Genomic DNA, 85,499 nt, shown 5'->3' with positions numbered 1-85,499 from the left:
AAGCCGACGACGCCATCGAGGCCATGGGCCACACCCGCACCAAAGCCGACGACGCCATCGAGGCCATGGGCCACACCCGCACCAAAGCCGACGACGCCATCGAGGCCATGGGCCACACCCGCACCAAGGCCGACGACGCCATCGACCGGGTCGCCGGCACCACGGAACGGGCCGACGGCATCGTCGGGCGCGCGGAGGGGCTGGTCGGTCGCGTCGAGCCGCTGCTGACCGACTACGAGCCCGCGCTCACCGCCCTGGCGCCGTCCATCCGGCGACTGGCGGCCGAGTTCGACGCGACGGAGGTGGACGCGCTCATCACGCTCATCGACCGGCTGCCGCAGGTGCTCGGGCACCTCGACGAGCAGGTCCTCCCCGCGCTGGAGGGGCTGGAGAACGTGGGGACCGACGTCCGGGACCTCGTCGACACGGTCCAGGACATGCGGCAGATCGTGAAGGGTTTCCCCGGCTCGAAGCTGTTCCGCCGGCGCGGTGCCGAGGAGATCGCCGACGGCGAGGCGCGGGAGAGAGAGTCGGAGGGCGCCGGCTCCTGAGCCGACGCCCTCCCACCCCGGGCGGTCGAGGCGACCGGAGGGGCGTCCGGGCTAGGCGCCCGGACCGGAGCCGGTCTCGGTGGGGTAGCCCAGCGCGCGGACCACGTCGCCGATCCGCTCGTAGGTCTCCCCCTCGGGCAGTCGCTCCAGCTCGCTGACGACGACGTCGGGGGCCCGGTGGTCGCGGGCCGCCTCGACCAGGTCGGGGCCGGTGCTCGGGAAGTCGGCCCGGTCCAGCCACCGCGCGAGCTCGGCGCGCGCCACGACCGCGTCCTCGGTCATGCCCACGGGGGTGCCACCGACGAGGGTGCCGGCCGGGTCGGCGTCGACGTCGGGGTCACCTTCGGCGACCGGCTCGACCTCGCGCCACTCGTGCGACCGGGTGGCCCGCTCGGCCTTCATCATCCCCTGCGTCTCGTGCTCGAGCTCCTCGTCGAGGCGCGGGTTGTGCTTGGTGCTGCGCGAGCCGGCGAACTCGCCTGCGGACTCGGTCACGTGTGCCTCCTGGTGTTGGGGCCCGGCACCGCCGGGCCGTGGATCCGTCCGCGAAGGGGGTCAGGCCTCGTCGAGGGCACCCGGCTTGTGCACCGCGGTGCGCCCGGACTTCTCGCTGCGCACCTCGTACTGCGGGTCGTCCTCGCTGGCGCGCACGGTGCGGCCGGAGGCCTCGGTGTCGGAGGTGATCTTCCGCTCGACCGTGCCCTCCGTCGTCGAGCCGTGGCTCTTCCAGGTGACGTGGTGCCCTTGTCGAACTCGTCGGCCATCGTGGTCTCCGTTCGTCGGACGGTGCTGCCCCTGCCCCTGCCCGCAGCAAGGCCCGGACACACATGCGCAGACCGGGCCAGCCGCCCGCCTAGGCTCGTCGGACGTGACCACCGCGAACGACGCCGCCCTCGTGGACGGCCTGCGCCCGGTCGACGTCCTCACCGTCGTCGCGGTCACCGACGTGACGCCCTCGGTCCGCCGGGTGACCCTCACCGGGACGGCGGAGGCGGTGGCGGCGGCCGGGCCGACGGTGAACCTGCTGGTGCCCCGGGTGGACGACCCGGCTCCCCGCTGGCCGCTGATCCAGCGCGACGGCCGGGTCGTGTGGCCCGACGGCAGCCACGGCGTCGCACTGCGCAGCTACACCGCCCGCCGGCAGGACCCGGCCGCGGGCGAGCTGGACATCGACTTCGTGCTCCACGGCGACGGCCCGGCCGCGTCCTGGGCCGCGGCGGCCCGCCCCGGCGCCCTGCTCGGCGTCGCCGGCGCCGCCTCGCTCGCCGAACGCCCGGCCCGGTGGCTGCTCCTCGCCGCGGACGAGACGGCGCTGCCCGCCGTGAGCCGCATCCTCGCCGCCGCACCGCCGGAGACGACCGGTGTGGCCTACCTCGAGGTGGCCGGACCGGAGGAGGAGCAGCAGCTGGCCGCCCCACCGGGCGTCGACCTGCGCTGGCTGCACCGGGGCGCGACGCCTCCCGGGGAGAGCACGCTGCTCGTCGACGCCGTGGCGGCCCTGGAGCGGCCCCCGGGTGACGACGTCTTCGCCTGGGTGGGCGCCGAGTCGGCCGCCGTGCGGGCCATCCGGGCCGACCTGCGCGGTCGCTGGGGGCTCGGCCGGGCCCAGCACCATGCCATCGGTTACTGGCGGCGCGGCCGGGCGATGGCGCCGGCCGACTGACCCGTCCGCCGCGTGGCCCGGGTCGGTTCCCAGGAGGTTCACAGGTAGCGTCCAGATCCACCGCAGCCGGCGTCCCCACCCTGGGGGCATGACGACGGCATCGGCGCACGCCACCGGAGGAGCGATGTCCGGCACCCAGCCCACCGGGCGCACGGCGCCGGAGGCCCGCCTGCTCGTGGTCGACGACGAGCCGAACATCCGCGAGCTGCTGTCGGCCAGCCTCCGCTACGCGGGCTTCGAGGTGGCCACCGCCGCCGACGGTCAGCAGGCCCTCGCGCTGGCCGCCTCGTTCCGGCCCGACCTCCTGGTGCTGGACGTCATGATGCCGGGCCTCGACGGCTTCGGTGTCGTGCGGCGCCTCCGGGAGACCGGCCGCCACACCCCGGTGCTCTTCCTCACCGCCCGGGATGCCGCGGAGGACAAGATCTCCGGGCTGACCCTCGGCGGCGACGACTACGTGACCAAGCCGTTCAGCCTGGACGAGGTCGTGGCCCGCATCCGGGCCGTCCTGCGGCGCACGGCGGGAACGCAGCGGGAGGCCGATGCCCCCCGGATGACGTTCGCCGACATCGAGCTGGACGAGGAGACCCACGAGGTCATCAAGGCCGGCGAGGTCATCAGCCTCTCCCCCACCGAATTCAAGCTGCTGCGCTACCTGATGGCCAACGCCGGGCGGGTGCTGTCGAAGGCGCAGATCCTCGACCACGTGTGGAACTACGACTTCAACGGCGAGGCGAACGTCGTGGAGTCCTACATCTCCTACCTACGCCGCAAGATCGACACGACCGAGCCGCGCCTGCTGCAGACGATCCGCGGGGTCGGCTACACCCTGCGGCTGCCGCGCGGCTCCTGACCGCGATGGACGGGCAGGGCCCCGTGCGCGCCGGGGGGCAGCAGATCCCCCTGCGCGTGACCCTGGTCGCGCTCCTGGTCGCCCTCGTCTCGGTCGCGCTCCTGGCCACCGGGGCCGCCGCGACGTCCCTGCTCGCGGACTACCTGCAGGAGCAGCAGGACGACGAGCTGCAGGCCATCGTCGCCAGCAACCAGGGCCCGCGGCTGGTCAGCACCTGCCTCCGGGAGATCTCGGAACCCAGCCCCCTCTACGTCGCCTGCCTCCCGCCGGACAGCGACGAGCCCGTGGTCATCGGGGAGCCGTACGGCCCCGGCGTCCACGAGCTGCCGGAGCTGGACGAGGCGGACGTCGAGGCCCTCCGCGAGGGCGGTCCCGCGATCACGGTCGGCTCCGGCCGGAACGCGTGGCGCATGGCCTCGGGCGAGCTGCCGGGGGGCTACACCCTGGTGGTCGGCGAGGACCAGGGGCGCGACGGAGGGGCGATCTCCCGGCTGATCCGCATCGAGCTGGTCGTGGGTCTGGCGGTGCTGGCGCTGCTGGGCGCCGCCGGCTACGTCCTGGTGCGCAACAGCCTCCGGCCGCTGGCCGAGGTCGAGGAGACCGCCCGGGCCATCGCCGCGGGCGATCTCTCGCGGCGGGTCCCGGTCGGCGACGACCGTACGGAGGTGGGCCGTCTCTCCACGGCGCTCAACGGCATGCTCGCCCGGATCGAGACCGCCTTCCGCGCCCAGCAGGCGTCGGAGGAGCAGGCACGCGGCTCCGAGCAGCGGCTGCGCCGGTTCGTCGCCGACGCCAGCCACGAGCTGCGCACCCCGCTGACCTCCATCCGCGGCTTCGCCGAGCTGTACCGGCAGGGGGCCGTCCGGGAGGAGGCGGACGTCGCCCGGCTGATGCAGCGGATCGAGGCCGAGGGCAGCCGGATGGGACTGCTCGTCGAGGACCTGCTGCTGCTGGCCCGGATGGACCAGCAGCGACCGCTGTCCCTGGCCCCGGTCGACCTGGCCGCGATCGCCGGCGACGCGGTGCACGACGCCCGCGCCGTCCAGCCGGACCGGCCGATCAGCCTGCACCTGGACGAGTCGCTCACCGACGTGCCGGTCGTGCTCGGCGACGAGAGCCGCCTGCGGCAGGTGGTCGGCAACCTCGTCACGAACGCGCTCACGCACACCCCGGCGGGAACCCGCGTGCAGGTCTCCGTGGCACAGGACCCCGCCGACGACGACGTCCTCCTGCTCCGGGTCGCCGACGAGGGCCCGGGCATGGAGCCGGCCGACGCCGAGCGCGCGTTCGAGCGCTTCTACCGGGCCGACGCCTCCCGCACGCGGGCGGCCGGCGGCACCGGCCTCGGGCTGTCGATCGTCGCCTCGCTCGCGGCTGCCCACGGCGGATCCGCCTCGCTGGAGACCGCGCCCGGGGCGGGCCTGGCCGTCACCGTGCGACTGCCCCGCGGCGGCCCGGACGGGGGTGCGACGAGTTCGTCGTGACCCGGCTTGCGACCATCTGGTGGTGACGACGAACGACGGCCACCCGGACACCGCGGCCTCCTACGACCCGGCGCTGATGGCGGCGTCCACCGACCTGGGGGCGGCGATCCGCGAGCTGATCGAGATGTCGGTCACCACGACGGAGCCGGCGACCGAGATCGCGGCCGCGACCGACCTGGTGCGGCAGGCGACCGCCCGCATCGCCGCCTCCCGGCGCCCGGCCTCGGTGCTGCCGGCGCTCGACGACCCGTCCGTGGGCCGACGGGTCTTCAATCCGGTCGTCGGCACCGGGAACGCCCTCGCGCCGCCGCTCGTGGTGCGCCGGGAGGAGGGCGGTGTGGTCGCCGAGGTCACCCTGGGTGTCGCCTACGAGGGCCCGCCCAGCTACGTGCACGGCGGCATGAGCGCCCTGTTCATGGACCAGCTGCTCGGCAGCGCGGCCGGCGCGGCGGGCCTGTGGGGCATGACCGCGCACCTGGAGCTGGACTACCGCGGCCCGCTGCCGCTGGAGACCCCGCTGGTGCTGCGCGCGTGGGTCGAGAGCACCGAGGGCCGCAAGTCGGTCATCGCCGGCACGATCGCGCTGGCCGCCGAGCCCGGGCAGCCGCTCGTCGAGGCGCGCGGGATCTTCGTCATGCCGCGCCCGGAGAAGGCCCGGGCCTACTTCGGCGCCATCACCGACGTCGAGGGCCGGCACACCCCGCCCCGCCGGCCCGGCGACGCCACCTCCGTCCAGTGGAGCTGACCCCGGGCGGCGACGTCGCGGTCGCGGTGGCGGCCGCCCGCGCCGCGGCCACCGCCCTCCTGCCGCTGCGGACCGGCGGGCCCGGCGGGCGGGCGCTGGGAGACGCCGGGGACGCCGCCGCGCAGCGGGCGATCCTCGCCGTGCTCACCGACGCGCGCCCCGGCGACGCCGTGTTCAGCGAGGAGGCCGTGGACGACCCCCGCCGGCTGACCGCCGACCGCGTCTGGATCGTCGATCCGCTCGACGGCACCCGCGAGTACTCCGATCCCGCCCGGAGCGACTGGGCGGTGCACGTCGCGCTGTGGGCCGGCGGTGACCTGGTGGCGGCGGCCGTGGCGCTGCCGGCGCTCGGCGAGGTGCACGTCACCGACCCCGCACCGGTGCTGCCACCCCGGCCGGCGGGGCCGGTCCGCATCGCCGTCAGCCGCACCCGCCCTCCGGCCGAGGCGCAGGCCGTGGCCGCCGCTCTGGGCGGCGAGCTGGTGCCGATGGGCTCGGCCGGCTACAAGACCCTCGCGGTGGTGCGCGGCGAGGTCGACGCCTACGTGCACGGCGGCGGCATGTACCAGTGGGACTCCGCCGCGCCGGTCGGCGTCGCTCGCGCCGCCGGCCTGGTGACCTGCCGGCTGGACGGGTCGCCGCTGGTCTACAACGCCCCCGACCCCTACCTGCCCGACCTGGTCGTCGCGCGTCCGGAGCTGGCCGACGAGGTCCTGGCTGCGGTCGCCGCCGCCCGATAGCGGACACTGGGCACCAATCCCCACCGATCCGACCGGGTTGCGCCGGTCGGGTCGCCCGACCCCTAGCCCCGTGGAGCACGAGAGCGTGACGACGCCCGACTACCGGCTCAGCCAGCTGGAGACGCTGGAGGCCGAGTCCATCCACGTCATCCGTGAGGTGGTCGCCGAACTGGAGCGGCCGGTGCTGCTGTTCTCCGGCGGCAAGGACTCCATCGTGATGCTGGAGCTGGCCCGCAAGGCCTTCGCGCCGGCGCGCATCCCGTTCCCGGTCATGCACGTGGACACCGGGCTGAACTTCCCGGAGGTCCTGGAGTTCCGCGACCGGAGGGTGGCGGAGCTGGGTGTCCAGCTCGTGGTCGCCTCGGTGCCCGAGGCGATCGCGGCGGGCACGGTGAAGGAGGAGCCCAACGGCTCCCGCAACCGCATCCAGACGCCGGTGCTGCTCGACGCGGTCGAGGAGCACGGGTTCACCGCGCTGTTCGGCGGCGCCCGGCGCGACGAGGACAAGGCCCGCGCCAAGGAGCGGGTGTTCTCCTTCCGCGACGAGTTCGGCCAGTGGGACCCGAAGAACCAGCGGCCCGAGCTCTGGGACCTCTACAACGGCCGGATCCACCTCGGCGAGTCGATCCGGGTGTTCCCGCTGTCGAACTGGACCGAGCTCGACATCTGGCAGTACATCCTCCGCGAGGAGATCGCCATCCCCCCGCTGTACCTCGCGCAGGAGCGGGACGTCGTGGAGCGCCAGGGCATGCTGTACGCGGTCAACCAGTTCATCTCCCCGCGCGAGGGCGAGGAGGTCCAGCGCCGGAGCGTCCGCTACCGCACCGTCGGTGACGCGAACCTGACCGCCGCCGTGCCGTCGACCGCCACCACGGTCGAGGAGGTCATCGCCGAGATCGCGGTGACCCGCATGACCGAGCGCGGCGCCACCCGGGGCGACGACAAGGTCAGCGACGCCGCGATGGAGGACCGCAAGAAGGAGGGCTACTTCTGATGCCCCTCCCGTCCGCGGCGACGCCGGAGCACGAGCAGCACCCGCACCACGGCGGCGAGCAGCACCACGCCCGTCGACCAGCCGGTCACCTCCGGCGTGCTGCCCGGTCGCGCGCCGAGCAGGTCGCAGACCCAGCCCGCCACCGCGAAGCCGACGACGTAGCCGGCGACCACGACGAGCAGCGCCGGTACCGCCGCCACCAGCACGAACACGCTCTGCCTCCCCGGACGACGGACCCCAGCGTCCGCCGCTCCGCCGTCCTCTGCCAGGAGATCTCCCGATGACCGCCGGCTCCGCCGACCAGCCCGGCGTCCACCCCGACGCCCCCATCGACGTCCACTCACCCGCGGCGGAGGCGGCGGCGGAGATCGCCACCGCGCGCAAGGACATCCTGCGCATCGCCACCGCGGGCTCGGTGGACGACGGCAAGAGCACGCTCATCGGCCGCCTGCTCTACGACAGCAAGGCGGTGTTCGAGGACCAGTACGAGGCGGTCGAGCGCGCGAGCAAGGGTGACTACGTCGACCTGGCCCTGCTCACCGACGGCCTGCGCGCCGAGCGCGAGCAGGGCATCACCATCGACGTCGCCTACCGGTACTTCGCCACCCCGCGGCGCACCTTCATCCTGGCCGACACCCCCGGTCACGTGCAGTACACGCGGAACATGGTCACCGGCGCCTCGACCGCCGACCTGGCGATCGTGCTGGTCGACGCGCGCAAGGGCATGCTGGAGCAGAGCCGGCGCCATGCCTTCCTCGCCTCGCTGCTGCGAGTGCCCCACCTGGTCGTCGCGGTCAACAAGATGGATCTCGTCGACTGGTCGGAGGACACCTACGAGGCGATCCGCGACGAGTTCACCGCGTTCGCCGCGAAGCTCGACGTCCCCGACCTCACCGTCGTCCCGATCTCGGCGCTGCACGGCGACAACGTCGTCCGCCGCTCCGAGCACACCCCCTGGTACCAGGGTTCCTCGCTGCTGCACCACCTCGAGCACGTGCACGTGGCCAGCGACCGGAACCTCATCGACGTCCGGTTCCCGGTGCAGTACGTGATCCGCCCGCAGTCGGACGCGCACCACGACTACCGGGGCTACGCCGGGACGGTCGCCAGCGGGGTGCTGCGCCCCGGCGACGAGGTCCAGGTGCTGCCCAGCGGGCTGACGACGACGATCGCCGGCATCGACGGGCCGCGCGGCCCCGTCGAGGAGGCCTTCGCCCCGATGTCGGTGACCGTCCGGCTGGCCGACGACCTGGACGTCTCCCGCGGCGACCTGATCTGCCGGCCCGCGAACGCCCCGCACGTGACGCAGGACCTGGACGCGCTGGTGTGCTGGATGACCGACGAGCCGCTGCGTCCCCGGCAGCGACTGGCCGTCAAGCACACGACCCGCTCGGTGCGCGCGGTGGTCAAGGAGCTGCAGTACCGGCTGGACGTCAACACGCTGCACCGCGAGCAGGGCGCGACCGAGCTCGGCCTCAACGACATCGGCCGGGTGCGGCTGCGCACCACCCAGCCGCTGTTCGTGGACGAGTACAGCCGCAACCGGGTGACCGGCCGGTTCATCCTGGTGGACGAGGCGACCAACGCGACGGTCGGCGCCGGGATGCTGGTCCCCGGCAGCTGAACGGGCGGTCCTGGCTCACCTCGAGGGTCCTGGCTCACCTGCAGGGGTCCTGGCTCACCGTCCACCGTGAGCCAGGACCCCTGTTGATCAGGTGACCTGATCAACAGGGAGCGGAGCGGGCTCCTAGCGCAGGGTCACCGGGAGGACCTCGAAGCCGCGGAGGGTCCGCAGGTCGCGGCGCCGCGGACGGCCGGCCACCCGCAGCCGCGGGAAGCGCTCGTCGAGCGCCTGCAACCCGACGGCGCCCTCCAGCCGCGCCAGCCCCGCGCCCAGGCAGTAGTGGATGCCGCCGGAGAAGGCCAGGTGCTCCCGCGCGTTGGCCCGGGTGACGTCGAACCTCGCCGGGTCGGGGAACACCTCGGGGTCGCGGTTGGCCGCCCCCAGCAGCAGCGTCACCCGGGTGCCGGCGGCCACCGTCCGCCCGGCGAGCTCGACCTCCGCGCGCGCCGTCCGGCCGGTCAGCTGCACGGGGCTGTCCAGCCGGAGCACCTCCTCGACGGCGTCGTCCCAGCCTGCGGCGCCGCTGCGGAGGAGCTCCCGCTCGCCGGGGTGCACGTCGAGCAGCACGACGGCGTTGCCCAGCAGGTTCATCGTGGTCTCGAAGCCGGCGCCGAGCAGGAGCAGCACCGTGGCGTGCAGCTCCCGGTCGGTGAGCGCCTCCTCCGCCGGCAGGGTGACCAGCCGGCTGACCAGGTCGTCGGCCGGGTCGTGGCGCAGCCGCGCGAAGTGCTCCGCCAGGAATCGGTGCATGGCCCGCAGCGCCTTCTCGGCGGCGAGGTAGCGGCGCAGCGGCAGGCCGGGGTCCAGGGTCGCGGCGGCCGCTGCGCCCCACCGCAGGAAGTCCTCCCGGCGCTCGAGAGGCACGCCGAGCAGGTCCGCGATCACCAGCACCGGCAGCTGGGCGGCGTAGGCACCGACGAGGTCGACCGTGCCGTCGCGGCGCGCCAGGTCGTCCAGGAGGCGCTCGGCCGTGCGCCGGATGACCGGCTCGAACGCCGCCGTCGCCCGGGGGGTGAAGGCCCGGCTCACCAGCCGGCGGAACCGGGTGTGGTCGGGTGGGTCGACCACGAGCATGGACGGCGGTTCGGCGACACCGGCCGCCGTGGGGTCGTCGCCGAACTCCAGCGCCCAGCGGATCACCCCGGGGGCGGCCGAACGGTCCCAGCCGACGCCGAACCGGTCGCTGCGCAGGACCTCCTGCGCGACGGGGTGCGACGTCGTCACCAGCCCCAGGCTGCTGCCTGGGAGCGGGCCGCGGGCGCGCAGCTGCTCGTAGAGGTCGTAGGGGTGCTCGCGCAGCGCCGGATCACGCATCAGCCGGCCGACCAGGTCACCGCGGCGCGCACTGCGGGACAGGTAGACCGTCGGCAGGGCGTGCCGGACGGCCCAGCGCACCGCGGTGCGCGCGGGGCGGGCGAGCGGCCCGAGCGCCGCCCCGGAGGGTGCGGGCCGCACCTCGGCTGTGGCGGTCATCACCGAAGTCTGCCAGCGCGGACCCGGCGACGGAACGCGGCGCCGCCCCCGTCCCGGGAGCGGGACGGGGGCGGTGCGGGACGTCGGGAGGTCAGGCCTCGTCGGTGGGCGCGGGCGCCGCGCCCGGATCGCCGTCCCAGTCCTTGCCCGCCACGTCGGCGTTCTCCGACGCGCTGTCGGTCTGGCCGGCGACGGTCTCGATCATCTCCTCGTCGGAGACTCCCTCACCTGCAGCGTGGGTGTTCGGCTCGCTCATCGCGCAGTCCCTTCCTTCGGCTGGCTTCCCCTCCGCCCGTCCCCGCTCGGCGAGGGCGGCAAACCAGCTGGTGGATCACAGCCGGGGCGGACGCAGCTCGAACCACACCCGCTTGCCGTCGCGGTAGTCCTCGCACCCCCACCGGTCGGCGAGGACCTCCACCATCAGCATGCCCCTCCCGCGGGGTCGGTCCGGGGAGAGCTGCTGGACCGCCGGCCGGACCGGGGAGCAGTCGACGACGGCGAGCCGGAGCCAGTCCTCGGAGTAGGTCGCCTCCACGGTGAGACACGCGCTGCCGCCCACGTGGTCCACGACGTTGGCCACCAGTTCGGTCACCAGGAGGGCCGCGTCGTCGTGGTCCTGGCGGGCGCCCCACGACCGCAGCAGCTCGCGCACCAGCCGCCGGGCCGCCGGGACACTGGCGGCGACCGGGGGGAGGTCGAGGCTGGCGCTGAGCGTGGACATGGAGCGTTCCGTTCTGCCGGCGGGCGGGTGTCGGCGCGGCCGCCCGATGCCGGACTCATCGGCAGTTCGGACGGGGAACTCGACTGTGTTGTGCGCAACTGTCCACTGTCGGGGCGTGGGGCGCAACCCCCCTTGCGCCCCATGCCGGTTGTGTGCGATATATATCCCGCTAGAGTTCGCCCGTCCCGTTGCCCGCGTCCGTGAGGAGCAGCATGCCCAGTCCGGACGCAGCACCGGACGAGCCCGCCACGCAGGCGCTCGAAGGCCTGATCGCCTGCATCGACGGCTCGCTCGTAGAGCTGCAACGCGCTCGCGCCCGGGCCGACCGGCTGCTGGTCGAGCGCCGCGCGGGCCGGCCCTGGCTGGAGCTGGTGACGGAGGAGTCCCGCCCGCTGGTCGTCGAGAGGGTCTCCACCGTGCTGACCTCCCTGGCGACGGCCGGCCACACCTGGCGGTGCGAGGAGGCGGCGGCGCTGCAGCGCGAGCAGGTGAGCATCAACCGGATCGCCGCGCTGTTCGGCGTCACCCGCCAGCGCATCTCGGCGCTGCTGAAGGAGAGCGGCGCCGGCGCGGCCGGGTGAGCCCGTCGGACTACCCCAGGATCGCGTCGATCGCCTTGTAGATGCGCTGCTCGGAGACCGGGCGCGGCGTGCCGACGTTCTGGGCGAAGAGAGCAACCCGCAGCTCCTCGATCATCCAGCGCACCCGGACGACCGGGTCGTCCGGCGCCCCGGTCGGCGGGACCTGCCGCCGCAGCTGCTCGTACTCGGCCGTCACCGCGGCCACCTGCTGCATCCACAGCTCGTCGCGCGCCGCGTTCGTCGGCAGCTTCTCGAGCCGGTGTGCCATCGCCGTGAGGTACCGGACGACGTCGGGCAGGCGCCGGCGACCGGTCGCGGCCACGAAGCCGCGGTGCAGCAGCCCGGTCATCTGGCGCCGGAGGTCGGCGACCGCCGCGTCGGGCACCCGGCGGCCCGGCGCCGCACCGATCGCCACCGCCACCTCGCGCGCCCGGGTCAGCACGGCCTCGACCCGGCCGACGACGTCGACGGCGAGCGGCTGCAACTGCGCCTTGGCCGTGGTCACCAGTGCCGCGAAGGCCTCCGGTTCCCGCGGAGGGCCGCCCGCCGCGGCGATCAGCTCGTCGGCGGCCGCGTCGACGCAGTCGGCCACGAGGTCGGGGATCTCGCCGTCCGGGTTGAACTGCAGGGCCAGCCGGGTGGCGGGCCGCAGCCCCTTCACCACCTGCTTGACCGGCGAGCCCGCGACCAGGACCAGCAGCCGGCGGGCGCCACGCCAGGTCAGCCGGCTCGCCTCCGCCTCGGTGGGGACCACCCGGACGCCGACCGTCGTCCCCTCGTCCACCAGCGCGGGATAGGCGGTGACGACGTGGTCGCCGCGGCGCACCTCCACGGTGCGCGGCAGCTCACCGAACTGCCACGACGTGCAGCCGGTCCGCTCGAGGTCCGACGCCGCCCGCGCCAGGCTGGCCCGGGCCTGCGGCGCCACCTGGGCCTTGAGCGCCGCGAGGTCCTTGCCGGTCGCCAGCGGCCGCTGCTGGTCGTCGAGCACGCGGAAGGTGGCACGCAGGTGATCGGGCACCTGGTCCGGCTGCCAGGCGTCCGGCGGGATCACCACACCGGCCGTCCGTCGCAGTTCCCGCTCCAGGGCCGGCAACAGGGGCTCGCCGGGGTCGATCCGGGGCAGGACGGCGCGGACCCGGTCGGGGATCGGGACCAGCGCCCGGCGCTGCGGCTTGGGCAGCGTGCGCAGCAGCGCCGTCACCAGCTCCTCGCGCAGCCCCGGCACGGTGAACGCCAGCGATTCGCCCGACGTGCGCTGCGCCACCGAGTCCAGCACGCCCAGCGGCACGTCGACGGTCACGCCGTCCTCGGCGCTGCCGGGGGCGAAGGCGTACGAGAGCGGCAGGGCGAGGCCCTGGGTCAGGCGCACCTCGTCGGGGTAGTCCTCCGGCCGGACCTGCGCCGCCGCGGCGGCGTTGGTGAGCATCTCCGGCGTGAAGGTCAGCAGGTCCGGCTGTTCGTGGCGGGCGCGCTTCCACCAGCGGTCGAAGTGCCGGGTGGAGACGACGTCGGCGGGGATGCGGGCGTCGTACAGCTCGAACAGCGTCTCGTCGTCGACGCCGATGTCGCGCCGGCGGGCCCGCTCCTCCAGCTCCGCGACCCGCTCGATCGCGCGCTGGTTCTCCGCCCAGAAGCGGTGGTGGGTGGTCCACTCCCCCTGGACCAGGGCGTGCCGGATGAACAGCTCGCGGGAGACGACCGGGTCGATGGAGCCGTACTGGACGCGCCGGCCCACGACCAGCGGGAGCCCGTAGAGGGTCACCCGCTCGGTGGCGACGACCGAGCCCCGCTTGGCGTCCCAGCGCGGCTCGGAGTACTGGCGCTTGACCAGGTGGTCGGCGAGCTTCTCGACGGTCTCGGGGTCGATGCGGGCCACCGTGCGGGCGAACAGCCGGCTGGTCTCGACCAGTTCGGCGGCGACGACCCAGCGGGGCGGCTTCTTCGCCAGCGGGGTGCCCGGCGCGATCACGAACCGGGTGTTCCGGGTGCCCAGGTACTCGCGACCGGGGCGCTTGTCACGCTCTGCTTCCTGCCCGCCCCGCCGCCCCTGGCCGTGCTCGACCTGCAGCCCCACGTGGCTGAGCAGCCCGGCGAGCAGGGACGCGTGGATGCCCCGCTCGTCGGGCTCGCCGGCCGGCTCGCCGACCGCCATGCCCAGCCGCCGCGCGGTGCCGCGCAGCTGGCCGTGCAGGTCCTGCCACTCGCGGATGCGGAGATAGTGCAGGAACTCCCGCTTCACGGTCCGGCGGAACTGGTTGCCGGACAGCGCGTCCTGCTGCTCGCCGAGGTAGCGCCACAGGTTGAGCAGGGCCAGGAAGTCGGAGTTCTCGTCGGCGAACCGGGCGTGCATCTGGTCGGCGGCCTGCTGGTGCTCGGCGGGCCGCTCGCGCGGGTCCTGGATGGTCAGGCCTGCGGCGATGACCAGCACCTCGTCGAGGACGCCGCGCCGGTCGGCCTCCACCACCATGCGGGCCATGCGGGGGTCCAGCGGCAGCGCGGCCAGGGCGCGGCCGGTCGGGGTGAGCCTGCCGTGCTCGTCGAGGGCGTGCAGCTCCTCCAGCAGCGCCAGCCCGTCGGCGACGGAGCGGCGGTCGGGCGGGTCGATGAACGGGAACTCGGCGACCTCCCCGAGGTCCAGCGCGGCCATCTGGAGCAGCACGGACGCCAGGTTGGTGCGCAGGATCTCGGGATCGGTGAACTCCGGCCGGGCGAGGAAGTCCTCCTCGCTGTAGAGCCGGATCGCGACGCCCGGGCCGAGCCGCCCGCACCGTCCCGAGCGCTGGCGGGCCGACGCCTGGCTGACCGGCTCGATGGGCAGCCGCTGGACCTTCGTGCGATGGCTGTACCGGGAGATGCGCGCGGTGCCCGGGTCGATCACGTAGCGGATGCCCGGAACCGTCAGTGACGTCTCGGCGACGTTGGTCGAGAGCACGACCCGCCGGCCGGTGTGCGGCTGGAACACCCGGTGCTGCTCGGCGGCCGAGAGCCGACTGTAGAGCGGCACCACCTCGGTGTTCAGCAGGGCGCGGTCGGCCAGCGCGTCGGCGGTGTCGCGGATCTCCCGCTCGCCGGCGAGGAAGACCAGGATGTCGCCCGGCCCCTCGGCGACCAGCTCGTCAACCGCGTCGAGGATCGCGCTCACCTGGTCGCGGTCCGGATCGGCGTCCGGATCGTCCGGGTCCACCACGGGGCGGTAGCGGACCTCGACCGGGTAGGTGCGGCCACTGACCTCCACCACCGGCGCATCACCGAAGTGCTTCGCGACCCGCTCGACGTCGATCGTCGCGGAGGTGATGACGACCTTCAGGTCGGGCCGCTTCGGCAGCAGCTGGGCGAGGTAGCCCAGCAGGAAGTCGATGTTGAGGCTCCGCTCGTGCGCCTCGTCGATGATGATCGTGTCGTACTGGCGCAGCAGCCGGTCGTGCCCGATCTCGGCCAGCAGCACGCCGTCGGTCATCAGCTTCACCAGCGTCGAGTCCGACACCTGGTCGGCGAAGCGCATCTTGAAGCCGACGACCTCGCCGAGGGGCGTGCCGAGCTCCTCGGCGATCCGCTCGGCCACGCTGCGTGCCGCGATCCGCCGCGGCTGGGTGTGCCCGATCCGGCCTCGCACGCCACGGCCGAGCTCGAGGGCGATCTTGGGCAGCTGGGTGGTCTTCCCCGACCCGGTCTCGCCGGCGACGACCACGACCTGGGCGTCCCGGAGCGCGGCGGCGATGTCCTCGCGCCGGGCGCTGACCGGCAGCTCCTCGGGGTAGCCGATCGCCGGCACGGCGGCCCGCCGCCGTGCGATCCGCTCCTCGGCCGCCGCGACGTCGGCGGCGATGCGCTCCCGCTGCCGGTCGCGCGCCCCCTGGTCCTTCGTCCGGCGCAGCCCGTCCAGCCGGCGGCGCAGCCGGTGCTCGTCGGCGAGAGTCAGGCCGGCGAGGCGCTCCCGGAGATCGTCGCGCGGCGCCCGCTGCTCGGGGTGCACATGGCTCACGGGGGCGCTCGCGTTCCTCTCGGCCGGGACGGGGTACCGGGGCGCCGACCCCGGGACGGGCGGGCCGCCGTCCAGGATCCCACTGCCCGACCGCCCGGCGCGGCGGCGGTGGGACAGGTCACCACCGTGCGGACCGCAACTCGTTGCATGCACCGCACAACGGGTTGTACGTTACATCCAATTTCCCCGTTCCTGGAGGCCCATGTCTTCCCCCGCGCGCCCCGGAGCGGCCACCACCCCCACGGGCGGCCGTCCGCAGGTGGAACTGCTCTCCGAGCAGCTGCCCCGGTTCATGCGACTGGTCCAGGCCCTGAAGAACCAGGCCTCCGGCCCGGAGAACCGCGACCGCGCAGCGCTCGTCCTGCTCTTCCCCCTGGTGCGCCTCGGAGCCCTCCGCCAAGGAGCCCTGGCGGACCTGGTGCACGCCGACCCCTCCACGATCAGCCGGCACGTGGCGGCACTGGTGGAGCAGGGGCTGGTGCGCCGGGTCGCCGACGAGAGCGACGGCCGGGCCAGCCTGCTCGTCGTCACCGATGCCGGACGCGCCGCCCTGGAAGCGCTGCACAGCGAGCGGACGGCGCACCTGGCGCGGGTGACCGCGCACTGGGACGAGGCCGACCTCGCCGCCCTGACCACCCTGTTCGGCCGCCTGCTCGACGACATCGCGGCCGACCTGCCCGGAGCCGCCGAGAACGCCGCCGCCTCCACCCCGAGCACCGATCCAGCCGGAGAGACCCGATGAGCCAGACCACCCGCAACGCCGCGGCGGCGCGCCGCAGCGCCCGCGCGGCCGCCGCCGCACCCGATTCCGGCGGGACCTTCAGCCACCGGCAGATCGTCACCATCCTGGTCGGCCTGATGGTCGCGATGTTCCTGGCGGCCCTGGACCAGACCGTCGTGGCCACCGCGATCCGCACGATCGCCGACGACCTGCAGGGCTACGACCTGCAGGCCTGGGCGACGACGGCCTTCCTCATCACCTCGACCATCGCCACGCCGCTCTACGGCAAGCTCTCCGACATCTACGGCCGGCGGCCGTTCTACCTGTTCGCCATCACGATCTTCGTGGTCGGCTCGGCGCTGTGCGGCATCGCCGACACGATGTACCAGCTCGCCGCCTACCGGGCGGTCCAGGGCATCGGCGCCGGTGGCCTGATGTCCCTGGCGCTGGCGATCATCGGCGACATCGTCCCGCCCCGGGAGCGGTCGCGGTACCAGGGCTACTTCATGGCCGTCTTCGGCACCTCGAGCGTGCTCGGCCCGGTCATCGGCGGCTTCTTCGCCGGCCACGACTCGATCCTCGGCGTCGACGGCTGGCGCTGGATCTTCTGGATCAACGTGCCGCTCGGCGTGCTGGCCTTCGCCGCCGTGTGGCGGGTGCTCCACCTCCCGCACGAGCGCCGTGAGCACCGGATCGACTGGCCCGGCGCCCTGGCGCTGGTCACCTTCCTCGTCCCCCTGCTGATCGTCGCCGAGCAGGGCCGCACCTGGGGCTGGACCTCCTCGGCGGCCGTCACCTGCTATGTGATCGGCGCCGTCGGCTTCGTGCTGTTCCTCCTGGCCGAGCGCGCGTACGGGGACGACGCCCTGCTGCCCCTGCGGCTGTTCGGCAACCGCAGCTTCGCGGTGAGCGGTGTGGGCAGCGTGGTCATGGGTGCCGGGATGTTCGGCGGCCTGCTGCTGCTGCCGCAGTACCTGCAGATCGTGCAGGGTTCCAGCGCCACGGTGGCGGGGCTGCAGATGATCCCCCTCGTCGGCGGGATCATGGTCGGCGCGATGAGCTCCGGCATCGCCATCTCCAGGACCGGCAAGTACAAGGTCTTCCCGCTCGTCGGGATCGCCCTCATGGTGACCGCGCTGCTGGCGATGTCCTTCCTCGTCGAGGCCGACACCTCCATCTGGTCCCTGGTCCCGTTCATGGTGCTGCTGGGCCTGGGGTTGGGCTTCAACTTCCAGCCGGTCATCCTCGCCGTCCAGAACGCCGTCTCCCCCCGGGAGATGGGCGTGGCCACCTCCTCGGTCACGTTCTTCCGCCAGATGGGCGGCACGATCGGGACGGCGGCCTTCCTGTCGATCCTGTTCACCCGGCTGCCCCGGGACATCGACGCCGCCGTGCAGGACACCGTGCGGGCCAACCCGGAGCTGGCCCCGCAGTTCCAGCAGCTGGACGCCGGCGGCGGAGCAGCGCTGGACGACACCTCCTTCATCCAGGAGCTCCCGGCCGCCCTGGCCCAGCCCTTCAAGGTCGGCTTCTCGAACTCGATCGACCTGGTGTTCCTCATCGCCGCCTGCGTCGTGGCGGTCGGGTTCTTCGTTTTCCTCTTCCTGCCCCAGCTGGCGCTGAGCACCAAGTCGGGCATCCAGGCCCGCCAGGGCGAGGCGGCCGGCACGGCGACCAGCGACCCCGGAGATCCCGCGGAGGAGGCGACCGAGGCCGTGGGCGCGGCCGCGCCGACGTCGGTCCCGCCGCCGGTGGGCCAGCCCGGCGACCGGCCCGACGCCCGGCGCTGACCGCGACCGCCGACGACCCCTTCCCGCACCGCGGGAGGGGGTCGTCACGCATCGGGCGGGCAGCAGCCCTACGGCGGTGACCCGCGGGCGGACATCCCGGCGGGCAGGATGTCCGCCTCGGGGTCAATGCCGGGCTGCGCCGCCCGCGGTCAGGGCAGGAAGACCGCGCGCACGCAGCCGTCCTCCTTCTCCTTGAACAGCCGGTAGCCCTCCGGCGCCTCGGTCAGCGGCATGACGTGGGTGGCCAGGTGCTCGGTGACCAGCTCCCCGGCCTCCATCCGGCGCAGCAGCTCCGGGATGTAGCGCTGGGCGTGGACCTGGGCGCCGCGGATCGTGAGGCCCTTGTTCATGGCCGCTCCCAGGGGGAACTTGTCCACCATCGCGGCGAAGACCCCGAGGGTGAAGACCGTGCCGCCCTTCCGGCACGCCATGATCGCCTCGCGCACCGCGGTCGGCCGGTCGGTCTGCAGCCGCAGCTGCTGCTTGACCTGGTCGTAGATGCCGGGCGCTCCCGGGGCGTGCGCCTCCATCCCCACGGCCTCGATGCAGACGTCCGGGCCTCGCCCGCCGGTGCGCTCGCGCAGCTCCGCGACGACGTCGGTGGTCGTGTAGTCCACGGCCTCGGCGCCCACGTGGTCGCGCACCTGCGCGAGCCGCTCGGGGATCCGATCGATCACCACGACCTGCTCGGCACCCAGCAGCATCGCCGCGCGGGCGGCCATCTGACCGACGCCGCCGGCCCCCCAGACCGCGACGACGTCACCGGGCTTCGTCCCGGCCAGGTCGGCGCCCATCCAGCCGGTCGATGCGGCGTCGGAGGCGAACAGCGCCCGGGTGTCGGAGACCCCGTCGGGGACGACGAAGGTGCCGACGTCGGCGTAGGGCACCCGCATGAACTCCGCGTGGCTGCCGGCGTACCCGCCCATCGCGTGCGAGTAGCCGAAGCACCCGCCGGGGCTCTGGCCCCACAGCCCCTCGGTGATCCCCGGGTTCGCGTTGCCGTTGTCGCAGAGCGAGTACAGCTCCTGCTTGCAGTACCAGCAGCTGCCGCAGGCCGCGAACGGCGCGACGACGACGCGGTCGCCGACCTTGCGGTTCCGGACCTCCTTGCCGACCTCGACGACCTCGCCGATGAACTCGTGGCCCAGCACGTCACCGGCGCGCATGAACGGGATGTAGCCGCCGATCAGGTGCAGGTCGGAGCCGCAGGTGACCGACTGGCTGATCTTCAGGATCACGTCGTGGTCGTTGAGGAGCTGCGGCTCGGGGACGTCCTCCACCGACACCTCGTTGACCCCGGTCCACGTCGCGGCCTTCACAGCACACCCTCCTTCGCAGCCGATCCCGTCATGCCCTCCAGGGCCGCGCCCTGGGGGGTCGGCTTGCGGAAGCCGTGCGGCTGCGGGTCCACGCGCAGCACCTCACCGGTCTCCAGCCGCTGCTTCGCCTCGCGCAGCGCGGCGCGCAGCTCGCCGATCTCGTCGTCGGTCGGCGTCTCCTTGAAGCGGGCCGCGAGCTCGGTCCCCCTGTCCCCGGGGGCTGCGGCGATGCGCACCTCGACCCGGTCGCCGAAGCGGTCCAGCGGGGGCGGCGGCGACGCCGGCGAACCGACCTGGTCAGGCGCCTTCAGCACGGTGACCGCCCGCCAGCGGCGGGCGGCGGTCGCCGGGTCGTCGGTCACCGACGCCTGCCCCACGCCCGGGATGCGGACGTGCTGCAGGGTGCTCAGCAGCGCGCCTCCGGCGCGGCTGACGATGGCGGGTAGCTCCATGGCTCCTCCTCGGTCGACGACGGTCCCGACCTACCCGCACATGCCGCCGGGGCAACCGGCCTAGTGTGAGGTGGTTCGCACCGCCCCGGAGACCCGCGCCCTGGAGACCTCGTGCCGTCGTCGCTGATCCTGTCCCGCCGTGACCTGGACTTCCTGCTGAACGAGTGGCTCGACGTCGAGTCGCTCACCAAGCGGTCACGCTTCACCGAGCACTCGCGAGAGACCTTCGACGCGGTGCTCGACCTGGCCGAGCAGATCGCCACCGAGCACTTCGCCCCGCACAACCGCAAGGCCGACGAGAACGAGCCGCGGTTCGTCGACGGCAAGGTCGAGCTGATCCCGGAGGTCGCCGAGGCGCTCCAGGTCTTCGCCGAGGCCGGGCTGATGGCCGGCGAGTTCGACGAGGAGTTCGGCGGCATGCAGCTGCCGCACGTGGTCGGGCAGGCCGTCTTCGCGTGGTTCAAGGCGGCCAACGTGGGCACGTCGGCCTACCCGTTCCTCACGATGGGCAACGCGCGCCTGCTGCTGGCCCACGGCAGCCGGGAGCAGATCGACACCTACGTGGCCCCGGAGATCGAGGGCCGCTGGTTCGGCACCATGGCGCTGTCCGAGCCGCAGGCCGGCTCCTCGCTGGCCGACATCACCACCCGGGCGGTGCCGCAGGACGACGGCACCTACCGGCTCACCGGCAACAAGATGTGGATCTCCGGTGGCGACCACGAGCTCACCGAGAACATCGTCCACCTGGTGCTGGCCAAGATCCCCGGCGGCCCGCCCGGGGTGAAGGGCATCTCGCTGTTCATCGTCCCGAAGTTCCTGGTGAACGAGGACGGCTCGCTGGGCGAGCGCAACGACGTCGTCCTGGCCGGGCTCAACCACAAGATGGGCTACCGGGGGACGACGAACACGCTGCTCAACTTCGGAGAGGGCGTGCACAGGCCGGGCGGGCAGCCCGGCGCCGTCGGCTACCTGGTCGGTGAGCCGCACAAGGGCCTCACCTACATGTTCCACATGATGAACGAGGCCCGGATCGGCGTCGGGATGGGCGCGACCGTGCTCGGCTACACCGGTTACCTGCACGCGCTCGAGTACGCGCGCACCCGCACGCAGGGGCGGCCGGCGGGCGCGAAGGACCCGGCCTCGCCGATGGTGCCGATCATCGAGCACGCCGACGTCCGCCGGATGCTGCTGGCCGCGAAGTCCTACGCCGAGGGCGGCCTGGCCCTGGGCCTGTACTGCGCGCGCCTGGTCGACGAGGAGCAGACCGCGGAGACCCAGGAGGAGCGGGAGCGAGCGCACCTCCTGCTCGACATGCTCACCCCGGTCGCCAAGGCGTGGCCCTCGCAGTGGGGGCTGGCCGCCAACGACCTGGCCATCCAGGTGCACGGCGGCTACGGGTACACGCGGGACTACCCGGTGGAGCAGTTCTACCGGGACAACCGGCTCAACCCGATCCACGAGGGCACCCAGGGCATCCAGTCCCTCGACCTGCTCGGCCGCAAGGTCGTCATGCAGGGCGGGGCGGGGCTCGCCCTGCTGGGCGAGACGATCGCCGCGACCACCGCCCGCGCCGCCGGCACGCAGTGGGCCGGCTTCGCCGCGGACCTGGACGCCGCGGTCGCCCGGATGGGAGCGGTCACCGCCACCCTCTGGGGCACCGGCGACCCCGACCTGGCCCTGGCCAACTCCCACGTCTACCTGGAGGCGGCGGGCCACATCGTGGTCGCGTGGCTGTGGCTGGAGCAGGCGCTGGCCGCCGAGGCCGGCACCACCGACTTCCACGAGGGCAAGCGCGCCGCGGCCCGCTACTTCTGGCGCTGGGAGCTGCCCCGCACCCGGGGCTGGTTCGACCTGCTGGAGTCGCTGGACCGCACGGTGCTGGACGCCCGCGACGCCTGGTTCTGAGACGCGACGACGGCGCCCCGCCGCTCCGGGTGGAGCGGCGGGGCGCCGTCGTTCGCTGTGCTGCGGGGGTCAGGCTCGTGCGGCCCCCACGGGCTCGGAGCCGGAGCGCCGGGCGTTCGCGGCACCGCGGGCCGCCCGCTGCTCCTGCTCGTACCGGGCGGTGGACTGGGTGCCCATCGCGATGACCAGGGCCGTCAGGACGAAGAACCCCAGCAGGGTCACGGCCGGCCACAACATCATCAGATCGCTCTCCTCGCAGAACTCGCGGATGCCACCACCGGGTCAGGGACGGCGGCACGTCGTCGGGGCTCACTGTCCCCCGCTCGAACCCGTCTCAATCGTCGGTTCCGGGAGTTCACCTGGCCGGGTGTGATCCGATGCACAACCGTTACGCGCGCCGAGCGGGGAACCGCGGCGTGGTTGCATCACAGCGTGTCCGAACCCACAGCAGCTCCGGCGGCCGGCACCGGTTCCGGCACCCGTCCCGTGGCGTTGGTCGTGGCCCTCTCCCTGGGCGTCACCACGCTGTCGCTGCTGCAGAGCCTGGTCGTGCCGGCGCTGGGACGGATCGAGGAGCAGCTCGGGGTCTCAGCCGGGGCCGCTGGCTGGGTGCTCACCGCCAACCTGCTCGCCGCCGCCGTCCTGACCCCGGTGCTCGGCCGGCTCGGCGACCTGAAGGGCGAGCGCCCCGTCATCCTCGGCATCCTGGTCGCGGTCGTGCTGGGCACCCTGCTGATCGTCCTGACGGAGTCCCTGCCGCTGCTGCTGGCCGGCCGGGTCCTGCAGGGGGCGTCCTACGGCCTCTTCCCCCTGTCGATCAGCGTCCTGCGACGGGAGCTCCCCGAGGCCCGGCTGAGCGTGGCGATGTCGGTGGTCAGCAGCACGCTCGCGGTGGGCGGCGTCGTCGGCCTGGTCGCCACCGGGCTGATCACCGGCGACGACGGCGACTACCGGCACGCCTTCTGGCTGGGGCTGGGCATCGCCCTCGTCGCCCTGCTGCTCGCCGCCTGGCTGCTCCCCCGCCGCCGGGTCTCGGCGAGCGGCCGGGTCGACTGGTGGGGCGCCCTGGTGCTGGGCTTGGGCCTGGTGCTCCTTCTCCTGCCCCTCTCCCAGGGGCACACCTGGGGTTGGGCCTCACCGGGCACGCTCGGCTGCCTCGCCGGCTCGGGCGTCGTCCTGACCGCGTGGGTGGCGCTGCAGCGGCGCACCGCCGAACCGCTGGTGCGCCCGTCCATGCTCGCCGACCGGCGCACCCTCGTCCCGAACGTGGCCGGCCTCATGAGCGGGATCGCGCTGTTCGCCTCCTTCCTCGCCGTCCTGCAGTACGTGCAGGCCGACCCGGAGGTCACCGGGTACGGCTTCGACGCGAGCGTGCTGGAGGCAGCAGTGGTCTACCTGCTGCCCGGCGGGGTGGTCGGCATCCTGCTCGCGCCCTTCGCGGGCCGGGTCGTCCACCGCCTGGGCGGCCTGCCCACCCTGACCGCGGGCGCCTCGTGCGGGGTCGCCGGCTTCGCCCTGCTCGCCGGGGCACGCGGCGAACCGTGGCTGGTGATCGTCGCCGGCCTGCTCACCCAGGTCTCGGTCACCGTGGCCTACGCGGCGCTGCCCGCGCTCGTCGTCGACGCGGTCCAGGAGGAGGAGACCGGGGTGGCGAACGCGGTGAACTCGATCGCCCGCTCGGTCGGGCAGGCGCTGGGCAGCACGCTCGCCGTCACGCTGATCGCGGGCAGCATCGACGCCGCCACCGGGTTGCCGCGGACCATCGCCTTCACGCTGGTCGCGCTCGTCGGCGTCGGCGCCTCGGTCGTGGTCGTGCTCGTCGCGCTGCTCGGCATGCTCGCCGACCGCCGCGGCGGGCGAGGCCGCCGCGATCCGCTGGCGGAGGTGGAACAGGCCACCGCCGGGGCGGGCGAGTGGTCACCGGTGTCCGGGGTGCGCTGACCGGGGCACGGGCGCCGGTGAGAGGTGTGGCCGGACCGTTACCGGCGCGTCCGGCATGGAACGAGTTCGTCCGGGGCATCGACAGGCGCGACCGCCCGCGTCCCAGGAGGACTTCTTCATGGCCCGACCCACCGGCTCGTCCAGCCGCACCAAGGCTGAGACGCGCTTCACCGACAACCGCGCCGGCGGCGATCCCGCGCCGCAGGACGACAACATCAGCGGCACGCGGGCCGATTACGCGCCCACCGGCGCCGATCCGAAGCCCACGACGGGCGGCACGCTCAAGCGCGCGGCCAAGGAGTTCAGCGAGGACAACCTCACCGACTGGGCCGCCGCGCTGACCTACTACGGGGTGCTGGCGCTGTTCCCCGCGCTCGCCGCCCTGGCCGCCGTCGTGGGTCTGTTCACCAGCCCGCAGCAGCTCACCGACGCGTTGACGCAGGTCGTCCCGCAGTCCGCGGCCGAGACCATCAGACCGGCCATCGAGGACATCGCCGGCAACACCGCGCCCCTGGGCTTCGCCCTCGTCCTCGGTCTCCTCGGTTCGCTGTGGACGGCCTCCGGTTACGTCGGCGCCTTCACCCGCGCGGCGAACGTCGTCTACGAGACGCGCGAGGGGCGCAAGGTCTGGAAGCTCAAGCCGCTGCAGATCCTGATCACCCTGGTCGGCATCCTGTTCGCGGCGCTGCTCGTCGCCATGCTGGTGCTCAGCGGCCCGGTGGTCGACGCGGTCGGCCAGGCGATCGGCCTGGGTGACACCGTCCTGACCGTCTGGAGCTGGGCCAAGTGGCCGGTCATGCTGGTGATCCTGGCGCTGATGATCGCGGTGCTCTACTACTCGACGCCGAACGCCAAGCTGCGCGGCTTCAAGTTCATCAGCCCCGGGGCCGGCGTCGCCATCCTGGTGGCGGTCGTCGCGTCGGCCGCGTTCGCCTTCTACGTGGCGAACTTCGGCAGCTACAACGCCACCTACGGGGCGCTCGCGGGCGTCGTCATCTTCCTGATCTGGTTCTGGCTGATCAACGTCTCGCTGCTCTTCGGCATCGAGCTCGACGCCGAGATGGAGCGCACCAAGGAGCTGAAGGAGGGCGTGCCGCGGGCGGAGAAGGAGATCCAGCTCGACGCCCGGGACGAGCCCGACGACAAGCAGACGACCTGACCGGACTGCCCGAGTGCGACGTAGGCGCAGCACGCACTGCGGCTGACGGCCCCCTCCCGCTGCGGGAGGGGGCCGTCGACGTTCATCGGGCGAGGCCGGGGCCGCCCGGGCTGCGGCGCGCGGCTCAGCGGCTGGTCGGCGGCCCGTCGCCGCGCCGGGCCAGGGGCACCCGCTCCACCACGCCGGCGACGGCGGCCAGGCCCTGGCTCACCGCCCGCCCGGCGGGGGCGAACCGGTCCGGCACACGGCGCACCCCGGCGTCGACGACGTCGCGGGTGCGGTCGATCAGCGACAGCGGCAGCCCGGACAGCGCGTTGCCCGGAGGGCGACGGGAGACGGTGGGGTGCGGGCGGGTGGGCGAGATCCGCCGCATCACCGCCCAGCGCCGGCCCAGGGCGCGGAGCTCCTCGGGGTTGAGCGCCTCCTGGAGCCGCGGGAACATCACGTCCTCCTCGTCGCGCACGTCCTCGCGGAGCACCTCCACCAGCCGCCGCAGCCGCGCCGGGCGCTCGGGGTGGTCCAGGCCGTCGCGCTCCAGCGCGCTGACCAGCTCGTTGACCTCCTGGTGCTCCTCCTCCACCTGCCGCGTGAGGGCGTCCCCGTCGGGCAGCGCCCGGCGGATCACCGGCCAGAGGACGGTCTCCTCCGCGAAGGCGTGGCTGAACACCAGCCGGTCGATGCGGGTGAGCACCTCCTCCTGGGCGGCGCCGGTCGTGCCGTCGAGCTCGTGCAGCAGCCGGTCGAGCTCCGCGTGGTCGCGGCGCTGGCGGACGAGCACGCTGCCCGGCCCGCCCAGCTCCTCGACGGTCTGGTCGGCGATGGAACGCATCAGGAACTCCTCCGGTCGGTCGGTCACCTGGTGTCCTGCCCCCGGTGGGCCCGCGGCACGCCTGGTTGCCACCACGACCCCCGGGTAGGTGCGGACCACCGTTCCCCGATCCAGGAGGCCCGAGCCCCCATGAGCAGCGAACCGTCGACGATCACCTCCGACTTCTACGACCTCGAGGCGCTGCTCGACGACGACGACCGGGCGCTGCTGCACCGGGTTCGCACCTTCATGGACGAGCAGGTGACGCCGGTCATCAACGAGTACTGGACCCGCGCGGAGTTCCCCCGTCAGCTCATCCCCGCCATGGCCGAGCTGGGCATCGCCGGCGTCTCGCTCCAGGGCTACGGCTGCCCGGGGCGCTCATCCCTGCTCGACGGCATGATCGCGATGGAGCTCTCCAAGGGCGATCCCTCCATCTCGACGTTCATGGGCGTGCACGGCGGCCTGGCCATGGGCTCGATCTACCTCTGCGGCTCAGAGGAGCAGAAGGAGCGCTGGCTCCCGGCGATGGCCCGCATGGAGCTCATCGGCGCGTTCGGGCTGACCGAGCCCGACCACGGCTCCGACGTCGCCCGCGGCCTGCAGACGACGTGCCGCCGGGACGGCGACGAGTGGGCGCTCGACGGCGAGAAGAAGTGGATCGGCAACGCCAGCTTCGCCGACCTGGTCATCATCTGGGCGCGCGACGTGGCCACCGAACGCGTGTTGGGCTTCGTCGTCGAGCAGGGGACGCCAGGCTTCACCGCCGTCGACCTCCAGGACAAGATCGCGCTCCGCGCCGTGCAGAACGCGCACATCACCCTGGACAGTGTGCGGGTGCCGGAGGAGAACCGGCTGCAGGAGGCGCACAGCTTCCGGGAGACGGCCAACGTGCTGCGCACCACCCGGGCCGGGGTCGCCTGGTCGGCGGTCGGGTGCTCGCGCGGCGCCTACGAGCACGCGCTGCGCTACGCGCTGGAGCGCGAGCAGTTCGGGCAGCCCATCGTGGAGTTCCAGCTCGTGCAGGACCTGCTGGTGCGGATGCTCGGCAACATCACCGCCTCGGGGGCGATGTGCGCCCGGCTGTCCCAGCTGCAGATGGCGGGCACCATGACCGACGAGCACGCGTCGCTGGCCAAGGCCTTCTGCACGATGCGCATGCGCGAGACCGTGGGCTGGGCCCGCGAGCTCATGGGCGGGAACGGGATCCTGCTGGAGAACCACGTCGGCCGGTACGTCGCCGACGCCGAGGCGATCTACTCCTACGAGGGCACGCGCGAGGTGAACACGCTCATCGTCGGCCGCGGCGTCACGGGGGCCAGCGCGATCGTCTGACGGGCTGCGCGCACGGCCTGCCGGGTACCGAGGGCTGTGGTTGAGTGGTCGGGGTCACACACTGCCCCTCCCAGGGGCCGGCGACGTCGCCGGCCCGGGGAAGCGCACGAAGGGAACCGCCATGGCCCAGCCCGCGACCGAACCGGACCGGACGGCCTCCACACCCACCGCCGGCCGCCCCGAGAGCGACCTCCCCGCCGGGACCCCCGAGCAGGCCGCCGAGGCCGCTACGGGCCTCGACATGGTCCTGGTCGACGCCGCCCGCGGGCCGCTGCGCCGGCTGGTCCCGCCGGCCGGCACCGCGCTGCGCTTCGGCTCGGCGCTGGCCCGCAAGCCGGACGTGGTGGCCCGCCGCGGCGGGGAACTGGCCCGCGAGCTCGGCAAGGTCGTGCTCGGCCGCTCGGAGCTCGCGCCCGGGAAGAAGGACAAGCGGTTCGCCGACCCCGCGTGGAGCGGCAACCCGCTGCTCCGGCGGGCCATGCAGGCGCACCTGGCGACGGCGCGGGTGGCCTGGGAGCTGATCGAGGACGCCGACCTCGACTGGCAGGACGACGAGCGGATCCGGTTCACCGCCACGAACCTGGTCGACGCGCTCGCCCCCAGCAACGTGCCGGTGCTCAACCCGCTGGCCCTCAAGGCGGTCATCGACACCGGCGGCAAGAACGCCGTCGAGGGCGTGCGGCGGATGGTCAAGGACCTGGCGAACCCGCCCCGGGTGCCGTCGATGGTCGAGCCCGACGCCTTCACCGTCGGGGAGGACCTCGCGGTGACGCCGGGGGCCGTGGTGTTCCGCACCGATGTCTTCGAGCTGATCCAGTACCGGCCGACGACGGAGCGGGTGCGCGCGGTGCCGCTGGTGATCGTCCCGCCGACGATCAACAAGTACTACATCACCGACCTGGCGCCTGGCCGCAGCATCGTGGAGCACTACGTGGCCAGCGGCCAGCAGGTCTTCATGATCTCGTGGCGCAACCCCGACGAGCGGCACGCAGACTGGGGCCTGGACGCCTACGGGCAGGCGGTCCTCGACGCGATGGACGCCGTCGAGCGGGTCACCGGGCAGGAGCAGGTGAGCGTCCAGGCGTTCTGCTCCGGCGGCATCATCACCGCGATGGTGCTGGCCCACCTGGCCGCGACCGGCCGGCAGGACCGGGTGCGCGCGGCCAGCTACGCCGTCACCGTCCTTGACTGGGCCCGCGCCGGCACCATCTCCGCCCTCATGGACGAGGACGAGGTGCAGGCCGCCACCGAACGCTCCCGGAAGAAGGGCTACCTCGACGGCGCCCAGCTGGCGGAGGTGTTCGCCTGGCTGCGACCCAACGACCTGATCTGGAACTACTGGGTCAACAACTACCTGCAGGGCAAGCCGCCGCCGAACTTCGACATCCTGTTCTGGAACGCCGACACGACCCGGATGAGCGCGGCCCTGCACCGCGACTTCATCGAGGTGGCACTGGGCAACGCGCTGACCGAGCCCGGCCGGGCCACCATGCTCGGCTCGCCGGTGGACCTGTCGGCGGTCACCGTCGACTCCTACGTCACCGCGGGGATCGCCGACCACCTGTGCCCGTGGCAGGCCTGCTACCGGACCACCCAGCTGCTCGGCGGGGAGAGCCGGTTCATCCTCTCCACCAGCGGCCACATCGCCTCCCTGGTGAACCCGCCGGGCAACCCGAAGTCCACCTTCCAGGTGGCGGGCGCCACGCCACCCGACCCCCAGGAGTGGCTGCGGTCGGCCGAGACGGTGCAGGGCTCCTGGTGGCCGGACTTCATGGCCTGGCTCGGCGAGCGGTCGGGCGAGGAGGTGCCGGCGCCGGCCGAGCTGGGTGGGAACGGCCTCGAGGTGCTCGCCGAGGCCCCGGGCACCTATGTCTTCGACAAGTAGTCGGGAGGTCGTCCGCAGCCTCACCGTCGGGGGCCGGACGCTCCGGACCGCCGTGCGGCCGGGTACCGACGACGCGGTGCCGCCGCTGCTGCTGATGAACGGCATCGGCGCCAGCCTGGAGGTGCTGCAGCCCTTCGTCGACGCGCTGGATCCCCGGCGCACCGTCATCCGGTTCGACGTGCCGGGCGTGGGCGGCTCACCGCCACCCGTCGTCCCCTACCTGCTCTCCACGCTGAGCCCCGTGGTCGCCGGGCTGCTGAACCGGCTGGGCCAACACCGGCCGGTGGACGTCCTCGGGCTGTCCTGGGGCGGAGGGCTGGCCCAGCACTTCGCGGTGCAGCACCGGCGCCGCTGCCGGCGGCTGGTGCTGGCCGCGACGGCGACCGGCTCCCTCATGGTGCCGGCCCGCCCCGCCGTGCTGGCCCGCATGCTGACCCCGCGGCGGCACCGCGACCCGGAGTACGCCCGCGAGATCGCCGGCCTGATCTACGGCGGGACTATGCGCACCGACCCCGAGCGGGCGGCGGCGGCGCTGCACACGCACACCCGGGTCGGCCCGAAGCGCGGCTACTACTACCAGCTCGCCTCGAGCACCGGGTGGAGCAGCCTGCCGTTCCTGCGGCTCATCCGGCAGCCGACGCTGGTGGTGGCGGGGGACGACGACCCGATCATCCCGGTCGTGAACGCCCGGGTGATGGCCCGGCTGATCCCCCGGGCGCAGCTGCACGTCTACCGCGGCGGGCACATCGCGCTGGTCACCGAGGCCGACGAGCTGGCCCCGGTGATCGAGTCGTTCCTCGACGGCTGACCGGGCGGTTCAGCCGCGGGCGGCCGCGGCGGCGACGTGCTGCTCGAAGCGGTCCATCACGTCGTCGATGAGCTGGGCGTGGGTGTAGTTCATGACGTCGTAGCCGCCCGCCCCCGCCGGGCTGCCCGGCTCGACCTGGACGTCGAGCCGGGAGGCACCCGGGTCCGACGACGGCCGGGCGCCGTCCCCGCGGCGCGGCGGGCGGCTGGGCCGGATGCGGTAGCGGAACGGCGCGCCGCCGTCGGCCTGCGCCGTGAGCTCGACGCAGGGCGCGCCGGAGTCGTCGACGGCCCAGTGCATGTCCGACTCGACCTCCCGGGCGCGCAGCTCGGCCGCGGCCTCCGCCAGGGCCGGCCGCGCCGTCTCGTGGAGGTACTGGTCGACCCGCTCACGGCCGGTGGGGACAGGTGCCCGGCGCCGTCGCAGCCGGGCGCGCCGCCGCGCGGCCGGCCGGCCGGAGGGAGCGATCCGGTGGCGGTTGACGGCGCGATCGGCCTCGCTGCGCAGCGCGCGGTGCAGCCCGACCATCACCGCCACCATCACGAAGGCGAAGGGCAGGCCCATGATGATGGTCGCGTTCTGGAGCGCGGGCACGCCGCCGACCAGCAGCATCGCAGCGGTGAGCACGCCGGTCACGACCGCCCAGACGATCCGGACGCCGGCGGCCGCGTCGTCCTGCGGCCGGCGCAGCCGCGAGGACAGGTTCGCCATCACCAGCGCGCCGGAGTCCGCGGACGTCACGTAGAACAGCAGGCCGATGAAGGTCGCGATCGAGGCGATGAACGGAAAGGCCGGGTAGTCCGCCAGGAGGGTGTAGAAGCCCCGCTCCGGGATGTTCATCGCCGTCTCGCCGAACGCCGCATCGCCCTGCCGGATGCGGTCGATGGCGCTGTTCCCGAAGATCGACACCCACATCAGGATGTAGCTGAAGGGCAGCAGCAGCGTCCCGGCCACGAACTGGCGGATCGTCCGGCCCCGCGAGATGCGGGCGAGGAAGAGCCCGACGAAGGACGCCCAGGCGATCCACCACGCCCAGAAGAACAGCGTCCAGCCGTTCAGCCACTCGTCCGGCCGGTCGTAGGCGAAGGTCTCCATGGTGAGGCCGGGGAAGCTGCTCACGAAGTCCCCGACGTTCTGGACCAGCCCGTTGAGCAGGAACGCGGTGTTGCCGGTCACCAGCACGAAGCCGGCCAGCCCCAGGGCGAGGACGACGTTGAGCTGGGAGAGCCGCTTGATGCCCCGGTCGACACCGCTCACCGCGGACACCGTCGCCACGCCCACGGCCAGGGCGATCAACCCCAGCTGCGCGGCCCGGCCCTCGGGGATGCCGAACAGCACCGACAACCCGTAGTTCAGCTGCACCACACCGATGCCCAGCGACGTGGCGACGCCGAAGATCGTGCCGAGGACCGCCGCGACGTCCACGGCGTCGCCCAGCGAGCCGTGCACGCGCCGGCCGAAGATCGGGTACAGCACCGAGCGGATGGCCAGCGGCATGTTCATGCGGTAGGCGAAGTAGGCCAGCGCCATCCCCATCAGCGCGTACATGCCCCAGCCGTTGATGCCGTAGTGGAACAGCGTCCACACGGTCGCCTCGCGGGCGGCCTCCACCGTCTCGCCCTCAACCACCGGCGGGGCCAGGTACTGCGTGACCGGCTCGGCGACGGCGAAGAACATCAGGTCGGTGCCGATGCCGGCGGCGAAGAGCATCGACGCCCAGGCGAAGGTGCTGAACTGCGGGGTGGAGTGCTCGGGGCCGAGCTTGACCTTCCCGTACCGCGAGAAGGCGATGGCCAGGACGAAGACGAGCACGGCGGTGGCGAAGGCGATGTAGAACCAGCCGAACCACTCCGACGTCCAGCCGACCAGGGAGCCGATCGTCTCCGCGGCCGACGTCGGGGTCGCCGTCGCCCAGAGCGCGATCGCGAGGACGCCGGCGACCGAGCCGTAGAAGACGCGCCGTTTGATCCCGGAGCCCGCGTCGGGGGACCGGGTGCCGGGCTCGCTCATGCCCGCTTCCCCCACTCTGTCGCGAGGTGCGCTGCCGACGTCTTCGATGTGCCGCTCACCGGCCGGATGGTGGCACACCCGGCGGCGTGCGGCAGCCGCACGGCAGCCCGGGCCGACGGGCTCAGGTGGTGGGGGCGGCCGTCTCCTCCCGGCGCAGCAGCGCTCCGGCCTCGGCCGCGGGCAGCGGCCGGGACAGCAGGTAGCCCTGCGCCCGGTCGCACGCCTGTGCCCGGAGCCGCGCCATCTGCGCGTCCTCCTCGACCCCCTCGGCGACCACGGTGAGACCGAACGTGTGCGCCGCGCGGATCATCAGGGCGACCAGTTCGAGGTGGGCGGGCTCCCCCGACGCCACGAAGCTGCGGTCGATCTTCAGCGTGTCCACGGGCATGTTCCGCAGCTGCCCGATCGAGGTGTACCCGGTGCCGAAGTCGTCGATGGCGATGCCGACGCCCATGTCCCGCAGCTCGGTCAGGTGGTCGTACGCGGCCGGGTCGTCCACCAGCACCGTCTCGGTGACCTCGAGGACCAGCAGCCGCGCCGGCAGCCCGGAGGTGGCGAGCGCGTCCGCGACGTCGGTGACCACCCGCCGGTCGGCGAGGTGCCGGCCGGAGATGTTCACCGCGATCGTCGGCTCGGGCCGCCCCGGGGCCACCGGGAACTCCTTCCGCCACTGCGCCAGCTGACGGGTCGCCTCCTGCAGCACGAAGCGGTCGATGTCCCCGACGAGGCGGGACCGCTCGGCGACCGGGATGAACTGGTCCGGCGGGACCGGGCCGACGCCCGGCCGGTCCCAGCGGACCAGTGCCTCGTACCCGGTCAGCCGGTCGGACGCCAGGTCCATGACCGGCTGGTAGACCAGGTGCATCTCGCCGCTGGCCAGGCCGTGGCTGATGGCCGCCTCGAGCTCGGCCTGCTCGGTCAGCTGCAGCCGGAGCGTCTCGTCGAAGATCTCCGCCCGGCCCCGGCCGTGCGCCTTGGCCCGGTACGCGGCGGTGTCGGCCTCGGCGAAGAGCACGTCGGCGTCGGTGCCGCCGTCGCGGCTGATCGCCACGCCGACGCTGGCGCCGACGCCGACCGTCAGCGCCCCCACCGGGATCGGCTCGCTGACCGAGGCGATGAGCCGCTCGGCGAGGTCGATCAGGTCGTGCTCGGCGTGCACCGGCTCGACCAGGACGACGAACTCGTCGCCGCCGAGGCGGCAGACGACGTCACCCGGGCGCACGGCCGCCCGGAGCCGGCCCGCCACCGCGCGCAGCACCTCGTCGCCGGCCGCGTGGCCGTGGCCGTCGTTGACGGCCTTGAAGCCGTCCAGGTCGATGAAGAGGAGACCGGTCATCTCCCCGGACCGCCGGCCGCGGTGCAGGGCCGAGGTCACGAGGGTGAGGGCCTGCGCGCGGTTGGGCAGCTCGGTCAGCGGGTCGTGCGTGGCCTGGTGCGCGAGAGCGAACTGCAGCTCCTCGCGCTGGCGCACCGAGGTGACGATCGCCTTGACCGAGGCGTGCACGACCTCGCCGAGCGGGCCGGGCAGGGGCTCGTCGAGGAGCGCGTCGTCGAGGTCGCCGCGGGCCACGGCCTGCGCCTGGTCCTGGATCCGGCGCAGCCCGGCGACGGCCGACCCGAGCGCGGCCGAGACCGTCCGGACCTCCCGCGGCCCGGCGACCTCGACCGCCACCAGCGATCCCTCGCTGATCTCGGTCGCCTGGGCGGCGAGCAGGCGGAGCGCCCCGGTGACGCTGCGGCCGAGGACGAAGGCGCCGAGCAGCGAGGCGACGAGCAGGCCGGCTCCCATCAGCAGGACGAACTGGAGCCGGTCGCCGGCGCGCTCGAGGTCGGCGGCCACGAGCTGCCGGGCCTCGTCGACCGCCGTCCCGACCAGCTCGGCCAGCATCGTGCTGCGGTCCTGGCTCTGGAACAGCACGGTGACCAGGTCGCTGAGCGGCATGGCGGCGCCGCCGTCGTCGGTGAGTCCCTGCGCGAGCAGGCCGTCCAGCTGGGTGACGACGTCGGAGGTGCGGACCTCCTCCCAGGCATCCCGCAGGCCCTGCCCCGAGACAGTGTCCATCCGGCGCTGGGCGTCCAGGTAGTCCAGCCACTGGGTCTCCCAGGCGGTGCGGGAGCCGATCAGCTCGTCGCCGCCCTCGGCCAGCAGGGAGCCGATGAAGAGGGGCATCTGCCGGCCGGCGGCCTGCGCCAGCTGGGCCACGGTCTGGACGTCACGGATGGCCCGCAGCGTGTTCCCGGGCACGCCCTCGGAGGTCGCTGCCGCGGCGGCCGCCGCCTGCGCGTTCATGAGGTCGTTGGAGACGCGCAGGAACCGGAGGTGCAGCGCCTCGATGTCCAGCCGGCCCGCCTGGTCGGCCTGGCGCAACTCCGCCAGGTCATCGGCGGCACGCGCCGCGGCCGCCGCCCCGACGGAGCCCGCCGAGACCCGGGCCAGGGCCTGGTCGGTGACTGCTCGCGCACGAGCCGCCTCGTCGATCGCGGTCTGCCGCTGGGTGCGCAGGAAGAACTCGGGCAGCCCGAGGGCCGCCGCGGCCGCCGGATCGCCGATGACCGACAGCGACAGGACCGGGATCATCTCCTGCTCCACACCGCTGCGCGCGGCATCGAGCAGGGCCAGCGCGCGCACGGCGACCTCGGCACGCTCCGCGCCGGCGACCTCGGCCGCGCGCGCCTGGGCCGCCGCGACGGTGAGGACCCCGACGCCGACCATGGGCAGGAGCACCAGGGCGATCAGGTACCGCCGCAGCGGGAACCCGCGCCGTCGCCCGCTATCCACGTCCTGGTGTGTGCGCACGCTGCTCCTATCGGGCCGTGATCCACGGCACTTGAGGTCGGTCCCCACCCGTCCAGGTGAGGTGACACGGGCAGGGGGGCACAGGCAGTTCGCAGGCGCTGCCGAGGGAAACCGTCAGACCTGCCGGGGATGCTCACGGCACGCCCCAGCCCCGAGGAGATCCGTGATCGACCTGGCCCCCCGTCCCACCCGCCCGCAGTCCGCGCGCCTGCCGTCGGCCGGCGCCCGCCTACCGGCCCGCTTGCGCCAGCGCGCCGTGCTCGTGGTGCCACCCGTTCCGGGGGCCGACCGCCGGGAGTGACACCGGTCCGCGCCCCCGGGTCAGCGGGCTGGTGCCGTCACCAGGTGGCACCCGGGGGAGCCGAACTCCTCCACCTCGAAGCCCATCAGCCGCAGCACGGTGACGACGGCCGCGGTCATCGACCGCTGCACGGCGGCCTCCATGGCACCGCCACGGGCCTGGTGGACGCTCATCCGGTCGTGCTGACGCCAGGTCACGAGGACCCCGGCCGAGTCCGGGTGCGGGGTCAGGCAGACCCCGCCCACGGCGTGCCCCACGCCTTCCCGGCCGTCGCAGTCGTGCAGGGGCAACCCGGCCTCGAGCAGCGCGGCGGTGACGTCGACGGCCAGCGTGGTCAGCACGTCGTCGTCGTCGGTCATGAACGGGTCCCAGTCCTCCGGGAGCAGGTCGAGCTGGTCCCCCAGGTCGGCCAGCCAGTCGCGCTCCTCCGCCGACTGCCGCCGGACCACGCCGCCGTCCGCCCGCCGACCGCCGTGGACGACCCGCGTGCGGTCGGTCAGGTCCTCGGCCAGGCGCGCCCACTCGGCGTCGAGCGAGTCCGCGAACGGACCGGCCACCGCCGCACCGTCGTGCTCGTCGACCAGCCACCAGCCGGTCGCCCCCGTGGTGTCGGGGAGGCTCCGGCCGGCCGGGTGGGTGGCCAGGCCGACAGCCGCCCGCTCCGCCCCGGGCTGCCCGGCCGCATCGCCGGAGGACTCGACGCCTGCGGCGTCAGCGGCCGCGCGGGCGGCCGCGCCCTGGCCGGCGGGCTGCGGCGCGTGGACGGTGGCGCGGTGCGCCCGCACCGCGTTGCGCTCGAACTCGTACCGGGCGGTGGAGCTCGCGGCCAGGACGACGACGAGCGCGATCAGCCCGCAGCACCCCAGCAGCGGCCCGGCGATGGCCAGCAGCTCACCAGGCACGCCAGGCCCCCTGCGGCCCCGCGCCCCAGGACGCCGCGCGGTTCGTCCACTCCTGCACCCGGGCCGCCCACCCGGGGTGCGGTGGGCGCACCACCGGTGGCGCGGGGACCGGCTCCTCCACCATCAGCTCCCTGAGCAGGTCCAGACCCGGGTCGTCGAAGACCTCGCGCAGGGGGAGGGACGGCGTGCGGACAGGTGATGCGGTGGCGTGCACTGGGGGCTCCTCGCAGGTGGTGCTCCGCGGCTGGGAAGCACCGCGGATGACCCGAAGGCTAGGGACGACGGGCCCCCGCGAAGGCCGCTCGGACCGGTTCCGGGCCTGACCCGTGTCCGTTTCGTTGCGGAGCGGGGCCCGGGCGCGCGGTGACCCCTTCCCCGGGACGCCGACCTGTCGACAAACCACCCGTTCGCGAGCGTGGCGGGGGCCGATGGCCGGGTCGGTCATCCCGCCGCGGACCCGGCGCGCCGGCGTGTCGCGGGTCTACCGCAGGCCGGCGAGGAACGCCCGCACGCGCTGCGCCAGCAGGGCGGCCGCACCCGGGTCGTGGTCGGGCAGGCTGCTGTCGCTGAACAGGTGCCGGTCGCCCGGGTAGAGGAACAGCTGCGCGCCGTCGATCGCCTCGGCGAGATCGCGCGCGACGTCGACGTCCCCCCACTCATCGGCGTCCATGACGTGGAACTGCACCGGCACGCCCGCGGGCCAGTCGTCGGCGAACTCGCCGAGTGGGACGGCGGCGTGCATCAGGACCGCGCCGGCGGCCCCCGGACGGGTCTGCGCCAGCAGCTGCGCCGGCATGACCCCGAGGGAGAAACCGGCGTAGACCAGCCGCTCGGGCAGCTCCGCGACGGCCGCGCGGCCGCGCTCCAGCACCGTGCCGAAGCCGATCTCCTGAGCGTGCGCGACGCCGTTCTGGAGGGTGTCGAACGTGCGCCCCCCGTACAGGTCGGGCGTGTGGACGACGTGCCCGTCCGCGCGCAGCTCATCCGCGAACGCGACGACCCCGGGCGTCATCCCCTGCGCGTGGTGGAACAGCACCAGCTCGGCCATGGCGGCACGCTAATCGCCGGGGCTGACGGATGGACGCCCGACGGTGGGCCCCGTGGGGATCGAACCCACAACCCGCGGATTAAAAGTCCGCTGCTCTGCCAGTTGAGCTAGAGGCCCGGGAGCGCGCGACCGATGGGCCGGCGGCACCTGGCGGAAGGCTACCGCCGGGTGCGCACCCGGCCCCGGCGCCGGCACCGTGCACTCGGCCGAGCAGCCGCGGAGCAGCGCCGGCGAGGTCCGATCGGGAACTGCCGGGTCGGCCCACGCATCGACCCCGGCGCACCCGGTCATAACCTTGAGGAGCCGCACCCACGAAGCGCGGTGACATACCTCATACGCCCGCGATCGCATGTAGCGGCCGAATCCGGCCGACGATCGTTGAGGAGGCGCTGCGGCGCCGGGCCGAGCACACAGCCAGAGAGGCAGACGTGACTTCCGAGCGCAGCGTTCCCGACAGCGCGAACCCCGACGTCGTACTCGTCGGCGGCGGCATCATGAGCGCGACCCTGGCGCAGCTGCTGCAGGTCGTCGCCCCCGAGTGGAGTGTCGCGGTCTTCGAGTCGGGCAGCGCCGTCGCCGCCGAGAGCTCGGGGCCCTGGAACAACGCCGGCACCGGGCACGCCGCCCTCTGCGAGCTGAACTACACGCCTGCGGGCCCCGACGGCCGGGTCGACCCGAGCAAGGCGATCACGATCAACGAGCAGTTCCAGGTGTCGCGCCAGTTCTGGTCGCACCTGGTCCGCGCCGGCATGACGGGCTCCCCCAAGGAGTTCATCTCGCCCGTTCCGCACCTGAGCTTCGTCACCGGCGAGCAGGGTCGCACCTACATGCGCAACCGGTACGCCGCGCTGAGCGCCCAGCCGCTGTTCGCGGGGATGGAGTACACCGAGAGCCCGGCGGAGATGGCCGACTGGCTGCCGCTGATGATGGAGGGGCGCGACCCGGAGCAGATCGTCGCGGCCACCCGCTCGGTCGCCGGCACCGACGTCAACTTCGGTGCCCTCACCCGCCTGATGCTCGACGACGCCGCCACCCGCGGGGTGAACGTCCACGTCAACCAGCGGGTGGACGCGCTCGAGAAGGAGAGCGACGGCCGCTGGAAGGTGACCGTCCGCGACACCCAGACCGGCGACCGCGTGACGATGCGCGCCGGCTTCGTCTTCGTCGGCGCCGGCGGCGGTGCCCTGCCCCTGCTGCAGAAGGCCGGCATCCCCGAGATCCGCGGCTTCGGCGGCTTCCCGGTCAGCGGCATGTTCCTGCGCTCCCGGTCCCCCGAGCTGGTCGGCCGCCACCAGGCGAAGGTCTACGGCCAGGCGGCCGTCGGCGCCCCGCCGATGTCCGTGCCGCACCTGGACCTGCGGCTGATCGACGGCGAGTACTCGCTGCTGTTCGGGCCCTACGCCGGCTTCTCCCCCAAGTTCCTCAAGGCCGGCTCGATGTTCGACCTGCCGAAGAGCGTCAAGCCGAACAACCTCGGCTCCATGCTCGGCGTGGCCCGCACCGAGATGGCGCTGACCAAGTACCTGATCGGCGAGCTGATGCAGACCCGGTCGGCCCGGCACCGCACCCTGCAGGAGTTCGTGCCCACCGCCGAGCAGGGCGACTGGGACATGGTCACCGCCGGCCAGCGGGTGCAGGTCATCAAGCAGGACCCGAAGTCGGGCAAGGGCGTGCTCCAGTTCGGCACCGAGCTCATCGTCGGCGGGGACGGCAGCATCGCCGGCCTGCTCGGCGCCTCGCCCGGCGCCTCGACCGCCGTCTCGGCGATGCTGACCCTCCTGGAGCGGTGCTTCCCCCAGCGCATCGACGCCTGGCGCCCCCTGCTGCAGACGGCGATCCCGTCCTACGGCCACTCGCTGAACGACGAGCCGGCGCTGCTGGCCCAGGTACGCGCGGAGACCATGCAGACGCTGGAGCTCAACGGCTGATCAGCGGTAGCCCGCTCGACAGCACGGCAACGCCCGGGGAACCGGTCCGCGCAGGACGGGTTCCCCGGGCGTCGTCGTCACAGCACGCCCAGCACCAGGAGCAGCAGGAGCGTCAGCAGCGCCGAGATCAGCAGCGAGCCGAGGCAGCCGAGACGGCTGGAGAACAGGAAGAACATCCTCGGGAGTTGCCCGCGCGCCGACGGACCACACCTCCTGTGCAGTGGGTCACCGTGATTCGGTACGGTCCACCCGTTCAGGGGATCGCGGTCGACCCCGGCGGTTACGTACCGTCATCATCGTTCCGGTCGGGGAACGCGAATCCGCGCCCCTGTCCGCCGCATCCTCCGCCCCGCGCTCCGGCGCCGGGCGGGCACGACCCCGGCCCGGCTGACCCGTTCCCCCCGGGGCAGCCGGGCCGGCTTCTTCCCCCACCGCCTCAGCCGCGCCGGCACACCTGCCGGACCAGCTCGACCAGGGCGGCACGCAGCTCCTCGTCGACGGGGAGGTCGACCACCAGCTCCGGTCGTCCGCCGATCCGCACCCCGACGGGGAAGAGGTGCGGCTGCTTGGCCTCGGCCAGCACGTGCGCGTCGCACGTGGCCACGGTGAAGGTGAGCGACCCTTCCGCAGCGCCGGTCCCCGCGGGCAGCTCCAGCGGCACCTCCGCCGCGACGTCGAACTGGACGTTGCCGCCCACCCGCTCCACGAGGATCCGCGCGTCGGGCCCCCGCCGGGCCAGCGTCAGCCGGGCGGTGAGCCGGTCCGGCCCGGCCCGCGGCCCGCTCACCCCGAGCTCCACCGCGTCGGCCACCGCACGGGCCCCGCACTCCTCGCCGTGGACGCGGTCGAGCGCCTCCCCCTCCAGCGCCACCCGCACGTGTTCCACCGTGCCGTCGGGCCGCAGCAGCGTCAGCCGGGCGGTCGCGGGCCCGTCACCGGCCGGGCACACCGCCTCGCCGTGGGGCGTCGGCAGGTCGACGACGCGCCCGGGCACGAACTCGGTGGCCACCTCGGTCGGCGGCAGCGGCGCGAAGCCGGGCGCGTCCAGCGCCACCGCGGTCACCGTGTACGGCGCGCCGCCGGTGTGGGTGATCCGCACCTGGATCCGCCCGCCGACGGCCTCGTCGGTGCGCAGGCGGACCGCCTCGGCGGCGACGCCGGGCACCGCCGGCACCAGCGGAGCCGCGGCGGTCGACGGCGGGGGATCCGCCTGCCCTCCGGCCGGTTGCGTGCCGCAGGCCGCGGCCAGCAGCACCGCCAGACCCACGGCCGTGCGCCTCATGGCGCCGCAGCGTAGAGCGGCGCCACCCCCGCGTCAGCGGTGCCGGCTCGGCACCCGGGCCATGACCCGGCCGGCGTCCATGCGCACCTCGAGCTTCTCCTGCGGGTTGGCCGCCGGCCCGCGGCGCGGCTCCCCGCTGTCGAGGTCGAACGCGGAGCCGTGCCACGGGCACACCAGGCACTCGCTGCCGCGCACCGTCTCCACCGCGCCCTCGTCCAGCGGGCCGGACAGGTGGGAGCAGGCCCCGACGAAGACGTCGACCCGCGCGCCGCGGCGGACGACGGCCAGCGGCACCGACATGCTGCCGCCCTTCCCGGTGCGCAGCGTCGGCCGCCCCTCGGGCAGGTCGTCGAGCGGTCCGAGGTCGACCCAGTCGGTGGTCAGTGCCCGGACAGCGGTGGCCGCGTGCGAGGCGCCCGAGGACTGCGCGTAGGACATGTGCCCGCCGATCGCCGCCGAGCTCCCCGCGAGGCCCAGGCCCGCGTACGCCAGCGCCCGGCCCAGTGCGCCCCTGCCCTGGGACCGGGCCACCAGCGAGCCGGCGTAGAGGCCCAGCGCGGCGGTGTTCATCAGCGCGTGCAGGGCGCCGAGCCGACGGACGCCGGCGCCCTGCTCCGACCAGTCCGCCGCTCCCGACAGGGCCGCCGGCACCGCCGCGGCCACCCCCGTGCCGATCAGCACGGTGGCGGCCGGCCGCAGCGGGGGCACGGCGTCCAGCAGTCCGGCCGACACCCAGCTGCCCACTGGCACCTGCACCAGCACCGGGTGCAGCGGATGCCCCAGCCAGGTCCCGTGCAGGACGTCCTTGACCGCGCTCGGCATGCCGAGGACGGCGCGCCGTGCGGGCTCGATGGCCTTGTCGAACGCCGACACGTCCGCGATGCGGTCCAGGAAGCCCATGAGACTCATGGCCGCCCCCTACCCGCGCGGACCCGGCCCGACGCACGGCGCCCCGACGACTGCACCGAGGTGCTCACAGGTGACCGTGAGCAAGGACACGGGTGAGTGCCAGTGACGCCAGGCATGTTCAGAGGTGACAGGGGTTCTGCCGAAGAGAATCCTTGACCTGTTCACCTGCGACCGACCGGAGGCCCTCCCCCGTGACCTGCCCGTCCCTGCTCCGCCGCGGCCACGCCGCCGACGCCGTCGGCGACCTGCCGCACGCAACGGTGCAGGGCCCGCCCGGGGACGCCACCTCGGCGCAGTTCCTGCGCGGGGACGCCACCTCGGCGCAGTTCCTGCGCTTCGTGCTGGTCGGCGCGGTCACCACCGTCGTCTACGCGGCGCTGTTCGTGGCGGGGCACGGCTGGGGCTACCTGCCGGCCCACCTCGTGGCGACGGCGGTCTCCACGGTGCTGGCCAACGAACTGCACCGCCGGCGCACGTTCCACGCCGACCAGCGGGTGCACTGGTTCACCGCCCAGTGGGAGGCCGGCGGCGTCACCGTCCTGGGCCTGCTCGCGACCAGCACCGCCCTGGGGCTGCTGGACGCCCTCACCGACGGCACCCACCCCCTGCTGCAGATCGCCACGGTCGCCGGCGTGACGGCCTTCATCGGCCTCATGCGGTTCCTCGCGCTGCGCTGGATCTTCCGCCCCGCACCCACCCGGATCTGAGCGCCTCGCCGCGCCGATCGGAACGACGACCCGGACGTCGCTAGCGTGGTCCACGTGAGCGAGCCCACCGCGTCGACGTCCCCCTGGCCCGGCCGGGCCCGGGTGGCCGGCCGATGGGCCGGCCGCGTGGCCATCGCGCTCGTCGGTGCCGTCATCGCGGTCCTGCTGTTCGCGCGGGTCTCCGCGCCCATCGGGCCGTTCGACGCCACGCTCGCCTTCCGCCCCGCCTCCGGCGGTGCGGAGGTCGCCGTCCCGCCGCTGGGCTCCCTGGCGGTCGACGCCTACGACGGGCCGCTCCGGCTGGACATCTCGCTGCAACGGGTCGACCAGGCCCGCGCGGAGGCGCTGGCGACCGACCCGGTGCGGCTGGCCGGCGTCGTCGACCGGGTGACCGAGGACCTGCAGTCCGCCGTCGTCCGGCTGGTCTGGGTGACCGTGCTGGTGGCGCTCGCCGGAGCCGCGCTCACCTCCTGGGTCGTGCTGCGCCGCCGCCGCGAGCCGCTCATCGCCGTCGGTATCACCGCGGCGCTGCTGGCCGGCACGGGCGCGCTGGGCGCCGCGACGTGGCGCCCCGAGGCGCTGTCGCAGCCGACGTACACCGGACTGCTGGTGAACGCCAACAGCCTGATCGGCAACGCCCAGGACATCGTCGCCCGGTTCGATGCCTACCGGGCGTCCCTCGAGGACCTGGTGGCCAACGTGGGCACGCTCTACGCGACGTTGTCCGCGCTGCCCTCGCCGAGCGGCACCGGCGACTCCGTGGCCCTCCTGCACGTGTCCGACCTCCACCTCAACCCGGCCGGCTTCGACCTGGTGCGGCAGGTGGCGCAGCGCTTCGAGATCGACGGCATCCTCGACACCGGCGACATCACCGACTGGGGCAGCGAGCCCGAGAACCGGCTGATCACCGCGGTGGGCGACCTCGGCGTGCCCTACGTCTACATCCGCGGCAACCACGACTCGGCCACCACGGCGAGCATCCTCGCCGCCCAGCCCAACGTCACCGTCCTGGACGACTCGGACGTGAGCGTCGCCGGCATCCGGATCGTCGGCGCCCCTGATCCCCGGTTCACCCCGGACAAGAGCACCGGCGACGACGACGCGGGCGCCGACGTCCTCGAGCGGTCCGGCGAGGAGCTGGCGGACTACACCCGGACGCTGGCCGAGGACCCGGCCATCGCGATGGTGCACGACCCGAAGCAGGCGCCGCCGCTGGACGGCCTCGTGCCGCTGGTGCTGGCCGGGCACACGCACAACCGGGTGGTCGAGGAGCTCTCCGACGGAACCCTGCTGATGGTGCAGGGCTCGACCGGCGGCGCCGGCCTGCGAGCGCTCGAGGGCGAGTACCCGGAACCGCTCACCTGCACCGTGCTCTACCTCGACCCGGCCACCGGCGCGCTGCAGGCCTACGACGACATCACCCTCGGTGGGCTGGGCTCCACGGAGGTGACGGTGGAGCGCACCATCGTCGCGGAGAGCCCGCCGGCCGACGAGGCCCAGCTGCCCGCCGGCGGGGTGGCGCCCCCTGCCGTCGGCGGGGTGGAGCCCCCTGCCGTCGGCGGGGTGGAGCCCCCGGTGGTCGGCGAGGTGGAACCCCCCGACGCGGGTGTGGAGCCGGGGCCGGGCGGCGGCGTGGTCGTGCCCCCCGGGCCGGGCGGCGCCCCGCTCGCGCCGACCTCCCCGCCGGGATGACCGCCGGGTCCTACGCTCGCGACATGACGTCGACGACCCGCATCACCCGGTTGGCCGCTGGGGTGCTGGCCGGCGGCCTCTCCCTCGCGGCGCTCAGCGGCTGCACCCTCTCGTCCCAGAACGTCTCGTGCTCCGGGGGAACCTGCACGGTGACCCTCTCCGGCGACGGCGCGGAAGCCGAGATCCTCGGCACCACGCTGGCGTTCGACAGCGTGCAGGACGGTCGCGCCACGCTGACCGTCGGCGGGACCACCGTGTCCTGCGCCGAGGGCGAGAGCGTCTCCGCCGGCCCTCTGGAGCTCGCCTGCTCCAGCGTCACCGACGACTCGGTGGAGCTGCGGGCCACCCTCGGCTGAGACGGGTCGTCCGGCGCGCCGCCCCCTCTCGGGGGACCCCGCCTCGGGCGGGGCCCGGGAGCCATGTATTGTTCTCGCTGCCCCCGGCGAACACGAGCCCCCATCGTCTAGCGGTCCAGGACGCCGCCCTTTCAAGGCGGTAGCACGGGTTCGAACCCCGTTGGGGGCACGCAGCACCAGCACCACCAGCAAGGCCCTGTAGCGCAGTTGGTTAGCGCGCCGCCCTGTCACGGCGGAGGTCGCGGGTTCGAGTCCCGTCAGGGTCGCTCTCCGGTGAGGTCACCGGAAGGGGCAGGTAGCTCAGTCGGTACGAGCGCTCGCCTGAAAAGCGAGAGGTCGGCGGTTCGACCCCGCCCCTGCCCACACTCTCCTCATCGCACGGGCCCGGCAGTCGCCGGGCCCGTCGTCGTCTCACGCCCAGCTGCGGTCGGCCACCACCTGGGCGTAGACCTCGCCGTGCACCTCGCGCACGGCGGCGCGCTGGTCCTCCCGCCAGCTCCGGTCGGCGGGCCGCGGCATGGGCCGGGTGAGCGCCGCGCCGATCGCGGCGGTCAGCGACACCGGGTCCAGGCCTGTGCGCTCGTCGTTGGTGTAGGGCACGACGTCCGACCACTGGTCGGCGAACCACCCGCAGCTCGGCGCCACCACCCGGGTGCCGACGTCCCGGCAGATCTCGACGTCGGCCGAGTGGGTGCCGCACCGCTCGGGCAGCACCGCGGCGTGCAGCTGCTGCAGCTGGGCGGTCCATCCACCGTCGCCGACCAGGACGAGCTCCACCTCTCCCTCGTCGGCGAGGGCGACGATCTCGGGATCCAGGGCCGGCGCCTCCGCCTCGTCGACGAGGACCCGCAGCCGGCCACCGCCCGACAGCGCGCCCGAGAGAGCCGCGCGGACGATCCCCACGGGGTCGGGGATCGTGCTGGACGCCGGCCCCACCCGCACGCCGACCAGCCCCCGCTCGGCGCCCAGCTCGGGGTCGGGGACGGCGATGGACGGGTGGGCCACGACGATCGCCGTGCGCCCGTACCGCTCGGCGATCTCGTCGGCCGCCCCGGGGGTGAGGGTGAGCACGACCTCCGCCGTCGCGAGCACCGCCGCGAGGTGGTCGTCGGTCTCCGCGGGCGCGGGGCGCTGCGGGTCGCGCAGCTGGTGGACCGTGACGACGAGCGGGATACCGAGCCGCTGCAGCTCCTCGGCCCACGCCTCCAGCTCGGTCGCGCCCAGGTACCCGTGGACGGCGTGCAGGTGGACGACGTCGACCTCGTCCGCGTGGACCGCCAGGTGGGCGAGGTCCAGCCACGGGCTGGGGACGACGTGGTCGCCGACCCGGATCGACCCGTCGGGGAGCACGGCGTCCACGTAGGGGTCGGTGTGCGGGATGGACACCACCCGGATGCCTGCCCCCGGCGTCGGGGGCAGCCCCGGGAGCGGGGATTCTGCGTGCGTCACGCGCGGGTGCATCTCCTCGTGCGGTCGAGCTTCACGACAGCACGACGGTGCCGCTCGACGTCCTCAGCGCCCGGCGACGTCCATGCGCCCGGTCCGGTTCTGCATACCCCACGCGGCCCCCGGGCAATCGGTGATCAACTCCATCGGGTGAGTTGGCATCTCCGGCGCGTCACGAACCGGTGCGGCCGATCCAGCGCGCCGTGGCGTACGCCGGCTCGCGGAAGCGGGCGAGCGGGCCGTCGGCGGCCAGCCCCGGCGGCGGGTTCCGCACCGCGTCGAAGCGCAGGTCGGTGTCCAGCGAGCCGTGCCGACCGGTGGCCCGCAGCGTGGCGAAGGGGCGCCACTCCTCCAGGCCGCGGGCGGCCGCCAGGGTGAAGACGACGTCGCCCGACACGGCGGCCGCGGCCGTCGGCGCGGGGTCGGTGGGCAGGGAGGATGCCTGCGGGAGGGCGGCCAGCCGCACCGGCCCGACGGCCGAGCGGTAGGCCATGATCGAGCCGTAGGTCGCCGCCGCGTCCGCCCGCGGCACCGGCACCAGCCGCGTCAGGCGGCCGCGCCCGATGGTCGAGAGCAGCAGGTCGACCGGGGAGCCGTCCGCACCGGTCAACCGGATCGTCAGCCCCAGGACGTCGGGCAGCGGGGCCGGGAGCCCGGCGCCGCGCGACATCCGGATGACGACGTCGTCGGTACCGGCGCCGTCGAGCCACGGGACCCCGAACGGCGGTCGCGCGCCCTGCCGGTCCAGCACACCGGCCAGCACCGCCCCGCGCGGGTGCATGGGGCGGCCACGCCGCCAGCGCGCCACCGCGCCGAGCGGCACCGCCACCACCTGCCCCGCAGCTGCCACCAGATCAGGCACACGTCCTCCGTTCGACCGACGGCGCCTGCCCTACCCGCCGTCGACCGTCGGGCAACCGGCCGCGGCAGAGCGACCAGTGCGGCGGCCCCCCTCGGCGAAGGGTGCTGGGGCAGCTGGGGCGCGACGGGAGAACGCGGGTGAACTGTGCGCACGTCGCAGCCGATCTTCGGGGAGTTCTGCCCGGTGACAGCACAGCACCAACCGCCTACGTTGTGTACATGCTCTCCACGCTCCTGACCCTCGGCGGTGTACTGGTCGGCCTGCTCGTGCTCCTGGCCGCGATCGTGAGCCTGAGCGCCCGTCCGGCCACCACCAGCCGCGGGCCGCAGAGCGGGCCCCGCACCCCGGCCTGGACGTCCGACGTCGGACGGCCGCACCCCGACGCCTGGTCGGCCCCGACCACCACCACCAGCGAGATGTCCGCCATCCGCTGACCCGGAGCCCGGGTCCCGGCGGCCGCGCCTCTCGCGCCGCCGGGACCCGCGCCGCCGGCCGCGTGGCTCAGCTCCCGGCCATCAGCTCTGCGGCGCGTTCCCCGACCAGCACGGCGGTGGCAGCCGGTCCGCGGCTGGGCACCTGCGGGAGCACCGACGTGTCGGCCACCCGGAGCCCCTCGACCCCGCGGACCCGCAGCCGCTGGTCGACCACGGCTCCGGGATCGCTCTCCGGCCCCATGCGCGCGGTCCCGGACAGGTGGACGGCGGTGGTCAGGCGGGCACGGATCCAGGCGTCCAGCGCGACGTCGTCGGCCAGCACCGCGCCGGTCGGCTCGTCGGTCGGCACACCCACCGCGGCCAGCGCGCGGGTCCGCAGCAGCTCCGCCGCCATCCGCACCCCGTCCCGCATCCGCCGGCGGTCCGGCTCCTGCGCCAGGTGCCCGTACTCCACGACCGGGAGGGCGGCCGGGTCCCGCGGGTCGAGGACCAGCCGCCCGCGGCCGACCGTCCGCTGGAGCCCCACCCCGAGCTCGACCACCTCGCCCTCGGGTGCGGCGTGGCCCGTCATCACCTGCGCGAACGGGGCCAGCCAGGGCAGCAGCTCCAGGTCGCCCGGCACCTCGGCGCCGGGCGAGGTCCCGTGCAGGACGCCGTGCAGCGGGGACCGGCCGGGCGGGGCCGTGGTGCCCGGCACGGGACGGAAGGGCAGGTAGACCAGCGGGTGGTCCGAGCACTGCTGCCCCACCCCCGGGGCGTCGACCAGCAGCTCGATCCCGGCGGCCCGTAGCACCGACGGTGGACCGATCCCCGAGAGCAGCAGCAGGTGCGCCGAGCCCACCGCCCCCGCGGCCAGCACCACCTCCTCGGCGCGCACCTCGCCGCCGGTCGTGCGCACACCCACCGCGCGGCCGTGCTCGACCAGCACCCGCAGCACCTGGACGCCGCCGCGCACGGTGAGGCCGGGGTGCCCGCGGCGCGGGGCCAGGTAGGCCGCCGCGGTGCTGATCCGGACGCCGTCGACGACGTTGCGCGGCAACGGGCCGTAGCCGGGCGCGCCACCGGCGTTCTTGTCCGGCTCGGCCGGGACCCCCAGCTCCTCGGCCGCGGCGGCGAACGCCTCGGCGAGGGGCGGGGCGCTCCGCGGGCGCGTCACCGGCACCGGCCCGTCGGCCCCGTGGCCGGGGCGGTCGCCGAAGTCGCGGTCGTTCTCCAGCCGCACCAGCGCGGGCAGCAGCCGGTCCCACGACCACAGGTCGTTCCCCGCCGCGGCCCAGCCGGCGGCGTCCGCGGGCGTGGGGCGCACGAAGTAGCCGGCGTTCACCGCGCTGGAGCCGCCGGACACCCGGCCGCGGGGCACCCGCACGGTCCGCCCCCCGGGCAGCAGCCCGGGCAGGTCCCAGTTCGCCGGGTGCCCGCTCACCGCGGCGCGCAGGGTGCCGGCGTCGCGGAGCTCGGGCGGGACGCGCGCGGGGTCGGGGTGGTGCGCCCCCGCCTCGAGCAGCAGCACCCGCCGGCCGGCGTCGGCCAGTCGGGCGGCCAGCGGGCACCCGGCCGTGCCCGCGCCGACGACGACGACGTCCCAGTGCTCAGCCACCGGCCAGGCCGAGCACCCCGGGCAGGTCCAGCCGGCGCACCTTGCCGGTCGAGGTGCGGGGCAGGTCGGCCAGCGCGTGCAGCGACTTGGGGCGCTTGGCCGGCGCCAGCCGCTCCCGGGCCCAGGCGGCCAGCGCGCCGGCGTCCGCGTCGCCGACGTAGGCGGCCACCACCCGCTGCCCCCACTCGGGGTCGGGGATGCCGAACACCGCGCTCTCCACGACACCGGGATGGGCGTCGAGGACCGCCTCCACCTCCGCCGGGTAGACGTTCACCCCACCGGAGATGACCAGGTCCTCCCGCCGGCCGTCCAGCCAGACGGTGCCGTCGTCGTCGACCCGGCCCAGGTCGCCGACGGTGACCCGCTCCCCCCGCCACGCCGCGGCCGTCTTCTCGGGCGCCCGCCAGTACTCGAAACGGGCCCAGCGGGGCACCGCGCACCAGAGCTGGCCGCGCTCGTCGGTCTCCAGCCGCCGCCCCGGACGGGCCCGCCCCACGCTGCCGGGGTGGGCCAGCCAGTCCTCGGGCGAGCAGACGGTGAACTGCGCCTCGGTGGACCCGTAGAACTCCCACACGCTGCCCTCCGGCAGCGCCGCGAGGACCGCGCGCTTGAGCGGCTCGGGGCACGGCGCCGGCGTGCACCAGCCGGCGGAACGAGGACCAGTCGACGTCGTCCCGGGCGAGCAGCCGCTGCAGGTGGGTGGGGACGCAGAACGCCGTCGTCGGCCGGTGGGTGGAGATCACCCGGGCGGCGCGGGCGGCGTCGAAGGGGCCGGGCAGCAGCACCTCACCGCCGGCCAGCAGCGTGTGGACGGCGAACCGCAGCGGCGCGCTGTGGTGCAGCGGCGAGAGGACGACGTGCCGGTCCCCCGGCCCGAAGCCCCACAGCTCGATCTCCTCACCGGCCAGGGCGCGGGCGTCGTCGGCGCCCAGGACGCCGGACCACACGCCCTTGCGCCGGCCGGTGGTGCCGGAGGTGTAGTGCATGGGCCGCGCCAGGGGCACCGGGGCCAGCGCGGCCTCCGCGTCGCCGAGCAGACGCGCCGGGTCGGTCCCGGCGTCCAGCGCGGGGTCGGCGTCGGCGGCCAGCGCCGCGCGCTCCTCGGCCGGCAGCGCCGGGTCGAGCACCACGGGGACGACGCCGGTGCGCAGTGCGCCGAGGACGACGGCGAGCAGCGCCGGCGAGGCGACCGCGGACACGAGCACGCGGTCGCCCTCCCGCACCCCGGCGGCAGCGAGCCCGGCTGCGGCGCGCCGCTGGTCGCGCTCGCCGGCGTCGGCGGTGACCACGGCGACCCCCGCCTCGGTCATGCCGGCCGCACCCCGTCCCCGCCGACGAGCTCGACCCGGCCGTCGGCGGCGAGCTTGGCCAGGGTGGCCCGGGTCGACTGCGCCGCGGCCGGCCACACCTCGCGGGGCACGTCGGCGTAGACCGCCGCCACGAGCTCGTCGACGCTGCGGGCGCCACCGGCCAGCGCGTCGAGCAGTTGCTGCTCGCGGTGCGCCCGGTGCGCCAGGTAGTACTCGAGGACCGCACCGGGATCGGTGGTCAGCTCCGGGCCGTGGCCGCAGTAGAGGGCGCTGGGCCCCAGGTCGTGCACCCGCCGCAACGACTCCAGGTACGCCACCACGTCGCCCTCGGGGTGGGTGACGACCGAGGTGCCCCGCCCCAGGACGTGGTCGCCCACCAGGACCGCCCCGGACTCCAGGCGGAACGCCAGGTGGTCGGCGGTGTGGCCGGGCGTGCCGACGACGTCGATCACCGTCCCGGCCAGGGACAGCCGTTCCCCCGGTTCGAGCACCCGCCCGGCGGGACCCGCGACGTCACCCGACGCCGCCGCGACGGGAGCGCCGAGACGGGCCCCCCACGGCAGCGCCGCCTCGGCGTGGTCCCCGTGGTGGTGGGTGACCAGGACGGCGACGCAGCGCGCCTGCCGTGCGGCGAGCGCGGCCTCGACGGCGGCCAGGTGCGCGGCGTCGTCCGGACCCGGGTCGACCAGCACCGCCTGGCCGCTGCCCGGGGCGCCCACCACGTAGGTGTTCGTGCCGTCGAGGGTCATCGGCGAGGGGTTGGGCGCCAGCACCCTGGTGACCAGCGGCTCCAGCTCGGCGGTGCGCGGCAGTGCGCCGGGTGCGGGGAGCCCCCACGAGGTGCGGGGGTCGGTCGGGAGGGCCACCCCCGGCACGCTAGTGCGCCGCCGCCGGGGCGCGCACCCGGCGGCTACCCTCCGCCCATGCGCCGCCCCCTCCTCCGCGCCGGGGTGCTCCCGGCCGTGACCGCCCTGGCCCTGCTCACCGGTTGCGGGAGCTCCGACGACGACGGGGGGAGCACCGCAGCCGGGGAGACCACCGCGACCGGAGCTCCCGAGGCCACCGACGGTGGTTTCTGCGCGGAGGCCGTCAGCATCCAGGAGCGGCTCACCGGCAGCGCGACCGCCGCCGGCGACCCCGGTGACCTGCCGGAGATCCTCCGCGCGGCGGCGCGGGAGATGCGCGCGATCGACGCGCCGGACGAGATCGCCCCGGACTGGAGCGCGCTGGCCGACGACGCCGAGCAGCTCGCGGCCACCCTCCAGGGCGTCGACCTCAGCGACCCGGAGGCGCTGGCCACCCTCGAGCAGGAGCTGGCTCCGCTGGAGCAGGAGCTGGACACGGCCTCGACCAACGTGCAGGCCTACCTCGCCGAGGAGTGCGGGCTGGGCCTGCCCACCGAGGAGAGCGCCCCCACCAGCTGACCGTTCCCGGCCCGACCGGGCCGTGGTCAGCCGCCGCAGCCACCGAGGTAGACGCCCCGGGCGTTGAGCCACGGCACCGGGTCCACGTGTCCGCCGTACATCCGGCCGCTGGGGTGGACCTCGAAGTGCAGGTGCGGCCCGGTGGACTGCCCACGGTTGCCGACCTCGGCGATCCGCTCGCCGGCCGACACCCGCTCGCCGGCGGAGACGAAGTACCGGTTCACGTGCCCGTACACGGTGACCGCGCCGTCGTCGCCCTCGATGTAGACCGCGTACCCGAAGCCGGTCGCCGTGCCGGCGCGCCGGACGACGCCGCTGGCCACCGCGTACACCGGGGTCCCGATCGGGGCGGCGATGTCCACACCGCCGTGCAGGGCCCCCCAGCGCCAGCCGTAGCAGCTGGACACCCGCCCCGAGGTGGGCTTGACGTAGCCGGACCCGCTGACCGTGCCGCCGCCACCGCCGCCGCCGCCGCCAGTGCTACCGCCGCCCGCGCTGCCGCCGCCACCGGCGTTGGCACGGTTGCGGGCTGCCTCCGCCTCGGCCTCGCGGGCGGCACGCTCGGCCTCGCGGGCGGCGCGCTCGGCCGCCTCGCGGGCGGCGGCCTCCTCGGCCGCCTTCTGAGCCACCCACTGGTCGTGGGCGTTGCGCGCGCCCTGCAGCTCGAGAAGGCGGATCTGGGCGGCCTTCAACTGCTGGTCGTACTCCGCCTTCTGCGCCTCGATCCCCGCGTAGGCCGCCTGCTGGGTGGCGAGCTGCGCGTCGGCCGCCGCCTTGGCGGCCTCGGCGGTGTCCTCCGCGGCAGCGCGCTCGTCGCGCGTGGCCCGGGCGGTCGAGTTGGCGTTCGCCTGCCGCACACGAGCCACCTCGAACTCGGCCAGGACGTCGAGCTGGTTGGCCGCGACGTAGTCGAGCATCGCTGCGCGCTGGATGAGCTCGCCCGGCCCCTCGGAGTCCAGGAGCGCGGCCGAGCTGGTGAGGCTCCCACCGTTCATGTAGCTGTCGCGGGAGAACGCCGCGATCCGCAGCCCCGCCGCGGCGACGGCCTCGTCGGCGGCCCGGAGCTCGGCAGCGGCCCGCTCGGCGGCCTCCTGGGCGAGCTGCAGCTCCTCGACGGCCGCCTCGTAAGCGGTCCCGGCGGCCTCGGCCAGGACACCGACGCGCTCCAGCTCGGCCTCGGCGGTGGCGACGAGGGCCCGGATGCGGCCCACCTCCGCGGCGGCCGCGTCCTGCTCGCTCCGGGCCGCACCGAGCTCGCCGTCGGTCGGGTTGGGCGGCGGCGGAGGCACCGCGACGGCGGGCGTGCCGGTGAGCACGAGCGTCGCGCCGGCCACCGCCCCGATCAGGGCGGTGCGGAACGGGCGGGGAGAGCGGCCCGCAACGGGCCGGCGGCTGCCGGCCCGTGGAGTCGCCGGTCCGGTCGGACGGCGCTGGGACATGTGCTCGCTCCCTGGGGAAGAGGGTGGGCGGTGTGGCCCGCGAACAGTCGCACTGTCACCGGTAGTCACAAAGGCAACACGCGGAACTCTCGCCGCGCCGCAACAAGAACGCTCGGTGACCGCATCGTCGCGATCGGTATGTCGACATGGCCGACGGCGTCCGTCCCCGCCCCGCGGCCGGGCTCAGCCGGATGGGCGCTCCAGCTCGTGGGACAGCGCCTCCAGCTCCGCCCCGCCGGCCATCAGCCGGGTCAGCTCCTCGCGGCTGATCTCCGCCTTCGCGAACTCCCCCATGCTGCGCCCCCGGTTGAGCACCAGGAACCGGTCACCCACCGGGTGGGCGTGGTGCGGGTTGTGCGTGATCAGCACGACGCCGACCCCGCGGTCCCGCGCCTGCGCCACGTAGCGCAGCACGACCCCCGCCTGCTTGACCCCCAGCGCCGAGGTCGGCTCGTCGAGGATCAGCACCCGCGCACCGAAGTGCACGGCCCGCGCGATGGCCACCGACTGGCGCTCCCCACCGGAGAGCGTGCCCACCGGCTGGTCGGGATCGCGGATGTCGATCCCCATCGCCGCCAGCTCCCGGCGGGTCGTCTCCTTGGCGCGCGCGACGTCGAAACGACGGAACGGCCCCCACCCACGGGTGGGCTCGGCACCGAGGAAGAAGTTCCGCCAGATCGACATCAGCGGGATCATCGCCAGGTCCTGGTAGACGGTCGCGATGCCGGCGTCCAGCGCCTCGCGGGGCGAGCCGAAGGCGACGGGTCGCCCGTCGAGCAGGACCGCGCCGCGGTCTGCACCGTGCACGCCCGACAGGACCTTGATCAGCGTCGACTTCCCGGCGCCGTTGTCCCCCAGGACGCAGGTGACCTCCCCGGCTCGCACGGTCGCGCGGATCCCGTCGAGCGCGATGACCGAGCCGTAGTCCTTGCCCACGTCGCGCAGCTCGAGCAACGGCGGGGTCGTCGGCGAGGTCGTCGGTGCCGTGCTCATCGCCGGGCCGCCTCGGCGTAGCGCCGCACCAGCCGGTTGGCGAGGACCGCGAGCAGCAGCATCGCCCCCAGGAAGAAGTAGAACCAGTCGGCGTCCCAGCGCAGGTAGGGGATCCCCAGCAGGGTCATGCCGAAGATCAGCGCCCCGAGGGCGGCGCCGACGGCCGAGCCGAAGCCGCCGGTGAGCAGGCACCCGCCGATCACCGCGGCCACGATGTAGATCAGCTCCTGGCCGATGCCGGTGTTGGCCTGCACCGAGGTCAGCCGCACCGCCAGGGTGGTGCCGACGAACCACGCCGCGGCCGCCGTCGTCATGAACAGGGTGATCGTGGTGCGGCGGGCGGGCACGCCGACGTTGCGGGCGGCCACGTCGTCGCCGCCGGTGGCGAAGACCCAGTTGCCGAAGCGCGTGCGCAGCAGCACCCACGTCGCCAGCGCGGTGAACAGCAGCCACCAGAACACCGCCACCCGCACATCGGCGCCCAGCACCTGGACGCGCGAGGCGAAGACCCACTCGGCGGCGGCGTAACCGGGTGCGTCGTCGATGCCGCCGACGGTCACCGTGCTGGTGAACAACTTCGTCAGCCCCAGGTTGAGCCCCTGGAGCATCAGGAAGGTGCCGAGCGTGATGATGAAGCTCGGCAGCCCGGTGCGGGTGACCAGCCAGCCGTTGAAGAAGCCGATCGCCAGCGCCAGCACGAGCGCCACGCCGATGGCCACCCAGATGTTCTGGCCGAGCTCCGTGGCCACGATCCCCACGGTCAGCGCCGTCGTCCCCGTCATCACCCCGGCGGAGAGGTCGAAGTGCCCGCCGATCATGAGCAGCGCGACCGCGACCGCCATGATCCCCAGCGTCGACGCCGGGTCGAGCCAGTTGGCGATGCCGCGGGGCGACCGGAACACCTCGGACTGGACCGCGAAGAAGGTGAACACCGCGACCGCGCCCACCAGCGCGCCCAGCTCCGGCTTGGCCAGCAGCCGGCGGAGCGGCCCCGGTGCGGCCAGCCGCTCGTCGGCCCGCTCCTCGGCCGGAGCGGAGGCCTCCCGGGTGCTCAGCGGGTGCCCTCCGAAGCCAGGTCGGCGATCTCGTCGACGTTGTCGGCGTCCACGAAGCCGGGGCCGGTGAGCACGGCCTGCCCGCCGCCGACGGTGTTCAGGTTCTCCGCGTACAGCTTGAGCATCACGATCGGCAGGTAGCCCTGCTCGTACTGCTGCTGGTCGACGGCGAAGGCGATGTCGCCGTCCTGGATGCCGCTGATGACGTCCTCGTTGAGGTCGAACGTGGCCACCAGCGCCTCCGACCCGGCGTCCCCGGCGGCCTCCACGGCGACGGGGGCGAGCGCGGAGTTCAACGTGAGGACCGCGTCGATCCCCGGGTCGGCCTGCAGCTGGGAGGCGATCGTCGACTGGGCGCCGGTGAGGTCGTTGATGTCCACCTGCACGACGGTGAAGTCCCCGGGCGCCGAGCCGGCGTCCGCGAAGCCCTGGGAGGCGCCCGAGCAGCGCTGGTCCAGCCCGATGTTGCCGGCCTCGTGGATGACGCAGAGCACGCTCGTGGCGCCTTCCTCGGCCAGTCGCCGGCCCGCCCCCTGGCCCGCGACCACCTCGTCCTGGCCGACGTGGCCGATGGCGCCGAACTCGGCCGACCGGTCGCCGCCGGAGTTGATGGTGACGACGGGGATCCCGGCGTCCACCGCCGCCTCGACCGAGTCCCGCAGGGCGTCCGGGTTCGCCAGCGAGACGACGATCCCGTCCACGTCCTGGTTCACCGCGGCGTCGATCAGCTGCGCCTGGCGCTGCGGGTCGCCGTCGCTCTGGTAGTCGACGTCGATGCCGAGGTCCTCCCCGGCCGCCGCGGCGCCGTTCTGCACGACGTCCCAGAAGGCGTCACCGGCCGAGCCGTGCGTGACGACCGAGAAGGTGAGGTCCCCGCCGTCCGCACCACCCGCGGCGCTCTCCCCGCCCCCGCCGCCCTCGGTGGTGCACGCGGAGAGGAGCAGGGGTGCAGCCACGGCGAGTGCCAGCAGTCGCTTCGGTGCGGCCATCGGGAATCCTCCTGTGCTCGCGGGGTGCGGGCCCGCGCGTCATGTCCGCCAAGGATCATGCCCCGCCCACCTGCCGCCGGTGCCGCCGGAGGCACCGGCAGGTCACTTCCACCGACCGGGCGACGCCCGGTCGGCCTAGGCTCGGCGTCGTGGACGTGCTGGCATCCGGTCATGAGCAGGTCGTCTTCTGCAGCGATCCCGGTTCGGGGCTGCGCGCGATCATCGCGATCCACTCCACGACCCTCGGGCCGGCGCTGGGGGGCACCCGCTTCTACCCCTACGCCAGCGAGGACGCGGCGGTGGCCGACGTGCTGCGGCTGTCGGCCGCCATGTCGTACAAGAACAGCCTGGCCGGCCTGGACCTCGGCGGCGGCAAGGCCGTGATCATCGGCGATCCGCGCACCGACAGGAGCGAGGCGCTGCTGCGGGCCTACGGCCGGTTCGTGGAGTCCCTGGGCGGGCGCTACCTCACCGCCTGCGACGTCGGCACGTACAACGCCGACCTGGACGTCGTGGCACGCGAGACCCGGTACGCGCACGGCCGCTCGGAGGCCTACGGCGGGTGCGGCGACTCCTCCGTGCTCACCGCCTACGGCGTCTTCCAGGGCATGCGGGCCGCCGCCCAGCACTGCTGGGGCACCCCCGCGCTGGGCGGGCGGACCGTGGCCGTCGCCGGCGTCGGCAAGGTCGGGTCCTGGCTGGTCGACCACCTCGTGCAGGACGGCGCCGACGTCGTGGTCACCGACGTGGACCCCGGCGCCGTCGAGCGGGTGCGGGCCCGGCACCCGCAGGTGCGCGCCGTCGCCGACACCGCCGCCCTCGTGCGCACGCCGCACGACGTCTACGCGCCCTGCGCACTCGGCGGGGCCCTGGACGACGAGACGGTGGAGGCGCTGCCGGGCCGGATCGTGTGCGGCGGGGCGAACAACCAGCTGGGCAGCCCCGGGGCGGCCGACCGGCTCCGCGCACGCGGCGTCCTCTACGCGCCCGACTTCCTGGTCAACGCCGGCGGGGTGATCCAGGTGGAGGACGAGCGGCACGGCTTCTCGTTCGACCGCGCCCGGGCCAAGGCCTCGGGGATCTTCGACGTCGCGCTGCGGGTGTTCGCGCTCGCCGACGCCGAGGGCATCTCCCCCGCAGCCGCCGCCGACCGGCTCGCCGAGGAGCGGATGCGCTCGGTCGGCCGGCTGGCCACGATCCGGCTCCCGCGCCGACCGGTGGAGGGCGCGCACACCTCCTGAGGGGGAGGGCGTGTGCCCGTCGCCGATCCGTGTCGTAATGTTGTCCGAGACATAGTCACTCAGTCGGGGTCGCCATGCGGGCCGCATCAGCCGCTTGGCTGGGCCTCCGCACTCCGTAATGAGGGGGTCGAGCCGATGGGGCGCGGCCGAGCGAAGGCCAAGCAGACACGCGTGGCCCGTGAGCTCAAGTACAGCTCACCCAACACCGACCTCACCGCGCTGCAGCGCGAGCTGGCCGGTTCGTCGTCGACCTACACCGCGCCCAGCGCGGCGAAGGACGACGACGACGAGGACGACGAGTACGCCGACCGCTGGGCGGACGACGACTCGGACGACGACTGGGCGGCCAGCCGCTGACCGGCGGTCCGGGCACCTGATCCGTCGACACCACGACACCGCCGCCCCTCGGGGCAGCGGTGTCGTGGTGTCGGGTCCGCGTCGGCTCGGCGGCGAGCTCACCGGCCACCGTGCTCACCACCCCAGCGCGGTGGTCGTCATCCCAGGGCTGTGGCCCTCGGAGGACGAGCGCAGGGCTGGGGTGACGTCGCAGCGGTGTCGTAGCGGCGGGTGTCGCTCTGGTCGGCTCAGCGGTAGGTGCCGACGAGCTCCGCCGCCGGCGCCTGCCCCGCCGGCTCGAGCACGGTTCCGGCGACCCACGCGGGAACGCCCCGGGCGGTGAGCAGCGCGACCGTGGCGTCCGCCTGCTCCGGCGCGACGGCGGCGACCATGCCGACGCCGCAGTTGAAGGCGCGCTCGGACTCCGCCCGCGGCACCCCGTGCTCCTCCATGAGCCGCACCGCGGCCGGGAGCGTCCAGGTGCCGCGGTCCAGGACCGCCTGCAGCCCGTCGGGGACCACGCGCGCGGTGTTGCCGGCCAGCCCGCCGCCGGTGATGTGCGCGAAGGCGTGCACCGCCTCCACGCCGAGCTCCTCGACCAGCGCCAGGCAGTCGCGGGCGTAGATGCGGGTGGGCTCGAGCAGCTCGTCGCCCAGCGGCCGGTCGAGGCCCGCAGGGGTGGCGGCCAGGTCGAGCCCCGCCGCCGAGACCACGCGCCGCACCAGCGAATAGCCGTTGGAGTGGAAGCCGGACGACGCCATCGCGACGACCGCGTCGCCGCTGCGCACCCGCTCCGGACCGAGGACGGCGTCGGCCTCCACGACCCCGACGGCGGTGGCGGCCAGGTCGTAGTCGTCGGCGCCCATGAGGTCGCCGTGCTCGGCGGTCTCGCCGCCGACCAGCGCGGCGCCGGCCTGGGTGCACCCTGCCGCGATGCCGGTGACGATCGCGGCGATCCGCTCCGGCACGACCTTCCCGCAGGCCACGTAGTCCTGCAGGAACAGCGGCTCGGCGCCGCAGGCGACCAGGTCGTCGACGACCATCGCCACCAGGTCGATGCCCACCGTGTCGTGCCGGTCCAGCTGCCGGGCCAGGGCGATCTTCGTCCCGACGCCGTCGGTCGAGGACGCCAGCAGGGGCCTGCGGTACTTCTGCACGTCGAGGGCGAACAGGCCGGCGAAGCCGCCGAGCCCGCCGACCACCTCGGGCCGGTTGGTCCGCTCGACAGCGGCCTTCATGAGGGTGACGGCGCGCTCGCCGGCGTCGATGTCGACGCCTGAGGCGGCGTAGGTGAACTGCCCGGCGTCGCTCCCGCGGCTCACGGCCGCCTCAGCGCGTCCTCGGCGCCACCGGGGACCGCGGCGCTACCGGCCTGCTGACCGGTCCAGCCGCTCACCGCGCGCTGGCCGATGCCCTCGAGCACGTGCTTGCCCAGCACCTCGGGGGCACCCAGCGGGATCGGGTACTCGCCGGTGAAGCAGGCGGTGCACAGCCGGTTGACCGGCTGCTCGGTGGCCGCGATCAGCCCCTGCTCGGAGACGTACCCGAGGGAGTCGGCGTTGACCGACGCCCGCACCCCGTCGATGTCCAGGCCGTTGGCGATCAGCTCGGCCCGGCTGGCGAAGTCGATGCCGTAGAAGCACGGCCACTTGACCGGCGGCGACGCGATGCGGACGTGCACCTCGACCGCACCGGCCTCGCGCAGCATCCGGACCAGCGCGCGCTGCGTGTTCCCGCGCACGATCGAGTCGTCGACGACCACGAGCCGCTTGCCGCGGATGACGTCGCGCAGCGGGTTCAGCTTGAGCCGGATGCCCAGCTGCCGGATGGTCTGGCTGGGCTGGATGAACGTGCGGCCCACGTAGGAGTTCTTGACCAGGCCCAGCCCGTAGGGGATGCCCGAGGCCTCGGCGTAGCCGACCGCCGCCGGGGTGCCCGACTCGGGCACCGGGATCACGAGGTCGGCGTCGGCGGGGTGCTCCTTCGCCAGCCGGCGGCCGATCTCCACGCGCGCCGCGTGCACGCTGCGCCCGGAGATCGTGGTGTCGGGCCGCGCCAGGTAGACGTACTCGAAGACGCAGCCCTTGGGCTCCGCCGGGGCGAAGTGCTGGCTGCGCAGGCCGTTCTCGTCGATGGCGATCAGCTCGCCGGGCTCGACCTCGCGCACCACGGAGGCGCCGACGATGTCCAGCGCGGCGGTCTCGCTGGCCACCACCCAGCCGCGCTCGAGCCGGCCGAGCACCAGCGGGCGCACGCCCTGCGGGTCACGCGCGGCGTAGAGCGTGTCCTCGTCCATGAAGGTGATGGAGAAGGCGCCCCGCAGCTGCGGCAGCACCTCCATCGCCGCCGCCTCGACCGAGACGTCCTGGTAGGAGGCGATGAGCGCGGTGACCAGGTCGGAGTCGTTGGTCGCCACGAAGGCCCCCGGGACACCGGCGTCGGCGGCCTTGCTGGCGAGCTCGGCGGTGTTGACCAGGTTCCCGTTGTGGCAGAGCGCCAGGCCGGTGCCGGCCTCGGTGGTGCGGAACGTCGGCTGCGCGTTCTCCCACGTGGAGGCCCCGGTCGTCGAGTACCGGGTGTGACCGACGGCCAGGTGGCCGCGGAGGCTGCCGAGGGTCGGCTCGTCGAAGACCTGGCTGACCAGCCCGAGGTCCTTGTAGACGACGACCGAGGCGCCGTCGGACACCGCGATCCCCGCCGCCTCCTGACCGCGGTGCTGGAGCGCGTACAGACCGAAATAGGTCAGCTTCGCGACCTCCTCCCCCGGCGCCCACACACCGAAGACGCCGCAGGCGTCCTGAGGTCCGGGGAACTGGGGATCGAGGTCGTGCGTCAGCCGTCCATCACCGCGAGGCACGGGGTCGAGCGTACCGGCGCGCGCCACCGAACCGAGAGCCGAGCGGGTGGGCCGCGTCACCCCGGTGGGTCGTCGCCGCTGGTCGCGGGACCGGCGGGCGGGAACCAGGTGTCCGGGCAGCGCGTTGTCGGCCAGTTCCCACCGGCCCCGGAGGTCCGCCTGTGCCCACGCTGCTCGCCCCTCTCCCCCCGGCTGCGGCCCAGGCCGAGCGGTTGATCGCCCTCGGCCTACCCGGGATCGCCGACGTGACGGCGGCCGACCTGCGCGCCGCGGCCGACGGACTCGCCCCCGGCGCCCTGCTGGTGGTGCACCCCGACCGGGCACCCGTGTCGGGGCTCGCCCCGCTCGTGACGCTGGCCGGCAAGGCCGGTTTCGTCGTCGCGGACATGACCGACCTCGACGCCTTCGCACCCGTCGAGTCGGTCGAGCTGCCCGCCACCCCGGTCTACGCCGTGAGCGGACTCGAGCGCGGCGACCAGTGGCGGAACTGGAGCCCGGACGAGGCACTGCCCGCCATCCTGGGTGCCGGCCGGACGCCGCTCACGCTCGGCGAGGGCATCCACTGGCTGCTCCAGTGCCCGGAGGTCCTGGCCCGGAACGCCTGCTTCATGACGATCGGCTCGCGGCTGCGCAGGCCCGACGGACGCCTGGACGCCCGGACGCCGGCGCTGTGGATCAGCAACGGCACCGGGCGCGACGGCCGCGACCGGCGGGGGGCACCCAAGGTCGGCTGGTGCTGGGCCGGCAACCGGCACACCTGGCTCGGCTTCGCCTCCGCGCAGCGGCGCGTCGCCGCCTGACGGGAACCCCGGCGGGGTCGCGCACGTTTCCCCACCGGCCGCGTCCTCACCGCCGGAGGAGGCAGACGATGGCGAACGACCGACCCGACCCGGGCGACTTCCTGGCGATGGCGCAGCGGATGCTGCGCGATCTCCTCGGCGATGCGCGGGGCACCGACGATCCGTGGTCGGAGGCGACGCGCCGGATGCGTGAGTCATCCGCCCGCGATCCCGGGAGTGCACAGCGGCATCGCGAGCCCAGCCCCAGGGAGCAGCGCGAGAACCTGACGTTCGCCCTCGCCACGCGCGCGGTGGAGGCCCTCGAGGACCTCGCACTCGACGTGGCGGCGATCCGCCAGAACCTCGAGCGGACGAGCCCGCAGCCCCGCACGAGCCCGTCCGATGCCACGAGCGGGTCCGAGCCCGAGGCCGGGTCCGAGCCCACGAGCGGGTCCGAGGCGAAGAGCCGGCCCGAGCCCACGAGCCGGTCCGAGCCCAAGGCCGGGTCCGAGGCGAAGAGCCGGTCCCAGCCCAAGAGGTCCTCCGAGCCCAAGAGCCGGTCCGGCAGCAAGCGCCGGCGTCCGGCGGAGGACGACACCGCCGGCGGGTGAGCGGGCGGCGTCGTCCCCCAGAACCAGGGGCGGGGGTCAGCCGAGGGTGCGGAGCTCCGCGGCGATCGTGGTGTCGTCGCCGTGCCCGGTCCGCACCACCGTGTCGCCGTGGAGGGTGAACAGCTCCGAGCGGATCGAGTGCTCGATCGTCGGGCGGTCGCTGAACGAGCGCCCGGTGGCTCCCGGACCGCCGCAGAACAGCGTGTCACCGGTGAAGACCGTGCTCAGGTCCGGCGCGTGCAGGCAGGTGCTCCCCGGCGAGTGACCCGGGGTGTGCAACGCGGTGAGCGTCGCACCGGCCACCGTGAACCGCGTGCCGGCCAGGAGCTCCCGGTCGGGTGCGGCGTCCGGGTGCACGACGTCCCACAGCATCCGGTCCATCGGGTGGAACCAGATCGGGGCGCCGGTCGCCTCGCGGAGCGCCGGCGCGGCGGTGATGTGGTCGTTGTGCCCGTGCGTGAGCACGATCGCGGTGACGTTCCGGCCGCCGACGGCCGCCACGATGGGGGCCGCGTCGTGCGGGGCGTCGATCACCAGCACCTCGTCGTCGTCGCCGACGAGCCACACGTTGTTCTCGACGTCGAAGTCCTGGCCGTCCAGGGAGAAGACGCCGGGGATCACGACCTTCTCGATGCGCGCGGTGCTCACTTGTCGAACACCACGACCGAGCGCAGCACGTCACCGGCGTGCATCTTGTGGAATGCCTCCTCGACGTCGTCCACGCCGATGGTCTCGGTGACGAAGTCGTCGAGCGGGAACCGGCCCTGCAGGTAGAGGTCGACCAGCATCGGGAAGTCGCGGCTGGGCAGGCAGTCGCCGTACCAGGAGCTCTTCACCGCCCCACCCCGGCCGAAGACCTCGATCGCCGGCAGGGTGATCTCCATGCCCGGCGTGGGGACGCCGACCATGACCACGCGGCCGGCGAGGTCGCGGGCGTAGAAGGCCTGCTCGAACACCTTCGGGTGGCCCACGGCGTCGATGGCGACGTCGACGCCGAAGCCACCGGTGGCGGCCTTGATCGCCTCGACGGCGTCGGTCTCCTTCGAGTTCACGGTGTGGGTGGCGCCGAACTTCCGGGCCCACTCCAGCTTCCGGTCGTCGATGTCGACGGCGATGATCGTCGTCGCGCCGGCGAGCTTCGCGCCGGCGATCGCGGCGTCGCCGACGCCGCCGCAGCCGAAGACGGCGACCGTCTCGCCACGCTGCACGCCACCGGTGTTGATCGCCGCGCCGACGCCGGCCATCACCCCGCAGCCGAGCAGCCCGGCGGCCGTCGGGGGCGCAGCCGGGTCGACCTTCGTGCACTGCCCGGAGTGGACGAGCGTCTTCTCGGCGAAGGCGCCGATGCCCAGGGCCGGGGAGAGCTCCGTGCCGTCGGCCAGCGTCATCTTCTGCGCGGCGTTGTGGGTGTTGAAGCAGTACTGCAGCGCACCCTTGCGGCACGCGCGGCACTCCCCGCACACGGCCCGCCAGTTCAGGACGACGTAGTCCCCGACGGCCACGTTCGTGACGCCCTCGCCCACTGCCGCGACCACGCCGGCCGCCTCGTGGCCCAGCAGGAACGGGAAGTCGTCGTTGATGCCGCCCTCGCGGTAGTGCAGGTCGGTGTGGCAGACCCCGCAGGCCTGCACGTCCACGACCGCCTCACCGGGGCCCGGATCGGGAACGACGATGGTTTCCACCGTGACGGGCTGTCCCTTGCCGCGGGCGACCACGCCCCGCACCTCGTACGCCATGCCTGCACCCTAGGCGGAGGCACAGCGGGCGGCTGAATCCCCTTCCGCCCTGCGGTCGGGTGGTCACGCGAGGATCACGAGTTGCATGTTGAGCGCGCAATAGCACGGACGGCCACGTACGGTGCGACCCGATAGCGACCCATATCACAGGGCGCGTCCCGGTGGTGTCCATCCGGACGCACCGGTTCCCGTCCCCGGAGGTACACCCCGTGGCAGTACCCAGTTTCCTGGCACGCGAGCGCATCGTCGCCCGGCCAGGATTCAACCGCTGGCTGATCCCGCCGGCGGCTCTCGCCGTCCATCTGTGCATCGGCCAGGCGTACGCGACCAGTGTCTACAAGGTCGCGCTCGTGGAGCACTTCGACACGGGCCTCACCCAGATCGGGATCATCTTCTCGATCGCCATCGTGATGCTCGGCCTCTCGGCCGCCGTCTTCGGCACCTGGGTGGACAAGAACGGCCCCCGCGCCGCCATGTTCACCTCGGCCGTCTTCTGGGTGTCGGGCTTCCTCGTCGGCTCGCTCGGCATCTACACCGAGCAGCTCTGGCTGCTCTACCTCGGCTACGGCTTCCTCGGCGGCATCGGCCTGGGCATCGGCTACATCTCGCCGGTCTCCACGCTCATCAAGTGGTTCCCCGACCGCCCGGGCCTGGCCACCGGCATGGCGATCATGGGCTTCGGTGGTGGCGCGCTCATCGCCTCGCCGCTGTCCCGCCAGCTCATGAACTGGTACGACCCGAACTACGACCCGGCCATCGCCGGCACGGTGCCCAGCGGTAACGCCGTCGCGGGCCTGTTCCTGACCCTGGGCCTGATCTACCTGGTCTTCATGATGTTCGGCGCGTTCATCATCCGCGTCCCGGCAGCCAACTGGCGGCCCGACGGCTTCGACCCGTCGGCCGTCAAGCAGAAGTCGCTGGTCACCACGGAGAACGTCTCGGCCAACAACGCGATCAAGACGCCGCAGTTCTGGCTGCTCTGGACGGTGCTGTTCTGCAACGTGACCGCGGGCATCGGCATCCTCGAGCAGGCCGCGCCGATGATCCAGGACTTCTTCCGCACCGGTGAGACCTCCACCGTCCTCGCCGCCACGGCCGCGGGCTTCGTGGGCCTGCTGTCGCTGTTCAACATGGCGGGCCGCTTCGTGTGGTCCTCGACGTCGGACTACATCGGGCGCAAGCCGATCTACATGGTCTACCTCGGCGTCGGCATCGTGCTGTACGTCATCCTGGCGACCCTCGGCAGCACCGCGACCTGGATCTTCGTGGTCACCGCCGCGATCATCATCAGCTTCTACGGTGGTGGCTTCGCGACGGTCCCGGCCTACCTGCGCGATCTCTTCGGCACCTACCAGGTGGGCGCCATCCACGGCCGGCTGCTGACCGCCTGGGCGGCCGCCGGCGTCGTCGGCCCGCTGATCATCAACGGCGTCCTCGACGCCCGCGGGACGCCGGGTCAGCTCGTCGCCGGTGACTACCGGCCCGCGCTGTTCATCATGGTCGGCCTGCTGGCCGTCGGCTTCGTCGCGAACCTGCTGATCAAGCCGGTGTCGGAGAAGTACTTCGAGCCCAAGCAGACCGACATCCCCACCACGGCCGCCGAGCCCGAACGGAGCATCCGATGAGCACTCCCGCGTCCCGGACCGGCGAGCAGCCGACCACGCACACGCCGGTGGCCCTGATCGCATTCGCGTGGACCCTGGTCGGCGTCCCGCTGGCCTACGGCCTGTACAACACGGTGAAGGCGGCCAGCGCGCTCTTCGGCGGCTGACCCTCGCACCACCCGCAGCGGCGGGGATCCCTCCCGGGATCCCCGCCGCTGTCGTGTTCCCGGGGCCTCAGCGGAGCGGACGCAGCGGGAGCAGAGCGGAGAGGTCGGCGCGGTTGCCGCTCGCGGTGAGCGTCCCCCCGGCGACGGCCTCGTCCCAGGTGAGCTGCCCGGTGGCCAGCCGGAGCCAGGTCGCCGCGTCGGTCTCGACGACGTTCGGCGGCGTGCCGCGGGTGTGCCGGGGCCCCTCGACGCACTGGACGGCGACGTGCGGCGGCACCCGCAGCTCCACCGAGCGGCCCGGCACCTGCTGGGCCAGCCAGCGCGCCGTCGTCTTCACGGCGGCACCCAGCACCGCCCGGGGCGGCTGCTCCGCCTCCCCCGCCAGCCAGGCCCGCACCGGGTCGACCACCGCACGCAGCTCCTCGGCCGGGATGGGCGCCGGCATCAGGAGGTGGGGACGGTGCCCGCCGGGACGGTGAGCGGGGTGCTGTGCTCCGGACCGCCGAAGAGAGCCGGCAGCGTCGCGGTCCACGCGGCGCGCAGCTCGGCCAGCGGCAGCTCGAGCAGGCCGGCCACGGCGACCGAGTCGCCCCCCGTCGTCCCGAGCTCGGTGACCGGCACGCCCGCCCACTCGGCGGTGGTCTTCACCCCGCCCGGGTCGGACGTGGTGACGACCGCCCGGGCGGTGGACTCGCTGAACAGCGCGGTGAACGGGTCCGCACCGAGGTCCAGGGCGGCGCCGACGCCGTACCGCAGCGCCGACTCGGTGAGCGCCTGGGCCAGCCCGCCGTCGGCCAGGTCGTGCGCGGAGCTGATCACGCCTTCGCGGCCGAGGGCGCCCAGCAGGTCGCCCAGCGCCCGCTCCGCGGCCAGGTCGACCGCCGGCGGCCGCCCCCCGAGGTGGTCGTGCACGACGCTCGCCCACGCGGAGCCGCCGAACTCCGGGCGGGTGGTGCCCAGCAGGAGCACCGTCTCCCCGGCCGCCCGCCAGCCGGAGGAGACCCGGGTGCGGACGTCCTGGTGCACACCGAGCACACCGATGACCGGGGTCGGGTTGATCGCCACGTCGCCGGTCTGGTTGTAGAGGCTGACGTTGCCGCCGGTGACCGGCAGGCCGAGCTCGCGGCAGCCGTCGGCCAGGCCGCGCACGGCCTCGGCGAACTGCCACATCACCTCGGGGTTCTCCGGGGAGCCGAAGTTGAGGCAGTTGGTGACGGCGAGAGGCTTCGCGCCGGAGACGGCCACGTTGCGGTAAGCCTCGGCGAGGTTGAGCTGCGCGCCGGTGTAGGGGTCCAGGCGGGCGTACCGGCCGTTGCCGTCGAGCGAGAGCGCGATGCCGCGGTGACTCTGCTCGTCGATGCGCACCACCCCGGCGTCGTCGGGCTGGGCGAGCACCGTGTTGCCGCGGACGTAGCGGTCGTACTGCTCGGTGACCCAGGTCTTGTCCGCGCCGTCCGGGCTGCTGACGACCGCCAGCCAGTGGGCCTGGAGCTCGGCGCCGGTCTGCGGCCGGGGCAGGTTCCCGGCGTCGTCGGCCTGCAGGGCGTCGAGGTCGCGCGGCCGGGCCATCGGCCGCTCGTACACCGGGCCCTCGTGGGCCACGGTGCGCGGCGGGACGTCGACGATCCGCTCGCCGTGCCAGTCGACGGTGAGCCGGTCGCCGTCGGTGACCTCACCGATGACGGTGGCCAGCACGTCCCACTTGCGGCAGACGGCCAGGAAGGCGTCGACCTTGTCGGGCTCGACGATCGCGCACATGCGCTCCTGCGACTCGCTCATCAGGATCTCGGCGGGCGTCAGGGTGCTGTCGCGCAGCGGGACGGTGTCGAGGTCGACGTGCATGCCGCCGGTGCCGGCGCTGGCCAGCTCGCTGGTGGCGCAGGAGAGGCCGGCGCCGCCGAGGTCCTGGATGCCGGTGACGAGGTCCTGCTGGAAGATCTCCAGGCACGCCTCGATGAGCAGCTTCTCGGTGAACGGGTCGCCCACCTGCACGCTCGGGCGCTTCGCCGGGCCCTCGGCGTCGAAGGTCTCGCTGGCCAGCACGCTGACCCCGCCGATGCCGTCGCCGCCGGTGCGGGCGCCGAACAGGATGACCTTGTTCCCGACTCCCTCGGCCTTGGCCAGCCGCACGTCCTCGTGCTTCATGACCCCGACGCACAGCGCGTTGACCAGCGGGTTGCCGGCGTAGCAGTCGTCGAAGAGGACCTCGCCCCCGATGTTGGGCAGGCCCAGGCAGTTGCCGTAGCCCCCCACCCCGGCGACGACGCCGGGCAGCACCCGGGCGGTGTCGGGGGCGTCGGCCCGGCCGAACCGGAGCGAGTCCATGACCGCGATCGGGCGGGCGCCCATGGTCAGGATGTCGCGCACGATGCCGCCGACGCCGGTGGCCGCGCCCTGGTAGGGCTCCACGTAGCTCGGGTGGTTGTGGCTCTCGACCTTGAAGGTCACCGCGTAGCCGTCGCCGACGTCGACCACACCGGCGTTCTCGCCGATGCCGACCAGCAGGGCGTCGCTGGGAGGCAGGTCACCGAACTGCCGGAGGTGGACCTTGGAGCTCTTGTAGGAGCAGTGCTCGCTCCACATGACGCTGTACATCGCGAGCTCCGCCGTGGTCGGGCGGCGGCCGAGGATGCTCTTGATGCGGGCGTACTCGTCGGCCTTGAGGCCCAGCTCGGCGTACGGCTGCTCGTCGTCCGGGGTGCTCGCCGCCAGCTCGACGGTGTCCAGCCGGTTGGCCAGCCGCCCCGGACCGGTGTCGAGCTCGGAGAGCCCCGCGGTGGCGCTCGCCTGCCCCGCCGTCACGTCGTCGCTCACGCGTTCACGACCGCCTTCAGGACGCTGGTGAAGAAGCCCAGGCCGTCGGTCGACGGCCCGGTGAGATCCTCGATCGCGTGCTCGGGGTGCGGCATGAGGCCGACGACCCGGCCGTTCTCGCTGGTGACGCCGGCGATGTCGCGGCTGGACCCGTTCGGGTTCCCGTCGACGTAGCGGAACACGACCCGGCCCTCGCCCTCCAGCCGGTCCAGCTCGGCGTCGGCGGCGACGTAGCGGCCCTCACCGTTCTTCACGGGGATGACGATGCGCTGGCCGGTCGCGTAGTCCTGCGTCCAGGCCGTGTCGGCGCGCTCGACCACCAGCACCTGGTCGCGGTTGCGGAAGTGCAGGTGGCTGTTGCGGGTGAGCGCGCCCGGCAGGAGCCCGGCCTCGCAGAGCACCTGGAAGCCGTTGCAGATGCCGAGCACCGGGAGGCCGCGATTCGCCGCGGCCACGACGTCCTGCATCAGCGGGGAGCGGGCGGCGATGGCTCCGGCCCGGAGGTAGTCGCCGTAGGAGAAGCCACCGGGGAGGACGACGGCGTCGACGTCCTGCAGGTCGTGGTCGGCGTGCCAGAGGGCGACGGGCTCACCCCCGGCGAGCCGCACCGCGCGCGCGGCGTCGACGTCGTCCAGGGAGCCCGGGAAGGTGATGACACCGATGCGCACGGTCGCTCTCTCAGTCGGTGGGGAGGTGCAGTTCGACGTCCTCGATGACCGGGTTGGCCAGCAGCGTCTCGGCGATCTGCTTCAGCTCCGCCTCGTCGGGGGTGCCGTCGACCTCGAGCACGAAGTGCTTGCCCTGGCGGACGCTCCGGACGGAGTCGTGGCCGAGCCGGCCGAGGGCGCCGAGGACCGCCTGCCCCTGAGGGTCGGAGATCTCCGGCTTCAGGACGACGTCGACGACCACGCGGGACATGCCGCCGAGGGTACCGGGGCCTCCCCCGACCCCCGCGTGACCCTGCTCTCCCCGGCCGGACCCCGCCGAGTGCTCCCGTGCCCCGGCGAGATCTGCACAGCGGCCCTCATCAGCCCGTTGGACGGGGCCACATCGCAGATCTCACCGGGCGAGCGCCCGGGCGGTCTCGGCAACCACCTGGTCCGGACGCCCGAGGACGTCCGCCGAGCTGAAGCGGAGGACCGTCCACCCCGCGGCGACCAGCGCGTTCTGGCGCCGGAGGTCCCGGACGAAGACCGCGCGGTCGCGGTGCAGATCGCCGTCGAACTCGACGAGGACCCGGCGCTCCGGCCAGGCCAGGTCGGCGCGGAACTCCCCGCCCGGCGTCCGGACGGGGTGCTGCAGCACCGGAGCCGGCAATCCGGCGGCGTGGATGAGCCACCGGAGCACCGACTCCATGGGCGACTCCGCCCGCGGATCGGCGACGGGGAGCACCGACCGCGCCCGCGCGGACCCCCTCCCTGCCGGTCGCAGCGCCAACTGCTCCTCCAGGTCGGCGGGCGTGCACCACGACCCGAGCAGCTGGTCGGTCACCGCGAGGAGAGCAGCCGGCGGCAGCGTCGCCGCGAGATCGCGCCAGGTCCGCCGCGGGGTGGTCAGGGGGAAGCCGAGGCGCTGGTCGACCTCGCCGGGGCCGAGGGGGGAGCGGTGGATGCAGCGGTCGGCGCGGGCGCGCACGGCCGAGCCCGTGGCCACGGTCAGGTGGACCCGGTCGTCGTCCCGCTGCAGGGGGATGTCCACGCCCCAGATCGCCGCCGCGGTCCGGTGGCTGACGACGGCGCCGGGCGGCGCGGTCAGCAGCACCGCCTCGATGCGGACCGTGACGTCGTCCACCAAGGCGCGGGGCACGTAGGTGTCCCTCGACAGCCGGACGACGTCGCGGTGCCGGAGCTGCTTGCCGCTGATCCCGGCCGCCGCCGCCATCGCACGCGTCGCCGGGGCGGTGAGTCGGGAGCGGGCGGGACGCGCGGGCACCGGGGGATGGTGGCCGCTGCCGGCCGCACGGCGCGGCGGCTGTCCACAGACCCCCTCCGAGGTATGCGATCTGGCCCCTGTGCCGGCCCTGATGGGGGCGAGTGTGCAGATCTCGCGCGTCGGGGTCAGGCGAAGCGGCGGCCGGTGAGCTGCTCGTAGGCGGTCACGTAGCGCTCGCGGGTGGCGGCGACGACGTCGGCGGGCAGCTCGGGCGGCTGCGAGACGCGGTCCCAGCCGGACGACGTCAGCCAGTCGCGCACGAACTGCTTGTCGTAGGAGGGCTGCACCGCGCCCGGCGACCAGGTGTCGGCCGGCCAGAACCGCGAGGAGTCGGGGGTGAGCACCTCGTCGCCGAGCACGAGGCCGCCGTCGGGCGCGACCCCGAACTCGAACTTGGTGTCGGCCAGCACGATGCCCGCCTCGGCCGCGATCTCCGCACCCCGACGGTAGAGCGCCAGCGTCAGCTCGCGCAGCTCCGCGGCCCGTTCGGCACCCACCGCGGAGACGACGGCGGCGAAGTCGATCGCCTCGTCGTGCTCACCCACCTCGGCCTTGGTGGACGGCGTGAACACCGGCGCGGGGAGCTTCGAGCCCTCCACCAGCCCGGCGGGCAGGGGGACGTCGCGGATCGAGCCGGTCCGCTCGTACTCCTTCGTCCCCGAACCGGACAGGTAGCCGCGGGCCACGCACTCCACCGGGAGCATCTCCAGCCGCCGCACCAGCATCGCGCGCCCGGTCACCGACGCAGGCACGTCCACCGCCGACACCAGGTGGTGCGAGGCCCCGAACGAGTCCAGCACCGGAGTCAGCTGGTCGAACCACCACACCGACAGCTGGGTGAGCACCCGCCCCTTGTCCGGGATCGGCGTGGGCAGCACCCAGTCGTAGGCCGAGATGCGGTCCGAGGCCACGAGCAGCAGCTGGTCGTCGCCGGCGTCGTAGATCTCCCGCACCTTGCCGCGGGCGACCAGCGGGAGGTCCACCATCAACTCAGCGCCGCCAGCCGGTCGAAGAGCGGACCGAGGTTGGCCACGTACTCCTCCGGCCGGCAGATCTCGTCCAGCCGCGCCTCGTCCAGCGTCACGCCCGAGGCAGCAGCGCGCGTCCGCAGCGTCTCCCGGAAGGGAGTGCCCGAGTTCCACGTCTCCATGGCCGCCGACTGGACCAGCGCGTAGGCGTCCTCGCGGGACTGCCCGCTCTCCACCAGCTCGAGCAGCACCGACGAGGTGTAGATGAGCCCGCCGGTGGACTCGAGGTTCGCCCGCATCCGGTCGGCGTCGACCACCAGGTTCTCCACCAGGCCCGCGGTCAGGTTCAGCAGGTAGTCGGTGGTGATGGCGGCGTCGGGCAGGAACACCCGCTCGGTGGAGGAGTGCGAGATGTCGCGCTCGTGCCAGAGCGGGATGCCCTCCATGACCGGCACGATCGCCGCCCGGACCACCCGTGCGAGCCCGGCGATGCGCTCGGATCGGATCGGGTTCTTCTTGTGCGGCATCGCGCTCGAGCCCTTCTGGCCCGAGCCGAACGCCTCCGACAGCTCGCGCACCTCGGTGCGCTGACCGTGCCGGACCTCCAGCGCGATCGCCTCGCAGACCGTGGCGATGATCGCCAGCGCCGAGACCCACTCGCTGATCCCGTCGCGGAGCACCACCTGGGTGGAGGCGTCGGCGGGCCGGAGGTCCAGCGCCTCGGCGACGGCGACCTCGACCGAGGGGTCGATCAGCGAGTACGTGCCCACGGCGCCGGAGATCGCCACCACGCCGACGGCATCGCGCGCCGCGCGCAGCCGGTCGCGCGAGCGGGCGGCGGCGAAGGCCAGGTCGGCGACCCGGTGCCCCCACACGACGGGCTCGGCGTGCACGCCGTGCGTCCGCCCGACCTTGATCGTCGAACGGTGCGCCAGCCCGTGGTCGCGCAGGGCCGCCACGAGCCGGTCGGCCTTGGCCAGCAGGATGTCGGTGGCCTCGGTGAGCTGGACGGCCAGCGCGGTGTCGAGCAGGTCCGACGACGTCATGCCGTGGTGCACGAACGCCGCCGCCGAGCGGGGTTCGGTGTTGTCGGCCCAGGCCGTGAGGAAGGCGATGACGTCGTGCTGCGTCGTCTCCTCGATCTCGGCGACCCGTTCGGCGGTGGGCGGGGGCGCGTTGCGCACCGGCTCGACGACGTCGGCCGGGACGCGGCCCGCGGCGGCGTGCGCCTCGAGCACAAGCGTCTCGACGCGGCACCACAGCTCGTACTTGTGGGCGTCGCTCCAGACCCGGCCCATGTCCGGAAGGGTGTAGCGCTCGATCATGCGGGTACCGCCCGCCACCGGTCAGCTCGTCGCAGCACGGGGACAGTCTCCCGTAGGGCTAGCGTGATCACGAACGGCCCCTACCGGAGGTGATCGATGCGGCGTCGCGCCCGTGATCTCGCCGTGCGCACCGGGGACCTCGCCGCGCGCGCCCGCGACCGGATCCGTGCCGCCCGCGAGCACGATCCGCACGCCTGGCACCACCACCACGGGCCACCCGATCCCTATCCGGTCGGCATCCGGCACGATCCCGTGCCCGACGGGCCGAGCGATCGGCCGGACGACGCCGGCGCCACCAGCCCGCCCCTGGTCAGCCCGGCCCCCGGCGCCCCGGACCTGGACGGCGTGGTCGGTCCCGGCGGGGTCGGCGGCCCGCCCGACGCCCGCTCCCCCGAGGGGTCCGGGCCGCGCACTCCCGGGCCGCCGGCCGTCGTCCACCCCGCCCACGCGGAGGACGACGTCCCGTTCGGGCTGCGCACGGCGGCCGCCTGGTCCTGGCGGCTCATCGTGGTGATCGCCGGCTTCTACGTCCTGCTCTCCGCCGCCGCCTACATCGCCGTCGTCGTCGTCCCGGTGCTGGTGGCGCTGCTGCTGGCGGCGCTGCTGCAACCGGGTGCCGCGGGACTCGCCAGACGCGGCTGGCCGCCCCCGCTGGCCGCGTTCACCATGCTGCTGGTGGGCCTCACCGTGGTGGCCGGGATCATCACGCTGGTCGTCGAGCGGTTCACCGCGGGCTTCGCCGACCTGGCCGAGCAGGTGAGCGAGGGCCTCGAGCAGGTCCAGACCTTCGTCGTCCGGCGGTTCCCCATCAGCGAGGGCCAGCTCGCCGACCTCCTCGACCAGGCCCAGGACGTGCTCCTGGACAACCAGGACACGCTGGCCTCCGGGGCGCTGACGACCGCGGCGACGGTGGGCGAGGTCGTCACCGGCATCGTGCTGGCGCTGTTCACCCTCTTCTTCTTCCTCAAGGACGGCCGGTCGATCTGGCTGTGGCTGGTGGGCCTGTTCCCCGCCGCCTCCCGCGCCTACCTCGACGAGGCCGCCCGGCGTTCGTGGCGCACGCTGATCTCCTACGTCCGCGCCACCGTGGTCGTGGCGCTGGTCGATGCCGTCGGCATCGGCGTCGGGCTGGCCGTCCTCGGGGTGCCGCTGGTGATCCCGCTGGCGGCGCTGGTCTTCCTCGGCGCGTTCGTGCCGATCATCGGTGGCTTCCTGGCCGGCACGGTGGCGGTCCTGGTGGCCCTGGTCTCCAACGGCCCGATCACCGCGCTGATCACGCTCGCCATCGTCATCGGCGTCATGCAGCTGGAGGGCCACGTGCTCCAGCCGCTGCTGCTGGGCCGGGCGGTGCGCGTGCACCCGCTGGCCGTGGTCCTCGCGATCGCCGCGGGCCTGCTCGTCGGCGGCATCTTCGGCGCGCTGATCGCCGTCCCCACGGTGGCGTGCGTGAACGTCGCGGGCACCTACCTCAGCCGCCGGCACGAGGGGCCACGGCCGCCCGAACCACGCCCGGAGCGGGCGCGGCCCGTGGTCGCGGCGAGCTAACCGGGAAGGTCGATGCGGCCCTCGACGGCGGCGAGCGCGATGTCGGTGCGCCAGTGCGCGTCGGCCAGCCGGACGCCGGCGACCCGCTCGTAGGCGGCCTGCCGGGCGGCGGCCAGGTCCGAGCCGGTGGCGGTGACGGCGAGGACCCGCCCACCGGCGGAGCGGACCGTGCCGTCGTCGGCGAGCGCGGTGCCGGCGTGCAGCACGCCCTCGCCCTCGGCCCCGGTGATCGGGTCGCCGGTGCGCGGCGCCTCGGGGTACCCCGGTGCGGCGACGACGACGGTCACCGCCGCGCCGTCCCGCCAGCGCAGCGGCGGGTGGTCGGCGAGGGTGCCGGTGGCCGCGGCGTGCAGCAGCCCGCCCAGCGGGGTCTCCAGCAGCGGCAGCACCACCTGCGTCTCCGGGTCCCCGAACCGGGCGTTGAACTCCACCACCCGCACGCCGCGGGAGGTGAGGGCCAACCCGGCGTAGAGCAGGCCGCTGAACGTCTCGCCGCGGCGTGCCATCTCGTCCACGGTCGGCTGCAGCACGGTGGCGAGGACCTCGTCGACCAGCCCGGGCGGTGCCCACGGCAGCGGGGCGTAGGCCCCCATGCCGCCGGTGTTGGGACCGCCGTCACCGTCGTCCCGGCGCTTGAAGTCCTGCGCGGGCACCAGCGGCAGCACCGTCGTCCCGTCGGTGACGGCGAACAGCGACACCTCGGGGCCGTCGAGGAACTCCTCGACCAGGACCGCTCCCCCGGCGTCGAGCACCCCGCGCCCGTGCGCCAGGGCGGCGTCGCGGTCCGGGGTCACCAGCACACCCTTGCCGGCGGCCAGCCCGTCGTCCTTGACCACGTAGGGGGCGCCGCCGGTGAGCGCGGCGACCTCGTCGAGCGCCGTCTCCAGCTCCGCCGGGCCACCGACGGGCCACGAGCGGGCGGTGGGGACGCCGGCCGCCGTCATCACGTGCTTGGCGAAGGACTTGCTGCCCTCCAGCTGCGCGGCCTGCGCCGAGGGCCCGAAGCAGGCGATGCCGGCCTCGCGGACGGCGTCGGCCGCTCCGGCGACCAGCGGCACCTCGGGGCCGATCACCACCAGGTCGGCCCCCCAGTCCCGGGCCAGCGCCGCCACCGCGACCGGATCGGCCGCGGCGAGCCGTTCCCCTCCCGGGGGCGGCGGCGCGGCCACCCGGGTCCCGGCGTTGCCGGGGGCGCAGGCGAGCTCGCGAACCGCAGGGTCGGACTGGAGAGCCACGCACAGGGCGTGCTCCCGGGCACCGGAGCCGATCACCAGCACGCGCACGAGCCGCGACCCTACCGATGCCCGGCCGGCCACGCTCCGGGGCGGCGCCGCCGGGCGGCGAGTCACACCAGCCACAGACACCTCGGGTGATGTCCGTCACAGCAGAGGTGGTCGTCCGCTGGTCAGCGAGCTGGCCTTTCGATCGTGCGCAACCCGTCCCCTCCAGTTCGCCCCGGATTCACCCGATTCCTGTGTGGTGGGTGCCATGCGCGCGACCGAGTCGCTGGCCGTCCGGCCAGGGGCACGCCTTCCCCGGCCCGTCGTCATCGGACACCGCGGCGCTCCGGCCTACCGGCCGGAGCACACGCGGGCCAGCTTCGAGCTGGCCATCGACCTGGGTGCCGACCTCATCGAGCCCGACGTCGTGCTCAGCCGCGACGGCGTGCTCGTCGTCCGGCACGAGAACGAGCTCTCCGTCTCCACCGACGTCGCCGACCACCCGGAGTTCGCCGACCGCCGGACCACCAAGCTGGTCGACGGCGAGCTGTGGACCGGCTGGTTCACCGAGGACTTCACCCACGCCGAGCTGCGCACCCTCCGCGCGGTCGAGCGGATGCCGTCCCTGCGGCCGCTGAACACCGCCTACGACGGCCGCTACGGCATCCTGACGCTGGCCGAGGTCGTCGAGCTGGCCCGCTGCCGGTCGACCGCCGACCGGCCGGTGCGGGTGCTCGCCGAGCTGAAGCACCCCGGGTACTGGGCCGCGCTGGGCATGCACATGGGCGAGCTGGTGGCCGAGGAGCTGCGCCGGCTCGGTGCCGACAGCGCCGAGGGCACCGTGGTGGTGCAGGCGTTCGACCCCGCCGTCCTGCGCGACCTGCGTGCGCGGCTGGGCGAGGACGGCCCCCGGCTGGTCCAGCTGGTCGGTGACGACACGGCAGGCGATGCGATGGTCACCCCGGCCGGTCTGCGGGAGATCTCCACCTACGCGCAGGGCATCGCCCCGAGCCGCGACCGGATCCTGGCCAGCGGTGCCCAGCAGGCGGTCACCGGCACCCCGCACGTGGTCACCCAGGCACACGCCGCGGAGCTGACGGTCCTCTGCTGGACGCTGCGGGCGGAGAACACCTTCCTCCCCGCCCACCTGCGGCGCGGCGACGCTCCCGGAGGGCTCGGGGACGCCGTCGGCGACGCCCTGGCCCTGCTCGCCCTCGGGGTCGACGGCCTGATCAGCGACTCCCCCGAGCACGCCGTCCGCGCCCGCACCGCCATGGCCGCCCAGCTGGTCTGAGCGCCACCGCACGTCGGTGCGGCGCGGAGCCCGGAGGGCCCCGGCACAGCCCACGCGCCGGCTCAGCGCGAGCCGGTCCCCCGCCTGGCCGCGGTGTCGTCCGGAGGGCGACGATGTCGCTGCGCGCGGTGCACGCTCCGCAGCCGGGCGCGTTCCTCGGCCCGGGCCCGGGCATCGACGCGGAGCCGCTGGCGGTGGGCCTCGCCCTGCAGCTTCCGCCAGGCGGTGAAGCGGGCGGGGTCCAGCCGGCCGTCCTCGAGGGCCGTGGCGACGGCGCACCCGGGTTCGGTGCGGTGCGCGCAGTCGCGGTACCGGCACGCGGTGGCGAGCTCCGCGACGTCGGCGAACGCCCGGTCGACGCCCCCAGCGTCGTCGTGCAGACCCAGTTCGCGCATCCCGGGCGTGTCGATCAGCAGCCCGCCACCGGGCAGCCGGTGCAGCTCCCGGGCGGTCGTGGTGTGCCGCCCGCGGCCGTCCTCGCGGATGTCCCGGGTGCCGGCCACCGCCCGGCCGGCCAGCGCGTTGGCGAGGCTGGACTTCCCGACGCCGGAGGGGCCGACCATCGCCGCCGTCCGGCCGGGGCCGACGAGTTCACCGACAGCGGCCAGCCCCTGCCCCGTCACCGAGCTGACCGGCAGCACCGGGACGCCGAGCGCGTCCTCGGCGACCTGTTCCACCACGGCGGCCACGTCGTCGCACAGGTCGGCCTTCGTCAGGACGACGACGGGAGCCGCCCCGCTGCTCCAGGCCACCGCGAGGTAGCGCTCGATGCGCCGCACCCGCGTCCGGCCGATCAGCGCGTCGACGACGAGGACCACGTCGACGTTGGCCGCCACGACCTGCGCCGCCGACGTCCGGCCCGCGGCGGTGCGGGTGAAGGCGCTGCGACGCGGGAGGACGGCGAGCGCCAGCTCCCCGCGCAGCGCCACCCAGTCCCCCACGGCCGGACCGGCCTCGTGGTGCACGGCGGCGGACGGGTGCACGCGTCGCTCACCGTCCGCGGCGAGCACGGTCAGCCGGCCGCGGTCGACCCGCAGCACCCGCCCGGGCTCGCAGCCGGGCGGGAGCTCGGCGACGCGGTCGGCCGTCCAGCCCAGCGCGAGGAGATCCACGCCGGCGATGGTGACGCCCGGTCCGCCCCGCTGTCGCGGGGTTTTCTCAGGCGATGAGGTCGTGGATCACGACGTTCTCGTCCCGGCCGGGGCCGACGCCGATCACGCTGATCCGGGCCCCGGAGAGCTCCTCCAGCCGCCGCACGTAGGCCTGGGCGGCCGCGGGCAGCTCGTCGAAGGTCCGGCAGTGCCGGATGTCCTCGAACCAGCCCGGCATCTCCTCGTAGACCGGCTTCGCGTGGTGGAAGTCGGTCTGCGTCATCGGCATCTCGTCGTGCCGGACGCCGTCGATCTCGTAGGCGACGCAGATCGGCACGGTCTCGAGCCCCGAGAGCACGTCGAGCTTGGTGAGGAAGTAGTCGGTGATCCCGTTGACGCGGCTGGCGTAGCGGGCCACGACGGCGTCGAACCAGCCGCAGCGCCGGTCGCGCCCGGTGGTGACGCCGACCTCGCCGCCCTGCTTGCGCAGGTACTCGCCCCACTGGTCGTGCAGCTCCGTGGGGAACGGGCCGGAGCCGACGCGGGTGGTGTACGCCTTGAGGATGCCCACGACGCGCTCGATCCGCGTGGGGCCGACCCCGGCGCCGACGGCCGCCCCGCCCGCGGTCGGGTTGGACGAGGTGACGAACGGGTACGTGCCGTGGTCGACGTCGAGCAGCGTGCCCTGCGAGCCCTCGAGCAGCACCCACTCGCCGGCGTCGAGCGCATTGCCCAGCAGCAGCCGCGTGTCGACGATGCGGTGCCGGAGCGCCTCGGCGTACTGGCTGTACTCCTCGACGACCTCGTCGACGTCGATGGCCTTGCGGTTGTAGACCTTGACCAGGACCTGGTTCTTCTCCTGGAGCGTCCCCTCCAGCTTCTGCCGGAGGATCGACAGGTCGAGCAGGTCCTGCACCCGGATGCCCACGCGGGCGACCTTGTCGCCGTAGGCGGGGCCGATGCCCCGGCCGGTGGTGCCGATCTTCCGCTTGCCCAGGAACCGCTCGGTGACCCGGTCCAGCGCCCGGTGGTGCGGCATGATCAGGTGCGCGTCGGAGGAGATCACCAGCCGCGAGGTGTCGACCCCGCGCTCCTCCAGGCCCGCCAGCTCGTCGATGAGCACCTGCGGGTCGATCACGACACCGTTGCCGATCACCGGAGTGCAGCCCGGCGTCAGGATCCCGGACGGGATCAGGTGGAGGGCGTACTTCTCACCGTCGGGCGTGATCACCGTGTGCCCGGCGTTGTTGCCACCCTGGTAGCGGACGACGTAGGGGACGCGGCCGCCGAGCAGGTCGGTGGCCTTGCCCTTGCCCTCGTCGCCCCACTGGGCACCGATCAGCACGACAGCGGGCATCGGCTCCTGGGTCTCCTGTTCGGTGGGGTGACGGTCGGCGCGCGACACCCGGATCGATCCGGCCGGCAGGTCGGCCGGGGCGGTGGGGCTGGACGGGTGACAGGGTATCGGCATGTCGTCGGTCGAGTTGGACCTCCGCCGCCTGGGTCCCGGGGAGGCGCCGTTGCGGAGCCAGCTGGAGCCGGTCGCCGGGGCCGGGCAGCTGGTGGTGCGCGGCCCGGTCGCAGCCCTGTCGGGGGTGCTGGCGGCGCTGCTGAAAGCGGGCCGCACGGCAGAGGTGCCGGTGGCCTGGGAGCCGACCGCCGACAAGGGCTCGGCCGCCCTGGCGCGCGCGCTGGGGCTCGGCACGGGCACCACCCGGGATCTCACCCTCGTCCGCGACGACCACGGTGGTGTGCTGCTGCACCACGGCCGGATCGAGGCCCCCGGGAACGGCCGCCGCTCCCTGTCGCGCCGGCTGGGCCTGCAGGCGTACCACGACGACATCAAGGTGGCCGACGGCGAGATCACCCGGATCGACGTCCGACCGGACTGGACCGCCGTCGACACCATCGGCGTGACGGTGATGACCCAGCCGCTGCGCCCCACCCGGCAGACCAGCGGGCGTGCCCTCCAGGTCGCCTCCGACCCCGCTCGGGTGGTGCGCGACGGGGTGCCCTACGTGCGCCCCGTCCCCCGGTGGACCTGGTACGCCGACGACCGGGTGCGGTGGCGCCTGGTCCCCTAGGAGCGGCCTGCGCGGGGCCGGGGCCGTCGTGGACACTGGTGGGGCACCCGACCGCCCGAGGAGGACCCGCTGCCGACGTCCTGCTGTCCCGCTGGGTCGACGTGCCGGTGATCACCGATCCGCGCACCTCGTTCGGGTCCCGCGCCGCCGTGGCCCCCGCCGGCCGCCGCTCCCTGGCGCGCACGCTCACCCGGCCGAGCCTGCCCGCCGTCGTCGGACTCCTCGTGGTCGTCGCCTTCTTCGCGGTGCGGGTGCCGGACCTGGTCAGCCCCTTCGGGCTGGCGACGGTCCTGGACACCGCGGCGCTGCTGGGCATCGGCGGCGTCGCCGTCGCGCTCCTGCTGGTGGCCGGGCAGTTCGACCTCTCGGTCGGGGTGGTCGCCGTCGCGAGCTCACTGCTCACGGCGCTGCTGATCGGCCACGCGGGGTGGGGCACCTGGCCGGCCCTGCTCGTCTCGCTGCTGGCGGCGCTGCTCGTGGGGGTGGTCAACGGCGTGCTCGTCGTGAACACCGGCCTGCCGAGCTTCCTGGTGACCCTGGCGACCTTCCTGATCCTGCAGGGCACCTCGCAGGCCGGGGCCCAGGAGGTCGCCGGCGGCACGCGGATCGGCGGTCTGGACCAGGCCCCTGGCTGGTCGTCGGCGACGGCTGTCTTCGACGCGACCGCGCAGCTGGGCAACGGCCGGTTCAGCGTGAGCATCCTCTGGTGGCTCGGCCTCACCGCGCTGGCCACCTGGGCGCTGTGGCGGACCAAGTTCGGCAACGCGGTGTTCGCCAGCGGGGGCGCCCGGCGAGCCGCGCGTGAGCTCGGCGTCCCGGTGCGCCGGACGACGGTGGCGCTGTTCTGCCTCACCGCGGCAGCGGGCTGGCTGCTCGGCACCATGACGCTGGTGCGGCTGGGCAGCGTCCAGGCCGGCGGAACCGTCGGCATCCTCAGCGGGATCGACTTCATCGTGGTGGCGGTCATCGGCGGCTGCCTGCTGACCGGCGGATACGGGTCGACGATCGGCGCCGCCGTCGGCGCCCTGCTGTACGCGGTGGCCCGGCAGGGCATCACCCTGGCCGACTGGGACACCCGCTGGTTCCAGGCGCTGCTGGGGGTGCTCCTGCTGGTGGCGCTGCTGGCCAACGGCGAGGTGCGCCGGCGGCTCCGGGCGAGGCCACGGTCGTGAGCTCCGCCGCCCCCGTCGACGAGGCCGCCGCGCCGGGCCCCACCCCGGTCGTGGAGCTGCGCGGCGTCACCGTGCGGCACGGCAGCGTGCCGGCGCTGAGCCGGGTCAGCGTGGCGCTCCTGCCCGGGCAGATCACCTGCGTCCTCGGGGAGAACGGCTCCGGCAAGTCCACGCTCGTGTCGGTGGTCTCCGGGCTGCGCCGCCACGACGAGGGCGAGCTGCTGGTGGACGGCGTGCCCACCCGGTTCCGGTCCCCCCGGCAGGCGCGGGACCTGGGCATCGCCACCGTGTGGCAGGACCTCGCCGTCGCCCCGCTGCTGTCGGTGTGGCGGAACTTCTTCCTGGGCGTCGAGCCCACGCGGGGGGTGTGGCCGCTGCGCCGCCTCGACCTGGACGGAGCCCGCGAGACCACCGTGCGCGCCATGGCCCGGGTCGGCGTCACCGGGCTGGACCCGGACCAGCCGGCCAGCGCCCTGCGGGCCGGGGAACGGCAGAGCCTGGCCGTCGCCCGCGCGCTGCACTTCGGCGCCCGGGCCCTGGTGATCGACGAGCCCGTCACGCCCATGACCGTGGCGCGCCAGACGCTGTTCGGGCAGTCCGTCCTCGCGGCCCGCACCCAGGGGCTGGCGGTCGTCGTCGTCACCAACAACCCGCGCTACGCCCACCTCATCGGTGACCGGTTCCTGCTGCTGGCCCACGGCCAGGTGGCCGGGAACCTCACCCGCGACGACGTCGACGCCGACGTGCTCACCGCGCTGATGGCCGGCGGGGACCAGCTGACCACCCTGACCGACGCGCTCACCGCGCTGCACCCGGAGCTCGGCGAGCGGTGAAACTCCCCCGGGCCCCCGCCGCGCGGGGGCCCGGGGCCGGTCAGCCGGTGAAGATGCTCACCCCGCCCGGGCCGACCAGCAGCCCCACGACGATGAGCACGATCCCCCACAGCAGCTGCCCGCGGAAGATCGAGAAGATCCCGCTGATCACGAGGATCACCGCCAGGATCCACAAGATCGTTGCCAGCATCCGAAACGTCCCTCCTCCGGGCGCCCTGTCGGCACCGTGCACGCTCCGTGGTTGCCGTTGCCGGGTCCCGGCAAACCCCGGGTCGCAAAAACCCAGGTGAGGAGTGCAACGGGCGGCCCGCACCGGCGGGCCGCCCGTCACCGATGGTGACTGCTCAGGAGACCAGCGTCGGATCGCAGTCCCGGAGCAGCTGCGTGCAGCGCTCGGCCTCGGCCGTCTCGCCGATGGCCTCGGCCGCCCGTGCCAGGACGGTGACGCAGCGCAGGAAGCCCCGGTTCGGCTCGTGCGACCACGGGACGGGGCCGTAGCCCTTCCACCCGTTGCGGCGCAGCGCGTCGAGCCCGCGGTGGTAGCCGGTGCGGGCGTAGGCGTAGGCCTGGATGGTGTCGCCGAGCGCCCGCTCGGGGCGGCTCATCGCCTCCTCGGCGAGACCCGCCCACACCGCGCTCACCGTGGGGTGGTGCGCGGCGACCTCCGCGAGCGTGGCGCCCTCGGCGAGCTCGGCGTCGGCCTCCGGCGTGGCCGGCAGCAGCGTGGCCGGCGGCTCGCCCAGCAGGTTTCCGTGGGAGTGGCTCATCGTCAGGCCCCCTGCGACTGGCCGGCCGAGAGCAGGTGCTCGCACGCCTCGACGACACGGGCGGCCATGTTCGTCTCGGCGGCCTTCATGTAGCTGCGCGGGTCGTAGACCTTCTTGTTGCCGACCTCGCCGTCGATCTTCAGCACGCCGTCGTAGTTGCTGAACATGTGCCCGGCGATGGGCCGGGTGAAGGCGTACTGGGTGTCGGTGTCGACGTTCATCTTCACGACGCCGTAGGAGAGCGCCTCGCGGATCTCCGACTCCGCCGAGCCGGAGCCGCCGTGGAAGACCAGGTTGAACGGCTTGGCGTCCTCGCCGAGGCCGAACTCCTTCGCGACCAGCGCCTGCCCGCGCTGGAGCACGTCGGGGCGGAGCTTGACGTTGCCCGGCTTGTAGACGCCGTGCACGTTGCCGAAGGTCGCCGCGAGCAGGTAGACCCCGCGCTCCCCCAGCCCCAGCTTCTGCGCGGTGCGCAGGAAGTCGCCGTCGGCGGTGTAGAGCTTCTCGTTGATCTCGGCGACGACGCCGTCCTCCTCCCCGCCGACGATGCCGATCTCCAGCTCCAGCACGAGCTTGGCGGCGGCGGACTTCTCCATCAGCTCCTCGGCGATGTCGAGGTTCTCACCGAGCTCGATCGCCGAGCCGTCCCACATGTGCGACTGGAACAGCGGCTCCTGCCCGGCGTCCACCCGGTCCTTCGACAGCGCGATGAGCGGGCGGACGTAGGAGTCGAGCTTGTCCTTGGGGCAGTGGTCGGTGTGCAGCGCCACGTTGATCGGGTACTTCTCGGCGACGACGTGGGCGAACTCGGCGAGCGCCACCGCGCCGGTGACCATGTCCTTGACCCGGGTGCCCGAGCCGAACTCGGCGCCGCCGGTGGAGAACTGGATGATCCCGTCGCTGCCGGCGTCGGCGAAGCCGCGCAGCGCCGCGTTGATCGTCTCCGAGGAGGTGCAGTTGATCGCCGGGTAGGCGAACCCGCCCTCCTTCGCCCGGCTGATCATGTCGGCGTAGACCTCGGGGGTCGCGATGGGCATGAGGGTGCTCTCCTCCGTCGGGAACGGCTGTACGGCGCTGTACGGGCGAACGTCGGTGATCAGTATCGCGCTGCGCCCCCGGCCGCGACAGCACGGGCGGCAGCGGAGCCCGACCGGGCGACACCGGGTCGGCCCGGGTCGGGCACCGGTCAGCCCTGCTCGATGCGGCTGACCACCCGGGCGGCGACGACCACCGGGTCGTAGGTCGGCGAGAACGGCGGCGCGTAGGAGAGGTCGGACCCGGCGAGGTCCTCGGCGGTCATCCCCGCCCAGATCGCGGCGGCCAGCACGTCGATCCGCTTGCCCGAACCGGGGCCGCCGACGATCTGGGCGCCGAGCAGCCGCCCCGAGCCCGCCTCGCTCAACAGCTTGATCGCGATCTCCTCCGCGCCGGGGTGGTACCCGGCCTTCGTCGTCGCCTCCACGGTGTCGGTGCGGTAGTCGAACCCGGCCTGCTCGGCCTCGGTGGTGCACAGCCCCGTGCGGCCGATCTCCAGGTCCCCCACCTTGGTCAGCGCCGTCCCCAGCACCCCGGCGAAGCGGGCTGCCCGTCCGCCGACGACCGAGCCGGCCACCCGGCCCTGCTTGTTCGCGTGGGTGCCCAGGGCGACGTGGGCGACCTCGCCGGTGACCCGGTGGAAGGTCTGCGAGCAGTCGCCGGCGGCGTAGATCTCCGGGTGCGAGCGGGTGCGCTGGGTGCGGTCGACGTCGATGGCGCCGGTGGTCCCGAGCCGGATGCCGGCCTGCTCGGCCAGCGCCACCTCCGGCCCCATGCCCAGGCCCAGCACCACCAGGTCGGCGTCGTAGCTGCCGGCGTCGGTGCGCACCCCCCGCGCCCGGCCCGACTCGTCCACCAGGATCTCGCGGACCGCCTGGTCGGGGTGCATCTCCATGCCCATGGCCCCCATGCCGGCGCAGACCCGCTGGGCCATGTCGGCGTCGAGCAGCTGCATCGGCAGCGGGTCGGCGAGCACGACGGTGACCGCCAGCCCCCGCCGCTGCAGCGCCTCCGCCATCTCCAGCCCGATGTAGCCGCCGCCCAGGACCAGGGCGCGGCGGGGACCGGCGTCCAGGGCGGCCCGGATGGCGGCGCCGTCGTCGAGCCGGTGCACGCCGAAGACGCCCGGCGCGTCCAGGCCGGGGATCGGCGGGCGGGTCGGGCGGCCTCCCGTGGCGACGAGGAGGCGGTCGTAGCCGATCCGCTCGCCGGTGTCGGTGACGACCTTCCCGGCGTCGGGATCGATCCCGACCGCCCGCGTGCCGGTGTGCACGGTGATGTCCCGGGCGGCGAACTCCGCCGGCGTCCGGGCGATCAGCTCGTCCCGGCCCTGGACCTCCCCGCCCACCCAGTAGGGGATGCCGCAGGCGGAGTACGAGACGACGTCGCCCTGCTCGAGCACGACGATCTCGAGGTCGTCGGCGTTCCGCAGCCGGCGGGCCTGGGCCGCCGCGGACATCCCGGCCGCGTCGCCTCCGATGACGAGGAACCGCTCCCTGCTCATCGCCCCAGCGTGGCACCGGCCGGCGCGCTGCGGAACACCGTGCCGGGGTTGAGCAGGCCGGCCGGGTCGAGCGCGGACTTGATCGAGCGGTGCACGTCCAGCGACACCGGGCCGATCTCGCGCTCCAGCCAGTCGACCTTGAGCACACCCACCCCGTGCTCGCCGGTGATCGTCCCGCCCAGCGACAGCCCGAGCTCCAGGATGTCGTCGAAGGCGGCGTAGGCCCGCTGCCGCTGGTCGGCGTCGCCGCCGTCGAAGCAGACGGTCGGGTGCATGTTGCCGTCGCCGGCGTGCCCGACCACCCCGACGACGACGGCGCGCTCCGCGGCGATGCGGTCGCAGCCGTCGAGGAACCCGGCGATCCGCGACCGGGGGACGGCGACGTCGTCGATGAGGATCGCGCCCCCCACCTGCTGCAGGGCGGGCAGCGCCATGCGCCGGGCGGCGAGGAGCAGGTCGCCCTCGGCCTGGTCCTCGGTGGAGTGGACGAACTGCGCGCCGGCCTCCTCGCACAGCGCGGTGAGCGTCGCGATCTCCTCGGCGGCGGCCGCCCCGCCGGTGTCGGACTGCGCCACCAGCAGCGCGCGGGTGTCGTGGTCCAGGCCGGCCTTGAGCACCTGGTCGACGGTGCGGATGCAGGTGTTGTCCATGATCTCCAGCAGGCTGGGCACCAGCCCCGCGGTGACCACCCGCTCGACGACCTGGCCCGCCTGGGCCGTCGTGGCGAAGGATGCGGCGAGGGTGACCGGCGCCTTCGGTGCGGGCCGCAGCGCGAGCGTCGCCTCGGTGATGACGCCGAGGGTGCCCTCGGACCCCACGAACAGCCGGGCGAGGTCGTAGCCGGCCACGCCCTTCACGGTGCGGCGCCCGGTGCGGAGCACCCGGCCGTCGGCCAGCACGACCTCCAGGCCCAGCACGTAGTCGGTGGTGACGCCGTACTTGACGCAGCACAGACCGCCGGAGTTGGTGGCGAGGTTGCCGCCGAGGGTGCACCAGTCGTAGCTGCTCGGGTCCGGCGGGTAGAACAGCCCGCTGCCGGCGACCGCGTCGCGCAGCTGCTTGTTCACCACCCCCGGCTGGACGACGGCCAGCCGGTCGGCCGGCGAGACCTCCAGGACGGCGTTCATGCGGGTCATCACCAGCGTGATGCCCCCGTCCACGGCGTTGCTGCCGCCCGCGAGCCCGGAGCCGGCGCCCCGCGGGACCACCGGGAGGCCGTGCCGCGAGGCCACCCGCATCACCGCGACGACGTCGTCGGTGCGGCGCGGGAACACCACGGCCGCCGGGGTTCCGGCGGGCGCCATCATCGCCTGGTCGCGGGCGTAGCCGGCCGTCACGTCGGGGTCGGTCAGGACGCCGTCGGGGCCCAACGCGTCGGTCAGCTCGGCGAGCCACGTCGCCGTCGTCGTGGTCACCGTCACACCGTACGGCCTCCAGTCCGGGGGGGGGGGGGGGGGGGGGGGGGGGGGGGCGCGGGGGGGGGGGGGGGGGGGGGGGGGGGGGGGGGGGGGGGGGGGGGGGGGGGGGGGGGGGGGGGGGGGGGGGGGGGGGGGGGGGGGGGGGGGG

General features: G+C 74.2%; 79 protein-coding genes, 4 tRNA genes and 2 pseudogenes. 37 read left to right on the top strand and 48 right to left on the bottom strand.

All coding sequences use genetic code 11. The annotated features are described in order from the left end of the window. Positions 1-551: pseudogene (locus ACI79K_RS14410) on the top strand (hypothetical protein); the annotation flags it as partial. A gap of 51 nt (positions 552-602) precedes the next feature. Here the strand turns inward: ACI79K_RS14410 and ACI79K_RS14405 are convergent. Then, positions 603-1,046, bottom strand: a complete 444-nt coding sequence (locus tag ACI79K_RS14405) for a DUF2795 domain-containing protein (RefSeq protein WP_456589960.1) — start codon at positions 1,044-1,046, stop codon at positions 603-605. Positions 1,047-1,106: 60 nt separating this feature from the next. Continuing rightward, a complete protein-coding gene (locus tag ACI79K_RS14400; RefSeq protein ID WP_456600026.1) occupies positions 1,107-1,376 on the bottom strand; it encodes a DUF2945 domain-containing protein in 270 nt (89 codons plus the stop codon). Positions 1,377-1,419: 43 nt separating this feature from the next. Here ACI79K_RS14400 and ACI79K_RS14395 point away from each other — a divergent pair, with 43 nt between their 5' ends. The 6 genes from ACI79K_RS14395 (at position 1,420) to cysD (ending at position 7,030) form a co-directional block, all read left to right on the top strand. Further along, positions 1,420-2,214, top strand: a complete 795-nt coding sequence (locus tag ACI79K_RS14395) for a siderophore-interacting protein (RefSeq protein ID WP_456600025.1) — start codon at positions 1,420-1,422, stop codon at positions 2,212-2,214. Positions 2,215-2,302: 88 nt separating this feature from the next. Beyond that, on the top strand, positions 2,303-3,067 hold the full coding sequence (locus ACI79K_RS14390) for a response regulator transcription factor (protein ID WP_456589963.1): 765 nt from the start codon (positions 2,303-2,305) through the stop codon (positions 3,065-3,067). A gap of 5 nt (positions 3,068-3,072) precedes the next feature. Continuing rightward, positions 3,073-4,551, top strand: a complete 1,479-nt coding sequence (locus tag ACI79K_RS14385) for a sensor histidine kinase (protein ID WP_456600024.1) — start codon at positions 3,073-3,075, stop codon at positions 4,549-4,551. A gap of 22 nt (positions 4,552-4,573) precedes the next feature. Continuing rightward, the gene (locus ACI79K_RS14380) at positions 4,574-5,296 is read left to right on the top strand and encodes a PaaI family thioesterase (protein WP_456600023.1); all 723 of its coding nucleotides are present in this window, start codon (positions 4,574-4,576) and stop codon (positions 5,294-5,296) included. Further along, the gene (locus ACI79K_RS14375) at positions 5,287-6,036 is read left to right on the top strand and encodes an inositol monophosphatase family protein (RefSeq protein WP_456600022.1); all 750 of its coding nucleotides are present in this window, start codon (positions 5,287-5,289) and stop codon (positions 6,034-6,036) included. The genes ACI79K_RS14380 and ACI79K_RS14375 overlap by 10 nt, the downstream gene beginning before the upstream one ends. Before the next feature lie 85 nt (positions 6,037-6,121). Further along, entirely contained in the window at positions 6,122-7,030 is a 909-nt protein-coding gene (gene cysD, locus ACI79K_RS14370; RefSeq protein ID WP_456589967.1) for a sulfate adenylyltransferase subunit CysD, read from the top strand. Here the strand turns inward: cysD and ACI79K_RS14365 are convergent. Then, the gene (locus tag ACI79K_RS14365; protein WP_456589968.1) at positions 7,021-7,242 is read right to left on the bottom strand and encodes a hypothetical protein; all 222 of its coding nucleotides are present in this window, start codon (positions 7,240-7,242) and stop codon (positions 7,021-7,023) included. The genes cysD and ACI79K_RS14365 overlap by 10 nt on opposite strands. 68 nt (positions 7,243-7,310) lie before the next feature. On the opposite strand from ACI79K_RS14365, the gene ACI79K_RS14360 reads away from it, so the two are divergent. Beyond that, the gene (locus ACI79K_RS14360) at positions 7,311-8,654 is read left to right on the top strand and encodes a sulfate adenylyltransferase subunit 1 (RefSeq protein WP_456589969.1); all 1,344 of its coding nucleotides are present in this window, start codon (positions 7,311-7,313) and stop codon (positions 8,652-8,654) included. A 123-nt stretch (positions 8,655-8,777) separates the two neighbouring features. Here ACI79K_RS14360 and ACI79K_RS14355 read toward each other — a convergent pair whose 3' ends face one another. The 3 genes from ACI79K_RS14355 to ACI79K_RS14345 all read right to left on the bottom strand — a co-directional run bounded on the left by ACI79K_RS14355 (position 8,778) and on the right by ACI79K_RS14345 (position 10,848). Continuing rightward, positions 8,778-10,127 (bottom strand): cytochrome P450, encoded by a 1,350-nt coding sequence (locus ACI79K_RS14355; protein WP_456600021.1) that lies wholly within the window; start codon positions 10,125-10,127, stop codon positions 8,778-8,780. A 91-nt stretch (positions 10,128-10,218) separates the two neighbouring features. Next, positions 10,219-10,383 (bottom strand): hypothetical protein, encoded by a 165-nt coding sequence (locus ACI79K_RS14350; protein WP_456589971.1) that lies wholly within the window; start codon positions 10,381-10,383, stop codon positions 10,219-10,221. 75 nt (positions 10,384-10,458) lie between these two features. Further along, the gene (locus tag ACI79K_RS14345) at positions 10,459-10,848 is read right to left on the bottom strand and encodes an ATP-binding protein (protein WP_456589972.1); all 390 of its coding nucleotides are present in this window, start codon (positions 10,846-10,848) and stop codon (positions 10,459-10,461) included. 212 nt (positions 10,849-11,060) lie between these two features. Between ACI79K_RS14345 and ACI79K_RS14340 the strand changes: the two genes are divergently transcribed. Continuing rightward, complete coding sequence (locus tag ACI79K_RS14340) at positions 11,061-11,429, top strand: hypothetical protein (protein WP_456589973.1); 369 nt, start codon at positions 11,061-11,063, stop codon at positions 11,427-11,429. A gap of 10 nt (positions 11,430-11,439) precedes the next feature. On the opposite strand, the gene hrpA is transcribed toward ACI79K_RS14340, so the two are convergent. Then, complete coding sequence (gene hrpA / locus ACI79K_RS14335; protein WP_456589974.1) at positions 11,440-15,414, bottom strand: ATP-dependent RNA helicase HrpA; 3,975 nt, start codon at positions 15,412-15,414, stop codon at positions 11,440-11,442. Between the two features lie 202 nt (positions 15,415-15,616). Here hrpA and ACI79K_RS14330 point away from each other — a divergent pair, with 202 nt between their 5' ends. Together ACI79K_RS14330 and ACI79K_RS14325 are read left to right on the top strand one after the other, a co-directional pair. Continuing rightward, on the top strand, positions 15,617-16,156 hold the full coding sequence (locus ACI79K_RS14330) for a MarR family winged helix-turn-helix transcriptional regulator (RefSeq protein WP_456589975.1): 540 nt from the start codon (positions 15,617-15,619) through the stop codon (positions 16,154-16,156). Beyond that, a complete protein-coding gene (locus tag ACI79K_RS14325) occupies positions 16,153-17,925 on the top strand; it encodes an MDR family MFS transporter (RefSeq protein ID WP_456600020.1) in 1,773 nt (590 codons plus the stop codon). The genes ACI79K_RS14330 and ACI79K_RS14325 overlap by 4 nt, the downstream gene beginning before the upstream one ends. Before the next feature lie 149 nt (positions 17,926-18,074). Here the strand turns inward: ACI79K_RS14325 and ACI79K_RS14320 are convergent, their stop codons facing one another. Continuing rightward, on the bottom strand, positions 18,075-19,244 hold the full coding sequence (locus ACI79K_RS14320) for a zinc-dependent alcohol dehydrogenase (protein ID WP_456600019.1): 1,170 nt from the start codon (positions 19,242-19,244) through the stop codon (positions 18,075-18,077). After that, the gene (locus tag ACI79K_RS14315; protein WP_456589978.1) at positions 19,241-19,696 is read right to left on the bottom strand and encodes a hypothetical protein; all 456 of its coding nucleotides are present in this window, start codon (positions 19,694-19,696) and stop codon (positions 19,241-19,243) included. The genes ACI79K_RS14320 and ACI79K_RS14315 overlap by 4 nt, the downstream gene beginning before the upstream one ends. A 111-nt stretch (positions 19,697-19,807) precedes the next feature. Here ACI79K_RS14315 and ACI79K_RS14310 point away from each other — a divergent pair, with 111 nt between their 5' ends. After that, positions 19,808-21,601: an acyl-CoA dehydrogenase gene (locus tag ACI79K_RS14310; protein WP_456589979.1), complete on the top strand. Its 1,794-nt coding sequence runs from the start codon at positions 19,808-19,810 to the stop codon at positions 21,599-21,601. Positions 21,602-21,670: 69 nt separating this feature from the next. On the opposite strand, the gene ACI79K_RS14305 is transcribed toward ACI79K_RS14310, so the two are convergent. Further along, positions 21,671-21,841, bottom strand: coding sequence for a hypothetical protein (locus tag ACI79K_RS14305; protein ID WP_456589980.1), 171 nt, complete (start codon positions 21,839-21,841; stop codon positions 21,671-21,673). A gap of 192 nt (positions 21,842-22,033) precedes the next feature. Here ACI79K_RS14305 and ACI79K_RS14300 point away from each other — a divergent pair, with 192 nt between their 5' ends. Continuing rightward, positions 22,034-23,542, top strand: coding sequence for an MFS transporter (locus tag ACI79K_RS14300; protein ID WP_456600018.1), 1,509 nt, complete (start codon positions 22,034-22,036; stop codon positions 23,540-23,542). 118 nt (positions 23,543-23,660) lie between these two features. Then, on the top strand, positions 23,661-24,701 hold the full coding sequence (locus ACI79K_RS14295; protein ID WP_456589982.1) for a YihY/virulence factor BrkB family protein: 1,041 nt from the start codon (positions 23,661-23,663) through the stop codon (positions 24,699-24,701). 124 nt (positions 24,702-24,825) lie between these two features. On the opposite strand, the gene ACI79K_RS14290 is transcribed toward ACI79K_RS14295, so the two are convergent. Then, positions 24,826-25,557 carry a hemerythrin domain-containing protein gene (locus ACI79K_RS14290; protein ID WP_456589983.1) on the bottom strand — a complete coding sequence of 244 codons (732 nt, stop codon included), beginning with the start codon at positions 25,555-25,557 and terminating at the stop codon, positions 24,826-24,828. A 102-nt stretch (positions 25,558-25,659) separates the two neighbouring features. On the opposite strand from ACI79K_RS14290, the gene ACI79K_RS14285 reads away from it, so the two are divergent. The 3 genes from ACI79K_RS14285 to phaZ all read left to right on the top strand — a co-directional run bounded on the left by ACI79K_RS14285 (position 25,660) and on the right by phaZ (position 29,537). Then, positions 25,660-26,844 carry an acyl-CoA dehydrogenase family protein gene (locus ACI79K_RS14285; RefSeq protein ID WP_456600017.1) on the top strand — a complete coding sequence of 395 codons (1,185 nt, stop codon included), beginning with the start codon at positions 25,660-25,662 and terminating at the stop codon, positions 26,842-26,844. 121 nt (positions 26,845-26,965) lie between these two features. Continuing rightward, positions 26,966-28,729 carry a PHA/PHB synthase family protein gene (locus tag ACI79K_RS14280; RefSeq protein ID WP_456589985.1) on the top strand — a complete coding sequence of 588 codons (1,764 nt, stop codon included), beginning with the start codon at positions 26,966-26,968 and terminating at the stop codon, positions 28,727-28,729. After that, a complete protein-coding gene (gene phaZ / locus ACI79K_RS14275) occupies positions 28,713-29,537 on the top strand; it encodes a poly(3-hydroxyalkanoate) depolymerase (RefSeq protein ID WP_456600016.1) in 825 nt (274 codons plus the stop codon). Before ACI79K_RS14280 ends, phaZ begins: the two co-directional genes overlap by 17 nt. Before the next feature lie 9 nt (positions 29,538-29,546). On the opposite strand, the gene betT is transcribed toward phaZ, so the two are convergent. The 6 genes from betT to ACI79K_RS14245 form a co-directional block, all read right to left on the bottom strand. Next, a complete protein-coding gene (gene betT / locus ACI79K_RS14270) occupies positions 29,547-31,547 on the bottom strand; it encodes a choline BCCT transporter BetT (RefSeq protein WP_456589987.1) in 2,001 nt (666 codons plus the stop codon). A 121-nt stretch (positions 31,548-31,668) separates the two neighbouring features. Then, positions 31,669-34,326 carry a putative bifunctional diguanylate cyclase/phosphodiesterase gene (locus ACI79K_RS14265; RefSeq protein ID WP_456600015.1) on the bottom strand — a complete coding sequence of 886 codons (2,658 nt, stop codon included), beginning with the start codon at positions 34,324-34,326 and terminating at the stop codon, positions 31,669-31,671. A gap of 339 nt (positions 34,327-34,665) precedes the next feature. Beyond that, complete coding sequence (locus tag ACI79K_RS14260) at positions 34,666-35,547, bottom strand: hypothetical protein (RefSeq protein ID WP_456600014.1); 882 nt, start codon at positions 35,545-35,547, stop codon at positions 34,666-34,668. Beyond that, positions 35,537-35,761 carry a hypothetical protein gene (locus ACI79K_RS14255; protein WP_456589990.1) on the bottom strand — a complete coding sequence of 75 codons (225 nt, stop codon included), beginning with the start codon at positions 35,759-35,761 and terminating at the stop codon, positions 35,537-35,539. The genes ACI79K_RS14260 and ACI79K_RS14255 overlap by 11 nt, the downstream gene beginning before the upstream one ends. A gap of 267 nt (positions 35,762-36,028) precedes the next feature. Then, positions 36,029-36,595, bottom strand: a complete 567-nt coding sequence (locus ACI79K_RS14250; RefSeq protein WP_456600013.1) for a dienelactone hydrolase family protein — start codon at positions 36,593-36,595, stop codon at positions 36,029-36,031. Between the two features lie 44 nt (positions 36,596-36,639). Further along, positions 36,640-36,712 (bottom strand) — tRNA-Lys (locus tag ACI79K_RS14245). Between the two features lie 311 nt (positions 36,713-37,023). On the opposite strand from ACI79K_RS14245, the gene ACI79K_RS14240 reads away from it, so the two are divergent. Continuing rightward, a complete protein-coding gene (locus ACI79K_RS14240) occupies positions 37,024-38,523 on the top strand; it encodes a malate:quinone oxidoreductase (protein ID WP_456589997.1) in 1,500 nt (499 codons plus the stop codon). A gap of 436 nt (positions 38,524-38,959) precedes the next feature. On the opposite strand, the gene ACI79K_RS14235 is transcribed toward ACI79K_RS14240, so the two are convergent. Both ACI79K_RS14235 and ACI79K_RS14230 read right to left on the bottom strand, forming a co-directional pair. Then, positions 38,960-39,805, bottom strand: a complete 846-nt coding sequence (locus ACI79K_RS14235) for a hypothetical protein (protein ID WP_456600012.1) — start codon at positions 39,803-39,805, stop codon at positions 38,960-38,962. Positions 39,806-39,838: 33 nt separating this feature from the next. Then, on the bottom strand, positions 39,839-40,714 hold the full coding sequence (locus ACI79K_RS14230) for a Rieske 2Fe-2S domain-containing protein (RefSeq protein ID WP_456589999.1): 876 nt from the start codon (positions 40,712-40,714) through the stop codon (positions 39,839-39,841). A 191-nt stretch (positions 40,715-40,905) separates the two neighbouring features. On the opposite strand from ACI79K_RS14230, the gene ACI79K_RS14225 reads away from it, so the two are divergent. From ACI79K_RS14225 to ACI79K_RS14200, 6 genes are all read left to right on the top strand, one after another. Further along, on the top strand, positions 40,906-41,421 hold the full coding sequence (locus ACI79K_RS14225) for a GtrA family protein (protein ID WP_456596194.1): 516 nt from the start codon (positions 40,906-40,908) through the stop codon (positions 41,419-41,421). A gap of 54 nt (positions 41,422-41,475) precedes the next feature. After that, positions 41,476-43,113, top strand: a complete 1,638-nt coding sequence (locus ACI79K_RS14220) for a metallophosphoesterase family protein (RefSeq protein ID WP_456600011.1) — start codon at positions 41,476-41,478, stop codon at positions 43,111-43,113. Positions 43,114-43,136: 23 nt separating this feature from the next. Next, on the top strand, positions 43,137-43,469 hold the full coding sequence (locus ACI79K_RS14215; protein ID WP_456590002.1) for a hypothetical protein: 333 nt from the start codon (positions 43,137-43,139) through the stop codon (positions 43,467-43,469). Between the two features lie 96 nt (positions 43,470-43,565). After that, positions 43,566-43,638: transfer RNA gene (locus tag ACI79K_RS14210), tRNA-Glu, on the top strand. Between the two features lie 23 nt (positions 43,639-43,661). Beyond that, a tRNA-Asp gene (locus ACI79K_RS14205) sits at positions 43,662-43,735 on the top strand. Positions 43,736-43,758: 23 nt separating this feature from the next. After that, a tRNA-Phe gene (locus ACI79K_RS14200) sits at positions 43,759-43,832 on the top strand. A 48-nt stretch (positions 43,833-43,880) separates the two neighbouring features. Here the strand turns inward: ACI79K_RS14200 and ACI79K_RS14195 are convergent. Both ACI79K_RS14195 and ACI79K_RS14190 read right to left on the bottom strand, forming a co-directional pair. Further along, positions 43,881-44,918 carry a glycosyltransferase gene (locus ACI79K_RS14195; protein ID WP_456600010.1) on the bottom strand — a complete coding sequence of 346 codons (1,038 nt, stop codon included), beginning with the start codon at positions 44,916-44,918 and terminating at the stop codon, positions 43,881-43,883. 169 nt (positions 44,919-45,087) lie between these two features. Next, complete coding sequence (locus ACI79K_RS14190) at positions 45,088-45,777, bottom strand: phosphodiesterase (RefSeq protein ID WP_456600009.1); 690 nt, start codon at positions 45,775-45,777, stop codon at positions 45,088-45,090. A 218-nt stretch (positions 45,778-45,995) separates the two neighbouring features. On the opposite strand from ACI79K_RS14190, the gene ACI79K_RS14185 reads away from it, so the two are divergent. Beyond that, positions 45,996-46,211 carry a hypothetical protein gene (locus ACI79K_RS14185; RefSeq protein WP_456590005.1) on the top strand — a complete coding sequence of 72 codons (216 nt, stop codon included), beginning with the start codon at positions 45,996-45,998 and terminating at the stop codon, positions 46,209-46,211. A gap of 67 nt (positions 46,212-46,278) precedes the next feature. Here the strand turns inward: ACI79K_RS14185 and mftG are convergent, their stop codons facing one another. The 4 genes and pseudogenes from mftG to ACI79K_RS14165 all read right to left on the bottom strand — a co-directional run bounded on the left by mftG (position 46,279) and on the right by ACI79K_RS14165 (position 49,984). Next, positions 46,279-47,808, bottom strand: a complete 1,530-nt coding sequence (gene mftG / locus ACI79K_RS14180; protein WP_456600008.1) for a mycofactocin dehydrogenase MftG — start codon at positions 47,806-47,808, stop codon at positions 46,279-46,281. Continuing rightward, the gene (locus ACI79K_RS14175; protein WP_456600007.1) at positions 47,801-48,382 is read right to left on the bottom strand and encodes a class I adenylate-forming enzyme family protein; all 582 of its coding nucleotides are present in this window, start codon (positions 48,380-48,382) and stop codon (positions 47,801-47,803) included. The genes mftG and ACI79K_RS14175 overlap by 8 nt, the downstream gene beginning before the upstream one ends. Positions 48,383-48,473: 91 nt before the next feature. Beyond that, a pseudogene (locus tag ACI79K_RS14170) lies at positions 48,474-49,118 on the bottom strand (AMP-binding protein); the annotation flags it as partial. Continuing rightward, positions 49,115-49,984, bottom strand: a complete 870-nt coding sequence (locus ACI79K_RS14165) for an MBL fold metallo-hydrolase (protein WP_456600006.1) — start codon at positions 49,982-49,984, stop codon at positions 49,115-49,117. The gene ACI79K_RS14165 and the pseudogene ACI79K_RS14170, both read right to left, overlap by 4 nt. Before the next feature lie 57 nt (positions 49,985-50,041). On the opposite strand from ACI79K_RS14165, the gene ACI79K_RS14160 reads away from it, so the two are divergent. After that, positions 50,042-50,542, top strand: a complete 501-nt coding sequence (locus tag ACI79K_RS14160) for a hypothetical protein (RefSeq protein ID WP_456600005.1) — start codon at positions 50,042-50,044, stop codon at positions 50,540-50,542. A 26-nt stretch (positions 50,543-50,568) separates the two neighbouring features. Here ACI79K_RS14160 and ACI79K_RS14155 read toward each other — a convergent pair whose 3' ends face one another. The 4 genes from ACI79K_RS14155 to ACI79K_RS14140 all read right to left on the bottom strand — a co-directional run bounded on the left by ACI79K_RS14155 (position 50,569) and on the right by ACI79K_RS14140 (position 55,018). Next, positions 50,569-51,981, bottom strand: coding sequence for a M23 family metallopeptidase (locus ACI79K_RS14155; protein WP_456600004.1), 1,413 nt, complete (start codon positions 51,979-51,981; stop codon positions 50,569-50,571). Between the two features lie 183 nt (positions 51,982-52,164). Next, positions 52,165-52,974, bottom strand: coding sequence for an ATP-binding cassette domain-containing protein (locus tag ACI79K_RS14150; RefSeq protein ID WP_456600003.1), 810 nt, complete (start codon positions 52,972-52,974; stop codon positions 52,165-52,167). Then, positions 52,971-53,921, bottom strand: coding sequence for an ABC transporter permease (locus ACI79K_RS14145; protein WP_456596184.1), 951 nt, complete (start codon positions 53,919-53,921; stop codon positions 52,971-52,973). The genes ACI79K_RS14150 and ACI79K_RS14145 overlap by 4 nt, the downstream gene beginning before the upstream one ends. Positions 53,922-54,025: 104 nt before the next feature. Next, positions 54,026-55,018 carry a sugar ABC transporter substrate-binding protein gene (locus ACI79K_RS14140; protein WP_456590013.1) on the bottom strand — a complete coding sequence of 331 codons (993 nt, stop codon included), beginning with the start codon at positions 55,016-55,018 and terminating at the stop codon, positions 54,026-54,028. 149 nt (positions 55,019-55,167) lie between these two features. Between ACI79K_RS14140 and ACI79K_RS14135 the strand changes: the two genes are divergently transcribed. Next, positions 55,168-56,259 (top strand): Glu/Leu/Phe/Val family dehydrogenase, encoded by a 1,092-nt coding sequence (locus ACI79K_RS14135; protein WP_456590014.1) that lies wholly within the window; start codon positions 55,168-55,170, stop codon positions 56,257-56,259. Between the two features lie 135 nt (positions 56,260-56,394). Next, the gene (locus ACI79K_RS14130; RefSeq protein ID WP_456590015.1) at positions 56,395-56,616 is read left to right on the top strand and encodes a DUF3073 domain-containing protein; all 222 of its coding nucleotides are present in this window, start codon (positions 56,395-56,397) and stop codon (positions 56,614-56,616) included. A gap of 227 nt (positions 56,617-56,843) precedes the next feature. Here the strand turns inward: ACI79K_RS14130 and purM are convergent, their stop codons facing one another. Beyond that, on the bottom strand, positions 56,844-57,917 hold the full coding sequence (gene purM / locus ACI79K_RS14125; protein ID WP_456590016.1) for a phosphoribosylformylglycinamidine cyclo-ligase: 1,074 nt from the start codon (positions 57,915-57,917) through the stop codon (positions 56,844-56,846). After that, a complete protein-coding gene (purF, locus tag ACI79K_RS14120; RefSeq protein WP_456590017.1) occupies positions 57,914-59,452 on the bottom strand; it encodes an amidophosphoribosyltransferase in 1,539 nt (512 codons plus the stop codon). The genes purM and purF overlap by 4 nt, the downstream gene beginning before the upstream one ends. Before the next feature lie 161 nt (positions 59,453-59,613). Here purF and ACI79K_RS14115 point away from each other — a divergent pair, with 161 nt between their 5' ends. Together ACI79K_RS14115 and ACI79K_RS14110 are read left to right on the top strand one after the other, a co-directional pair. Continuing rightward, positions 59,614-60,252: a DUF5701 family protein gene (locus ACI79K_RS14115; RefSeq protein WP_456600002.1), complete on the top strand. Its 639-nt coding sequence runs from the start codon at positions 59,614-59,616 to the stop codon at positions 60,250-60,252. A 68-nt stretch (positions 60,253-60,320) separates the two neighbouring features. Beyond that, on the top strand, positions 60,321-60,842 hold the full coding sequence (locus tag ACI79K_RS14110) for a hypothetical protein (RefSeq protein WP_456600001.1): 522 nt from the start codon (positions 60,321-60,323) through the stop codon (positions 60,840-60,842). Between the two features lie 36 nt (positions 60,843-60,878). On the opposite strand, the gene ACI79K_RS14105 is transcribed toward ACI79K_RS14110, so the two are convergent. Continuing rightward, positions 60,879-61,490 (bottom strand): MBL fold metallo-hydrolase, encoded by a 612-nt coding sequence (locus tag ACI79K_RS14105; RefSeq protein WP_456590020.1) that lies wholly within the window; start codon positions 61,488-61,490, stop codon positions 60,879-60,881. After that, positions 61,487-62,578: an S-(hydroxymethyl)mycothiol dehydrogenase gene (locus ACI79K_RS14100; protein ID WP_456590021.1), complete on the bottom strand. Its 1,092-nt coding sequence runs from the start codon at positions 62,576-62,578 to the stop codon at positions 61,487-61,489. The genes ACI79K_RS14105 and ACI79K_RS14100 overlap by 4 nt, the downstream gene beginning before the upstream one ends. Positions 62,579-62,787: 209 nt before the next feature. Between ACI79K_RS14100 and ACI79K_RS14095 the strand changes: the two genes are divergently transcribed. Then, positions 62,788-64,203 (top strand): OFA family MFS transporter, encoded by a 1,416-nt coding sequence (locus ACI79K_RS14095; RefSeq protein WP_456590022.1) that lies wholly within the window; start codon positions 62,788-62,790, stop codon positions 64,201-64,203. Then, positions 64,200-64,349 carry an MFS transporter small subunit gene (locus tag ACI79K_RS14090; RefSeq protein ID WP_456590023.1) on the top strand — a complete coding sequence of 50 codons (150 nt, stop codon included), beginning with the start codon at positions 64,200-64,202 and terminating at the stop codon, positions 64,347-64,349. The genes ACI79K_RS14095 and ACI79K_RS14090 overlap by 4 nt, the downstream gene beginning before the upstream one ends. Before the next feature lie 67 nt (positions 64,350-64,416). Here ACI79K_RS14090 and ACI79K_RS14085 read toward each other — a convergent pair whose 3' ends face one another. From ACI79K_RS14085 to purB, 7 genes are all read right to left on the bottom strand, one after another. After that, the gene (locus ACI79K_RS14085) at positions 64,417-64,794 is read right to left on the bottom strand and encodes a sterol carrier family protein (protein WP_456590024.1); all 378 of its coding nucleotides are present in this window, start codon (positions 64,792-64,794) and stop codon (positions 64,417-64,419) included. Continuing rightward, positions 64,794-67,163, bottom strand: a complete 2,370-nt coding sequence (gene purL, locus ACI79K_RS14080) for a phosphoribosylformylglycinamidine synthase subunit PurL (protein ID WP_456590025.1) — start codon at positions 67,161-67,163, stop codon at positions 64,794-64,796. The genes ACI79K_RS14085 and purL overlap by 1 nt, the downstream gene beginning before the upstream one ends. Next, entirely contained in the window at positions 67,160-67,831 is a 672-nt protein-coding gene (gene purQ, locus ACI79K_RS14075) for a phosphoribosylformylglycinamidine synthase subunit PurQ (RefSeq protein WP_456590026.1), read from the bottom strand. The genes purL and purQ overlap by 4 nt, the downstream gene beginning before the upstream one ends. 10 nt (positions 67,832-67,841) lie before the next feature. Beyond that, positions 67,842-68,081: a phosphoribosylformylglycinamidine synthase subunit PurS gene (gene purS, locus ACI79K_RS14070; protein ID WP_041776830.1), complete on the bottom strand. Its 240-nt coding sequence runs from the start codon at positions 68,079-68,081 to the stop codon at positions 67,842-67,844. Between the two features lie 141 nt (positions 68,082-68,222). Beyond that, positions 68,223-69,095, bottom strand: a complete 873-nt coding sequence (locus ACI79K_RS14065; RefSeq protein ID WP_456590028.1) for an endonuclease domain-containing protein — start codon at positions 69,093-69,095, stop codon at positions 68,223-68,225. 125 nt (positions 69,096-69,220) lie between these two features. Further along, positions 69,221-70,081 carry a phosphoribosylaminoimidazolesuccinocarboxamide synthase gene (locus ACI79K_RS14060; protein ID WP_456590029.1) on the bottom strand — a complete coding sequence of 287 codons (861 nt, stop codon included), beginning with the start codon at positions 70,079-70,081 and terminating at the stop codon, positions 69,221-69,223. Next, entirely contained in the window at positions 70,081-71,388 is a 1,308-nt protein-coding gene (purB, locus tag ACI79K_RS14055) for an adenylosuccinate lyase (protein WP_456590030.1), read from the bottom strand. Before purB ends, ACI79K_RS14060 begins: the two co-directional genes overlap by 1 nt. Before the next feature lie 96 nt (positions 71,389-71,484). On the opposite strand from purB, the gene ACI79K_RS14050 reads away from it, so the two are divergent. Continuing rightward, positions 71,485-72,933, top strand: coding sequence for an AI-2E family transporter (locus tag ACI79K_RS14050; protein WP_456600000.1), 1,449 nt, complete (start codon positions 71,485-71,487; stop codon positions 72,931-72,933). On the opposite strand, the gene purD is transcribed toward ACI79K_RS14050, so the two are convergent. Further along, on the bottom strand, positions 72,930-74,216 hold the full coding sequence (gene purD / locus ACI79K_RS14045) for a phosphoribosylamine--glycine ligase (RefSeq protein WP_456599999.1): 1,287 nt from the start codon (positions 74,214-74,216) through the stop codon (positions 72,930-72,932). The genes ACI79K_RS14050 and purD overlap by 4 nt on opposite strands. 205 nt (positions 74,217-74,421) lie before the next feature. On the opposite strand from purD, the gene ACI79K_RS14040 reads away from it, so the two are divergent. Beyond that, positions 74,422-75,447, top strand: a complete 1,026-nt coding sequence (locus ACI79K_RS14040) for a glycerophosphodiester phosphodiesterase family protein (RefSeq protein ID WP_456590033.1) — start codon at positions 74,422-74,424, stop codon at positions 75,445-75,447. A gap of 62 nt (positions 75,448-75,509) precedes the next feature. Here ACI79K_RS14040 and rsgA read toward each other — a convergent pair whose 3' ends face one another. Both rsgA and ACI79K_RS14030 read right to left on the bottom strand, forming a co-directional pair. Continuing rightward, positions 75,510-76,559, bottom strand: a complete 1,050-nt coding sequence (gene rsgA, locus ACI79K_RS14035) for a ribosome small subunit-dependent GTPase A (protein WP_456599998.1) — start codon at positions 76,557-76,559, stop codon at positions 75,510-75,512. 46 nt (positions 76,560-76,605) lie between these two features. Further along, on the bottom strand, positions 76,606-77,895 hold the full coding sequence (locus ACI79K_RS14030; protein ID WP_456590035.1) for an adenylosuccinate synthase: 1,290 nt from the start codon (positions 77,893-77,895) through the stop codon (positions 76,606-76,608). Positions 77,896-78,007: 112 nt separating this feature from the next. Here ACI79K_RS14030 and ACI79K_RS14025 point away from each other — a divergent pair, with 112 nt between their 5' ends. From ACI79K_RS14025 to ACI79K_RS14015, 3 genes are read left to right on the top strand one after another with little or no spacing between them, the layout of a single operon-like run. Then, positions 78,008-78,622, top strand: a complete 615-nt coding sequence (locus ACI79K_RS14025) for a hypothetical protein (protein ID WP_456590036.1) — start codon at positions 78,008-78,010, stop codon at positions 78,620-78,622. 38 nt (positions 78,623-78,660) lie between these two features. After that, positions 78,661-79,794 carry an ABC transporter permease gene (locus ACI79K_RS14020; protein ID WP_456590037.1) on the top strand — a complete coding sequence of 378 codons (1,134 nt, stop codon included), beginning with the start codon at positions 78,661-78,663 and terminating at the stop codon, positions 79,792-79,794. Further along, on the top strand, positions 79,791-80,627 hold the full coding sequence (locus ACI79K_RS14015; protein WP_456590038.1) for an ATP-binding cassette domain-containing protein: 837 nt from the start codon (positions 79,791-79,793) through the stop codon (positions 80,625-80,627). The genes ACI79K_RS14020 and ACI79K_RS14015 overlap by 4 nt, the downstream gene beginning before the upstream one ends. Before the next feature lie 40 nt (positions 80,628-80,667). On the opposite strand, the gene ACI79K_RS14010 is transcribed toward ACI79K_RS14015, so the two are convergent. From ACI79K_RS14010 to ACI79K_RS13990, 5 genes are all read right to left on the bottom strand, one after another. Next, complete coding sequence (locus ACI79K_RS14010; RefSeq protein ID WP_456590039.1) at positions 80,668-80,817, bottom strand: GPGG-motif small membrane protein; 150 nt, start codon at positions 80,815-80,817, stop codon at positions 80,668-80,670. Positions 80,818-80,971: 154 nt separating this feature from the next. Then, a complete protein-coding gene (locus ACI79K_RS14005; protein ID WP_456590040.1) occupies positions 80,972-81,394 on the bottom strand; it encodes a DUF3151 domain-containing protein in 423 nt (140 codons plus the stop codon). 2 nt (positions 81,395-81,396) lie between these two features. Continuing rightward, on the bottom strand, positions 81,397-82,431 hold the full coding sequence (fbaA, locus tag ACI79K_RS14000; RefSeq protein WP_456590041.1) for a class II fructose-bisphosphate aldolase: 1,035 nt from the start codon (positions 82,429-82,431) through the stop codon (positions 81,397-81,399). A 149-nt stretch (positions 82,432-82,580) separates the two neighbouring features. Next, positions 82,581-83,933: an FAD-dependent oxidoreductase gene (locus ACI79K_RS13995; protein WP_456590042.1), complete on the bottom strand. Its 1,353-nt coding sequence runs from the start codon at positions 83,931-83,933 to the stop codon at positions 82,581-82,583. Next, on the bottom strand, positions 83,930-85,348 hold the full coding sequence (locus ACI79K_RS13990; RefSeq protein WP_456590043.1) for an FAD-binding oxidoreductase: 1,419 nt from the start codon (positions 85,346-85,348) through the stop codon (positions 83,930-83,932). Before ACI79K_RS13990 ends, ACI79K_RS13995 begins: the two co-directional genes overlap by 4 nt. Positions 85,349-85,499 lie beyond the last annotated feature (151 nt).

The organism is Blastococcus sp. SYSU DS0616 (assembly GCF_054051015.1).
This window is presented reverse-complemented; position numbering and strand designations above follow the sequence as displayed.

What these genes read in the sequence shown, in the direction of transcription:
- ACI79K_RS14390 (WP_456589963.1), top strand. Translation starts at nt 2,303, where the DNA reads ATGACGACGGCATCGGCGCACGCCACCGGAGGAGCGATGTCCGGCACC.
- ACI79K_RS14385 (WP_456600024.1), top strand. Translation starts at nt 3,073, where the DNA reads ATGGACGGGCAGGGCCCCGTGCGCGCCGGGGGGCAGCAGATCCCCCTG.
- ACI79K_RS14360 (WP_456589969.1), top strand. Translation starts at nt 7,311, where the DNA reads ATGACCGCCGGCTCCGCCGACCAGCCCGGCGTCCACCCCGACGCCCCC.
- ACI79K_RS14355 (WP_456600021.1), bottom strand. Translation starts at nt 10,127, where the DNA reads ATGACCGCCACAGCCGAGGTGCGGCCCGCACCCTCCGGGGCGGCGCTC.
- ACI79K_RS14350 (WP_456589971.1), bottom strand. Translation starts at nt 10,383, where the DNA reads ATGAGCGAGCCGAACACCCACGCTGCAGGTGAGGGAGTCTCCGACGAG.
- ACI79K_RS14345 (WP_456589972.1), bottom strand. Translation starts at nt 10,848, where the DNA reads ATGTCCACGCTCAGCGCCAGCCTCGACCTCCCCCCGGTCGCCGCCAGT.
- ACI79K_RS14340 (WP_456589973.1), top strand. Translation starts at nt 11,061, where the DNA reads ATGCCCAGTCCGGACGCAGCACCGGACGAGCCCGCCACGCAGGCGCTC.
- ACI79K_RS14330 (WP_456589975.1), top strand. Translation starts at nt 15,617, where the DNA reads ATGTCTTCCCCCGCGCGCCCCGGAGCGGCCACCACCCCCACGGGCGGC.
- ACI79K_RS14325 (WP_456600020.1), top strand. Translation starts at nt 16,153, where the DNA reads ATGAGCCAGACCACCCGCAACGCCGCGGCGGCGCGCCGCAGCGCCCGC.
- ACI79K_RS14315 (WP_456589978.1), bottom strand. Translation starts at nt 19,696, where the DNA reads ATGGAGCTACCCGCCATCGTCAGCCGCGCCGGAGGCGCGCTGCTGAGC.
- ACI79K_RS14305 (WP_456589980.1), bottom strand. Translation starts at nt 21,841, where the DNA reads ATGATGTTGTGGCCGGCCGTGACCCTGCTGGGGTTCTTCGTCCTGACG.
- ACI79K_RS14295 (WP_456589982.1), top strand. Translation starts at nt 23,661, where the DNA reads ATGGCCCGACCCACCGGCTCGTCCAGCCGCACCAAGGCTGAGACGCGC.
- ACI79K_RS14285 (WP_456600017.1), top strand. Translation starts at nt 25,660, where the DNA reads ATGAGCAGCGAACCGTCGACGATCACCTCCGACTTCTACGACCTCGAG.
- ACI79K_RS14280 (WP_456589985.1), top strand. Translation starts at nt 26,966, where the DNA reads ATGGCCCAGCCCGCGACCGAACCGGACCGGACGGCCTCCACACCCACC.
- phaZ (WP_456600016.1), top strand. Translation starts at nt 28,713, where the DNA reads ATGTCTTCGACAAGTAGTCGGGAGGTCGTCCGCAGCCTCACCGTCGGG.
- betT (WP_456589987.1), bottom strand. Translation starts at nt 31,547, where the DNA reads ATGAGCGAGCCCGGCACCCGGTCCCCCGACGCGGGCTCCGGGATCAAA.
- ACI79K_RS14250 (WP_456600013.1), bottom strand. Translation starts at nt 36,595, where the DNA reads ATGGCCGAGCTGGTGCTGTTCCACCACGCGCAGGGGATGACGCCCGGG.
- ACI79K_RS14235 (WP_456600012.1), bottom strand. Translation starts at nt 39,805, where the DNA reads ATGAGGCGCACGGCCGTGGGTCTGGCGGTGCTGCTGGCCGCGGCCTGC.
- ACI79K_RS14230 (WP_456589999.1), bottom strand. Translation starts at nt 40,714, where the DNA reads ATGAGTCTCATGGGCTTCCTGGACCGCATCGCGGACGTGTCGGCGTTC.
- ACI79K_RS14215 (WP_456590002.1), top strand. Translation starts at nt 43,137, where the DNA reads ATGACGTCGACGACCCGCATCACCCGGTTGGCCGCTGGGGTGCTGGCC.
- ACI79K_RS14185 (WP_456590005.1), top strand. Translation starts at nt 45,996, where the DNA reads ATGCTCTCCACGCTCCTGACCCTCGGCGGTGTACTGGTCGGCCTGCTC.
- ACI79K_RS14160 (WP_456600005.1), top strand. Translation starts at nt 50,042, where the DNA reads ATGCGCCGCCCCCTCCTCCGCGCCGGGGTGCTCCCGGCCGTGACCGCC.
- ACI79K_RS14155 (WP_456600004.1), bottom strand. Translation starts at nt 51,981, where the DNA reads ATGTCCCAGCGCCGTCCGACCGGACCGGCGACTCCACGGGCCGGCAGC.
- ACI79K_RS14150 (WP_456600003.1), bottom strand. Translation starts at nt 52,974, where the DNA reads ATGAGCACGGCACCGACGACCTCGCCGACGACCCCGCCGTTGCTCGAG.
- ACI79K_RS14140 (WP_456590013.1), bottom strand. Translation starts at nt 55,018, where the DNA reads ATGGCCGCACCGAAGCGACTGCTGGCACTCGCCGTGGCTGCACCCCTG.
- ACI79K_RS14130 (WP_456590015.1), top strand. Translation starts at nt 56,395, where the DNA reads ATGGGGCGCGGCCGAGCGAAGGCCAAGCAGACACGCGTGGCCCGTGAG.
- ACI79K_RS14110 (WP_456600001.1), top strand. Translation starts at nt 60,321, where the DNA reads ATGGCGAACGACCGACCCGACCCGGGCGACTTCCTGGCGATGGCGCAG.
- ACI79K_RS14100 (WP_456590021.1), bottom strand. Translation starts at nt 62,578, where the DNA reads ATGGCGTACGAGGTGCGGGGCGTGGTCGCCCGCGGCAAGGGACAGCCC.
- ACI79K_RS14090 (WP_456590023.1), top strand. Translation starts at nt 64,200, where the DNA reads ATGAGCACTCCCGCGTCCCGGACCGGCGAGCAGCCGACCACGCACACG.
- ACI79K_RS14085 (WP_456590024.1), bottom strand. Translation starts at nt 64,794, where the DNA reads ATGCCGGCGCCCATCCCGGCCGAGGAGCTGCGTGCGGTGGTCGACCCG.
- purS (WP_041776830.1), bottom strand. Translation starts at nt 68,081, where the DNA reads ATGTCCCGCGTGGTCGTCGACGTCGTCCTGAAGCCGGAGATCTCCGAC.
- ACI79K_RS14060 (WP_456590029.1), bottom strand. Translation starts at nt 70,081, where the DNA reads ATGGTGGACCTCCCGCTGGTCGCCCGCGGCAAGGTGCGGGAGATCTAC.
- purB (WP_456590030.1), bottom strand. Translation starts at nt 71,388, where the DNA reads ATGATCGAGCGCTACACCCTTCCGGACATGGGCCGGGTCTGGAGCGAC.
- ACI79K_RS14050 (WP_456600000.1), top strand. Translation starts at nt 71,485, where the DNA reads ATGCGGCGTCGCGCCCGTGATCTCGCCGTGCGCACCGGGGACCTCGCC.
- ACI79K_RS14040 (WP_456590033.1), top strand. Translation starts at nt 74,422, where the DNA reads ATGCGCGCGACCGAGTCGCTGGCCGTCCGGCCAGGGGCACGCCTTCCC.
- ACI79K_RS14030 (WP_456590035.1), bottom strand. Translation starts at nt 77,895, where the DNA reads ATGCCCGCTGTCGTGCTGATCGGTGCCCAGTGGGGCGACGAGGGCAAG.
- ACI79K_RS14025 (WP_456590036.1), top strand. Translation starts at nt 78,008, where the DNA reads ATGTCGTCGGTCGAGTTGGACCTCCGCCGCCTGGGTCCCGGGGAGGCG.
- ACI79K_RS14010 (WP_456590039.1), bottom strand. Translation starts at nt 80,817, where the DNA reads ATGCTGGCAACGATCTTGTGGATCCTGGCGGTGATCCTCGTGATCAGC.
- ACI79K_RS14005 (WP_456590040.1), bottom strand. Translation starts at nt 81,394, where the DNA reads ATGAGCCACTCCCACGGAAACCTGCTGGGCGAGCCGCCGGCCACGCTG.
- fbaA (WP_456590041.1), bottom strand. Translation starts at nt 82,431, where the DNA reads ATGCCCATCGCGACCCCCGAGGTCTACGCCGACATGATCAGCCGGGCG.
- ACI79K_RS13995 (WP_456590042.1), bottom strand. Translation starts at nt 83,933, where the DNA reads ATGAGCAGGGAGCGGTTCCTCGTCATCGGAGGCGACGCGGCCGGGATG.